Genomic DNA, 112926 nt, shown 5'->3' on the forward strand with positions numbered 1-112926 from the left:
TTTCCCAGGCCTCCCGCAAGAGCTAATGACGCGCCCCGAAAATGGCGCTGCCGACGCGCACGTGGGTCGCGCCCAACATAACCGCCTGTTCGAAATCGGCGCTCATGCCCATCGACAGGCCCGAGAGCCCGTTGCGCGCGGCCATTTTCGCGAGCAGGGCGAAATGCGGCGAGGGTGGCTCGTGCGCCGGCGGGATGCACATCAGCCCGACCACGGGCAGGTTCCAGACATCGCGGCACCGCGCGATGAAGGCGTCGGCCTCGCCCGGCGCGACGCCAGACTTCTGCGCCTCCTCGCCGGTGTTGACCTGCACGAAGAGCCGGGGTCGCCGACCCGTCTTGTCCATCTCCCGCTTCAGCGCCTCGGCGAGCGAGGGCCGGTCGAGGGAATGGATCACGTCGAAGAGCATGACGGCGTCGTGCGCCTTGTTCGACTGCAGCGGTCCGATGAGGTGCAACTCGACATCCCGATAGAGCTCCTTGAGCGCGGGCCATTTCGTCTTCGCCTCCTGCACGCGGTTCTCGCCGAAGACGCGATGGCCGGCTGCGAGCACCGGCTCGATGGCCTCCGCCGTGAAGGTCTTCGACACCGCGATCAGCGTCACGGAGGCGGGATCGCGCCCTTCTTCGCGCGCCGTGCGCGCGATCGATTCCGTGACGGCCCTCAGTCGCTCGGCAGCCAGCTGCGCCCTGTCGTCCACGGTGCTCACCCTCCTTGTGACCTCTTCGGCCGCCGCGGGCGCGTCACGACACCGCGAAAGCGGCGCCGGGCGTTGACCGCAAACGGCATTCGTGTCCTAGTCCGCCCGGCAGCAACGATGCAATGGGTGTCCGCGCCGCGGCGCGGCAGGCCGCGTTGTCGTGCCGCCTCACCGGCCCGCCGCATTGACTGCGACCGGGCTATTTCGCGAGCATTCCGACTTGACCGAGACCATGACGGTGGAACGATACAACCCCAAGGAGGCCGAACCCAAGTGGCAGGCCGTCTGGGAAGAGCGCGGCATCTTCCATACGCGCAACGACGACCCGCGCGACACGTACTATGTCCTCGAGATGTTCCCCTATCCGTCGGGGCGCATCCACATGGGCCACGTGCGCAACTACACGATGGGTGACGTCGTCGCCCGCTTCATGCGCGCCAAGGGCTACAACGTTCTCCACCCCATGGGCTGGGACGCCTTCGGCATGCCGGCCGAGAATGCCGCCATGGCCAACAAGGTCCATCCCAAGGAATGGACCTACGCCAACATCGCCACCATGCGCGGCCAGCTGAAGTCCATGGGCCTGTCGCTCGACTGGAGCCGGGAGATCGCCACGTGTGATCCCTCCTACTACCGGCACCAGCAGAAGATGTTCCTCGACTTCCTCGCGGCTGGCCTCGTCGACCGCAAGACGGCCAAGGTCAACTGGGATCCCGTCGACCAGACCGTGCTCGCCAACGAGCAGGTGATCGACGGCCGCGGCTGGCGCTCGGGCGCGCTCGTCGAGCAGCGCGAATTGACCCAGTGGTTCTTCAGGATCACCGCCTTCGCGGATGACCTCCTCGCCTCCCTCGACCGGCTGGAGCGCTGGCCGGAGAAGGTGCGGCTGATGCAGAAGAACTGGATCGGCCGCTCCGAGGGCCTCCTCGTGCGCTTCGCGCTCGATGCGGCGACGACGCCGAACGGCGAGAGCGAGCTCGAGATCTACACCACCCGTCCGGACACGCTCTTCGGCGCACGCTTCATGGCGGTAGCGCCCGACCATCCGCTCGCCACCGCTGCAGCAAAGATCAATCCGCAGCTCGCCACCTTCATCGAGGAGTGCAAGCGCACCGGTACGGCCGCGGAACTGATCGAGAAGGCCGAAAAGAAGGGCTTCGATACCGGTATCCGCGCCGTCCATCCCTTCGATCCGGACTGGAAACTGCCGGTCTATGTCGCCAATTTCATCCTGATGGACTACGGCACCGGCGCCATCTTCGGCTGCCCGGCACACGACCAGCGCGACCTCGACTTCGTCAATGCCTACGGCCTCGGCGTCACCCCCGTCGTCTGCCCGCCGGACGCGGAACCGGCCGCCTTCACCGTCACCGACACCGCCTATGACGGCGAGGGAACGCTGATAAACTCGCGCTTCCTCGATGGCATGACCATCGCCGCGGCGAAGGAAGAGGTCGCCCGCCGGCTCGAGACCGAGATGCGCGACGGCCGGCCGGTCGGCGAGCGGCGCATCAACTTCCGCCTGCGCGACTGGGGCATCTCGCGCCAACGCTACTGGGGCTGCCCGATCCCGATCATCCACTGCGACGACTGCGGCGCGGTGCCGGTGCCGGACGACCAGCTGCCGGTGGTGCTGCCGGAGGACATCGACTTCGACAAGCCCGGCAACCCGCTCGACCGGCATCCGACCTGGAAGCACGTCGCCTGCCCGCGCTGCGCCAAGCCCGCCCGTCGCGAGACGGACACAATGGACACTTTCGTCGATTCGTCCTGGTACTACGCGCGCTTCACCGATCCGCACCTCACGAGCCAGCCGACGAACCGCGAGGTCGTCGACCGCTGGCTGCCGGTGGACCAGTATATCGGCGGCATCGAGCACGCCATCCTGCACCTCCTCTACTCCCGCTTCTTCACACGGGCCATGAAGGCGACCGGCCACGTCGGGCTCGACGAGCCCTTCGCCGGCCTCTTCACCCAGGGCATGGTGGTCCACGAGACCTACCGCGACGCGAGTGGTGCCTGGGTACAGCCGGCCGAGGTGCGCATCGAGAGCGACGGCGGCGCCCGCAAGGCCTTCCACGTCAGCACCGGTGAGCCGATCAGCATCGGCAGCATCGAGAAGATGTCGAAGTCCAAGAAGAACACCATCGATCCGGACGAGATCATCGGCACCTATGGTGCCGACACGGCCCGCTGGTTCATGCTTTCCGATTCGCCGCCCGAGCGCGACGTGATCTGGACGGAGGAAGGCGTGCAGGGCGCCCACCGCTTCGTGCAGCGCCTGTGGCGCCTGATCGGCGAGGTGGTGGCTGTCACCGATGCGACCGACGGGTCGGCCGAGACGACGCTGGACGAGGCCTCCCTCATCCTGCGCAAGGCGGCCCACCGGGCCCTGGCGACCGTCGAGGACGACGTCCTCAAGCTGCGCTTCAACCGCTGTGTCGCCCAGGTCTACGAATTGTCGAACGCGCTGCAGGCCGCCCTGAACGGCATTCGCGACGGCGAGCCGCCAGCCGCGGACATGCGTTTTGCGCTGCGCGAGGCAGCCTCGATCCTCGTGCAGCTCGTGGCGCCGATGATGCCGCATCTGGCGGAGGAGTGCTGGAAGGTGCTCGGCTTCGAGACGCTCGTCGCCGAGACGCATTGGCCCAAGGCGGACAAGGCTCTCCTCGTCGAGGACGTCATCACCCTGCCCGTGCAGGTCAACGGCAAGAAGCGCGCCGACGTAACGGTACCGCGCGATGCCGACAACGCGACCGTCGAGGCCGCGGCGCTCGCGCTCGAAGCCGTCCAGCGCGCCACCGAGGGCCGGCCCGTCCGCAAAATCATCGTCGTCCCGCAGAGGATCGTCAATGTCGTCGCCTGATCGTCTCGCCCGCCGCGCCGGCGCCGGGCTGCGCCTTGCCGCCATTGTCACGCTGGCCCTCGGGCTTGCCGGCTGCCTTCGCCCGCTCTATGCCGAGCGGGCGGACGGCACATCCGTGCAGGATTCCCTGCGTACCATTGAGGTCGCATCGATCCCCGATATCCCCGGCCAGGAGCGCCTCGCCCACTACCTGCGCAACGAGCTCGTCTACGAACTCACCGGCGGCAACGGCGCCCTCGAGCCGCGCTACCGGCTCCAGATCTCGCCGGCGGGCATCCAAGTGCGTACGGCGATCGTCGACACGGTGAGCGGTAACGCGCAGTCGGCGAACCTGCAGGCGACTGCGAATTTCGTCCTCACGCGCATCGGCGAGGAGAAACCCGTGATGACTGGCAAGGCCACCGCCTCGGCGAGCTATGACCGCAATCCGCAGCGCTTCGCCTCGGTACGCGCGGCGCGCGATGCGGAGATCCGCGTCGCCAAGGAGCTCGCCGACCAGATCAGCACGCGCATCGCCGCAACGCTCGCGACGCGCGGCTGAGACGCGGGCCGACGGGACATGGTGGCGATCAAGGCGGGCGATGTCGACAGAGCCATCAGACACCCGTCGCCGCAGACGGCCGTCTTCCTCGTCTATGGTCCGGATAGTGGCCTCGTGGGCGAACGCGTGCGCCGGCTCGTGGCCGGAACCATCGACGATCCGGACGATCCTTTCCAGCTGGTGCGCCTCGACGGCGATGAGATCGCGTCCGATCCTTTGCGCCTCGCCGACGAGGCCAATACGGTGCCGCTCTTCGGAGGCCGCCGCGCCATCTGGCTGCGCGCCGGGAGCCGTAATCTCGCTCCCGCCCTGACGCCGGTGCTGAACACGCCGCCGCAGGATGCCGTGGTCATCGTGGAGGCGGGCGATCTTTCCCGCACGGCCCCTCTGCGCCAGCTCTGCGAGAAGGCGGCCGCAGCAGCCGCCATGCCCTGCTATGCGGATGGCGTCCGCGACCTCGGGGCACTGATCGACGACATGAGCCGCAAGGTCGGCCTGCGTGTCGAGCCCGATGCCCGCGAACTGCTGCTCGCCTCGCTCGGCGCCGACCGAGTGGCAAGCCGGTCCGAGCTCGACAAGCTCTTCACCTATGTCCACGGCCGCGACGTCGTCACCATGGAGGATGTGGCCGCCGTCGTGGGGGACGTCTCGGCCATCGCCTTCGACGCAGCCATCGACGCCGCCTTCCTCGGCGATTTCACCACGCTCGACCGCAGCTTCACACGACTGCAGGCCGAGGGCACGGATGCCGACGTGCTGCTGGGCTTTGCCCTCCGACATACACTCGCGCTCATGGCTGCGCGGCAGGCCGTCGATACCGGGTCTTCACACGCCGTTGCCATCGGCAGCTTCCGCGGCCTGCATTTCAAGCGCAAGGCGGCGATTGAGCGCCAGTTGCGCCTGTGGGCGACCGCTGGCCTCAACCGGGCCGCAGTCGAACTCGGTCAGGCCATCGGCATGACCCGGCGCCAGCCGCAACTTGCTGCCCAGCATGCGCTCAAGACGCTGTGGGCACTTGCCGGTATGGCCCGACGCGCTGCGCGATAGGGTCGGTCAGCCCCGCAACCGGCGGCAAAGCGCGTCCAGCTGCTCTAGCGTCTTGTAGCGGATGCGCACCTCGCCACCCTGCGCCTTGTGCTCTACACTGACGGCGAGACCGAGAACGTCCTCCAGCGCCTGCTCGAGCGCCCGTGTATCTGGATCCTTCTCCTTGCGCGGCCGCGCCTCGCGTCCCTGTTCGTCGCCTCCGCCGCGCGCTTCTTCTTGCGCAATGCGCTCGACATCGCGGACATTGAGACCCTGGGCAACGATCCGCTCGGCGATCGTCTCCGGATCGGTGACCGACAGCAGTGCCCGCGCGTGGCCGGCCGAGAGCAGGCCGTCGTTGAGCTTGCTCTTGATGCTGTCGGGCAGGCGCAGAAGCCGCAAGGTGTTAGCGACATGGCTGCGGCTCTTGCCAATGACCTGAGCAAGCTCGTTCTGTGAATACTGGAACTCCGCCATCAACTGCTCGTAACCGATCGCCTCCTCGATCGGATTGAGATCGGCGCGCTGCACGTTCTCGATGATGGCAATTTCGAGAGCCAGACGGTCGTCGGCCTCGATGACGATGACGGGCACCTCGTGCAGGCCGGCTCGCTGCGCACCACGCCAGCGCCGCTCCCCCGCAACGATCTCGAAGACGTCGACGAGATTGGGAACGGCCCGAACGACGATCGGCTGGATCAGACCGCGCTCGCGAATCGAACTCGCCAGCTCGTCCAGCGCTTCGTCGTCGAAGACCTTTCGGGGGTTGCGGGGGTTGGGCCGCAGGAACTCGATGGGAACAGCGCGCTGCCCACGGGGACCACGCCCGGCGTCGCCAAAATCTTCGCCGACCTCTCCTATGAGCGCAGCAAGCCCGCGACCAAGGCGGGAACGGGCAGGATCATCGACCATCTTTCAACTCCACCATCGCTTGTGCCGCCTCCAGACCCTGACCGAAACGCAACCGACACGGTACCGAAACGACACGCGATCCCTGCGCCGCTCGCTTCGTTGCGATCTAGGCGGCGCGCAGGGTTTTCTCGCGCTGAATGATCTCCGAGGCGAGCTTCAGATAAGCCTGCGCTCCCGCGCATTTGAGGTCGTAAAGGAGCACCGGCTTGCCATGCGACGGCGCCTCGGAGACGCGGACGTTGCGGGGAATAATGGTTTCGTAGACCTTCGATCCCATGAACTGGCGCACATCCGCAACCACCTGCCCGGAAAGATTGTTGCGCGGATCGAACATGGTAAGCACCACGCCATGGATCGTCAGGCGGGGATTGAGCGCGGAGCGCACCTGCTCCACCGTTCGGAGCAGTTGGCTCAAACCCTCGAGGGCAAAGAACTCGCACTGCAGCGGCACCAGCACCGCATCTGCCGCCGTCAGGGCATTGATAGTCAGCAGGTTCAGCGAAGGCGGGCAGTCGATCAATACATAGCTATAGGCGGGCCGGCCATCCTCGTCCGGCGGCAAGGCCTTGATGGCGGCCGACAAGCGCTGCGCTCGGTCGCGATGAGCCGCGATCTCGAGCTCGACGCCGAGCAGATCGAGCGTGCTAGGAGCAACGGCCAGACCCGGAACCGCTGTTTGAAGTGCTGCCGCTTGCAACGTTGCCGTTGCCGTCATGACATCATAGGTCGAGACGCGACGGCTCTTGCGATCGATACCGAGACCGGTCGAGGCGTTGCCCTGCGGGTCGAGATCGATGATCAGGACACGCTCGCCGATCGCCGCCAGGGCGGTGCCGAGATTGATGGCTGTCGTCGTCTTGCCGACGCCGCCCTTCTGGTTGGCGAGGGCCAGCACCCGCGGCAGGCTGCAGCAGGACGGCACATGAAGGGGTGAGCTGATATCAGCCATGATCCGAACCATGCTCCCGCAGCTGACGGACGATGCAGATGCGTCCCTGAGGATCGGTGACGCTCGGAACAATGTGGTAGTCGATATTCCAAGATTTAGCGGCGACCGTCAATTCGGCCTCTAAATCTTGTCCCTTGGGAAAGATACCGATCGCGCCGGTTCTCAACAGATCTTTGCCGAGAGCGAGGAGTTCCGTGAGCGGCGCGAGGGCTCGCGCAGTGATCACGTCCGCCTCGCCGAGACGGGGCAGGATGTCCTCGATTCGACCGGCATGGATCTGAGCATGTGTTCCTGTTTCACGTGAAACAGCTCGCAGGAACGCGCATTTGCGGCTATTGCTCTCGACCAGATGGATCTCGCAATCGGGGCGGCCCCGCAGCAGGATCGCAAGAACCAGACCGGGGAACCCGGCACCCGTGCCAATGTCGATCCATTTTCGCGCCGTCGGCGCCAATGGGAGCAACTGTGCGGAATCGGCGACGTGGCGCGTCCAGACATGATGGAGGGTCCGCGGTCCCACGAGGTTCTTTACATCCTGCCAGCGGCACAGAAGATCGACATAGATGTCGAAGGCCGGCAACGCGGTGTCCGGAATCAAACCCAGTGCTAGGGCCGCAGCGCGATCATCGCGCAGCGCGATTCTGCTTTGCATGATCGATCCGGATCCGAATCATTCTACCGCAACAGCACGGCGCGACCGGGCGACTTCGGCGGCGAGAATCGTCAACGCCGCCGGTGTCATCCCCTCGATGCGCCCAGCTTGGCCGAGCGTCCGTGGCCTCACCGTCATCAGCTTTTGGCGAAGCTCCCCCGAGAGCCCCGCGAGCAGGTTGAAATCCAGTCCGTCCGGCAGGGTCGCGGATTCATCGCGCCGATACGATGCAATGTCCGACGCCTGCCGGTCGAGATAGACGGAGTAGATCGCATCTGTGCTTACTCGGTCCCTGATCTGGCGATCAAATGCCGCCACTTCAGGCCAGATCGCCGCAAGCCGATCAAAGGTAACATCGGGATGGGCGAGCAGCTGGAAGGCCGTGCGGCGTCGCCCGTCGCGATTGACCGAGAGTCCATGCGCGGCCGCCTCGTTGGGTGTAAGCGCCAGTCGATCGAGCAGGGCCCGTGCCTCTTCGAGTCGTTCGCGCTTGGCCCGATAGGCCGCAGCGCGTCGTCCACCAACGCAGCCCATGGCAATGCCGCGTTCCGTCAGCCGCTCGTCGGCGTTGTCCACCCGCAGCGACAGCCGATATTCGGCACGAGACGTGAACATGCGATAGGGCTCCGTCACCCCGCGGGTAACGAGGTCGTCGACGAGAACGCCCATGTAGCTCTCGGCCCGGTCAAAGACCACACCTTCCTGCCCGCCGGCATGGCGCGCGGCATTGAGGCCGGCGAGCAGACCTTGTGCCGCAGCCTCCTCATAGCCGGTCGTACCGTTGATCTGGCCTGCGAGAAACAGACCCCGCACCGCCTTCGTCTCAAGTGTCGGACAAAGCGCACGCGGATCGACGAAATCATACTCGATGGCATAGCCGGGCCGGAGGATCTCCGCCCGCTCAAGCCCCGGTATGGTCGCGATCATGGCCCGCTGCACATCTTCCGGCAGCGACGTGGAGATACCGTTGGGATAGATCGTGTGATCCTCGAGCCCCTCGGGTTCGAGAAAGATCTGATGACCCTCCCGGTCTCCGAAGCGGACAACCTTGTCCTCGATGGATGGGCAATAGCGCGGACCTCGACTTTCGATCTCGCCCGAGTACATGGGTGCGCGATGCAGATTGGCCCGAATGATCGCGTGGGTTCTCGCCGTTGTGCGGGTGATCCCGCATTCGATCTGGGGATTGGTGATCCGCTCCGTGAGGGCTGAGAAGGGCTCCGGTTCGGAATCCGCCGCCTGTCGGTCGAGACCCGCCCAATCGATGGTGCGTCCATCCAGGCGGGCCGGTGTTCCTGTCTTCAATCGTCCCAGGGGAAAGCCGAAGCGCGCCAAGGCCTTCGACAGTCCATGTGACGGCGCCTCGCCCAGGCGGCCCGCCGGGATCTTCACCTCGCCGATATGGATGAGGCCTCGCAGGAAGGTCCCTGTCGTCAGGACCACGGCACCTGTCCGCAGAATCGCGCCAGACGCAAGAACGACCGCTTTGACCCGGTTGCCATCGAACAGCAGATCGTCCGCCTCTGCCTCGACGACGGCAAGGTTTGCGGTCGCACGAATCTCGGCTTGCATGGTCAGAGCATAGAGCTTGCGATCTGCCTGGGTGCGCGGACCGCGAACGGCCGGGCCTTTGCGGCGATTGAGAACGCGGAACTGGATGCCTCCGGCATCCGCCACTCGTCCCATCAGACCGTCGAGAGCATCCACTTCGCGCACCAGATGACCCTTGCCCAGACCGCCGATCGCCGGATTGCACGACATGGCACCGACAGTGTCGAAGCGATGGGTCACAAGGGCCGTTGACGCCCCCATGCGAGCCGCGGCTGCAGCCGCCTCGACGCCGGCATGCCCGCCTCCGATCACGATGACGTCGAAAGAACGGTCCATACGAATTCCTCGGTCCAATCAATCCTGTTTCACGTGAAACACAGGCTCATTTTCCGATACAGAAGCCAGCGAAAAGACGGTCGAGAACATCCTCGACATCGACCCTGCCGGTGACACGCCCGAGATAGCGCATCGCCAGGCGAATGTCTTCTGCAAAGAGCTCGCCGGGATGGCCGGGGCCGGCGGAGATCGCCCGCTCCAGCGTCGCAAGCGCACCTGCAAAGGCCTCCCGATGCCTCGCACGGGTCACCAGACCACCGTCCGCGACGACATTCTTGGCCATGGTTTCAAGGCGCGCAACGAGCGCCTCGACACCTTCGCCGGTCGCGGCCGAAAGCTCAAGCTCATCGAGCGACGCGTCACTGCCAACGCCCCGGCCCGTAGCCAGATCGATCTTGGTCCGGATCGGAATGATCACGGCACCAGGAGCATCCTGAAGATGTTCCGTCTGCGAATCGAATGCGCGGAGCGACAGGATGACGTCGGCGTTTCGCGCCCGGTCGCGGGCACGCCGCACGCCCTCCTGCTCGATCGGATCGCGGCTCTCACGCAGGCCGGCGGTGTCGACCAAGGTGACCGGTATGCCGGCGAGGTCCCAGTGCACCTCGATACTGTCTCTGGTTGTACCTGGTATGTCCGAGACGATGGCGACGTCGCGCTGCGCCAGCGCGTTCAGGAGCGTCGACTTGCCGGCATTCGGCGGACCCGCGATGACCACGGTCAGGCCGCTCCGGATCCGCTCGCCACTGCGGGCACGCGCAATCTCCCGCCGCAGCTCATCCGCCACCGAAACGAGCAATGCCATGGCACGCTCGCGCAAGCCGTCCGGCACATCGGTCTCATCGGCGAAATCGAGTTCCGCCTCGACGAAGGCCGATGCCTCAATGAGGGTCGTCCGCCACCGCTCCACGGCGTCGCGCAATTCGCCCCGCATCTGCCGCATCGCCTGTCGGCGTTGCATCTCCGTTTCGGCATCGATGAGATCGCCGAGGCCCTCGATGGCACTCAGATCCATCTTGCCGTTGAGCAGCGCGCGACGGCTGAACTCTCCCGGACCGGCGAGCCTGCAACCCGATATTTCTCCCAGGCCCGCGATCACCGCGCCGATGACAGCCCGACCGCCATGTACGTGCAGTTCGGCAACGTCTTCTCCAGTGAAGCTGTTCGGGGATGGAAAGAAGGCCACCAGCGCCTCGTCAAGCAGGTCTCGCGAGAGAGGATGACGCAACCGGCAGAGCTCCAGCCGCCGCGGTCTCGGCACGTGGCCGGCCATCAATTCGAGAACGAATCGACACGCCGGACCGGAAAGGCGCACCACGGCAATGCCCGCCCGCCCCGCACCGCTCGCCAAGGCAAAGATCGTGTCGTTTCGGCTGATCTGCATCGTTACGATATCGAATCGAATTGCGGGCCGGCGCGTATGCCGACTGACTTGAGGCTATACTGCCAGCGTGGCTTTCCCGATGCAGGATCTCCGGCGCCCCTGTTCGGCGGCTGGGACAAGGAGGACGATCCATGAACCGCCTCGCCAACGAGACCAGTCCCTATCTTCTGCAGCACAGGGAAAACCCCGTAAACTGGTGGCCCTGGGGTGAAGAGGCGCTCGCCCAAGCCCGCAGCGAGAACAAGCCGATCCTTCTTTCGGTCGGATACGCCGCCTGCCACTGGTGTCATGTCATGGCCCACGAGAGCTTCGAGGACCCCGCCACGGCCGAGGTCATGAACGAATTGTTCGTCAACATCAAGGTCGATCGCGAGGAACGGCCCGACATCGACTTCATCTACATGTCGGCCCTGCATGCGCTCGGCGAGCAAGGAGGCTGGCCGCTGACCATGTTCCTCACGCCCCACGGCGAGCCCTTCTGGGGCGGCACTTATTTCCCCAAGCAGAGCCGCTTCGGCCGGCCTGCTTTCGTCACGGTTCTGCGCGAGATTGCCCGTCTCGTGGCCGAGGAGCCGGCGCGTGTCGAGCACAACCGCCGCGCCATCGCCGCAGCGCTTGGGGCGGAGCCCGAGACGGGACCGGTCTTCGGCCACGAGACGCTGGAGCAACTCGCGGAGAAACTCGCCCGCGCCATCGACCCCGTAAATGGCGGCTTGCCCGGAGCGCCAAAATTCCCCAATCCGCCCCTGCTCGAGCTAGTGTGGCGCCATGCGGCACGCACCGGCCGCGAGGAGGACCGAAGAGCTTTCATCCTGACGTTGGAGCGCATGGCGCGCGGCGGCATCCACGATCACCTGGGTGGCGGATTCGCCCGTTACGCCGTGGATGAGCGATGGCTGGTGCCACATTTCGAAAAGATGCTCTACGACAATGCCCAGCTGCTGGAACTCTATGCTCTCGCGGCGCGGGACACCGGCGATCCGTTGTTTGCGGGAGCAGCCGCAGGTATCGTCGATTGGCTTACGCGAGAGATGACACTGCCTGGCGGCGGGTTCGCCGCCAGCCTCGATGCCGATTCGAACGGGGAGGAGGGACGCTTCTACGTATGGTCCGCCGAGGAGATCGAGGCCGTCCTCGGCCGGGACACGCCCCTCTTTTCCCGGCACTACGACGTCTCGGCAGGCGGCAACTGGGAGGGCAAGGTCATCCTCAACCGTCTCAGCGGCATACCCGCGACAGCGGACGAGGAAAGGCAGCTCGCCGGCCTGCGAGACAGACTGCTCAGGCGGCGAGCCGCACGCACGCCGCCAGGACGGGACGACAAGATCCTGGCCGACTGGAACGGCCTGATGATCGCCGCCCTCGCCCGCGCCGCCCTCCTCCTGCACCGGCCGCAATGGCTGGCCCCGGCGGAAGGTGCCTACCGTTTCATTGCCGAATCGATGCGGCGGGATGGACGGTTCGGCCACTCCTGGCGGGATGGACGCCTGCTTTTTCCGGGCATGGCCAGCGACCACGCGGCCATGGTCCGCGCCGCTCTCGCCTTGTACGAGGCAACCGGGAAGATCGGCTACAGGGATGATGCGCAGGCCTGGACCGAACTCGTCGAACGGCACTACCTCACCGATGACGGCATCCTTGCCATGTCGGACAGCGAAGCGGACGACATCATTCTGCGCCCCAAACCGACGCACGACGACGCCGTGCCCAATGCCAACGGCATGCATGCCGAAAACCTGCTGCGGCTCGCCGCACTCTCCGGTGAACCTGCAGATGAGCTCAAGGCCGACCGCTTCCTCGATCAACTTCTGGCACATGCGGCAAGGGCACCCCTCGCCCACGCCACCGCCCTCAACGCGCTCGACTTCCGGCTGTCGGGAGCCGCCATCGCAGTGGTCGGAACTGGTGCTGACGACCTTCTCACGGCCGCACGGGATGTTCCGTATCCGAATCGAACGGTCGTGGATCTCTCCGGGAGTGATGCGGCAAGTTACCCCGGTATGGCCGCGGGCGTTTCACCCACTGCCGGCCGCTCCGCAGCCTTTGTCTGCTCCGGCGGCACGTGCTCGCTGCCCGTCACGGATCCGAATCGGTTGACGGAAATGCTGCAGGACCTGCGCGGAGATAAAAAGGGGCGGGTCTGAACCCGCCCCTTGTACAAACGTCGTTCCTGGAGCGTCAGGTATTCATCGATTCGAAGAAATCAGCGTTGGTCTTGGTCTGGCGCAACTTGTCGAGCAGGAACTCGATGGCATCGACGGTGCCCATCGGATTGAGGATGCGGCGCAGGACATACATCTTCTTGAGCACGTCCGACGGCACCAGCAGCTCCTCCTTGCGGGTGCCGGAGCGGGTGATGTCGATGGCCGGGAAGACGCGCTTGTCGGAGACCTTGCGGTCGAGAATGATCTCCGAATTCCCGGTGCCCTTGAACTCCTCGAAGATCACCTCGTCCATGCGGCTGCCGGTATCGATCAGCGCCGTGGCGATGATGGTGAGGGAGCCGCCCTCCTCGATGTTTCGCGCTGCGCCGAAGAAGCGCTTCGGCCGCTGCAGGGCATTGGCGTCGACACCACCGGTCAGCACCTTGCCCGAGGACGGGACGACGGTGTTGTAGGCGCGGCCGAGACGGGTGATCGAATCGAGCAGGATGACGACGTCGCGCCCGTGCTCGACGAGGCGCTTGGCCTTCTCGATCACCATTTCCGCGACCTGCACGTGGCGGGCCGCCGGCTCGTCGAAGGTCGAGGAGATGACTTCGCCCTTCACCGAGCGCTGCATGTCAGTCACTTCCTCCGGCCGTTCATCGATGAGGAGAACGATGAGATAGCACTCGGGATGGTTTGTGGTGATGGACTTCGCGATATTCTGCAGAAGTACCGTCTTGCCGGTGCGCGGCGGTGCCACGATGAGGCCGCGCTGGCCCTTGCCGATGGGCGAGACGATGTCGATGATCCGCGAGGAGAAGTCCTTGCGCGTCGGATCCTCGATCTCGAGCTTCAGGCGCTCGTCCGGATAGAGCGGCGTCAGGTTGTCGAAGTGAACCTTGTGCCGGATCTTCTCCGGATCCTCGAAATTGATGGTATTGACCTTCAGCAGGGCGAAATACCGCTCGCCCTCCTTGGGGCTGCGGATGGGACCCTCGACAGTGTCGCCCGTGCGCAGGCCGAAGCGGCGAATCTGCGACGGCGAGACGTAGATATCGTCCGGTCCAGGCAAGTAATTGGAATCGGATGAACGCAGGAAGCCGAAGCCATCCTGCAGCACTTCGACGACACCCTCGCCGATGATCTCCGTATCGCTCACCGCCAGCTGCTTCAGGATGGCGAACATGAGCTCCTGCTTGCGCATCGTGCTCGCGTTCTCGACCTCGAGCTCTTCGGCAAAGGCCAGCAATTCGGTCGGCGACTTCGACTTCAGATACTGAAGTTTGATCTCCCGCATCGGGGACTCTCTGTTTTGATGGTTATGATTGCCGGAAAAGGCAGACAAGACAGGTGGGAAGTTCAGGCTCGGGCGGCACATCCACAGCGGGGGCCACCTCTCGGGATCGCGCAGCTGTTGCAGACAAGCTGCAGCGACGCCAGCCTGATGGTTGGGAAGGCACCATGCAATAGCGCCTTTTCCCGCGCCGCTCAAGCCCCCTCCAATCGAAAGGATCAGAAGGGCTTCAGCACGACGAGAAGGACGATGCCGATCATCAGCACCGCCGGCGTCTCGTTGAGGATGCGGTAGTAGCGGCTGGAACGCGTGTTGCGATCCACCGCAAAGTCCTTGAATCGCCGCACCAGGACCCCGTGCACGGCCGATAGGAGGATGACGAGCGTGAACTTGCCGTGAAACCAGCCGGACCTGAACCAGCCGCCTTCATAGGCAAGATAGAGGCCGGCGATCCAGGTCACGATCATCGCCGGATTGATGATCGCCTTGAGCAGCCTGCGCTCCATGACCTTGAAGGTTTCCGACATCTCCGAGCCGGGCGTGGCAGCCGTATGATAGACGAATAGCCGCGGCAGATAGAGCATGCCTGCCATCCACGAAATGACTGCGAGGATGTGCAATGCCTTGATCCATTCGTAAAGCGCCATTGTCCAAACCCCGCTCTTCCGCTCCCGGCTTTATCCTGTCTCAAACGCCCCTGACACGGCGCAGCATCTGCTCGACATGGGCAACGGGCGTCTCCGGGAGGATGCCGTGCCCGAGATTGAAGATGTGAGGCCGGCCCGCGAAGGTTGCGACGATTCGATCGACAGCTGCATCGAGCTGGCTGCCGCCGGCAACGAGGGACAGCGGATCGAGATTGCCCTGCACGCAGACATGCGCCTGGACATGCTCCTGCGCCCAGTCCGGATCGACCGACCAGTCGAGGCCGATGACATCGGCGATGCCCGACTGCGCCAGCATCTCGAGCCGCTGTGCCGCACCGCGGGGAAAGACGAGGATGCGCGCCTGCGGACGTGCCGCGCGAACGCCCTCGGCAATGCGGCTGATCGGCCCCAGTGACCAACGGTCAAACAGTGCCGGCGGCAGGGCCCCGGCGAAGCTCTCGAAGATCTGCACGGCATCGGCGCCGGCATCGAGCTGTGCCACGAGATAGGTGACGGAGGCATCGACGAGGCGGTCGACAAGCGCCGCGAAGAAAACGTCGTCCTGATAGGCGAGGAGGCGTGCCGGTGCCTGGTCGGGCGTGCTCTTGCCGGCAATCATGTAACTCGCGACCGTCCAGGGTGCTCCGCAAAAGCCGAGAAGCGCCGTCTCGGACGGCAGTGCTGTGCGCACCCGCCTGACCGTTTCCAAAACGGGTGCCAGCCGGTCGACATCGAAGGATGGTGCAAGCGCCTCGAGCCCTTCCTTGTCGTTAACCGGCCGCAAGCGCGGACCTTCTCCTTCGGCGAAGGTGACGTCCTGCCCGAGCGCGTGGGGAATGACGAGAATGTCGCTGAAGAGAATGGCCGCATCGAAGCCGAAGCGCCGAATCGGCTGCAGCGTCACTTCGGTGGCAAGATCCGGATTGTAGCATAGGTCGAGGAAGGTGCCGGCCCTGGCGCGCACCTCCCGGTATTCCGGCAGATAGCGGCCTGCCTGTCGCATGAGCCAGACCGGCGGACGCTCGCTCGTCTTGCCGTCGATCACGCTGAGAAGCAGGGGCTTCGTCGTCGCAGGCTCCACTGTGCACCCTTCAGAGAGAAAGAAAGAATGATTGAAAGGAATCTTTACTGTTTTTCCTGTTGGGCAGCGGATTAGCGTGCCTCACCTGGATCCACAATCCATCCCCAGCCTTCCCGTCCGCTGCCGATGGTCGCACGGGGACGGTCGACTCGCCGGCGTCGGCGGCAAGCTTAACGGTTTATTAACCTTTCAGATCCGTTAACGCACGGGCGATCAGCGTCGCTCACGTCCGTCCCCAAAGGCGGGATCACGTGCGTTCGATCCTCCCACAGCTGCAGGCCTGTTGATCGCGCCAGCGACAAGCGCCAGAGTGCCAACGGCAGTTGGCGCACCGAAGGGTGCTTGTCCACATTCCTCGACTCCCGGCCCCCAGGATCGGTCGACGGATCCGTTGACGGGCATCTGCATCTGATGCGCCCCCGCTGCCCTGCCGGAGCTCGTGCCTTGGGTCGCAACTTCTTTCATCTCCACCTGGTCTCGGACGCCACCGGCGAGACGCTGATCGCTGTCGCACGCGCAGCGGCTGCGCAATATGAAGGAGTCTCGGCGATCGAGCACATCTATCCGCTCATCCGCTCGCGTGCCCAGCTCGAGCGGGTCATCGAGGAGATCGACTCCGCGCCCGGTGTCGTCCTCTACACGATGGTCGAGGCGGAGTTCGCCGAGCGGCTGGAAGCGGCTTGCGCCGCGGCCGCCTGCCCGTGCCTGTCGGTGCTCTCGCCGGTCCTCAACCTGTTCCAATCCTATCTGGGCGCCGCCCAGGCGTCCCGGCCCGGCGCCCAGCACGTGCTTAACAGCGAATATTTCAAGCGTATTGATGCCATGAACTATACGCTGCTCCATGACGACGGGCAGATGGCTGACAACCTCGAGGATGCCGACGTCGTGCTCGTCGGCGTCAGCCGCACGTCGAAGACGCCGACGTCGATCTACCTCGCCAACCGCGGCATCAAGACCGCCAACATTCCCTTGGTGCCGGGCATTCCGCTGCCTGAAAGTCTGCAGAACGCGAAGAAGCCGCTGATCGTCGGCCTCGTCGCGAGTCCCGAGCGCATCGTCCAGATCCGCCAGAATCGCCTGCTCAGCCTCAATGCCGATGAGGCCTCGCCCTATGTCGATCGCGACAGCGTCGCCGAAGAGATCGCCCAGTCGCGACGTCTCTTCGCCCGCAGCCAATGGCCCATGATCGACGTGACGCGCCGGTCGATCGAGGAAACGGCCGCCGCCATCATCGATCTCTACAAGGCCCATCGCATGAAATTCATCGCGATCTGAGCCTGCCGGGACAGCGACATGCAACGCAGAGCGCAGGGCGACACAACAGGTTTATGGCTCGATGCCTATCCGCTCGTCCTTGCCTCGACGAGCCCAACCCGGCGCGATCTGCTCGTCGCGGCCGGGCTCGCGCTCGAGATCGAAGCGCCATCGGTCGACGAACGGGCGATCGAAGCCGAGAAGCTGACGGCTGATGCCGCTGCGTCGGAGACGGCGGTGCTCCTCGCCCGTGAAAAGGCTCTCGAGGTCAGCCGGCGGCGACGCGGCCGCCTCGTGCTTGGCGCTGATCAGACGCTTGCTCTAGACGACGGTTCGCGTCTGTCCAAGCCGCGCGACGCGGACGATGCCGCCTCCCAGATCGTCCGTCTCGCCGGCACCACCCATCGTCTCTGCAGCGCCTGCGCCATCGCCCGCGACGGCGAGATCGTCTTTTCGACGCTGGCCGAGGCGCGACTCACCATGCGGCCGTTGTCGGACGCCTTCATCCGGCTTTATGTGGCGCTCGCCGGGTCCGGTGCGCTCGGCAGCGTCGGCGGCTATCAGCTCGAAGGGCTCGGCATCCATCTCTTCGAGCGCATAGACGGCGATCATTTCACCATTCTCGGCCTGCCGCTGCTGCCCCTTCTCGAGGGGCTGCGCACGATGGGAGTTCTTGCCCGATGACCGATCCCGCCCGTCCCGTCCCCAAGGCCTGCATCATCGGCCACCCGGTCGCGCATTCGCGATCGCCGATGGTGCACGGTTTCTGGTTGAAGGAGTTGGACCTTCCGGGCGACTATACCCGCGAGGACGTGAGGCCGGAAAATCTTGCTCGTTTCATCGCCTCGCTGCGGGAGCGTGGCTATGTCGGCGCCAACGTCACGGTGCCGCACAAAGAAGCAGTGCTCGGCCTTGCCGAAGTTGCCAGCGAGACGGCGCGGGCCATGGGCGCTGCCAACACGCTCTGGTTCGAGAACGGCTTGCTCCATGCCGACAATACGGACGTGGCCGGTTTCCTCGCCAATCTCGATGAGCGGGCGCCGGGCTGGGACAGGCGGGGCGGAACAGCCACCGTGCTTGGCGCGGGCGGTGCCGCCCGCGCCGTCGTCTATGGGCTTCTCGCGCGCGGCTTTTCGACCATCCATCTCGTCAACCGTAGCAGGGAGCGCAGCCTCGCCCTTGAGGCGGCCTTCGGTCCCGCGGTGACGTCCTGTGGCTGGGAAGGGCTCGATCGAGCCCTGTCCGAGACGAACCTCCTGGTCAACACGACCTCCCTCGGCATGGCCGGCCAACCGCCGCTCGTCATCGATCTTGCGCCGTTGCCGGACACGGCCGTCGTGCACGACATCGTGTATATACCGCTGACGACAGGCCTTCTGTCGGCGGCACGGGCTCGTGGCCTTGCAACGGTTGATGGTCTCGGCATGCTGCTGCATCAGGCGGTGCCGGGTTTTGCGCACTGGTTCGGCAGGATGCCCAGCGTGACGGAAGACCTACGGGCGATCCTGGTACGGGATATCGAGTGGGCGAAAGTGTGACCTTCGTTCTCGGACTGACCGGATCGATCGGCATGGGCAAATCGACGACGGCTGCCATGTTCCGCCGGCAGGGCGTGCCGGTGCATGATGCCGATGCTGCCGTGCACCGGCTCTATCGTGGCGAGGCTGCCGGTCTCATCGAGGCGGCCTTTCCGGGCACAACCGGCGACGAAGGTGTCGACCGTCAGAAGCTCGGCGCGGCGGTGCTTGGCAAGCCGGAAGCGCTGCGTCGGCTGGAAGCCATCGTGCATCCGCTGGTGCGGCGCGAGGAGGAGCGGTTTCTCGCCTCCTGCCGGCGGACCGGGGCATCGCTCGCCGTGCTCGACATCCCCCTCCTCTTCGAGACGGGCGGCGACGGACGCTGCGATGCCGTACTCGTGGTCACGGCTGATCCGGATATCCAGAAGGCGCGTGTCATGGCCCGACCCGGCATGACGGAAGAGCGCTTCGCGATGATTCACGTGAAACAGATGCCGGACGCCGAAAAGCGCCGGCGGGCGCATTTTCTCGTGGATACCAGCCGCGGCCTCGCTGCAGCAGAGGCTCAGGTAGCATCTATCGTAAGGGCGCTCGCCGGGCGTCCCGGCGGCGCGTTATCGCAGGAAGGAACGGCATGCTGAGGGAGATCGTCCTCGATACGGAAACGACCGGAGTCGACGCTCTCAAGGGGGATCGCATCGTCGAGATCGGCTGCGTCGAGCTTCTCAACCACATCCCGACCGGACGTCACTACCACGTTTACATCAACCCGCAGCGACCGGTCTCGCGCGGTGCCTTCGAGGTGCATGGGCTGTCGGACGAGTTCCTGGCCGACAAGCCGACCTTCGAATCGATCGCGAGGGAGTTCCACGCCTTCATCGCGGATGCGAAGCTCGTCATCCACAACGCCGCCTTCGACGTCGGCTTCATTGACATGGAATTCGGTCGCGTGGGTCTTCCGCGTGTGGTTCCGGAGGACGTCATCGATACGCTGTCCATGGCGCGCCGCAAGCATCCCGGCGCTTCCAACAGCCTCGACGCTCTGTGCGCCCGCTACGGCATCGACAATTCACGCCGCACCAAGCACGGCGCGCTGCTCGATGCGGAGATTCTGGCGGAGGTCTATATCGAGCTGATCGGGGGCAAGCAGGCCGACCTTGGCTTCGGCGTGACGGAAACGGTCACGACTCTAGCCGTGTCCACGCGGTCCGCCACCCGGCGCCCGCATGAAGCGCTTCAGCGGCCCATCGCCCTGCCCCCCTCGATCACGCAAGCAGAGCGGTCGGCTCATACGGCCTTCATCGCCGAACTCGGGGAAAGCGCCCTGTGGCGCGAATACATCAGCCCCGGCGCCGAATAGCAAGATCGTGTGAACGGCGCGCCGCGTGAGGAGCGCGCCGCCGCCGGTCGTCACGACACGGTCTGCTGCTGTGCTGCCTGCAGCTCGCCGAGCTTCTGGCGGTAGAGCGCGGTGAAGTCGATCGGATCGATGAACAGGGGCGGGAAGCCGCCGTTGCGCACCGCATCGGCCACGATCTGCCGGGCGAACGGGAAGAGCAGCCGCGGGCATTCGATCATGACGACCGGATGCAGCTGATCCTTTGGGATGTTGCGCACGCGGAAGACGCCGCCGTAGGAGAGCTCAAAGGCGAAGAGCACGTCCTGGCCGATCTGCGCCTTGCCCTCGAGGGCGAGCGTGACCTCGAAATCGGTGTCGGAGAGCTGATTGGCGCCGACATTGACCTGGATCGAGATCTCGGGGCTCTGCTGCTGCGGGGCGAGGGAGCGCGGGGCGTTCGGGTTCTCGAAGGACAGGTCCTTGATGAACTGGGCAAGGGCGTTCAGCGATGGCGTCGTATCGGCGTTCGCTGCGCCGTTGGTCGGGTTGTCGGTCATGTCGAACTCCTCCGGGAGGAATGATGATTGTCTCGGGGTCGTGATCGGTTCACAGTAGCCGGGCCCTCCGTGGACCGCCCGAAGGGACGACCCCGGCGGAAAAGAACCGGAATGCTCGCACTCTGCGTCAGGACGACCGTTTTGTTGAGCCCGTGCGGGCTACCACGGAAGCATTTGGCAAACAAGGCAACTCGCGCGGGCGACCGCGGACTTGTCCGCACGCGGGGTGGATGTTACGAGCGCTCGCCCCCATATGCGAAGGTGGTTATCATTTCCGCGCCAACGCTGGACAGACGGGCAGACAACGGGGCTGCCCCCGGGCTTGAGACGACAGAGAGGCCATGCAGGACACCTTCGACATCACGACGATCGTCTTTCTCGCCCTGGCCGTGTTCGTCATCTGGCGGCTGCGCTCCGTCCTCGGTCAGCGCACCGGCAACGAAAGACCGCCGCAGGATCCCTTCGCACGCCGTGAGCAGGCGAAGCAGCCGGGTGAGGACAATGTCGTGCGCCTTCCGGGCGCCGCCAACGATCGGGGGGCGATGGCCGAGGTCGGCGCCCAGGCGCGGCCGGACCGCTGGGCCGGTGTGGCAGAGCCGGGCTCGCCCACCGCGCGCGGCTTCGATGCCATCGCCGCCGTCGAGCCGCAGTTCGACGCCCGCAGTTTCCTGGAAGGCGCGCGCCTTGCCTATGAGATGATCGTGACCAGCTTCGCCGCCGGCGACCGCAAGGCGCTCAAGGGCCTGCTGTCGCGGGACGTCTTCGAGGGCTTCGAGAAGGCCATCACCGATCGCGAGGCACGCGGCGAGAAGGTGGAGACCACCTTCGTCTCGATCGATGACGCCAAGGTTGAGCAGGTGGAGGTGCGTGGCAAGGCCGCCCAGATCACGGTGCGCTTCCTGTCCAAGCTGATCACGGCGACGCGCGACAAGGACGGCAAGGTCATCGACGGCGATCCGGAAACCGTGGCCGACGTGGTGGATGTCTGGACCTTTTCGCGCACCCTCGGGGCACGCGACCCCAACTGGCTGCTCGTGGCGACCGAATCCGGGCAATGAGCCCCGGGCGACAGGCAGCGAATGGTTTTCCTCCGTCCGGGAGGCGCGTGGCTTCCCGGATCGCTTGCGTTATCGTCCGGCGATCGCTCCCGATCCTTGCGGCACTTGCAGCATCGGCGTGCGACGCTGCCGCCGAGCCGAACGTGTTCGCTGGCGCGCGCCTTGTCGAGCGCAGCTACGCAGACCTGACCGGCTGGCGCAGCAACGCTCAGGCAATGGCGCTCGCCGCCTTCCGTCGCTCCTGCGCCGTCATGGTCGATACCGCCGCCGCCCGGCGCGCCACCGGCTTTCCGGCCGATGGCCTCGTACCGGCCTGCGCCGCGGCCCGGCGCCTGCCGCCTGAGGCTGGTGATGTCGAGGCGCGAGCCTTCTTCGAGGCCCATTTCGTGCCCTACCGTGTCGTGCCGCAGGCCGGGGACGGTTTTCTCACCGGCTATTTCGAGCCGGAGGTACAAGGTTCGCTGAAACCATCGGCCCGATTCACGACGCCGCTGCTTGCCCTGCCGGACGATCTCGTGCCTCTTGGCGACCGTGACGTCCCTGCCCATCTCGCCGGATTCGCGGCCGCACGCCAGACGCCGGACGGGCTCGCTCCCTACCATGACCGTGCCGCCATCGAGGACGGGGCGCTCGGGGCGCAGGCGCGCCCGCTCGTCTATCTCGACTGGATCGATGCCTTCTTCGTCCATGTCCAGGGATCGGCGCGGGTGCGCATCGGGCCGGGCGCAGAAGACGTCGTGCGCGTCGCCTATGCCGGCCGCAACGGTCATCCCTATGCGTCGCTCGGCAAGCTCGTCGTCGCCGAGACCGGTATTCCGCCTGAACAGATGACGGCGCCGGCCCTCATCGCCTGGCTTAGGGCCAATCCCGAGGCCGGCCGGCGTCTGATGCGCGAGAACCGGTCCTACATCTTCTTCCGCCGGGCGGACGAGCTTGATCCGGCCGAGGGGCCGCTCGGCGCCGGCATGACGCAGCTCATTCCCGGCCGCAGCCTCGCCGTCGACCGCACGCTCTGGCCCTACGGCCTGCCCGTCTGGGTGGAGGCGGAATTGCCCGAGCCCGGCAGCGAGGCCCTGCGTCCGCTGCGCCGTCTCTTCATCGCCCAGGACACCGGCACCGCCATCCGCGGCCCGGCCCGGGCCGACATCTTCTTCGGCAGCGGGCCCGCGGCCGGCGAAGCTTCCGGCATCGTTCGCCACGCGCCCTCCGCCTTCGTCGTGCTGCTGCCGAAGGGAAGCCTGCCCGCCGGCCGGGAGCGCAAGCCATGAGCCGTCGGCGCCGGCGCGAGCTGGACGAGGCCGAGTTGACCCTGTGGCGCCATGTTCTGAGGGACGTGAAGCCCCTGCCCGGCCGCGCCCTGCCGCCGCCGGAGGCGCCGAAGCCGCCACCTGCACCGCCCGAGGAGGCGGCGACGGCGACGATGGCCCTGCGCACCGCCGACACCGGAACGACGGGCCGTGGCCTCAAGACGAAAACCCTGCCGCTTGCGCCGCTGGAGCGGCGCCTGCGCCAAGCGCTCAACCGCGGCACGCGCGCCGTCGATGCCAAGATCGACCTGCACGGCCTGCGCCAGAGCGAGGCGCACGCCGCCCTGCGGGCTTTTTTGCTGCGGGAACAGGCGCGCGGCAGCCAGCTCGTCATCGTCGTCACCGGCAAGGGCGGTACCGAGGCTCATTCCGCCGATCTTTTCGGCGGCGAGCGCGGCGTGCTGCGGCGCCTGGTGCCGCAATGGCTGTCGCTGCCCGATCTGCGCGTCGTCGTGCTCGGCTTCGAGGAGGCCGGCCGCACTCATGGGGGCGCCGGCGCCCTCTACGTGCGCCTGCGCCGCCGCAAGAGCGCGGGAGGCACGCTGTGACGCCCTTCGGCGAGCGTGTGCGGGCGATGCGGGCCGAGCGCGGGCTGACGTTGAAGGACATGGCCGATGCGCTCGGCGTCTCCAGCGCCTATCTCTCGGCGCTCGAGCACGGCAAGCGGGGCCGGCCGAGTTGGCCGCTGCTGCAGGCCATCATCCAGTATTTCAACGTGATCTGGGACGAGGCGGACGAATTGCAGCGGCTCGCCGAACTCTCGGCGCCGCGCTCGGTCATCGACACCGCCGGCCTGTCGCCGCAGGCGACCGCCTTCGCCAACCGCCTCGCCGGCGAGATCGCCCAGTTGAGCGAGGAGGAGATCGCCTCCCTCGATGCCATTCTCGATGCGGCCCGCAAGCGCAGGTCCGGCCCTGCCGCTTGACCGCCCGCGGAGGAGCGGGCAAAGCGGAGCCGGTTCCCGGTTCTTCCCGAAAGGCTCCCATGTTCCATCATCGCTACGACGTGCTCGGCATCGGCAACGCCATCGTCGACATCATCGCCCATACTGACGAGGCCTTTCTCGTCAGCCAGAGCGTGCACAAGGGCGCGATGATCCTGATCGACGAGGCGCGGGCGCAAGCCCTGTACGAGGCCATGGGCCCGGCCGTGGTGATCTCGGGTGGCTGCGCGGCGAACACGGTGGCGGGGCTCGCCTCCTTCGGGGGGCACGGCGCCTTCATCGGCAAGGTGAAGACGGACGAGCTCGGCGGGCGCTTCACGCACGACATCCGCGCGCTCGGCATCCACTTCCCGACGGCGCCCGCGGCCAACGGCCCGGCGACGGCGCGCAGCATGATCCTGGTGACGCCGGACGGCGAGCGCACCATGAACACCTATCTCGGCGCCTGCCAGAACCTCACCCCGGCCGATATCGACCGCGATACGGTGGAAGCCTCCGGCATCGTCTATCTGGAAGGCTATCTCTGGGATCCGCCGGCGGCCAAGGAGGCCTTCGTCAAGGCGGCCGACATTGCCCACGGCGCCGGTGGCCGCGTCGCCATCACCCTGTCCGATTCTTTCTGCGTCGACCGCTACCGGGACGAGTTCCTGGCGCTGGTGCGCGATGGCAAGGTCGACATCGTCTTCGCAAACGAGCACGAATTGAAGAGCCTCTATCAGACGGCAGATTTCGACACGGCCGTCGCCGCCTTCCGCCGCGAGGGCGCGCTCGGCGTCGTCACCCGCTCGGAAAAGGGCTGCCTCGTCGTCGAGCGGGAGGAGACGGCGTCGGTGCCGGCCTTCCCCATCGACCGGCTCGTCGATACCACCGGCGCGGGCGATCTCTTCGCCGCGGGCTTCCTGTTCGGCCTCGCCCGCCACTACGACCACCGCACCTGTGCCCGCCTCGGCGCCCTCGCTGCGGCCGAGGTCATCCAGCACCTCGGCGCCCGCCCGCAGAGGAGTCTCAGGGACATGGCGATCGACAACGGCTTGCCGGTGGAGTGAAGGCCAGCCGAATCCGGCCTTGATGCCCGCATTCGACGCGGGCATCTATGCCTTTTGACCAGAAGCGTGCCGGCATGATTCACGTGAAACACCGTCGGCCGGCAGTCATTTGCCCGGCGCTCACAGCCGTCGCAGCGCCACTTCCTCGATGCGATGGTCCTCGCCCTTGCGCAGGATGAGGCTGGAACGCTGGCGCGTCGGCACGATGTTCTCGCGCAGGTTGACGAGGTTGATGCGCGACCAGAGCCGCTCGGCGGTGGCGAGCGCCTCTTCCTCGGTCACGTCGGCATATTTGCGGAAATAGGACTTCGGGTCGCGGAAGGCCGTCTCGCGCAGGCGCATGAAGCGCCGCACGTACCAGCTGTGCAGCAGCGCCTCCTCCGCATCGACATAGATCGAGAAGTCGAAATAGTCGGACACGAAGGGAATGGCCTTGCCGTCGCGCGGCATGCGAGCCGGCTGCAGCACGTTGAGGCCCTCGACGATGAGGATGTCCGGCCGGTCGACCGTCACCGTCTCGCCGGGCACGACGTCATAGACGAGGTGCGAATAGACTGGGGCGGAGACGTTGCGCTTGCCGGCCTTGATGTCGGCCAGAAAATGCAGCAGCGCCTGCGTGTCGTAGCTCTCGGGAAAGCCCTTGCGCTCCATGAGGTTGAGGCGCGTGAGCTCGGCATTCGGCAAGAGGAAGCCGTCCGTCGTCACGAGGTCGACCTTCGGCGTGTTCGGCCAGCGGGCGAGCAGTGCCTTCAGCACGCGTGCCGTCGTCGACTTGCCCGCGGCCACCGAGCCGGCGATGCCGATGATATAGGGCACCTTGCCGTCCTCCTCGGCGAGGAGGAAGCGCTGGGTCGCCCGGAAAAGCCCTTGCGTTGCAGCTACATAGAGCGAGAGCAGGCGCGACAGCGGCAGATAGATGGCGGCGACTTCGGCGAGCGAGATCGGATCGTTCAGCGACTGCAGGCGCACTACCTCCTCGGCGGTGAGCGTCAGCGGCGTGTCGGCGCGCAGCTTCGCCCATTCCTCGCGCGAGAAGGTGCGGTAGGGCGAGATGTTGTCTTCCAGCGGCACGAGGCCAGGCACGGGCTTGTCCATATGCGTCTCCCGTCCGGCGGGGCCGGCCGTTCCTACTTCTGCCGGGACGCCTTCTCCGCAAGGCCCGATTGTGCGGTGCGGCGTGCCAGCTCCTGCATGACATCCTGCAACGGCACGCCGCCGGCATGAAGTACGACCATCAGATGATAGAGCACGTCGGCCGCCTCGGCGACGAGCTGCTTTTTGTCGCCCGCGACGGCGGCGATCACCGCCTCGACGGCCTCTTCGCCGAACTTCTTGGCCGCCCGCCCTTGGCCGTCCGCGACGAGCCTGGCGGTATAGGATTCATCCGGGCTCGCCTTGGCGCGCTCGGCCACGATCCGTGCGAGGTCGTCGAGAGAAAAAGTGCCGCTCGAGAAAGTGCCGCTCATGGCTGGCCTCCGGCTCAGGTGTCGAGGCGCATGGGCAGGCCGGCCGCAGCCATGTGGCGCTTGGCCTCGCCGACGCTGTGCTGGCCGAAATGGAAGATCGAGGCCGCGAGCACCGCGCTCGCATGGCCCTCGCGCACGCCGGCCACGAGGTCGTCGAGCGTGCCGACGCCGCCCGAGGCGATGACGGGGACGGAGACGGCATCGGCAATGGCGCGCATCAGCGCAAGGTCATAGCCGGAGCGCGTGCCGTCCTTGTCCATGGAGGTGACGAGCAACTCGCCGGCCCCGAGCGAGACCACCTCGCGCGCAAAGGCGATGGCCTCGATGCCTGTCGCATTGCGGCCGCCGTGGGTGAAGATCTCCCACCGGCCCGGCCCGACGGCCTTGGCGTCGATGGCCACGACGATGCACTGGTCGCCGAACTTCTCGGCCGCTTCCTTCACGAAATCGCGATTCTTCACCGCCGCCGTGTTGATCGACACCTTGTCGGCACCGGCGAGCAGGAGTGCCCGGATATCGTCCACCGTGCGCACGCCGCCGCCGACGGTGAGCGGCATGAAGCAGGCCTCCGCCGTGCGCTGCACGACGTCGAGCAGGATGCCGCGATCCTCGTGGCTCGCGGTGATGTCGAGAAAGCACAGTTCGTCCGCGCCGGCCGCGTCATAGGCGATGGCGCATTCGACGGGATCGCCGGCATCGCGCAGGTCGAGGAACTTCACGCCCTTGACGACGCGGCCGTCCTTGACGTCGAGGCAGGGGATGACGCGGATCTTGAGCATCAGGCGGCCCTGCGGCTGGCGCGGATGAGCGCCATGGCCTCCGCCGGGTCGAGGCGCCCGTCGTAGAGCGCCCGGCCGCTGATGGCGCCGGCGATCTTCTGGCAGTCGGGCTGCAGCAGCCGGCGCACGTCCTCGATCGAGGCGAGCCCGCCCGACGCGATCACGGGGATCGACACCGCCTCGGCGAGGCGCAGCGTCGCCTCGATGTTGAGGCCCGTGAGGATGCCGTCGCGGGCGATGTCGGTATAGATGATGGCGGTGACGCCCGCGTCCTCGAAGCGGCGGCCGAGGTCCTCCGCCGTCATCTCCGAGGTCTGGGCCCAGCCCTCGACGGCGACGCGCCCGTCACGGGCATCGATCCCGACGGCGACGCCGCCCGGATGGCGCCGCGCCGCCTCGCGCACGAAATCGGGATCGCGCACCGCCGCCGTGCCGATGATGACGCGGCGGACGCCCTTCTCGAGCCAGCCCTCAACGGTGCGCAGGTCACGGATGCCGCCGCCGAGCTGCACCGGCAGCGCGATGCGGGCGAGGATGGCGTCGACCGCGGCGGCGTTCATCGGCCGGCCGGCGAAGGCCCCCTCGAGGTCGACCACGTGCAGCCATTCGAAGCCCTGCTCCGCGAAGCGCGCCGCCTGGTCGGCGGGGTCGTCGTTGAACACGGTGGCCTTGTCCATGTCGCCCTGGACGAGGCGCACGCACCGGCCTTCCTTGAGATCGATAGCGGGAAACAGGATCACGGGCGCCAACCGATGAAGTTCTTGATGAGGGCGAGACCGAGCTTCTGGCTCTTCTCCGGGTGAAACTGCGTGCCGGCGATATTGTCGCTGGCGACGGCCGCCGTCACCGGCCCGCCGTAGTCGGTCACTGCGACGAGATCGTCGGCATCCGCCGGCGTGAGCGCGTAGGAATGCACGAAATAGGCGTGCCAGCCGTCCGCCCCCGTCGGGATTCCGGCGAGGAGCGGATGGGCGCGCCGCACGTCGAGCGTGTTCCAGCCCATGTGCGGGATCTTGAGCGCGGTGTCGGCCGGCGCGATGGCCGCGACATCGCCGCCGATCCAGTCGAGGCCCGCCGTCGTCTCGTATTCGAGGCCGCGTGTGGCGAGAAGCTGCATGCCGACGCAGATGCCGAGGAAGGGCCGGCCGCGGCCGCGCACCGTCTCTTCGAGCGCCTCGACCATGCCCGGCACCGCATTGAGCCCGCGGCGGCAGTCGGCGAAGGCGCCGACGCCGGGCAGCACGATGCGCTCGGCCCGGCGCACCGCGTCGGGGTCGCTGGTGACGCTCACGCGCGCGTCGCTGCCGGCCTCGCGGGCCGCGCGCTCGAAGGCCTTGTGCGCCGAATGCAGGTTGCCGGAGCCGTAGTCGATGATGGCGATGGTCGGCGCTGCGCTCATGGCCGGCGCTCCGTTTCAGGGAAGAGGCCGATGACCGGCGCCTCGCGCGCCGGGGCCGGCATGGCGGGCGCGGCGATGGGGCCGCGCGGGGCCGGCGCCGGCGCTTCCCGTGACAGCCAGCGGGCGAAGGCGCGCACCTCGGCGCTTTCGAGATCGTCGGCGACGACCGCGTCGACGGCGGCGAGGCCGCGTCGTTCCAGCGCCCGGCGCCGGAAGGCATTGGCCTCGAGCGCGAGGAGCACGGCAAGGAGGATGCCGAGCAGCGTCGTCACCCCCTGCGACAGGTTGAAGACCCGCCCGGCGGCGGCCACGAGCACGGACGCCCCGAGGGCCGCGAGCGCGCCGAGCCACAGACGGTTCCAGAGGAACCAGACGAGCGGGAAGATCAGCGCCCACCAGGCGATGCCGTCCTTGACGATGACGGCCTCGTCGAGCGCGCGGGCATCGCCCGGTTGCGCGCCCGCCGGCAGGTGCAGGGTATAGACCGCCATGGCGTCCTCTACAGGGATCCCTTGGTCGAGGGTACGCGGCCCTCCTCGCGCGGATCGAGAGCCACGGCGCGGCGCAGCGCGCGGGCGAGGCCCTTGAAGCAGCTCTCCGCAATATGGTGCTGGTTGTCGCCGTAGAGCGTCTCGACGTGCAATGTGATGCCCGCATTCATGGCGAAAGCCTGGAACCACTCGCGCACCAGCTCCGTGTCGAAGGTGCCGATCTTGTCGCGGGCAAAGGCCGTGCGGAAGACGAGAAAGGGCCGGCCCGAGATGTCGAGCGCGACGCGCGTCAGCGTCTCGTCCATGGGCAGGTGGACGTCGGCATAGCGCGCGATGCCGCGCTTGTCGCCGAGGGCCTGCACGAAGGCCTGGCCCAACGCAATGGCGCTGTCCTCCACCGTGTGGTGGTCGTCGATATGCGTGTCGCCGGTGACGGAGACGGTGAGGTCGAAGAGCGCATGGCGGGCCAGGAGATCGAGCATGTGGTCGAGAAAGCCGACCCCGGTCGCGATCTCGGCCTTGCCCGCGCCGTCGAGGGCGAGCTTCACCGAAACGTCCGTCTCGCTCGTGCGGCGTGACACGCTGGCGGTGCGCATGGGTTCTCATCTCCGTCAGAGCCGCTGTCGCGGCGCACGCGCCTTCTAGCAAGCGACGCCGCCCGGCGCCACCCTGCGCTTCGTCGCGCCCGCCCGTCACCCGGCCCTTCTGTTGCGGGCGGCGTTGGCCGACGGGCGAAAAACGCCTACATGAAGGCGATGTTGCGGGATGATCGACCGGTCGCCGGCACGTCGGATACCGGCGCGAGGGAATGGTGAACTTGATGCAGACAGCGGCGGACGGGCAGTTTCACGCGACGACCATCCTCATGGTCCGCAAGGACGGGCGCACCGTGATCGGCGGCGACGGCCAGGTGAGCCTCGGCCAGACGGTGATCAAGGGCAACGCCCGCAAGGTGCGCCGCCTCGCCAAGGGCGCGGTCATCGGCGGCTTCGCCGGCGCGACGGCGGACGCCTTCACGCTGTTCGAGCGGCTGGAGGCCAAGCTCGACCAGTTCCCCGGTCAGCTGATGCGCGCCTGCGTCGAACTCGCCAAGGACTGGCGCACCGACCGCTACCTGCGCCGCCTCGAGGCGATGATGCTGGTGGCCGACCAGAACATCGGCCTCCTCCTGTCGGGCACCGGCGACGTGCTGGAGCCGGAGGCGATCCACGGCACCTCCATCATGGCCATCGGCTCCGGCGGCAATTATGCGCTCGCGGCGGCGCGAGCGCTTGCCGACAGCACCCACGATGCCGAGGAGATCGTGCGCCGCTCGCTCGCCATCGCCGCGGACATCTGCGTCTACACCAACGGCAACCTCGTCATCGAGACCCTGGAGAACGCCTGAGGCATGGCCGCGTCCCCCTATTCCTTTGAGCCGGTGACGGAGGCGGATCTCGGCCTCCTCGGACGCTGGATCGCGACGCCGCATGTCGCGGCCTGGTGGGGCGAGGTCGAGAGCGAGGTGGCGGGCATCCGGTCCGATCTGGCCGACCCGGCCATGGAGGCCTTCATCGTCGCCCATGCCGGGCGGCCAATCGGTTTCCTGCAGAGCTACGTGGTGCATGCCGAGCCAGGGCACCCCTATGCCGACCAGCCGCCGGGCGCGCGCGGCATCGACCAGTTCATCGGCGAGGCCGACATGGTCGGCCTAGGCCACGGCACGGCCTTCATCCGCCGCTTCTGCGAGATGCTGGAGAGCAAAGGCGTGCCACGGATCGTGACGGATCCGAATCCAACGAACGCCCGGGCTATCCGGGCCTATGAAAAGGCCGGCTTCCGGCCGCTCGAGGAAAGAGATACGCCCTTCGGCCGCGTGCTTCTCATGGCGCGCGACGGTGCGGCGCAACGAGGACAGCAATGACCAACTTCTCCCCCCGCGAGATCGTTTCCGAGCTCGACCGCTACATCGTCGGGCAGAAGGAGGCCAAGCGCGCCGTCGCCATCGCGCTGCGCAATCGCTGGCGGCGCCAGCAGCTCGAGGGGCCGCTGCGCGAGGAGGTCCTGCCCAAGAACATCCTCATGATCGGCCCGACCGGCTGCGGCAAGACGGAGATCTCCCGCCGGCTCGCGCGGCTCGCAAATGCGCCGTTCCTCAAGGTGGAGGCGACGAAGTTCACCGAGGTCGGCTATGTCGGCCGTGACGTCGAGCAGATCGTGCGCGACCTCCTCGAGGTTGGCATCTCCCTCGTCAAGGAGGCGCGGCGCAAGGACGTGGAGGCGAAGGCCCAGCTCGCCGCCGAGGAGCGGGTGCTCGATGCGCTCGTCGGCGCCACCGCCAGCCAGGCGACGCGCGATTCTTTCCGTCGCAAGCTCAGGGCGGGTGAGCTCGACGACAAGGAGGTCGAGATCGAGCTGCAGACGCAGGGCGCCGGTTTGCCCATGTTCGAACTGCCCGGCATGCCTGGCGCCTCTGTCGGCGCCATCTCGCTGGGTGACATCTTCGGCAAGGGCTTCGGCACCCGCACCAAGCCGCGGCGCTTGAGCGTGCGCGACGCCTACGAGCCGCTCGTGGCGGAGGAGAGCGACAAGCTCATCGACCAGGACCAGATCGTGCAGGAGGCGATCCGCGAGGTCGAGAACAACGGCATCGTCTTCCTCGACGAGATCGACAAGATCTGCGCCCGTGAGGGCCGCGGCGGGGCGGACGTCTCGCGCGAGGGCGTGCAGCGCGACCTCCTGCCGCTCATCGAAGGCACGACGGTCTCGACCAAGCACGGGGCGGTGAAGACCGATCATATCCTCTTCATCGCCTCCGGCGCCTTCCATGTGGCGAAGCCGTCGGACCTCCTGCCCGAACTGCAGGGCCGCCTGCCCATCCGCGTCGAACTGTCCTCGCTCGACGAGGCCGACTTCCGCCGCATCCTGACGGAGACGGAGGCGAGTCTCGTCAAGCAGGCGGTCGCCATGATGGCGACGGAGGGCGTGACGCTCGCCTTTACCGATGACGCCATCGACGCGCTCGCCCATATCGCGGTCGAAGTGAACCGGACCGTGGAGAACATCGGCGCCCGCAGGCTGCAGACCGTCATCGAGCGCGTGCTCGACGACATCTCGTTCACGGCGCCCGATCGCGGCGGCGAGACGGTGACGATCGACGGCGATTATGTGCGTCGCGAGGTCGGGGAACTCGCCCAGAATGCCGACCTCAGCCGCTTCATCCTCTGATCGGTCCGGCGCCGAATCGATTTGTCGCGGGCAGCGGCGGTGAGCGCGCCCGCGGCCGAAACGGCCTCCCCGCTGCCCCGCGCGGGGCTTCTCGTCGGGCTCGGCGCGGCCGGCTCGCGCATCCTCGGCTTCGTTCGCGACGTCGCCATCGCCGCCGTCATCGGCGCCGGCCCGGTGGCCGATGCCTTCCTCGTTGCCTTCCGCCTGCCCAATCTCGTGCGCCGCGTCCTCGCCGACGGCGGGCTGAACGGCGCCTTCGTGCCCCTCCTCCTGCGCATCGGCGCGGAGCGGGGGCCAGCGGCCGGCAGACGTTTCGCGGCCGAATCGATCGTCGCGACGGCCCTTCTCGGCCTCGTGCTCGTTGCACTCGTCGCGCTTTTCGCCCCGCTCGTCGTCCTGACGCTGGCGGCGGGCTATGCCGGCGGGGACGAGCGCCTGCCGCTCGCCGCGTCCTACTTGCGGCTGGCCGCCCCCTTCATCGGCTTTTCGCTCATCGCGGCGCTGCTGACGGCGCTCCTGTCGGCTGAGCGGCGCTTTGCCGCCGTCGCCGCGATCGCGCTCGCGGCCAATGTCGTGCTCCTCGTCTTGCTGGCCGTCCTGTCCGGTCTTGCGCTCGACGAGGCGCGGGCGGCGACCTGGCTTGCGCTCGGCGTCGGCCTCTCGGGGCTTCTGCAGCTCGTCGCCGTGATGGGGGCCTGTCGCGGGGTATGGCCGGGTCTTGCCCGGCCGCGCTGGAGCCCCGACATGCGGCGGCTCTTCGCCCTGAGCGGCCCGGCCCTCGTGGCCAATGCCGCGCCGCAGCTCATGGCCGTGGCGGCGACGCAGCTCGCCTCGGCCATACCCTCGGCCGTGTCCTGGTTCTACTATGCCGAGCGGCTGTTCCAGCTGCCGCTCTCCTTCGTGTCGCTCGCGGCCGGCATGGTCGTCCTGCCCGAGATCGCCGCCCGGGCGGCCGGTGCAGATGCGCGCCGTGCCATGGCCGCCCGTGCCGGCGAGGCGGCGCTCGCCCTGTCCCTGCCGGCTGCCGCCGCCTTCCTCGTGCTCGCCGAGCCGATGGCGGTGGTGCTGTTCGTTCGTGGCGCGTTCTCCGCGCATGATGCGACCATGACCGCCGATGCCTTGCGGGCGCTCGCCGTCGGCCTGCCGGCGGCGGCACTGGCGCGCGTCTTCATGCAGGCGGCCTTTGCCGAGGGCGACATGCGCGTGCCGGTCATGGCGACGCTCGGCGGCATCGCCGCCACCCTTCTGGCAGGCGTGGCCCTGAAAGGCCTGCCCGGCGCCACCGGCGTCGCGCTCGCGATGTCCGCCGGGCTTGCGGTGAATGCGGCCCTGCTCCTTCTCTCCCCTGCCGTACGGCGGGCCGCGGCGGTGCTCGATGCCGGCCGCATCTTGCGCCTCGTGCTGGCGAGTGCCGTCATGGCCGCGGCGGTGGCCGGCCTCGCCGCATCGGGTGCCGACAACCTGACGCCGACGGGCAATGGAATCCTTAGCCTTGCCCTCCTCGCCGCCATCTGCCTCGCCGGCCTCGCGATCTACGGCGCCCTGTGCCTCGCCCTGCGGGTCGACCCGCGCCGGCTCCTGCGCCATTGAGCGCGCCGCATCTTGCGCGAAGCGCCCGGCATTGCGATAAGGCCGCGCCTCGTGTCAGGGGAGCAGGCAATGGCGGTTTTCAAGGAACGGGTGTTTTCCGGGGTACAGCCGACGGGCAATCTCCATCTCGGCAATTATCTCGGCGCCATCTCGCGCTTCGTGCCGCTGCAGGAAAGATACGACTGCATCTATTGCGTCGTGGACATGCACGCCATCACCGTGCCGCAGGATCCGAAGGAACTGCGCCGGCAGATCCGCGAGGTGACGGCGGCCTTCCTCGCGGCGGGCATCGATGCCGAGCGGCACATCGTGTTCAACCAGAGCCAGGTGGCCGAGCACGCCGAACTCGCCTGGATCTTCAACTGCATCGCCCGCATCGGCTGGCTGAACCGCATGACGCAGTTCAAGGAGAAGGCCGGCAAGGACCGCGAGAATGCCTCCGTCGGGCTCTATGCCTATCCGACCCTGATGGCTGCCGACATCCTCGCCTATCGGGCCACGCACGTGCCTGTCGGCGAGGACCAGAAACAGCATCTCGAGCTGACGCGCGACGTCGCTCAGAAGTTCAACAACGATTATGCCGCGGCCATCGCCGAGAACGGCCACGGCGACGCCTTCTTCCCGCTCACCGAGCCGCTGATCCAGGGGCCGGCAATGCGTATCATGTCGCTGCGCGACGGTTCCAAGAAGATGTCGAAGTCGGACCCCTCCGACTATTCGCGCATCAACCTGACCGACGATGCCGACGCCATCGCCCAGAAAATCCGCAAGGCCAAGACCGATCCGGAACCGCTGCCGAGCGAGGAGGCCGGGCTCCAGAGCCGGCCCGAGGCGGCGAATCTCGTCGGCATCTTCGCCGCCCTCAAGGGTGTGGAGAAATCGCAGGTGCTGCGCGAGTTCGGAGGCGCCCAGTTCTCCTCCTTCAAGGGCGCGCTGGTCGACCTTGCCGTGGAGAAGATGGGGCCCATCGGCGCCGAGATGAAGCGCCTGGTCGCCGATCCCGGCCATATCGACGCTGTGCTCGGCAAGGGGGCGGAGCGGGCGCGCGTCATCGCGCGCGAGACGCTTGATGCCGTCTATGACATCGTCGGCTTCATTCGTTCCGCGCGTAACAGTTGATCCGCGCTGCGCCGCTTGGCAGCATCGGGGCACAAGCGGCGGACACGAGGCGGTGGTCGATGACCGGAAAGCGGCGGCGATCCTATGAAGCAGGCCATCGCGCCAAGTTCCTGGTGGTGGTGGACGACACGCCCGAGTGCGACCGGGCCATCTATTTCGCCGCCCGCCGGGCGGCGCGCACCGGCGTATCGGTAACGCTGCTTAGCGTGGTTCCGCCGGGGGAATACCAACACTGGCTCGGCGTGGGCGAGCTCATGCAGGCCGAGGCCGTGGAAGAGGCGAACGAATTCCTCGACGCGGCGAGCGCCCGTGTGCGCGACATCGCCGGCCTCGAGCCCGAGCGTGTCGTCCTCGTCGGCAACAAGTCCGAGGAGATCGTCCGTCATATCGAGGAGGACGAGGACATTGCCCTCCTCGTGCTTGCTGCGGGTACCGGCTCGGAAGGGCCCGGGCCGCTCGTCTCGATGATGGCGGGCAAGGCGGCGGCGAGTTTCCCCATCCCCGTCGCCATCGTGCCGGGCCATCTCACCGACGAGGAAATCGACGCGCTCGCCTGAGCGACCCGCGCCGAACCTTGCGCCAGACAAAAGAACCGCCACATTGAAGGGTGTATTGTCTGTTGGAACGGTTCTAAGGAATGAGCCAACAGCCGCTGCATTGTCACCGCCGGTTCTTGACCCGGTCGCGTGAGGAGAGATCTGAATGTTCATCCAGACCGAAGCCACGCCGAATCCGGCGACCCTCAAGTTCCTGCCTGGACGCACCGTCCTGCCCGAGGGTACGCTCGACCTGCGCTCGGGCGAGGACGCCTCGCGCTCGCCGCTGGCCGAGCGACTGTTCGCCATCGATGGCGTGGCTGCCGTCTTCTTCGGCCACGACTTCATCACAGTGACCAAGACGGGCGGCGAGTGGCAGCACCTGAAGCCGGCCATCCTCGGCGCCATCATGGAGCATTTCATGTCGGGCGCGCCGCTCCTGCGCGAGGATGCCGGCGTCGATACGGACGAGGCGGACGAGTTCTTCGCCGAGGAGGATGCCGCCACCGTCGAGACCATCAAGGAACTGCTCGAGACGCGCGTGCGCCCTGCTGTGGCAGGCGACGGCGGCGACATCACCTTCCGCGGCTATCGCAACGGCGTGGTCTATCTCGCGATGAAAGGCTCCTGCTCGGGCTGCCCCTCCTCGACGGCGACGCTCAAGCACGGCATCCAGAATCTCCTGCAGCACTTCCTGCCCGACGTGCGCGAGGTCGAGGCCGTGTGAAGGCTTGAGGCCAAGCTCGGGGCCCGACCACTAAAAACGGTTGCCAGCGCCGCGCGCGGCGATCTAGAGGACGTGCCAGCGAGGGAGACTTCAGTTTGCGCGTTCTCGGCATCGACACGGCGCTCGGCGCCTGTTCCGCCTGCGTTCTCGACGGCAGCACCGTCCTTGCAGAAGAAACCATGGTGCTGGCGCGCGGCCATGCCGAGGCACTGCTGCCGCTCGTCGAGCGCGTCATGGCGGCCGTGCCGGGCGGCTTCGAAACGCTCGATCGGGTCGCGGTCACCGTGGGCCCCGGCAGCTTCACGGGCCTGCGTGTCGGCATCTCGGCGGCCCGGGCCATCGGCCTTGCCGCCGGCGTCCCGGTCGTCGGTGTCACCACCTTGTCGGCCTTCCTCGCGCCGCTGGTCGCGGCTGGCGGCAACCGCCTCAACGCTGCGGCCATCGATGCGCGCCATGGCCATCTCTACTTCCAGTGCATCGCTGCCGGCGGGCGCACTATCGTCCCGGCCCGTCATGTCTCGGTGCGCGATGCTGCCCGCGTCATCGGCTCGGGCCCCATGACCATCGCCGGCTCCGGCGCGGCGATCCTCGGTCACGAGTTGCGCAATCTGGGTGTCGACGCCAAGATCGCCGATGCCGAGATCGCGCCGCACATCGCCTGGGTGGCGCGGCTCGGCATGGCCGCCGACCCGGCGACGGCCTTGCCCAAGCCCGTCTACCTGCGCGCCCCCGATGCCAAGCCGCAGGAACACATGCGCATTCCCCGGCGTTGAGCCATCGGTGATAATCGGCGCGCCATGATTCTCGACCGCTGGCTGGGCCGTGCTTCATCCTCCTTTCCCGCAGCCTTCGTCAGGCCACTGTCGCCTGCCGACGCGGCCGCGGTCGCGGCGATCCACGCCACCTCCTTTGCCCGCGGCTGGGAGGCGAGCGAGTTCGAACGGCTCATCGCCGCAGGCAGCAACGTGGCGGAGGGCGTCCTTGCGGCGGACAGCCGGGCCCTCGACGGCTTTGCTCTGTCGCGCGTGGCCGCCGACGACGCGGAGATCCTGACCATCGCCGTCGCCGAGGCGCGGCGGGGCCGGGGGCTTGCCCGCCATCTCCTCGCCCATCACCTCGGCTCGCTCGCTGGGCGCGGCGCTCGGCGCATCTTCCTCGAGGTCGAGGCCGAGAATGGTCCGGCACTGGCGCTCTATCGGCGCTTCGGTTTCGAGGAGGTCGGCCGGCGCGACGGCTATTATCGCAAGGGGGACGGCAGCACGGCGACGGCCCTCGTCATGGCGCGCGACCTGCCGTGAGCCGTAGTCCGGCCGGCATGGACGCGCGTCTTCCGGCTTCCTATAAGAGCGGGATGATCAGGAAAGGGAGGCGGGCCGTTTGGCGGGGGTGAAGCGCAGACTGCAAGGCAACGTCATCGAACGCGCCTGCGTCGCCCGCGGGATGCGCATGACCGGGCCGCGCCGCGTGATCGCCAAGGTGCTCGGCGATGCCGACGACCATCCCGACGTCGTCGAGCTGCACCGCCGTGCCGCGGCCGTGGACGAGCGCATTTCGCTGTCCACCGTCTACCGCACTGTCAAGCTCTTCGAGGACAAGGGCATCATCGAGCGCCACCAGTTTGGCGACGGCCGCGCGCGCTACGAGCGCGCGCCGAAGGAGCACCACGACCACCTCATCGACATGAATACCGGCGACGTCATCGAGTTCCACTCCGAAGAGATCGAGCGGCTCCAGGCCGAGATCGCGCGGCGCCTCGGCTACCGCCTGGTGCACCATCGGCTCGAGCTCTATGCCGTGCCGCTCGAGGACGAGGCGGACTGAACCGGCCATGCTGTCGCTGCGGGGCATTCTGCGCCTGTCGCTCATCGTGCCGGCGACGCTCGTCGGCATTCCGCTGCAGGCGCTCGCGGTCAGGCTCGACAGCCGGGCGGCGCGCCTCATCCCCCTCGTCTACCACCGCTTCATCTGCCGCGTTCTCGGCATCCGCATCAAGGTGGCGGGCCGGCCACCCAACGGCCGCGAGGCGGCCCTCATCCTCGCCAACCACATCTCGTGGCTCGATATTCCCGTCATCTCGACGCTGACGCCGCTCTCCTTCATCGCCAAGGCCGAGGTGAACGGCTGGCCGGTCGTCGGCCTGCTCGCCCGGCTGCAGCGCACGGTCTTCATCGACCGCACGCGCCGCAAGGCGACGGCGGCAACCAATGTCGAGGTGGCGCACAGACTGCGCCGGGGCGATGCCATGGTGCTCTTCGCGGAGGGCACCACGGGCGACGGCTTGCGGATCCTGCCCTTCCGCTCCGCCCTCGTGGGGGCCGCGCGCGACGCCGTGACCGATGCCGAGGCGCCTGCGTCCGAGATCGTGCTACGGCCTCTTGCCATCACCTATGTCGGCCGCCACGGCCTGCCGCTCGGCCGCAACGAGCGGCCCGCCATTGCCTGGCACGGGGACATGGAGCTGGCGCCGCATCTTGCCGCGGTCGTCTCCGGAGCGCCGTTCGACGTGCGCATCACCTGGGGTGAGCCCATCGCCTTCAACGGCGGCACGGACCGCAAGGCGGCGACGAAAGCGGCCGAGGACGTGGTGCGCGCGGCGGCGCGGGCGGCGCGGGCAAGCGGCCCCTGAGGCCGCGGGTCACGTCATTCATCCGCCGTCTGCCGGGGCCAATCTTGCCTTGCCTATTCTCTCCGGAGGCGAGAAGCCTTAAACAGAGGGACGGGCCGGTCGGCCCGGAGCCTTGAGTCGAAAGCGGGTGACAGGCAGACACGTGAAGAAGGTTTTCGTCAAATCCTACGGCTGTCAGATGAACGTCTACGATGCGGAGCGCATGGCGGACGCCCTGGCAGCCAAGGGCTATGTGGAGGCCCGAACGGCGGAGGACGCCGATCTGGTCATCCTCAATACCTGCCACATCCGCGAAAAGGCCGCCGAAAAGGTCTATTCGGAGCTCGGCCGCCTGCGCGAGATGAAGAAGGAGCGAGCGACCGAGGGGCGCCAGACGCAGGTCGTCGTCGCCGGCTGCGTGGCCCAGGCCGAGGGTGGCGAGATTGTGCGCCGCGCGCCCGTCGTCGACCTCGTGGTCGGGCCGCAGAGCTATCATCGCCTGCCCGAGCTTCTCGCCGAGGCGAGCGCGCGCCCCGGCGTCGTCGACACGGAATTCCCGGCCGAGGACAAGTTCGACCATCTGCCGGCCCCCGCACGGGAGAAGATCCGCGCCCGTGGCGTCTCGGCCTTCCTCACCGTGCAGGAGGGTTGCGACAAGTTCTGCACCTTTTGCGTCGTGCCCTACACGCGTGGCGCCGAGGTCTCCCGCCCCGTCGCCAAGATCCTCGCCGAGGCCGAGCGGCTCGCCGGGGCGGGTGTACGCGAGATCACCGTCATCGGCCAGAACGTCAACGCCTATCACGGCGAGGGGCCGGACGGGCGCGACTGGACGCTCGGCATGCTGCTCGAACGCCTGGCCGAGGTGCCGGGGCTGGCCCGCCTCCGCTACACCACGAGCCATCCGCGTGACATGGACGAGACGCTGATCGCCGCCCATCGCGACCTGCCGGCGCTGATGCCCTATCTCCACCTGCCGGTGCAGGCAGGATCCGACGCAATCCTTGCCGCCATGAATCGCCGCCACACCGGCGACGAGTACCGGCGCATCATCGACGCCGTGCGCAAGGCACGGCCGGACATCGCGCTGTCGTCCGATTTTATTGTGGGCTTTCCCGGCGAGAGCGACGCGGATTTCGAGGCCACCATGCGCCTCGTCGCCGACATCGGCTTCGCCAGCGCCTATTCCTTCAAGTACAGCCCGCGCCCCGGCACGCCGGCGGCGGAGATGGAGGGGCAGGTGCCCGAGCCCGTCAAGGCCGAGCGGCTCGCGCGCCTGCAGGCCGCTCTCGACGAGGACCGGCGCGCGTTCAACGCCGCGACCGTCGGGCGCACGGTCGATGTCCTCATCGAGCGGCCCGGGCGCCATGCCGGCCAGCTCGCCGGCAAGTCGCCCTATCTGCAGGCGGTGCAGCTCGAGACCGAGGGCCTCACCGTCGGCGACATCGTCCCGGTCGAGATCGTCGGGACGGCCCCCAACAGCCTGTTCGGCCGGCTCGCCGCCGGCCCGCCCGAGGAGAGGGCGAGCGCAGCCTAGGACGCGAGGAGAACGAGCTTGAAGCCAGACGATGGTCTGCCGCAGCGTCAGGTGAAGGACAGGTCGCAGGCCTTTGGCGGCGGCCGCGATGCCCCGGAGATCAAGATCGCCTTCGAAGACAACCGACTCGCCAGCGTCGTCGCCGGCCAGTACGACCAGAACCTTGCCCATCTCGAGCGACGTCTCGGCGTGCTCGCCAACGCCAACGGCAACCACATCGTCATCCGCGGCACGAGCGAGGCGGCCGAGCAGGCGCGCCGCGTGCTGCAGAGCCTCTACGAGCGGGCGCGCGCCGGCGAGATCGTCTCCCTCGGCGACGTCGACGGCGCCATCGCCGAGAGCGCCCGCCAGGGCTCGCTCTTCCCGCCGGCGGATGAGGCACAGCAGCGCTCGACGTTCGAGCAGATTGCGACCCGCAAGCGCGGCGCCGTCAGGGCGCGGAACGCGGCGCAGGACGCCTATCTGCGCCTGCTGCGGCGCTGCGAGCTCGTCTTCGCCGAGGGGCCGGCCGGCACCGGCAAGACCTGGCTCGCCGTCGGCCATGCCGTCTCGCTCCTCGAGCAGGGCGTCGTCGAGCGGCTCGTCCTGTCGCGCCCGGCAGTGGAGGCAGGTGAGCGCCTTGGCTTCCTGCCCGGCGACATGCGCGAGAAGGTCGATCCGTACCTCAGGCCGGTCTACGATGCGCTCTACGACTTCATGGAGGCGCGCCATGTCGAGCGCGGCCTGTCCACCGGCGTCATCGAGATCGCGCCGCTCGCCTTCATGCGCGGGCGTACGCTCACCAATGCTGCGATCCTGCTCGACGAGGCGCAGAATTGCACGTCAATGCAGATGAAGATGTTCCTGACCCGCCTCGGCGAGGGCTCCCGCATGATCGTCACGGGCGACCCTTCGCAGATCGACCTGCCGCCCGGGCAAGTGTCGGGCCTCGTCGAGGCGGTGCGTATCCTCGACGGCTTCGAAGGTATCGGCCGCATCACCTTCAAGGAGGCGGATGTCGTACGGCACGAGCTCGTGCGGCGCATCGTCAAGGCTTATGACGAGGTCGGCCGGGGGATCTGAGCGTGAACGGCGCCCATATCGACATCGCCGTCGAAAGCGAGGGCTGGGACGAGTTGGCCGGCGCGGATGCGCTCGTGGCACGTGCGGCGCAGGCGACGCTCGATGCCGGCGGGCGTCCGGTCGCGCCGGGCGCCGAGGTGAGCGTCGTCCTTGCGGACGACAAGACCGTGCGCGCGCTCAACGCCCGCTGGCGCGGCAAGGACAAGGCGACGAACGTCCTGTCCTTCCCCGCCTGCCCCCCTCAACAACTGGCCTCGGCACCCCATATCGGCGATGTCATCATCGCCTACGAGACGACGCGGCGGGAGGCGGACGAGGAGGGCAAGACGCTGGCCGACCACCTTTCCCATCTCGTCGTGCATGGGATGCTGCATCTTCTCGGTTATGATCATGAGACCGATGGCGAGGCCGAGGAGATGGAAGGTCTCGAAATCCGCATTCTGGCGGGGCTCGGCATCGCCGATCCTTACGCCGGTGCGGCCTTGGGCGAGTGAAGGGTGGCGGGCCCGTTCCGCCCCAAAGTCGTTGTTTGTGCATGAAGCGCCTGCGACGGGGCCGCGGCCCTTGGCGTACATGCTCCTGGAGCCAAGAAGGACGATGAGCGAGGATCGAAGTTCGAGCGAGGAAGCGAGGCCCGCTCCACAGGGGCGGGATGGAGAGCATGAAAGCTGGATAGAGCGGCTACTCACGGGCCTCAGACTGAAGGCCGGCCCCTCGATCCGCGAGGATCTCGCGGATGCGCTCGACACCAACCTGCCCGGCGGAGAATTCACGCCGATCGAGCGTTCCCTGCTCAAGAACGTCCTGTCGCTGCGCGAGTTGCGTGTCAACGACGTGATGGTGCCGCGCGCCGACATCGTCGCCGTGCAGGCTTCCGCGACCCTCGCGAGCGTGCTGCACCTCTTCCGCACGGCCGGCCATTCGCGCATTCCCGTCTACGGCGAGAATCTCGACGAGCCGCTCGGCATGGTGCACATCCGTGATTTCGTCGACTATATCGCCGCGCGAGCTGAGACGGCGGGTCGCGAGCGCCTGCGCCGGAATGTCGGCCGCGGCCGTGGCGATGCGCCGGTGGAGGTGCAGGCCCAGGCCGTGCGACTCGGCGTCGACCTCGAGGCCCCGCTCTCGCGCGCCAGCATCCTGCGCCCGGTGCTCTTCGTGCCGCCGTCCATGCCGGCCATGGACCTGCTCGTGAAGATGCAGACGACGCGCACGCATATGGCCCTCGTCATCGACGAATATGGTGGCACCGATGGCCTCGTCTCGATGGAGGACATCGTTGAGATGATCGTGGGCGACATCGAGGACGAGCACGACGACGAGGAGGCCTCGCAGATCGTCGCCGACGGCGACGAACGCTGGATCATCGATGCGCGCGCCAGCCTCGAGGACGTCTCGGAGGCTCTCGGCGTCGAACTCGCCGACGCTGATATCGCCGAGGAGGTCGATACGCTCGGCGGCCTCATCGTCACCCTCGCCGGCCGCGTGCCGGTACGCGGCGAGCTTGTGCCGGGGCCCGAAGGCCTCGAATTCGAGATTCTCGATGCCGATCCGCGCCGCCTGAAAAAGATCCGCATCCACAAGGTCAGGACCGAGCCGGCCCTGGTGCGCCGCGCGGCCCGCAGGGCCGAGGGCGGGGCGGAAGAGGCGCCTGCGCCCGTGACGGAAGACAACGTGACTGCGGCGCGGGATGCGCTGGAGGACCAGAAGCCGGGAGCCGCCGCTTGACGCTCGCCGGCTTCGCGCGCGGCGTCGTCCTGTCCTGGGGATGGCGACGGCGCCTGACGGCCTTCGCCGCGGGGGGGCTCGCCGCCCTCGCCATGCCGCCTTTCGGGCTCTGGCCCGTGCTCGCCGTCAGCCTGCCGCTCGCCGTCTGGCTCATTGACGGGGCGGGTGGGCGCACGCCGATGCGCACCGTGCTGGCGGCCGCGGCGACCGGCTGGTGGTTCGGCTTCGGCTATTTTCTCGCCGGCCTGTGGTGGCTCGGCGCCGCCTTCCTGGTGGAGGCGGACGAGTTCGCCTGGGCGTTGCCGCTCGGCGTCGTCGGCCTGCCCGCGGGGCTCGCCTTCTTCTATGCTCTCGGCTTCGGCCTCGCCCGGCTCATCTGGTCTCCCGGCCCGGCGCGCATCCTCGCCCTCGCCACGGGCCTTGCCGTTGCCGAATGGCTGCGCGGCCACATCCTCACGGGCTTTCCCTGGAACAGCCTCGGCATGGCCCTCGGCCAGCAGCTGCACCTGGCGCAGGTGGCGTCCCTCGTCGGGCTCTACGGCCTGACGGTGCTTGCGGCGGCGATTCTCGCGGCACCGGCGACCCTCGCCGACGACGGCGGGCACTGGCGTCGTGCGGGGCCGACGGTCGCCGGCCTGCTCGTCCTCGCCGCCATGGCCGGCTACGGATTGTGGCGGCTGCCCGGAAGCCCCTCACCGACCGTGCCGGGCGTTGCGTTGCGCATCATGCAGCCAAACCTGCCGCAGGATGCCAAGTTCCGTCCCGAGAACCGGGAGGCGATCCTCAACCGCTATCTTGCGCTCAGCGACAACGGGCCCGCCGTGCAGGGTGACGGCGTCGCGCCTGCCGGTGCGGCTCGGGGCATGGATGGCGTCACCCATCTCGTCTGGCCCGAAAGCGCCTTTCCATTCCTTCTCGCGCGCGACCCCGATGCCCTTGGCGCCATCGCGGCGCTTCTGCCGCCCGGGGCTGTGCTCGTCACGGGCGCCGCGCGGGCGATGGAGCCGCTCCCCGGCGAGACGAGCCTGCGCTTCTTCAATGCGGTCCAGGTCGTCGACGACGAAGGCCGCATCACCGGCATCTACGACAAGGTTCACCTTGTCCCCTTCGGCGAATACCTGCCGCTGGACGGGCTGCTGCGCCGTCTGGGCCTGCGCCAGTTCGTGCATGCGCCGGGCGGCTTCGAGGCCGGGCGCGAGCGAACCGTCCTACCGGTGCCGGGCCTGCCGCCGGTGGCGGCGCTCATCTGCTACGAGGCGATCTTTCCGGGCGCGGTGGTGCCGCAGGACGGCACGCGTCCCGGCGTTCTGATCAATGTCACGAACGATGCCTGGTTCGGTGAGACGCCCGGCCCCTACCAGCACATGGCGCAAGCCCGGCTACGCAGCATTGAGGAAGGTATTCCTCTCGTGCGGGCGGCCAACACCGGCATCTCGGCGGTCGCCGACGGCTACGGCCGGGTCATCGCCTCGCTGCCGCTGGGGACGGAGGGGATTCTCGATGCCCCCTTGCCTGAAGCGCTGTCACCGACGATTTATGCCCGGCTCGGGGATGTGGTATTCTGGTTCTTCACCTTGAGTGTAGCCGCCGGCGCGATGACCGCACGGCGACATGGCCGGGTGGGCCGCGACGAACGGACGGGAAGACCATGAGAACAGCGCCTGCGAGCGTCAAGAAAGTCCCCAATCCGATCGACAAGCACGTCGGCAGTCGCGTGCGCATGCGACGCATGTTCGTCGGCATGAGCCAGGAAAAGCTTGGCGAATCCCTCGGCCTGACTTTCCAGCAGGTGCAGAAGTACGAAAAGGGCACGAACCGCATCGGCGCGAGCCGCCTCCAGCAGATCGCCAAGGTGCTCGGCGTGCCGGTAGAGTTTTTCTTTGACGGCGCGCCGGCGGCGGACGGCGTCATCGGCGGTGGCTTCGCCGAGGCGCCATCCTCGAGCTATGTGTCCGACTTCCTGTCGACGAGCGAGGGCGTGCAGCTCACCAAGGCCTTCATCCGCATCAAGGACGCGAAGGTGCGCCGGCGCATCGTCGACCTCGTCGTCGCTCTCGCCGATACGGAAGGCGAGGACGCTTGACGCCGTCCGTTTCGTTCGCTCTATCGAACCCGTCCGTCATTCCATCTTGACCCTGTGCGTCCGGGCTGTCACAACACCTCGCCTTTGGGCCAGAGCCCGTTCCGACCGGACTGCGATGCAATCCGGTCTGTAACACGGTCTCTTTCCTGGAGCTCGGAGACGGGCCTTGGCGTGTGACGAAAGGATCGGGAACGTGGCGCGTTCGGACTATCTCTTCACCAGCGAATCCGTTTCGGAAGGCCATCCTGACAAGGTCTGCGACCGGATCTCGGACACGATTGTCGACGCCTATCTCGGCGCCATGCCGGAGGCGCGCGTCGCCTGCGAGACGCTGGCGACCACCAACCGCGTCGTCATCGCCGGCGAGGTGCGCGGCCCGTCCGACATCACGAACGACTATCTCGCCCACCTCGCCCGCCTTGCCATCAAGGACATCGGCTACGAGCAGGAAGGCTTCCACTGGGAGACGGCCAAGGTCGAGGTACACCTCCATGCCCAGTCGGCGCACATCGCGCAGGGCGTCGATGCTTCCGGCAACAAGGACGAGGGCGCCGGCGACCAGGGCATCATGTTCGGCTACGCCTGCCGCGAGACGCCCGAGCTGATGCCCGCCCCGATCTACTACGCTCACGAGATCCTCAAGACGCTGACCGCCGCGCGCAAGTCCGGCGAGACCGGCCTGCTCGGTCCCGACGCCAAGAGCCAGGTGACGGTGCGCTACGCCGACGGCAAGCCGGTCGGCGTCACCCAGATCGTGGTCTCGACCCAGCACATCGAGAGCCATGCCGGCAAGGAGCTGACCTCGCACGACATCCGCGCGATCGTGGAGCCCTATGTGCGCAAGTCGCTGCCCGCGGGCTGGGTCGACGACAAGACCGTCTGGCACGTCAACCCGACGGGCAAGTTCGTGATTGGCGGTCCGGATGGCGACTGCGGCCTGACCGGGCGCAAGATCATCGTCGACACCTACGGCGGGGCGGCGCCGCACGGGGGCGGTGCCTTCTCGGGCAAGGACCCGACCAAGGTCGACCGCTCGGCCGCCTATGCCGCGCGCTACCTCGCCAAGAACGTGGTGGCGGCGGGCCTCGCCCAGCGCTGCACCATCCAGCTCTCCTACGCCATCGGCGTCTCCAGGCCCCTGTCGCTCTATGTCGACCTGCACGGCACCGGCGAGGTCGAGGAGGCGCGGCTCGAGCGCGTGCTGATGGACGTGATGGACCTGTCGCCGCGCGGCATCCGCCAGCACCTCGGCCTCAACCGGCCGATCTACGCCCGCACCTCGGCCTACGGTCATTTCGGCCGCGCTCCCGAGGCGGACGGTGGCTTCTCCTGGGAGCGCACCGATCTCGCCGGCGCCATCCGCGCCGCGCTCGGCTGAGGCAGGTATCCGGACGAGACGCGTGATCGCGGAGCAGGACAGGGGCGGCGCCTTCTTCGGGCGCCGCAAGGGCCACAAGCTGCGCGACAACCACGCCCGCCTGCTGGCGGAGGTGTTGCCGCGGCTGCGCCTGCCGGCGGGCACGGATAAGCTCGCCCCCGCGGGCCTGTTCCCGCATCCGGTCCGTGAGGTCTGGCTCGAGATCGGCTTCGGCGGCGGCGAGCACCTTCTCGCCCGCGCCCGCGAGAACCCGGACATCGGCTTCATTGGCTGCGAGCCCTTCGTCAATGGCGTGGCGAAGCTCCTTGCCGGCGTCGAGGAGCACGCCATCGCCAACCTGCGTGTCTGGGACGATGATGCGACCCTCGTCCTGCCGCGTCTGCCCGAGGCCTCTATCGGGCGCGTCTTCGTGCTCTATCCTGACCCCTGGCCGAAGCGCCGCCACCGCAAGCGGCGCTTCATCGGCGAGGAGACCCTCGCCGCGCTTGCGCGCGTCATGCGGCCGGGCGCCGAGCTACGCTTCGCCACCGACATCGACGACTATGCCGCCTGGGCGCTGGCGCGGATCGACCGCAGCGGCCTCTTCGCCTGGCAGGCCGAGCGGGCGGACGACTGGCGCCAGCCCTGGACGGGCTGGCCCGGCACGCGCTACGAGGCCAAGGCGCTGCGGGAAGGGCGCCTGCCGATGTATCTCACCTTCGTGCGGCGCTGACGGGTTCCTTTTCCCCGTCGCTCGGCCGTTTCCGCTTGTGGAAAAGCCGCGTTTTCGTTATGACACCACCGTTCGGTGGGGCGCTGCATCCTGTGTGCGGCGGAGTTTGCCATTAGCTTCGTGCGAGATGGGCTCCGTGCCGCAAGACCCCCGCTCCCCGACATTGATCAGACGCTCTCCGTCGCCGGTTCAAGACGCCGGCACGGCCGCCGGGCCGCATGGTGCAGGCGGGCGGCCACTACCGCATGGAATACGTGCGTATTCCGTGCGGCCGGCGACAGGGGGCGTGATGCAACACCAGCCGCCGGCGTTGTCCGCCTTGATCGGCGTTAGGAGACCGAATGTCCGTATCCGCTCACCAGGCCCCGTCCCGTGAAGATTTCGCGGCGCTTCTCGAAGAGTCCTTCTCGCATGCCGAGCCCGTCGAGGGTTCCGTCGTCAAGGGCCGCGTCGTCGCCATCGAGAAGGACGTCGCCGTCATTGATATCGGCCTGAAGACCGAAGGCCGCGTTGCTCTCAAGGAATTCGTCGGTCCGGGTCGGGACCAGTCGCTCGAGGTGGGTGACGAGGTCGAGGTTTACCTGGAGCGCATCGAGAATGCGCTCGGTGAAGCCGTCATCTCGCGCGACAAGGCGCGCCGGGAAGAGAGCTGGGTCAAGCTCGAGAAGGCCTTCGAGGACAATGAGAAGGTCACAGGCATCATCTTCAACCAGGTCAAGGGCGGCTATACCGTCGACCTCGACGGTGCCGTGGCCTTCCTGCCGCGTTCGCAGGTCGACATCCGTCCGGTGCGCGACGTCACGCCGCTCATGGGCGTGCCGCAGCCGTTCCAGATCCTCAAGATGGACCGCCGCCGCGGCAACATCGTGGTCTCGCGCCGCACGGTGCTCGAGGAGACGCGCGCCGAGGCCCGCTCCGAGCTCGTGGCCAACCTCGAGGAGGGGCAGGTCGTCGAGGGTGTGGTCAAGAACATCACCGAGTACGGCGCCTTCGTCGACCTCGGCGGCATCGACGGCCTGCTGCACGTCACCGACATGGCGTGGCGGCGCGTCAACCACCCGACCGACGTCGTCTCGATCGGCCAGACCGTCAAGGTCAAGATCATCAAGATCAACCACGAGACGCACCGCATCTCGCTCGGCATCAAGCAGCTGCTGGCCGATCCGTGGGAAGGCATCGCCGGCCGCTACCCGGTCAACGCCCGCTTCAAGGGCCGCGTGACGAACATCACCGACTACGGTGCGTTCGTCGAGCTCGAGCCGGGCATCGAGGGCCTCATCCACGTCTCCGAGATGAGCTGGACGAAGAAGAACGTCCACCCCGGCAAGATCGTGTCGACCTCCCAGGAGGTCGAGGTGCAGATTCTCGAGGTCGATCCGGTCAAGCGCCGCATCTCGCTCGGCCTCAAGCAGACCCTGCAGAACCCGTGGGATGCCTTCGCCGAGAAGTTCCCGATCGGTTCCGTCGTCGAGGGCGAGGTCAAGAACAAGACCGAATTCGGCCTCTTCATCGGTCTCGACGGCGACGTCGACGGCATGGTCCACCTGTCGGATCTCGACTGGAACCGTCCCGGCGAGCAGGTCATCGAGGAGTTCAAGAAGGGCGACGTGGTGCGTGCCGTCGTTCTCGACGTCGACGTCGAGAAGGAGCGCATCTCGCTCGGCATTAAGCAGCTCGAGGGCGACCCCTTCGCCGATGCCGGCGATGTCAAGAAGGGCGCCGTCGTCACCTGCGAGGTGGTCGAGGTGAAGGATTCCGGCATCGAGGTGAAGATCGTCGACACCGACATGACCGCCTTCATCCGCCGCGCCGAGCTCGCGCGGGACCGCTCCGAGCAGCGCCCCGAGCGCTTCGCCCCGGGCGAGAAGGTCGATGCCCGCGTCGTGCAGTTCGACCGCAAGGCCCGCCGCATCCAGCTCTCCATCAAGGCCCTCGAGGTCGCGGAGGAGAAGGAGGCGATCGCCCAGTACGGTTCGACCGACTCGGGCGCCTCGCTCGGCGACATCCTCGGCGCCGCCCTCAAGCGCGCCAACGAGAAGAAGTAAGCCGCGATCTTCGTTGCGGGACGGCCATGCTGCCCCGCAGCACGATCTGCAGGTGATCCTCGCAAGCGACCCGCCCGGCCTCCGGGCGGGTTTTGCTTTGCCTGCTTTTTGTCACCGCCCCGCCTTGCCCGTGACGGGGCCCGGGGCTAGTGTCCACGGCGTCCCGACCAGCCGAGGTGAAGAGCCGAGCTTCGCCAATGACATACGATGCCGACATCATGGCAGACCGCCGGCGCCTGAGGCGCAAGCTCTCGTTCTGGCGCGTCCTTGCCGTCTTCGCCCTCATCGCCGTCGTGGTCGCGCTCGGTGCGCGGTTCGGCGCGGGTTCGGTGGTCACGGGTGACCAGATCGCCGCCATCCGCATCGGCGGCTTCATCAGTGGCGACCAGCGCACGCTCGACCTCATCAGGCGAGTCAAGGACGCCCGCTCGGTGCGCGCCGTGCTGGTGCGCGTCGACAGCCCCGGCGGCACCACCTCCGGCGCCGAGGCGATCTATACGGCGCTGCGCGAGCTCGCCGCGGAGAAGCCGACGGTCGCGCTCGTCGACGGCCTCGCCGCCTCCGGCGGCTATATCACCGCCCTTGCGGCCGAGCGCATCGTCTCGCGCGATACCTCGCTCGTCGGCTCCATCGGCGTCCTGATCCAGTATCCCAACCTCGCCGGCCTGCTCGACACCCTCGGAGTGAAGGTGGAGGAAGTGAAGTCGAGCCCGCTCAAGGCGGCGCCGAACGGGTTCGAGCCCACTTCGCCGGAGGCGCGCGCCGCGCTCGAGAGCGTCGTTCGCGATTCCTTCGCCTGGTTCAAGGGCCTTGTCGGCCAGCGTCGCTCCCTCTCCGGCCCCGCGCTCGACCAGGTATCCGACGGGCGTGTCTTCACCGGTCGCCAGGCGAAGGAACTTGGTCTCGTCGACGAACTCGGCGGCCAGCGCCAAGCGGTGGCATGGCTCGAGAAGGAGAAGAAGCTCGCCAGCGATCTGCCGGTCCGGGAATGGAAGGCCGAGAGCGAGCGGCTCGGCCTGTCGTTCTGGTCGCTCCTCGGCCGCGCGGCAGCTTTCGCCGGTTATGACGACCTGGCCGGTGCGCTGCGGGCGGCTGCGCTGCGCGAAGAAGCGGGACGGCTTGACGGTCTCCTCGCCGTCTGGCACCCTTCGTTTCAAAATAATTGAAATTTCAAAGGGATAGGCGGGGGATATGATCAAGTCCGAGCTCGTGTTGCGGATCGCCGAGCAGAATCCGCACCTCTACCAGCGCGATGTCGAGAATATCGTCAATGCGATCCTCGAGGAGATTACTCGCGCGCTCGCGCGAGGCGATCGGGTCGAGCTGCGCGGGTTCGGCGCCTTTTCGGTCAAGCAGCGCAATGCGCGCGTTGGCCGCAACCCGCGCACGGGCGAGACGGTCGATGTTGCATCGAAGATGATTCCCGTCTTCAAGACCGGCAAGGAGATGCGCCTGCGCCTCAACGGCAGCGCCGCCGCCCCGGCGGCGGGCAGGAAGGCCGCTGTGAGCGTGAGCGCGTGAGCGAAGTGGAGCCGTGACGTTGAAGCGCTTCGTCAAGTTTCTGGTGCTGGCGCCAGTCGCGGTCGTCATCGTGCTCCTGGCGGTGGCCAACCGCGCGCCGGTCCAGCTGTCCTTTGATCCCTTCTCGCGCACAGAGCCGGCTCTTGCCGTGACGGTGCCATTCTTTGTCGTGATCTTCGCTGCGGTGATACTCGGCGTCCTCGTCGGCGGCATTGCCGCCTGGCTCGCCCAGGGCAAGCACCGCAAGGCGGAGAAGCGCTATCGCCGCGAGGCGGACCGATGGCGCAGCGAGGCCGAACAACTGCGCGGCACCACCGTGCGGGCCGCGCTGCCGAAGGCGTGAGCCGCTGAAGCATTTCAGCCGGCTTCGCTGTTGCGTCACCGGGGGTACCCGATGGACAAGCCGGTGCCGTCGTGCCACTTGCAGGCGTCATGTCCACCATCGTCAAGATCTGCGGGTTGAGAAGCGCCGAGGCCGTCGCTGCGGCGCTGGCGGCGGGCGCCGACATGGTCGGCTTCGTCTTCTTTCCCAAGAGCCCGCGCAATGTCTCGCTCGCCGAGGCTGTCGCCCTCGCCGGGTTCGTGCGCGGCCGCGCCGAGATCGTCGCGCTCACCGTCGATGCCGACGACGCGGCGATCGCCGCCATCCGCGATCGCCTGAAGCCCGACTGGTTCCAGCTCCACGGCAAGGAAACGCCCGAGCGCGCGGCCGCCATCCGGCGGCTCGCCGGCACGCAGGTGATGAAGGCGATCGGCGTCAGCGAGCCGGCAGACCTCGCTCGCCACGCTCCCTATGCGGCGGTCGTCGACCGCCTGCTGTTCGATGCCAAGCCGCCGAAGGGGGCTGTGCTGCCCGGCGGCAACGGCATCGCGTTCGACTGGGATATCCTCGCGGCTGGGGCCGGGGGGCGGCCCTTCATGCTCTCGGGCGGGCTCGATCCCGACAATGTGGGCACAGCCGTCGAGCGGCTGACGGATGTTCCAGGTTTCGTCGGCGTCGACGTGTCCTCCGGGGTGGAGAGCGCGCCGGGCGAGAAGGACGCTGGTAGAATCGCTGCCTTTGTCGCCGCGGCGCGGGCGTGAAGGCGTCACGGTCACGGTGGCCCTGCCGGCCGCTTTGGCTTATGCAACGGGAGACCTCGGCGGCGAGCCGGTTCCCGCTGTCGCACGAACAGAGAATGGACGAGGCGCGGGCCGAGGCTCCGCCGCTTGAGAAGGATGAAGGTCGCGTGACTGTGCAACCGCTCAACTCCTACCGCTCGGGGCCCGATGAGCGCGGCCATTTCGGCATGTTCGGCGGCCGCTTCGTCGCCGAGACGCTGATGCCCGTCATCCTCGAGGTCGAGAAGGCCTATGCCGCGGCCAAGGACGATCCCGCCTTCCAGGCAGAGATGGACGGCTATCTCGCCCATTATGTCGGTCGGCCGAGCCCGCTCTATTATGCGGAGCGCCTGACGGAGCGCCTGCGTGAAGGTGCCGGCGGCAAGGGCGCGAAGATCTATCTCAAGCGCGAGGAGCTCAACCACACGGGCTCGCACAAGGTCAACAACGTGCTCGGCCAGATCCTGCTGGCCCGCCGCATGGGCAAGAAGCGCATCATCGCCGAGACCGGCGCGGGCCAGCACGGCGTCGCGACGGCGACGCTGTGCGCGCGCTTCGGCCTCGAATGCGTCATCTACATGGGCGCCGTCGACGTCGAGCGGCAGAAGCCCAATGTCTTCCGCATGCAGATGCTCGGGGCCACTGTGGTGCCCGTCCAGTCCGGCTCGCGCACCCTCAAGGACGCCATGAATGAGGCGCTGCGCGACTGGGTGACGAATGTCGCCACCACTTATTACTGCATCGGCACGGTGGCGGGCCCCCATCCCTATCCCGGCATGGTGCGCGACTTCCAGGCCGTCATCGGCAAGGAAACGCGCGAGCAGATACTTGCGGCCGAGGGGCGGCTGCCCGATTCGCTCGTCGCCTGCATCGGCGGCGGCTCCAATGCCATGGGCCTGTTCTATCCCTTCCTCGACGACAAGGATGTCGAGATCTACGGCGTCGAGGCGGCCGGCCACGGCCTTGCGAGCGGCCAGCACGCGGCCTCGCTCACCGGCGGGCGGCCGGGCGTGCTGCACGGCAACCGCACCTATCTGCTGATGGACGACGACGGCCAGATCGCCGAGGCTCACTCCATCTCGGCCGGGCTCGACTATCCGGGCATCGGCCCCGAGCACGCCTTCCTGCACGAGACCGGCCGCGTCACCTACATCTCCGCGACGGACAAGGAGGCGCTCGAGGCCTTCATGCTCCTGTCCAAGCTCGAGGGCATCATCCCTGCCCTCGAGCCGGCCCATGCGCTGGCCAAGGTGGTCGAGCTCGCGCCGCAAAAGCCTCAGGACCACATCATGGTCGTCAATCTCTCCGGCCGCGGCGACAAGGACGTGCCGCAGGTCGCCGACATCCTTGGAGGACAGTTCTGATGAGCCGCATCGACCGGCGCTTTGCCGCCTGCCGCGCCGAGGGCCGCGCGGCGCTCGTGACCTTCGTCACGGCCGGTGATCCGGATGCCGACACCTCGCTCGCAATCCTGAAGGCGTTGCCCCGCGCCGGCGCCGATCTCATCGAGATCGGCATGCCCTTCACCGATCCGATGGCGGATGGCCCGGCCATCCAGCTCTCCTCGCAGCGGGCGCTGAAGGGCGGCCAGACGCTTAAGAAGACCCTCGACATGGTGCGCGCCCTCCGCGCGGGCGAGGCGGACACGCCTGTCATCCTGATGGGCTATTACAATCCCATCTACATCTATGGCGTCGAGCGCTTTCTGAAGGATGCGCGTGAAGCCGGCGTCGACGGCCTCATCGTGGTCGACCTGCCGCCGGAGGAGGACGACGAGCTCTGCGTCCCGGCGCTAAAGGCGGGGCTGTCCTTCATCCGTCTCGCCACGCCGACAACGGACGACGCGCGCCTGCCGGCTGTGCTCGCCAACACTTCGGGCTTCGTCTACTACGTTTCGATCACCGGCATCACCGGCAGCGCGACGCCGGATTTCGGCGCCGTGGCGCAGTCGGTGGCGCGCATCAAGGCCCATACGAACCTGCCGGTCGTCGTCGGTTTCGGCGTCAAGACCGGCGAGCACGCGGCGGCCATCGCCCGCGGCGCCGACGGCGTCGTGGTCGGCTCCGCCCTCGTCGAGGCCGTGCGCGCCTCGCTCGACGGCGAGGGGCGGGCGACGGCAGGGACGCTCGCAGCCGTGGAGGCGCTGGTGGGCGAGCTCGCCGCCGGCGTGCGCTCGGCCGCCAAGGCAACGGCGGCGTGAGGACGAGGCCCTCTCCCGTTCCCCGGATGAGGGAGAGGCGCCACCTTTGCAACACCGTCGCACCTAGCGAAAAGCCTCGCGAAGGTCTATGTGAAGGCCGCGTGACGGTATATCGGGGTTGCGGCCAGGTTCCGTGACCCATTCGGCGTGGCGGGTCCACGCCGGGACACCAGAGGTTGCCCCCGTGAACTGGATTTCAGACGTCGTACGGCCCAAGATCAAGACGCTGTTCAAGCGTGAAGTGCCGGAAAATCTCTGGATCAAGTGCCCCGAAACGGGGCAGATGGTCTTCCACAAGGACGTCGAGGCCAACCTCTTCGTCATCCCGGGCTCCGATTATCACCTGCGCATGGGCGCCAAGGCGCGCCTCGCCTCCTTCTTCGACGGCGGCGCATGGGAAGAGATCGCCCTGCCAGAGGTGCCGACCGACCCGCTCAAGTTCCGCGACGAGAAGCGCTATGTCGACCGCCTGCGCGACGCCCGCGCCAAGACCGGCATGCAGGATGCCGTCCAGGTTGGCGTGGGCGAGGTCGAGGGTGCGACCATCACCGCGGCGGTACAGGATTTCGAGTTCATGGGTGGCTCGCTCGGCATGGCCGCAGGCGAGGCGATCATCACCGGCATGGAAACCGCGCTCGCCCGCCGCACGCCCTTCGTGCTCTTCGTCTCCTCGGGCGGTGCGCGCATGCAGGAGGGCATCCTCTCGCTCATGCAGATGCCGCGCACGACGGTGGCGGTGCGCAAGCTCAACGAGGCCCGTCTGCCCTATATCGTGGTGCTGACCAACCCGACGACCGGCGGCGTCACCGCCTCCTACGCCATGCTGGGCGACGTGCACATTGCCGAGCCGGGCGCCCTCATCGGCTTCGCGGGTCCGCGCGTCATCGAGCAGACGATCCGCGAGAAGCTGCCGGAAGGCTTCCAGCGCTCGGAATATCTCCGGGAGCACGGCATGGTCGACATGGTCGTTCACCGCCGGGACGTGAAGGCGACCGTCGCCAGGCTGTGCCGCCTGCTGATGAAGCAGGACAAGCCCGCCGTCGTCGCGCCTCCTGCGGATATGCAGGCGCTCGACGCCGCCGCGGAATAACGATCAGCCCCAGACGGCCGGGGACCGCCATGGAATCGTCCGATGCCATGCTCGCGCGCTTTCTCGCGCTGCATCCCAAGACGATCGATCTGTCCCTCGGCCGCATCGAGCGGCTGCTGACGCGCCTCGGTGCCCCCCAGCGCCAGCTGCCGCCGGTCATCCACGTGGCCGGGACCAACGGCAAGGGCTCGACAATCGCCTTCATGCGAGCGGTTCTGGAGGCGGCCGGGCTCGTCGTTCACGTCTACACCTCGCCGCATCTCGTGCGCTTCCACGAGCGCATCCGGCTCGGCCGTCCCGGCGGCGGCCGCTTCGTCGGCGAGGACCGGCTCGTCGCGGCTCTCGAGCGCTGCGAGGACGCCAATGGTGGTGCTCCGATCACGGTGTTCGAGATCACGACGGCAGCGGCCATGTTGCTCTTCGCCGAGACGCCGGCCGACGTGCTGCTGCTCGAGGTCGGGCTCGGCGGACGCCTCGATGCCACCAACGTCGTCGAGACGCCGCAAGCCTGTGTCGTGACGCCGGTCTCGCTCGACCATGCCGATTATCTCGGCGACAACGTCATGCGCATCGCCGCGGAGAAGGCCGGCATCTTCAAGCGCGGCGCACCTGCGATCATCGCGCCGCAGGAGCCGGAGCCCACGGCCGTCCTCGAAGCGGCGGCGGAGCGCGTCGGCGCCCGCTCGATCCTCGTCGGCGGACAGGACTTTCATGTGCACGAGGAGCGCGGGCGCCTCGTCTACCAGGACGAGCAGGGGCTCATCGACCTGCCCCTGCCGCGGCTCGCCGGCCGTCACCAACTCGTCAACGCGGGAACGGCGCTCGCCACCCTGCGGGCGGCCGGTTATGGGCGCCTGCCGGCGGAGGCCTTCGAGGCCGGCATGAGCCGCGCCGAATGGCCCGCCCGCATGCAGCGTCTGCGCCAGGGCAGCCTCGTCGATCTTGCCCCGGACGGGGCGGAGCTGTGGCTTGACGGCGGCCACAATCCGGACGGAGGCCGCGCGCTCGCCGCCGCCTTCGCGGAACTCGAGGAGCGGCATCCCGCCCCGCTCGTCATGATCGTCGGTATGCTCGGCACCAAGGATGCCGACGGCTTCCTGAAGCCTTTCGTGGGCCTCGCTCAGGAACTCATCGCCGTGCCGATCCCCTCGCAGCTCGCCGCCCGCCCGGCCGAGGAGGTCGCGGGTATCGCCCGCTCCGTCGGCCTGCAGGCGCGGGCCAGCGACAGCGTCGAGGCGGCGCTCGCGGGGTTAAGGGCGACGGAGCGGGAACGCCCGCCGCGCATTCTCGTGACGGGCTCGCTCTATCTCGCCGGGGACGTGCTGGCGGCCAACGGCACCCTTCCGCAATAGGCTCGGATCGCGAACGTCCCCCGGCGGCCGAGCGGGCGCGGCTACTCGTCCTCGCCGAAGCGCTCGGCGAGCAGGGTTGTGATGGCGTCGAGGCAGGCCTGCGCATCCTCGCCCCTGGCCGTCACGGTGATGCTGGTGCCCTGCGCGGCGGCAAGGGTCAGGAGACCCATGATCGAACGCCCGCCAACGGTTTCGCCGCAGCGGGTCACCGTGACGTCGGCGCCGAAACGCTCGACGGTCTGCACGAATTTGGCCGAGGCACGGGCATGCAGACCCTTGCGGTTGATGATCGGCAATTCGCGCGCCAGCGCGCCGTCCGGCACCGGCGCCGGGGGGCAGTCGTCGTTGTCGAAGGTGTCGATGTCCACTGCGACAACCGCCGTCACTTGCCGGCGAGCACCCGGCTCGCCACGTTGATATATTTGCGGCCCGCTTCCTGCGCCTGCAGCACGGCATCTTCCAGCGGCTTCTCGTCGCGCACGCTGGCAAGCTTGATGAGCATGGGCAGGTTGATGCCCGCCACCACCTCGACCTTGCGCCCGTTCATCACCGAGATCGCGAGATTCGAGGGGGTGCCGCCGAACATGTCGGTGAGCACGACCACCCCTTCGCCCGTGTCGACCTGGCCTACCGCCGCCAGAATGTCCCTGCGGCGGCTCTCCATGTCATCATCCGGACCGATGGTGATGGTTTCGAACTGTTTCTGAGGGCCAACCACGTGCTCCAGCGCGGCGCGAAATTCCGTCGCCAGGCAGCCGTGGGTCACCAGCACAAGACCGATCATTCAAGAACCCGTGGCCCCGCCACCCAAAAGGAAGCGCCCATTTTGTGCATTGCGGCGGCAAGTGCAAGTGCCTGCGACCATTTGGTCATCATTCAGACAAAAGGTGCAGCATCGGACGCTCGAATCGCGCCAGCATGCCAAGGATTATGGCGGCCGTCACGCCTGCGTCGCCACCAAGAACCCGCATTCGCGGCAAGGTGATGCCCTCGACGGTCACCGTCCGGTCTGTGAATTGCGGGTATCGTTCCGGTGGCTCGATGTCGCAATCGACCACGAGGCGCACGACCGCCGCGCCCTCGGCCTCCATGGTGACGATTCCGAGGCCGCGCACCTCGAGGAGGCCCGCAAGAGCCATCGGGGCACGGGCGACGAGCCGACCGTTGCAGGCGCTCACGCGGCAGCGGTCGTCGCTGACGAGGCAGGCGAAGCGCCCGCTCGCCTGCGCTCCGGCGACGAGGGCGAGCGCCAGCCGCGACTTGCCGCTCCCCGACGCCCCGCGGATAAGGATGCCCGCCTCGTCCACGAGGACGCAGCCGGCATGGATTGTCGCAGGCGGGGCCGGGGCGGCAGCGGCGGTCATGAACGCACGGCAGCCGGCAGGCGTACCACGAAGCGGGCGCCAAGGCATTGCGGCTCCGCGCCGGCGGCGGGTGCCATTCGGTTTTCGCCCCAGATACGGCCCCGGTGCGCTTCGACGATCTGACGGGAGATGGACAGGCCGAGGCCCGAGTTCTGGCCGAAGCCCTGTTCCGGCCGGTCGGTGTAGAAGCGCTCGAAGATGCGTTCCAGGGCATGGGGCGGAATGCCCGGCCCGTCGTCGTCGACGGTGATGTCGATCTCGCCGCGGATGCGCTGCATCGTCACGCGTACTTCGTGGCCCGGCGGCGAGAAGGAGCGCGCGTTGTCGATGAGGTTGTTGACGACCTGGCCGAGCCGGCTGTCGTGACCCATGACGAGATAGGCGTCGCGCTGCGGGCTGTCCTTGATCACGAGGCGGATCGGGGCCGATTCGGCGCCGCGCACTTCGTTGGCCACCGTCACCACGGCCTCCAGCAGCCGGCGCAGGTCGACCGGCTCGGCCTCGGCGCGGGCGAGTTCGGCGTCGAGCCGCGAGGCGTCCGAGATGTCGCTGATCAGGCGGTCGAGCCGTTTGACGTCGTGCTGGATGACGGCGAGCAGTCGCTTGCGCGACTCCTCGTTGCGGGCGAGCGGCAGCGTCTCGACGGCGCTGCGCAGCGAGGTGAGCGGGTTCTTGAGCTCGTGTGCCACGTCCGCCGCGAATGTCTCGATGGCCTCGATGCGGTTGTAGAGCGCCCGCGTCATGTCGCGCAGGGCGCCCGAGAGATGCCCGATCTCGTCCGAGCGGTCGGTGAAGTCCGGAATCTCCTGCCGCGACTTGATGCCTCGGCGCACCCGCTCCGCGGCCTCGGCGAGACGGCGCATTGGGCCGGCGATGGTGCCGGCGAGCAGCACCGACAGCACGAGCATGACGGCGGCCGCGACCGCGAAGACCCGGAGCAGCGCCCAGCGCTCGGCGGCGATGATGGTGTCGATATCGCCACCCTGGGTGGAGAGGACGAGCGCCCCGCGCACGGTGCGGAAACGCTGGATGGGCACGGCGACGGATACGGTCGTCTCGCCGCGGGTGTTGACCCGCACGACGCTGCCCGGCAGGCCGGTCAGCGCCTTCTGCACCTCGGGCAGGGATTTGCCGCTCGTTGCCGTGATGTCGTCGGCGAAGGGCGTGCCCGATCGGCCGAAGAGGCGCTTCAGCCACTTCCAGCCGCTTTCGAGGAACGTCGGCTCATCCTGCGAGATCGGAGGCAGGTCGAAGCTGAGGATGTCACCGCGCGAATAGAGATTGCGCGAATCGAGCAGAAGGTAGCCCTCCCGGTCGTAGATGCGCGCGCGCGTGCGCGTGGGCGTCACCAACCGGCGCAGCAGCGGCGCCACACGCTCGGGATTGATGGAGAACTCGAGCGGCGAGAAATCCTCCTGCAGGCCCGAGCTCTCGCCCGCCTGAAGCTGCAGCAGCTTGTCGGGATCGATGGTGATCGTGTCGGTCTCGACCGTCGCCGAGGCGGCAATGGCGCCGGCGATAATCTCGCCCTGGGTGAGCAGGCTCTGCACGCGCGCGTCGATGAGGCCGGCGCGGAACTGGTTGAGATAGAGGAAGCCGAGGAAGAGGGCGACGAGCCCGGCGAGGTTCAGGACGACGATGCGCCGCGTCAGGCTCGACGACAGGCGCGTGACGACCGCCTGGCCGACGCGGCTCACCCGGCGGGCAAGGCCGGCACGGGCCGGCACCCGTGTACCCGCCTCGGCACCGTCGGCCGCTGTCCGGGTCTCGTCGAATGGTTCGGCGGTCATTCTTCCTCGCGACCGCATCGCGCCGGCCAGTGGCCGGCGACTCTCGTGCCCATCTGCCGTCAGGTTTCCTTGAATCGGTAGCCGACCCCGTACAGCGTCTCGATCATGTCGAAGCTGTTGTCGACGGCCTTGAACTTCTTGCGCAGGCGCTTGATGTGGCTGTCGATGGTGCGGTCGTCGACATAGACTTGGTCGTCATAGGCCGCGTCCATCAGCGCGTTGCGGCTCTTCACGACGCCGGGGCGCTGCGCCAGCGCCTGCAGGATGAGGAACTCGGTCACCGTCAGCGTGACGGGATCGTTCTTCCACGTGCAGGTATGGCGCTCCGGATCCATCTTGAGAAGGCCCCGCTCCAGCACCTTCGCGTCGCTCTCGCGAACCGTCCCCTGCTCGCGCGGGCTCACGCGCCGCAGCACGGCCTTAACGCGCTCCACGAGGAGGCGCTGCGAGAAGGGTTTGCGGATGAAGTCGTCGGCGCCCATCTTGAGTCCGAACAACTCGTCGATCTCCTCGTCCTTGGAGGTGAGGAAGATCACGGGCATGTCCGTCTTCTGGCGCAGGCGGCGCAGCAGCTCCATGCCGTCCATGCGCGGCATCTTGATGTCGAGGATGGCGAGATCCGGCGGGTTGGCCTTGAGGCCGTCCAGGGCCGACGCACCGTCCGTATACGTCTGTATGCGGTACCCCTCGGCTTCCAGTGCAATGGAAACGGAGGTCAGGATATTGCGGTCGTCGTCGACGAGGGCGATTGTCGGCATACTGGCTCGCTCGTTCGCAGGCATCAGTGAAGCCGAGCCTCCTGCGGGACGAGGACGGCCGAAATATGACGATGACTGCCGGGTGATCCTACAGCGTTCGGGCGCATAACGCCATGTCCGCCCCTTTACCGGAGACAATATTGATGTCCGCCGCCGCCGATTCAACCGCCGCGTTCGATCCGCGCTCCGCTGCCGCCCACCTCCTGCGCCGTGCCCGCTTCGGTGCCCTGGGGACGCTCGCGGCCGACGGCGCGCCCTATGTGTCCCTCGTCAATGTCGCGACGGCGATCGACGGCACGCCCGTCACTCTCATCTCGACGCTCGCCCTGCACACGCAGAACATCGCCCGCGACGCGCGCGTGTCGCTGCTCCTGACGCAGGTTGGCGCAGGGGATCCGAGCGCCCATCCGCGCATCACCCTCGCCGGCCGCGCCGTCGCGAGCGACGACGAGGCTCTGAAGCGCCGCTTTCTCGCCCGCCATCCCCTGTCGGCCGGCTATGCCGGCTTCAAGGATTTCGCCTTCTACCGCATCGAGATCACCGGAGCCCATCTCGTCGCCGGCTTCGGCCGCATCGTCGACCTTGCGCCGCAGGACCTCGTCGATGACCTGGCCGGCGCGGAGCACCTCGTCGAGAACGAGGCCGGCGCCGTCGCGCATATGAACGAGGATCATGCCGATGCCCTCGCCCTCTATGCGACGAAGCTGCTCGGCCTGCCCGAGGGAAACTGGCGCGCGAGCGGCATCGACCGGCGCGGCCTCGACCTCGTCTGCGGCGATCTGACCGGGAGACTGGACTTCCCGGCCCCGATCGGGGCGCCGGGCGAGCTGCGGCATGTCTTGAAGGACCTCGCCGCCGAGGCGCGCCGGCGCTGACGCATGCGACAGATACCGCCGGCCGGCCTGTCCGGCTTTAGCCCGAGTGGCTGACGGCGTCGGCAACGCAGGGCAGACCTTTCCACGGTCTTGCCCGGGCTTGACCCGGCCATCCACGCCTTTGACGTTGTAGAACGTTCTACCGCGTGGATGCCCGCAACGAGCGCGGGCATGACGGCGGGTGCGATTGTGCTTCAACGCCGCGGCGCCGCCAGAAGGGAGCGTCGGATCTTCACCGGTCACGCTTCGCGGCCGCACGCCGTTGCCGGCAAGGGAGCAATTCCCTTCAATCGATTCGATGGAACGAGCGGTCTGTCACCGCACTTGAAAGTCTGCCATATGCCGGGCATCGATGGTTCCGGCGGCTGCGGCGCGCGGATACAAGTCTCGCGGCTTCAAGGTCCATCATGCGTGGCGGCGGGGGCGCAAGGAGGTCATTCGTGGACAACGTCGGCGTATTCAACGGCGCATGCGGCGCCGAGAGCTTCGGCTTCAAACGGCTCAAGCGCGTTTTCTGGAACTTCGAGGCCCCGCGCCTCTATGAGGAAGCGCTCAAGCGCGGCGAGGCGATGCTCGCCAGGGGCGGCGCCCTTGCGGCCGAGACCGGCGTCCATACCGGCCGCAGCCCGAAGGACAAGTTCATCGTCAAGGACGATGCGACGCGCGATGAGGTCTGGTGGGACAACAACGGCGCCATCACGCCGGATCAGTTCGACGCGCTGCTCGCCGATTTCCTCGCCCATGCCGAGGGCAAGGAACTCTTTGCACAGGATCTCTACGGCGGGGCCGACCCGGCCTATCGCGTCAATGCCCGTGTCTTCACGGAATATGCGTGGCACTCGCTCTTCATCCGCAACCTCCTGATCCGCCCCGACGAGAGTGAGCTCGCCCGCTTCGCGCCGCAGCTCACCATCGTCGACCTGCCGTCCTTCCGGGCCGATCCCGCGCGCCACGGCGTGCGCTCGCAGACCGTGATCGCCTGTGATTTCTCGCGCGGCATCGTCCTCATCGGCGGCACGTCCTATGCCGGCGAGATGAAGAAGTCGGTCTTCACCTTCCTCAACTACGCCCTGCCCGGAAAGGGCGTGATGCCGATGCACTGCTCCGCCAATACCGGCGAGCGCGGCGATGTCGCGGTCTTCTTCGGCCTGTCCGGCACCGGCAAGACGACGCTGTCGGCCGATCCCTCGCGCACGCTCATCGGCGACGACGAGCACGGCTGGAGCGCCGGCGGCGTCTTCAATTTCGAGGGCGGCTGCTATGCCAAGACCATCCGCCTGTCGCGCGAGGCCGAGCCCGAGATCTACGCGACCACCGAGCGCTTCGGCACCATCCTCGAGAACGTCGCGCTCGATCCGCTGACGCGCGCGCCGGATTTCGACGACGGCTCGAAGACCGAGAACACGCGCTGCGCCTATCCGCTCGACTTCATCCCGAATGCGAGCGCAACGGGCCGCGCTGGCATGCCGAAGAATATCGTCATGCTCACCTGCGACGCCTTCGGCATCCTGCCGCCCATCGCCAAGCTGACGCCGGCCCAGGCCATGTATCACTTCCTCTCCGGCTACACGGCGAAGGTCGCCGGCACGGAGAAGGGCGTGAAGGATCCTGAGGCCACCTTCTCGACCTGCTTCGGCGCGCCGTTCATGCCGCGCCACCCCTCGGTCTACGGCAATCTGCTGCGCGACCTCATCGCCAAGCACGGGGTCGATTGCTGGCTCGTCAACACCGGCTGGACGGGCGGCAAGTACGGCGTCGGCCGGCGCATGCCGATCCGCGTCACAAGGCGGCTCCTGACGGCGGCGCTCGACGGCTCGCTGAACCGGGCCGACTTCCGGCAGGATCCCTATTTCGGCTTCGCCGTGCCGACGTCAGTGCCCGGTGTCGAGCCGCACATCCTCTATCCGGTGAAGACCTGGGCCAGCAAGGCCGAGTTCGCCGAGACGGCAAAGCGCCTCGTCGGCATGTTCCGGGACAACTTCAAGAAGTTCGAGGACCACGTCGACGCCGACGTGCGTTCGGCCGGCCCCGATCTGTCGATCGCGGCCTGATCAACGGCTTGCGGGCGCGCGAGACGCGCCCGCGCCTCCGGGCGGCGCCCTAAAGCGGGCCCGTCAGAGGCGCTCGTCGCGCTTCGAGAGAGCGGCTCGCAGCCGGTGCGCGAGACGGCCGGCGATTCCGGTGAGGCGGACCTGCAGCGGGGCGAGGCGCGCGAGCATCCCGGCCATCAGGCGCTCCACCCGCGTCGTCGGTACAACGGCGGCCACATCCGCATCCTCGCTGTCGAGGATGAGCGAGATCGTATGGGCGACGCCGTCGTCGACGCCGCGGGCGACGAGCGTCACCGGGCCGAGCGCGATGCGGTCGCCCTCGCGCACCCCCTCCTCGAAGGTGTCGCTGAACAGGCTGCCAACCGTCTGGTCGCTGATGTCCTCGTCGACTGCGATGCCGTAGGTTTGCGCAAGCTCACCCAGCCTGATCTCCGGACCGAAGCTGAACACGCCGGCCGAGGCCCGCCCCTGGTGGCCCTCGAAGGGGGCGAACAGGCGGTCGAGCCGGTTGACGCGCTGCGGCGGTGCCAGGAAATAGCCGTAGTCGCCGACGCGCAGCACCCCGGCCTCCTCCGGGGTGAGGACGGCGTTGCGCCGCACGATGAGCACCGCGCGCGCCCAGGGCGGCAGCCCGCCCCGGTCCATCACCGGGCTGTCGGCGAGCACGGGATAGCCAACCATCTCGTAGTCGAGCTGGCCCGGCAGGTCGATCTCGACGCGGCTCACCTCCGGCGCCGGGTCGGCGAGCGCCACGCCGGTGCTCTGCGCCGCGCGGGTCACGGTCCAGCCCTGCAGAAGCAATGAGACCAGCACGACGAAGAAGGCAACGTTGAAATAGACCTCAGCCTGCGGCAGCTGCGACAACATGGGGATGGCGGCAAGGAAGATCGAAACGGCCCCGCGCAGGCCGACCCAGGAGATGAAGAGCTTCTCGCGCACCGGGAAGCGGAAGGGCGTCAGACAAAGCCAGACCGCCACGGGGCGTCCGATGAAGATGAGGAAGAGTGCGATCGCCAGCGCCGGCACGGCATGCCCGAGAAGATCGGCGGGCGTCACGAGCAGGCCGAGCATCAGGAACATGACGATCTGGCACAGCCAGGTCGCCGCGTTGTGGAAGCTCAGGATCGAGGCGAAGGCCCTGACGGGCCGGTTGCCCACGATGATTCCGGCGAGGTAGACGGCGAGAAATCCCGACCCGCTGGCGAGCGACGTCATCGCATAGATCGCGACGGCGCTGGCGACGACGAGCAAGGGGTGCAGGCCCGAGGGAAAGGTGACGCGGTTGAGCACGAAGGTGATGGCGAAGCCGCCCGCGATCCCCGCCGCCGCACCGACAATGCCCTGACGCAGCAGGAGATCGACGAGGTCGGCCACGGACGAGGTGCCGTCCGCGCCGATGAGCTGCACCAGAAGGACGACGAGGAAAACGGCGGCCGGATCGTTGGTCGCCGATTCGACCTCCAGCGTCGCGTTGACCCGTCGTTTCAGCTGCAGGCCGCCGGCACGCAGCAGGAAGAAGACCGCAGCCGCATCCGTCGAGGCGACCACCGAACCGACGAGGAGCGCCTCGATCGGTCGCAGGTCCAGCACCAGCATGGCGACGAACCCGGTGAGCCCCGCCGTGATGACGACCCCGGCCGTGGCCAGCAGTGCTGCCGGCGCGACGGCCCCGCGGATGCCGGCGAAACGCGTGCGCAACCCGCCGTCGAAGAGGATGATGGCGAGCGACAGCGAGCCGACGAGATAGGTGGCGCGGTAGTCGCTGAAGTGAATGCCGCCGATGCCGTTCTCGCCCGCCAGCATGCCGATGGCGAGGAAGACGAGCAGCAGCGGCGCGCCGAAGCGCGAGGCGACGAGGCTCGAGGCGATGCCCACGACGACCAGGCCCGCGCCGAACAGAAGCAGAGAGTTGAGAACGACGATGCTGGTCATGCGTCTTTCGGAGCGGGCGCCATTGCTGCCGCCCGGAGCGAAATCGCGCCGGCCGGCGGAAGAAGGAATGTTACCTGAGGTTGAACCAGAATCCGGCGAATGCCGAATCGCTCTTTCATATGACAGCCCGTAAAGCCGGAATTCAGGCAAAATCGCGCAGAATGGTACGGCAGGCCGTATTGTTCTGCGGGTGTTGCGGCTGTGCCGCACTCCAGCGGTCCCCGGGCGACGCCGGGGTAACCGCCCCTTAATCCGCCACATTTATAGCTTGGTTGAGACGCTGCCCTGCAAGTGGCCGCGCGTTGCGGCTCGCGCAAACGGAGAGACATGGCGTTCAACCAATGGCACGATCGGCGGCCCATGCCCGGTTCGCAGGGTCAGACGCGGCCCGGTACCGTCAATGACGGGTTCGACCTGCGCCTGTCGCCGGACGACCGGCCCACTGGTATCGCCATCGGCGCGCCGCGCCGCACGGCCCGCCCGTCGCCGGACCGTCCGCAGGAGCGGCGCGAGCCAGCGTTCTCGGCGGCACCTGCCCGCACGGAGGTTCCCGGCGGCAACCTGGGGGAGGGCCTTCCCGAGGACGACCTTTTCCACGAGGATGACGTCATGGCGAGGCATGCGGCGGGTCACCGCTTCCGCAAGGGCGGCGGGCGCGGCAGGGGGGGTAGTGGCTCGGGCGGGGCGCGTCGCGGCGGCGGCCGCCGGCGGCGCTCGTTCCTCGGCTGGGTCGTGCGCAGCTGCGTCGTGCTCGCCATCTGGTGCGGCATCGCCGTTGCGGGCGTCGTCGCCTATCATTTCGCGCAGCTGCCGCCCATCGACCAGCTGACGGTGCCGAAGCGCCCGCCGAACGTCGCCATTGCCGCTTCCGACGGAACACTGATCGCCAACCGCGGCGACATGGGCGGGCGCGAGGTGAAGCTTTCCGAACTGCCGCCCTATCTGCCGAAGGCCTTCATCGCCATCGAGGACCGGCGCTTCTACGACCATTTCGGCGTCGATCCGCTCGGCATCACGCGCGCCATGTTGCGCAACGTGACCTCGCGCGGCGTCACCCAAGGCGGTTCCACGCTGACGCAACAGCTCGCCAAGAATCTCTTCCTCACCCAGGACCGCACGATCTCGCGCAAGATCCAGGAGGCGATCCTGGCGCTGTGGCTGGAGCAGAAGTTCACCAAGAACGAGATCCTGGAGCTCTATCTCAACCGGGTCTATTTCGGTGCCGGCTCCTACGGCGTCGAGGCGGCGGCGCTGCGCTATTTCGGCAAGTCGGCCCGCGAGGTGTCCCTGTCCGAGGCGGCGATGCTGGCCGGCCTCGTCCAGGCCCCGTCGCGCCTTGCCCCCAACCGCAACCCGGACGGGGCCGAGAAGCGAGCCCAGCTCGTGCTTTCGGCCATGGCGGACGAGGGCTTCATCACCGAGGCCGCGGCCAAGAGCGCGCTGATGGAGCCGGCCACGGCCATCAAGCCGCGCGGCGCCGGCTCGGCCAACTATGCCGCCGATTACGTCATGGATGTGCTGGAAGACTTCATTGGTCCCGTCCAGCAGGACGTCGTGGTCGAGACGACCATCGATGTCGGCATGCAGCGCGCGGCCGAGAGAGCGCTCGTCGAGGCGCTCGACAAGCAGGGCGGCAAGTACGGCGTCGGCCAGGGGGCCCTCGTCTCGCTCGCCACCGACGGCGGCATCCGCGCCCTTGTCGGCGGTCGCAACTACGGCCAGAGCCAGTTCAACCGCGCGACCGTGGCGATGCGCCAGCCGGGCTCCTCCTTCAAGCCCTTCGTCTATCTCGCCGCGCTCGAGAACGGGCTGACGCCGGACACGGTGCGCGAGGACGGGCCGGTCAACCTCAACGGCTGGCGCCCCGAGAATGCGAGCCGCAAATATGCCGGCCCCGTGACGCTGACGACGGCACTGGCGCGGTCGATCAACACGGTCACGGCGCAGCTCATCGCCGAGATGGGACCGAAGGCGGTGGTGCGGACGGCCCAGCGCCTCGGCATCACCTCGCCGCTGCAGCCCAACCTGTCGCTGTCGCTCGGCACCTCCGAGGTGCGGCCCATCGAGCTCGTCGCCGCCTATGCCGCCTTCGCCAATGGTGGCACGGGTGTCATCCCCTATCTCATCCGCGAGGTGAAGACGCCGGACGGCAAGGTGCTGTTCCAGCGCACGCCGACCGATCTTGGCCGCGTCATCGAACCGCAGCACGTGGCCGACATGAACATGATGCTGCGCCAGACCCTGCTGACGGGTACCGGCCGCCGCGCCGAGCTCGCCGGCTGGGAAGCCGCAGGCAAGACGGGCACCAGCCAGGAATATCGTGACGCGTGGTTCCTCGGCTATACTGGCAGCCTCGTCACCGGTGTGTGGCTCGGCAACGACGACAGCAAGCCGACGAAGAAGGCCTCCGGCGCAAACTTGCCCGCCGAGATCTGGAAGACCTACATGACCGCGGCCCTGAAGGGCCAATCTCCGGTGCCGCTGCCCGGTGGGCCGTTCAACCGCCTGCCGCCCGCCGACGACGAAGCGCTCGTCGCTGATGGTGGCTATGCCGGTGCTCCTCCGCCGGCGGCCGTCGGCAGCCCGCCTGCCCAGGCTGCTGCGCCACAGCGTCAGCGCGGTCTGCTGGAGATGCTCTTCGGCGGGTGAGGCGATCAGGCCCCGGCGCGGATGTGCCGGCTACCCGTGAAGAGGGCAAGGGCCCCGACCCCGATCATCGTGATGGTCGCCGCGAGTGGCACGGCGGAGTCGGCCACGACGTGGCCGACATAGAGCCCGATGAGGGCCGCAAATGTCATCTGGCAGATGCCGAGCAGGGAGGAGGCCGCACCTGCCCGCTCCGGAAAGGGCATCATGGCTGACGCTGCTGTCTGCGGCATCACGAGGCCGACGCCGAAGGTGTAGACGGCCATGGGCAGGACCACGGCAAAGACCGAGGCGACGCCAGCGAGCGCGAACGCCAGCATCACAAGGCCGGCGGCGGCGAGGCAGGCCGTGCCGAGGGCGATGGTGCCGTCGAGCCCGTGTCGGCCGACGAGCCGCTGGGCCAGCACCGTGCCGCTGATATAGCCGATCACCACGGTGCCGAAGGACAGGCCGAAGGCGATCTCGCCGAGGCCATAGAGATTCTGCAGCACGAAGGACGAGCCGGAGATGAAGCTGAACAGCCCGGCATAGGTCAGGGCGGCGAGGCCGACGTAGACGCGGTAGAGCCGGCTCGCGATGACGATGCGGAATTCGCCGCCGATGCGGGCCAGCGACAGCTGCCCTTCGGGGCGGCGCCGCAGGGTCTCGGGCAAGGCTGCGGCCACGACGGCGGCGAGAACGAGACCGCAGGCGAGGGCGACGACGAAGCTCGCCCGCCAGCCGTAGTGCGCCTGCAGGACGCCGCCGAGGGCAGGAGCGAGCGCTGGCACGAGGCCCATGATCGTGCCCATGCGGGAGAGTTCGCGTCCCGCCCGCGGCCCCTCGTAGAGATCGCGCACGACCGCGCGGGCGAGCACGATCGGCCCCGAGGCGCCGAGCGCCTGGGCGAAGCGCGCAGCTGTCAGCCATTCGATCGAGGGAGCCAGTGCGCAGGCTGCGGTCGCTGCGGCGAAGAGACCGAGTCCGGCGAGCAGCACCGGCCGGCGGCCGTAATGGTCGGACAGCGGCCCGTGCACGAACTGGCCGGCCGCGAAGCCAAAGAGGAAGGCGGACAAGGTCATCTGCACCTCGGCCGCGCCGGTATTGAAGAAGGCGGCAATGGCGGGCAGCGAAGGCAGGTACATGTCCGTCGACAGTGGCCCGAGCGCGGTCAGCAGGGCAAGCGTCGCGGTCATCGCGAGGGTGTCGGGTGAAAGGCGCATGGGAACCGGTCAGCCGGGAGTGAGGGCATCATCCTCTAGGCGTCGCGGGCGCCTGTCGAGCCTTCAGCCGTAGCGATGGAGGGCGGTGCCATGGCGCTTGAACCAGGCCTCGGCCTCGTCCGTACGCGGGCACAATGCCTTCGTCAGCCGCCAGAAGCGCACGGAATGGTTCATCTCCTTGAGATGCGCCACCTCGTGCGCGGCGAGATAATCGAGCACGAAGGGCGGCGCGAGGATAAGCCGCCAGGAGAAGTTGAGGCGCCCCGCGGCGCTGCATGAGCCCCAGCGGCTCGTCGTGTCGCGGATGGTGACGGCGCTCGCCTTGCGGCCGAGGGTGTTCGTGTGCCGCTCGACCGCTGCCCGCAGGTCGCGCTCGGCCTCGCGCACGAGGAAATCGCGCAGCCGTCGCGGCACGTGCACGGCCTCGCCGCCGACGCTGATGATGGCGGCTCCGTCGCCGTCGCGGCCCGCCGCAGCGGGCGAGCGCTGTCCCGCAAGGTGGACGATGCGGTGCAGCTCGCCGCGTAGCGGCACCAGCGCGCCGGGCAGCAGGGGCACGCGCTCCGGCACCCGCTCGAGTCGCGTCGCCAGCCAGCCGCCGTGGGCGTCGGCGAATTGCCGGGCGCGTGCGAGCGGCGTGCGCTCCGGCAGGGTGAGGATGGCCTCGCCGGTCGCTCCCGAGACGCGCAGCGTGATCCGCCGCGCGCCGGCGCGCCGCTTCACCGTGACCCGGTAGTCCTCGCCCGCATGGCGGACGAGGATATGGTCCGGATCGCCGGTGCGATCGTCGGGAGGCTTGATGCGCCGGAAGAGGCTTCGCATGAGCGGATGATGGCGATTCGGCCGGAACCCGTCACCAGAAATGCGGAGGGCCGTGGCCCGTCCGCTCACTCGGCTGCGACCCGCCGCGGCTTCCTCTTGCCGTGCATCGCTTCGATCGTGGCGATGAAATCGGCGATGCGCGGCGCGATCTCGGCGCGGAAGCGCGAGCCGTTGAACACGCCGTAGTGTCCGACGCTCTTCTGCAGGTGATGGACCCGCATCTCCACCGGGATGTTGACGCACAGGTCGTGTGCCGCCTCGGTCTGCCCGACACCCGAGATGTCGTCCTTCTCGCCCTCCACCGTCATCAGCGCGACGCGGCGGATGGCGGTGAGGTCGACCGGCTTGTCGCGGTGCATCATCTCGCCTTTCGGCAGGGCCTGGCGGACGAAGACCGTGTCGACCGTCTGCAGGTAGAACTCCGCCGTGAGGTCCATGACGGCGAGATATTCGTCGTAGAAGTCCCGGTGCTTGTCGGCCGAATCGCCGTCGCCCTCGACGAGGTGGTTGAACATCTCGAGATGGGCCGAGATGTGCCGGTCGAGGTTCATGGCCATGAAGCCCGAGAGCTGCAGGAAGCCGGGGTAGACCGAGCGCATGAAGCCCGGGTTCGGGAACGGCACGCGGAAGATGCAGTTGCGGCGGAACCACTCGGTGCCGCGCTCCTCGGCGAGCTTGTTCACGGCCGTCGGTGAGCGGCGCGTGTCGATCGGACCGCCCATCAGCGTCATCGAGCGGGGCACGAACGGGTCATTCTGCGCTTCCATGCGCGCGATGGCGGCGATCACCGGCACCGCCGGCTGACAGACGGCGAGGACATGCACGTCCGGGCCGAGCACATGCAGCATGGAGATGACGTAGTCGATGTAATCGTCGAGGTCGAACCGGCCCTCGGACAGCGGGATCATGCGCGCGTCCGCCCAATCGGTGATGTAGACCTCGTGCGTCGGCAGGAAGGTCTCGACCGTTCCGCGCAGCAGCGTCGCATAGTGACCCGACATGGGCGCCACCACGAGCATCTTCGGCTGGTTCGGGGTACCTCCCGGCATCGACCGGTCGAAATGGACGAGATTGCAGAACGGTCGCTGCCAGACGATGCGCTCGCGCACACGGGCGCGCTGCCCGCCGACGGCAGTGGTCGTGAAGCCGAACTCGGGCTTGCCGTAGCGGCGCGTCGACCGTTCGAACAATTCGCAGGCCGCCGAGACCGAGCGCCCGTAGGGAGTGTTCGTCAAGGGGTTGGCAGGGTCGGAGAAGACGGCCTGGGTCGCGCCGGACAGGAGCCGGGCGGGACCGACCGCCGCATGCGCCGCCTCGTACCAGTAGTAGGCGAGATTCATTCCCACCTCCTTAGATTCGTTTGCGCGCTGCAGCGAATCACATGCGATGCTGCAGTGCAATATCGCCTCGACTGTATCGCCGATTTGGATCGATTCAAACCTTTAAGTTATCAACAACCTATTAAACAATCGTCCAAGGGACAGCTTTGATCCATCGGAAAGAATGCCTGTCACCTATTGCAACGCACATGGGAATACGAGGCGATCATTGTGCCCGCGCGCGCAGCGTGCTTGGTAGGCACCGGGCAGGGTTCGATGCCCGTTTCATGCCGCGCGCAGAGATGGCAGCGAGAAGGGCAGGACATGCCGATGGCCGACAAAGCCTTCGTCGACTTCCGACACGCGCAGCAGCTGCGGCTCGACACGCTGGTGCGCCTGCGCTGGCTAGCCGTCATCGGCCAGAGCACGGCGGTAGCCGGCGTTCACTTCGGCCTCGGTTTTCCCCTGCCGTTCGGCCTGTGCTTCCTCGTCATCGCCGTCTCGGCTTGGCTCAACATCGCCCTGCGCATCCGCTATCCGGTCAGCCACCGCCTTGGCGATGGCGCGGCATCGGTGCTGCTCGGCTATGACATCCTGCAGCTTGCGGCGCTGCTCTATCTGACGGGCGGGCTGGACAACCCGTTCTCGCTGCTGTTCCTCGCGCCGGTCCTCATCTCGGCGACGGCGCTGCCGCCTTGGCGGACCCTGGCGCTCGGGCTCCTCGCCATGGCCTGCGCCACCGGGCTCGCCTTCCTGCATCAGCCGCTTCCCTGGCAGCCCGGTGAGGTGTTCCAGCTGCCCTTTCTCTATACTGCCGGTATCTGGGCCGCGATCTTCCTCGGGCTGAGCTTCACGGGCATCTATGCCTGGCGTGTCGCTGAGGAGGCTCGCCAGCTCGCCGACGCGCTGAGCGCGACCGAGCTGGTTCTGGCGCGTGAGCAGCACCTATCGCAGCTCGACGGTCTTGCGGCCGCCGCCGCCCACGAGCTCGGCACGCCGCTCGCCACCATCGCGCTCGTCGCCAAGGAGCTCAGCCGGCAGGCCTCCCCCGAGAGCGCCATGGGCGAGGACATCGCGCTGCTGCGCGAGCAGGTGGAGCGCTGCCGCGGCATCCTCGGCAAGCTCACCTCCCTCGGCACGGAGGACGCGAGCCCGCTGGAAAGCCTGACCCTGCACCACCTCATCGAGGAAGTGGCCGGGCCGCAGCGGCCCTTCGGCGTGCCGATCTCGGTGTCCTTGTCGGGCGAGCCGCCGGAGCCGGTCTGCCGCCGCAATCCCGGCATGCTCTACGGGCTCGGCAATCTCGTCGACAACGCGCTCGATTTCGCCCGTTCCAGGGTCGACATCCGCGCCCATTGGGACGCGGAGACCGTAGCCATCACCGTGGCCGACGACGGGGCCGGCTTTGCCCCGGAGGTGCTGCTGCGCCTCGGGGAACCATACGTCACCACCCGTGGCGTCGGCCGGCGGGCCGGCGGCGAGGCCTCGGGCCTCGGCCTCGGCCTTTTCATCGCCAAGACGCTGCTCGAGCGCTCGGGCGCGACGCTTGCCTTCCGCAATGCAGCCGCACCGGCCCAGGGCGCCGTCGTGACGGTCTCCTGGCCACGCGCGGCCTTCGAACGCACCAGTGTGGCGGCCTGACGGCACGGTTTTTCGTGACAGGAAGGCGAAACGTCCTATCTATAGGGTCGGGAGGTCGAAATGTGCAGCTGGCGCGCACGCGCGCAGCTGTCAAAGCGAGGTTGATGATGCAGGTGAGTGCGAGCGAGCCCGGTTCCGACCAGAGCCTCCTCATAGTCGATGACGATCGGCCATTCCTGACGCGCTTGGCGCGCGCCATGGAGAGCCGCGGTTATTCCGTGCGGACCGCCGAGTCGGTGGCCGAGGGGCTCGCTGCCATCGACGAGGATCCGCCGGCCTTCGCGGTGATCGACATGCGACTCGGCGACGGCAACGGCCTCGATGTCGTCACGCGCCTCAAGGAGCGCCGGCCCGACGCCCGCGGTATCATGCTGACCGGTTACGGCAATATCGCCACTGCCGTCTCGGCCGTGAAGCTCGGCGCCTACGACTATCTCGCTAAGCCGGCCGATGCGGACGAGATCCACGCCGCCCTGATGGCGCGTGGCGGGGTTCGCGCCGCTCCGCCCGAAAACCCGATGTCGGCGGATCGGGTGCGCTGGGAGCATATCCAGCGGGTCTACGAATTGTGCGGCCGCAACGTCTCCGAGACGGCGCGCCGGCTCAACATGCACCGGCGGACCCTGCAGCGGATCCTCGCCAAGCGCGCGCCGCGCTGAGCCGGTTGCGAGCAGGAGGGCGGGCGATGCGCGCCGGGATGTGCGTTTCGGCACGGATGGCGGTCGGGGCCTGCTCTAGTTCTTGCTCATCGCCGGACCGGAGCCTTCGGGCATGAAGCGCAGAATCGCCGCCATTCTCGCCGCCGACGTGGCCGGCTATTCGCGGCTCGTCGCCGAGGCGGAGGAGGAGACACTGCAGCGGCTCGCCGCCTATCGCGAAGTGTTCGACGAATTCGTCGGCCGGCACGGTGGGCGCATCTTCAACACAGCCGGCGATTCGGTGATGTGCGCCTTCGACAGCGCAGTGGAAGCGACGCGCTGCGCCATCGACATCCAGGAATCGCTGCGCACCCGCAACCTGTGCCTGCCCGCCAATCGGCGGCTGCAGTTCCGCATCGGCATCAGCATCGGCGACGTGGTCGAGCGGGATGGCGACATGCTGGGTGACGGCGTCAACATCGCCGCGCGCCTCGAGAGCCTCGCCGAGCCCGGCGGCATCTGCGTCTCGCGCTCGGTGCACGAGACGGTGGCGAACAAGATTTCCGTGCCCTTCCGCGACATCGGCGCGCGTGAGGTGAAGAACATTCCGCAGCCCGTGCACGCCTTCGTCGTCGCCTGGCCGCAGCAGGTCGCGGAGGTCGCCGACAGGCGCGCTTTGGGGGGCCTTTTCGCGGCCCTGCCGCGGCCCGGCGCCCCGATGCTGATGGCGCTTGCGGCGGCCGTGGTTGTCGCCGTCGCGGTCGTCCTATGGGCCGCCGGCGCGCTGACCGGCCGGGCGCCCTCGACAACCCCGCCGACCGCAGGCACGCCGCCGTCCGGCCATGCCACCGGCGCCGCGGGGCCCGACGAGCAGGACCCGGCCGCCGCCTTCGCCGCCCTTGCCCGGCGCGGCGGCATCGTGCCCGACGCCTCGACCGCCGCCGAACTCTACCATAACGCCCGACTCTATGAAGCGCGCGGCGACACACCCGAGGCACGCCGTGCCTATCTCGCCCTCGCCCGCCTCGGCGGCGAGCAGATCGATCCCCTCCTGCGCCTTGCGGCGCTGCTGCGCGCAGGGGAGGGGCGGGCCGGCGCGCGGGAGGTTTTCGGCGAGCTTCTCGCGCGTCGCGCGACGCGCGCGGCCGCCCTCGTCCATGCCTTGCAGTTCGAGGGGGCCGAGCGGCGGACGAAGGTCGAGGCCTTCGCCGCCGCCCATCCCGATTTCGCTCCGACCTTCTACCTGCTCGCCGGCGAATATGGCGAAGGGCGCCTCGGCACCCGCACGCTGACCGACCGGCGGCTGGAATTCGAGGCGCTCGAGCGCTTCCTCGCCGCCGACGAGGAGGGGCGGCTGCCGCCCTTCTTCCTCGACCAGTCGGTGCTGGCCGAGTGGCTCGACGATGCGCGCCGGCGCCGGGGCGAAACGGAGGCCTTCTTCGCCACCGGCACGACGCGGCCGGTCGCCTCCTTCACGCGCTCGAACGCCGGCTGGCATGCCGCGCTGTCCATGCCCGAGCCTGCGACGGCCATCACCTACCGCATTGGCGACACGGGCGAATTCCGCGTAACGGGCACGAGCCAGGTCCTCGACCCGCGCACCGGCAAGCCGGCGCCGCTGACGAGCTTTCCCCTGCCGGCCGACCAGGAGAAGACCTCCGTCTACGTCATGTACGACGATGCGGCCGGCCGGCCGGTCGGGCCCTTCGTCATCGACTTCGACCCGCATGCGGCGCTCGTCGCCGGCCAGCGCGACGCGCTCAGGCAGACCCCGGGCGCCTGGATCGCCTTCCGCGCCGACGGGCCGACGCTCGTCTACTATACCCACCTCGTCAGCTACCGCTGCGCTCTGCAGAGGGCGGTGATGGGCATCGACGGCGGTCCGCTGGAGACCGTGCTGCCATTGCCGCCCTGCGACGAGAGCAATCCTTATGCGGTGCCGGCGAACGTGCGGCCCTATCTCGTCGTCCCCGACGACACGCGCACCGTTTCCGTGCAACTCGTCTTCGCCGACGGCAGCCGCTCGCAGGTGGAGACCTTCCGCCGGCCCGCCGCCCGGGACTGAATGATCTCGTGCCACACGCGGTCTTTTCGCGCGTCTGCGCGCGTGGCATCGTCGCCCCGCTGCGGCCGGCCGCGGCGCAGAGGAGGGTCTTGCGATGGAATGGGCGATTCTCGGCATCGTCGTCGTGGCGGTGCTTTATGCGATCATGGTCTACAACGGCCTCGTGTCGCTGCGTCAGCGAGTCAACCAGGCCTTTGCCGACATCGACGTCCAGCTGAAGCAGCGGCACGATCTCATCCCCAATCTCGTCGAGACCGTGAAGGGCTATGCCGCCCACGAGCGCGGCACGCTCGACGCCGTCGTGCAGGCCCGCAATGCCGCGCTCGGCGCGCACGGTCCGGCCCAGCAGGCGGCGGCCGAGCAGGCGCTCAGCGGTGCGCTCGGCCGCCTCATCGCCCTTGCCGAGGCCTATCCGGACCTCAAGGCCAACACCAATTTCCAGCAACTGCAGGTCGATCTCTCCGACATCGAGAACAAGCTCGCGGCGGCGCGGCGCTTCTTCAACAATGCGGTGTCGGAATACAACGCCGCCATCCAGGCCTTCCCCGCCGTGCTGTTCGCTGCGAGCTTCGGCTTCACCCAGCGCGAGTTCTTCGACGTCGGCGAAACGGCCCGGCAGCAGCTCGACGTCGCCCCGCAGGTCAAGTTCTGACGAAAGGGGCCGGGCATGCTGCCCGCCTTCGGCCTCTACAGCCACATCCGCAACAACCGCATCCGCTCGGGGCTGCTGCTCGCCGGGCTGTTCCTCCTCGTCTACGTGCTGACCTATGCCGGGGCGCTCATTGCCGAAACGATGACGCGGGACGACACGCTCGACGGCTATCTGCGCGGCGCCTTCGGCGGTCTCCTCACCGCCTTTCCGTGGGTGACCCTCGGCACGGGACTGTGGCTCGCCGTCGCCTGGAAGTTCCACCAGGGCATGATCGCGCTTCTGACCGGCTCGCACAGGGTGACGCGCGAGGAGGAGCCGAAGCTCTACAACCTGCTCGAGAACCTATGCATCTCGCGCGGCCTGCCCATGCCGCGCCTCAGCGTCATGGAGAGCGAGGCGCTCAACGCCTTCGCCACCGGGCTCAACGAGGAGCAATATGCCGTCACCGTGACGCGCGGGCTCATGGGCGCGCTGACCGATGCCGAGATGGAGGCCGTGCTCGCGCACGAGCTCACCCATATCCGCAACGGCGACGTGCGCCTGATGGTCATCGCCGTCGTCATCGCGGGGGTCGTCTCCTTCTTCGGGGAGCTCATGTTCCGCGGCCTGACGCGCATGTCGTGGCGCGGCTCTTGGCGCGGCGAGTCGTCCCGGCCGTCCTCCTCTTCATCGTCGGGCGGCCGCAAGGGCGGCGGCGGGGCGGCGGCCATCGCCATCCTCATCGCCGTCGTCCTCATCCTCCTCTCGTGGTTCCTGTCGATCCTCATCCGCTTTGCGCTGTCGCGCTCGCGCGAATATCTCGCCGATGCGGGGGCGGTGGAGCTCACCAAGAACCCGGATGCCATGATCGGGGCGCTGCTCAAGATCTCGGGCCGCGGGGAATTGGCGAACGTGCCGTCCGGCCTCATGGAGATGTGCGTCGACAACCCGCGCTCGGGCTTTGCGGACCTCTTCGCGACGCATCCCTCCATCGACGATCGTATCGATGCCCTCGTGCGCTTTGCCGGCGGCCGGCGGCCCGAGCCGGCGGAGACAGTACCTCACATCACAGGGCGGCCAGACGCCGACCCATCTCCCTCCGGCACGGCGCCGCCGCATGGCCCGTGGGGCTGAGCTTGCGGGCCGCCTGGTCCGTCCATATCTGTAGCGTTTACAGGTATGGAGACGACGATGCCCGAGGACCTGTCGATCGGTGCCCTGTCGCAGGCGACGGGCGTCAATATCGAGACCATCCGCTATTACGAGAAGATCGGCCTCCTGCTGCCGCCGCCGCGCACCGAGGGCCGGCAGCGGCGCTATGACGGCACGGCGGTGCGGCGCCTGCGCTTCATCCGGCACGCCCGTGACCTCGGCTTTTCCGTCGACGCGATCCGCGATCTCATCGCCATGGCGGCCGACCCGGCAGCCTCCTGTTCGGGCGCCGATGCCATCGCCCGTGCGCACCTCAAGGATGTCGAGCGGCGCATCGCCCAGCTCGTGGCCCTGCGCGACGAGATCGCCCGCATGCTCGACCATTGCGGCGACGGCACCATCGCCGATTGCCGCGTCATCGAGATTCTGGCCGACCACGGCCAGTGCCTGCACGAGGACCATCGCTCACCGGCCTGACGGGCTGCGGCCCCTCTTGCCATTGTCCGGCAGCTTCGATATGTAACGTTACAACGTTACATTCTGGAGATTGCCATGACCGTCGACGGACGTCTTCCGGTCACCGTCCTCTCGGGCTTCCTCGGCGCCGGCAAGACGACGCTGCTCAATCACCTGCTCAACAATCGCGACGGGCGGCGCATGGCCGTCATCGTCAACGACATGAGCGAGGTGAACATCGATGCCGACCTGGTGCGCGCCGGCGACGCCGACCTGGCGCGCACGGGCGAGCGCCTCGTGGAGATGACCAACGGCTGCATCTGCTGCACGCTGCGCGACGACCTGCTCGAGGAGGTGCGCCGCCTCGCCGAGGCCGGGCGCTTCGACTATCTCGTCATCGAGGGCACCGGCATTGCCGAGCCGCTGCCGATCGCGGCGACCTTCTCCTTCCGCGATGGCGAGAACCGCTCGCTGTCGGACGTTGCCCGGCTCGACACCATGGTCACCGTCGTCGATGCGGTGAACCTGACCCGGGACTACGGCAGCCGCGATTTTCTCAGCGACCGCGGCGAGACCGCCGGCGAGGAGGACGAGCGCACGCTCGTTGACCTGCTCGTCGACCAGATCGAGTTCGCCGACGTGATCGTCCTCAACAAGGTCGGCGATGCGACGCCCGGGCAGCGCGAGAGCGCCCGCACCATCGTCAAGGCGCTCAATCCGACGGCCCGGCTGATCGAGACGGATTTCTGCCGCGTCGAGCCGGAGGCCATCCTCGACACCGGCCTCTTCGACGAGGAGGAGGCCGCCCGCCATCCGCTCTGGTACAAGGAGCTCTTCGGCCATGCCGACCATGTGCCGGAGACCGAGGAATACGGCATTACGAGCTTCGTCTACCGGGCGCGGCGGCCGTTCCATCCCGAAAAGTTCAACGCCTTTCTCGCCCGCACCTGGCGGGGCCTCATCCGTGCCAAGGGCCATTTCTGGCTGGCGACGCGGCCGGACTGGGTGGGCGAGATGAGCCTCGCCGGCGCCATCTGCCGCACGGAGGCGGTCGGCTTCTGGTGGGCCGCGGTCCCGCGCGCGCAATGGCCGCACCACGAGAGCTGGAAGGGGCTCATCGCCCGCCACTGGCACCGCGTGTGGGGCGACCGCCGGCAGGAGCTCGTCTTCATCGGCGCCAGCCTCGACGAGGCGACCATCCGCGCCGCGCTCGACGAATGTCTCGTCGGCAGCCCGGATGCCCTGCGCTTCAACCCCGCCGATTTCGCCGGCCTGGCCGATCCCTTCCCCACCTGGCGCCGCGCCATGGCGGCGTGACGCCCTTCTTCTTCTTTTGGGAGCATTTCATGCGTCTTCTATCTCTCGCGGCGGCGCTTGCGCTCGCCCTTCCCTCGCTCGCCCAGGCGCACGGTATCTGGATTGCCCAGCGGACCGGCGAACTCGCCATTGTCTACGGCCATGGCGGCTCCGACGATGCCTACGATCCTGCCAAGGTCAGGGCGGTCGCGGCCCGGACGGCCGCGGGCGCCTCGGCACCCGTGAAGATCGCCCGGCGCGAGAGGAACGTTGTCATTGCCCCGGCCGAGGAGGCGGCCGTCGTCACCGTCGTCTTCGACGGCGGCTTCTGGGCGAAGACCAGGGAGGGCAAGTGGGTCAACAAGGGGCGCCGCGACGTGCCGGATGCCGAGAGCGCCAGCCATTCGCTCAAATACAACACGACGGTCCTCACCGGCATCGGCGGCCCGCTCGCATCGCAGGGCCTGCCGCTCGAGATCGTGCCGCTCGCCGATCCGATGACGCTGAAGCCGGGCGACGACCTGCCCGTTCAGGTGCTGAAGGACGGTAAGCCGCTGGCGGGCGTGGGCGTCATGGCCGACTACGTCAACGAGAGCCACGGCGCGCCGATGACGACGGACGCCGAGGGCAAGGCGGTCGTGGTGGTGCGCAACGACGGCCTCAACGTCATCGCCGTCTCCGCCTCCGAGCCGACGCCGGGCGATGCCGACGTCGACCGCAAGGGCCTGTTCGCCACCCTGTCTTTCATGCTGCCGCACGTCGAGTAGGCCGGGCACGGCGGCGATCAGGTCAATCGCATATGAGGAGCGAATTGATCCCTCCTCTTTTGGGGGAGGGTAGATCGCGCCGTAGGCGCGAGACGGGTGGGGTCAAGGCGCGAATGGTGTTCACAATCTGAGCCGCGGCTCCCTCCGTCGCTGCTACGCAGCGCCACCTCCCCCGTGCCGGGGAGGATCAGGGCGTCGATCGCCCCCTTCCGGTCCCGCATCCGGGACGCTATAGCGGATCGGGCCGCCCTGACCGGGCGGTCGGATCCCCGGGGACAGCGGCATGATGGCGAATATCGCGGTCGGCTTGTCGGTCAGCATGATCAACGTCGGCCTGCACGCCCTCGTCTCGGTGGCGCTGGTCCATTGGCTTGACCGGCTCGGCCTCGGTCACCGGCGCCATCGCCGGCTGACGCTCGCCGTCGTCATGGGTGCCACCGGCGGCCTGCTGACGCTGACGCACATGGCCGAGGTGGCGCTGTGGGCCCTCGTCTATGTCCTCATCGGCGCGGCTCCCGCGAGCGGCAATGATTTCTACTTCGCCTTCATCAATTATACGACGCTCGGCTACGGCGACCTCCTGCCCGATGAGGGATGGCGCCTTCTCGGCCCGATGGCGGCGGCGAACGGCGTGCTCCTCTTCGGCTGGTCGACAGCGCTCATCTTCGGCGCGCTGCAGCGTGCAGCCCGCCGGCTCGGCCTGGAGAAGGCTTAAGGCGCGGCATAGGTGCCGCGCCCGTTTCTTCAGTTTGCGGGCATTGCCGTCTCGACCAGCGTCGCCCAGTAGCCGACGCCGACGGGGATGGCCTCGTCATTGAAGTCGTAGGCGGGGTGGTGCAGGCCCGCCGAATCGCCATTGCCCATGAAGATGAAGGCGCCGGGGCGCGCTTCGAGCATGAAGGAGAAGTCCTCCGCGCCCATGGTCGGCGGCACCTCAAGGTCCACCGCGCCTGCACCCGCGGCCACTTTGGCGGCGATGCCCGCGGCGAATTGCGTCTGCGCCGCATGGTTGCGCGTGACCGGATAGCCGCGCTCGTACTCGACCGTCGCCGTGGCGCCGAAGGCCCGCGCGATGGTGGTGACGATCTCCTTCAGCCGCGTCTCGCACAGGTCGCGCAGCTCCGGCGTCAGCGTGCGCACGGTGCCCATGAGCTCGGCCGTCTGCGGGATGACGTTGAAGGCCTCGCCCGCCTTGAAGGCGGTGACCGAGACGACCGCCGATTCGAGCGGGTCGGCGTTGCGGGAGACGATCGACTGCAGGGCCGTGACGATGTGGGTCGAAACGAGGAGGGTGTCGATGGTCTCGTTGGGCTTGGCGGCATGGCCGCCCTTGCCCTCGACGCGGATGCGGAAGCGGTCCGCCGCCGCCATCAGCGGGCCGGGACGCAGCGCGAAGGAGCCCACGGGAAGTCCCGGCATGTTGTGCATGCCATAGACCTCCTGCACGCCGAAGCGGTCCATCACCCCGTCCTCGATCATGGCCCGCGCGCCGCCGCCGCCTTCCTCGGCGGGCTGAAAGAGGAGGACCACGGTGCCGTCGAAGTCGCGCGTCTCGGCGAGATAGCGCGCCGCGCCGAGCAGCATGGCGGTATGGCCGTCGTGGCCGCAGGCATGCATCTTGCCGGACACTTTCGAGCGATAGGGCAGGTTCGTCTCTTCCTCGATCGGCAACGCGTCCATGTCGGCCCTGAGGCCGATGACCTTGCCCGAGCCGCTCCTGCGCCCGCGGATGACACCGACAACACCGGTTCGGCCGATACCGGTCACGACCTCGTCACAGCCGAAGGACGCCAGCTTCTCGGCGACGATGCCGGCGGTGCGGTGCACGTCGTAGAGCAGCTCGGGATTGCTGTGAAAATCGCGGCGCCAGGCGGTGATCTCGTCCTTGAGCGCGGCGATGCGGTCGATGTTCGGCATGGGAAAAACGGCCCCTCGTGGCTGGCTCGCGCCCGGTCGGGCGCGCTTTGCTCAGCAAAACGAAGCCGTCCGGCAAGGTCAACCGCGCAGCGCGCATGGGCCGGGGCCGCAGGGCCCGGTGCGCGCATGCGCAGTCCGACACGGCACCGAATGGCCACTAGACCGTTGCAGGTGACACTGTCTATTGTTCGCATCAGAGCCGAATGAAACGGCCGGCGGCGCGTCCGCCACCCAGATCGAGCCTTGACCCGCGCCAAGACGGGTCGTGCCAGAGAGGACCATCATGCTGAAATTCGTCAGGGGGGCTGCCGTGGCGTCCTTCGCCGGCCTGTTGCTGGCCGGTGCGCCGCTGCAGGCCAAGACGCTGCGCTTCGCCTTTCAGGGCGACTACAAGTCGCTCGATCCTTATACGCTCAACGAGACCTTCACCCTTGGCATGCATGCCGCGGCCTACGAGGGCCTCACCAAACGCGATCCCGAGCTCAAGATCATTCCGGGCCTCGCCGAACGCTGGGAGGTCCTGGACGATGGCAAGCGCTGGCGCTTCTACCTGCGCCAGGGCGTGAAATTCCACAACGGCAACGCCTTCAATGCCGACGACGTGCTGTTCTCGGCCGACCGCGTGCGTGCCGACGGGTCCGACCTCAAGACCCGCATCCCGCCCGAGGCCAAGTTCGTCAAGGTGGACGACTACACGGTCGACGTGGAACTGCCGGCCCCCAACCCGATCCTGCACTACGAGTGGGATACCTGGTACATCATGGACAAGGAGTGGTCGGAGGCGAACAACGCCGGCAAGCCGACCCCCGCTGCCGCGACCACGCCGAGCTATGCGGCGCTCAACGCCAACGGCACCGGTCCCTTCGTGGTCGAGAGCCACCAGCCCGGGGTCAAGACCGTCTGGAAACCCAACCCGGCCTGGTGGGACAAGCCGCAGCACAATCTGACCGAGGCCATCTTCACGCCGATCGCCTCCGATGCGACGCGCGTCGCCGCCCTTCTCTCCGGCGAGGTGGACTGGATCGACCCCGTGCCGCTGCAGGACGTGGACCGTGTCAATGCGAGCGCCAACGCCTCGGTCATGCAGGGGCCGGAACTGCGCACCATCTTCCTCGGCTTCGACCAGTATCGCGACGAACTCCTCTATTCCAACGTGAAGGGCAAGAACCCCTTCAAGGACAAGCGCGTGCGCGAGGCCGTGTACAAGGCCATCGACATCGAGGTCATCAAGGACAAGGTCATGCGCGGCGCCGCGACGCCGAGCGCGCTGATGATCTCGCCGCTGCTGTTCGACCTGTCGGAGGACTTCAAGCGACCTGCAGCCGATCCCGAAGGGGCCAAGAAGCTTCTTGCGGAGGCCGGCTACGGCGAGGGCTTCGAGGTCGGTATGGACTGCCCGAACGACCGCTACGTCAACGACGAGCGGATCTGCCAGGCGGTGGTCGGCATGCTGGCACGCGTCGGCATCAAGGTGAACCTCAACGCCCAGCCCAAGGCCAAGTATTTCGCCAAGGTGCTCGCCGCCGGCGGCTACGACACCTCGTTCTACCTGCTGGGGTGGACGCCGGGCTCCTTCGATTCCTACAACGTCCTCGCCAACATGTACCGCTGCCGCGACGAGAAGGGCAACGGCGGCAACAACAACCTCGGCAACTACTGCAACCCGAAGATGGAGGAATTGATCAAGCAGGTCCTCGGCGAGACGGATACCAAGAAGCGCAACGAGCTCATCAAAGCGGCCTATACCCTCGGCCAGGAAGAGGACTGGGGCTATGTGCCGCTGCATCAGCAGGCGCTGGCCTGGGGTGTCGCCAAAAACACCAAGGTGGTGCAGCGCGCCGACAACCAGTTCCTGTTCTACTGGGTGACCAAGGAGTAAGGGGGCGAAAGGCTGCACGCCGGCGTGCAGCCTTGTCCAAGGCGAACCGCTCCCGCGTTCTCGCGTAAGTACCGTGCCCGTTGATGCCGGGCACGGGAAGGGCGGCGGTTTATCTGGCCGGCGGGAGCCGGCGCCGGAGCGGTGCACCGCATCCTCGGTTGCGGGCCGCCGTCGCCCAACACGAAGAGCAGTCCATGCTTGCCTTCATCATCCGCCGCCTCGTCCAGTCCATCGGCGTGCTGCTGGCGGTGGCCTTCATCGCCTTCGCGATGTTCCGCTTCGTCGGCGATCCGGTGAACCAGATCGTCAGCATCGAAGCCTCGGCCGAGGAGCGGGCGCAGATCCGCGAGAGCCTCGGCCTCAACGACCCTTTCGTCGTGCAGTTCGCCCGCTATGTCGGCCGGGCGGCGACGCTCGACTTCGGCATCTCCTACCAGTTCCGCCAGCCGGTCACGAAGCTGCTCGGCGAGCGCATGCCGGCAACCCTGGAACTCGCGCTCGTCTCCGCCGTCTTCGCCCTCGTCGTCGGCATCCCGATGGGCGTCTACACGGCGCTCCGGCGCGACAGCTGGCTCGCCAAGCTCTTTCAGGCGGTTTCACTCGTCGGCGTCAGTCTTCCGACCTTCCTCATCGGCATCCTGCTCATCTATGTCTTCGCCGTCACCCTCGGCTGGCTGCCCTCCTTCGGGCGGGGCGAGGTGGTGCGGCTTGGCGACTGGTGGACGACGGGCTTCCTCACCACCTCCGGCCTCAGGGCGCTCATCCTGCCGTCGATCACGCTCGGCCTCTTCCAGATGACGCTGATCATGCGCCTGGTGCGTGCCGAGATGCTCGAGGTGCTGCGCACGGATTACATCAAGTTCGCCCGCGCCCGTGGGCTGACGCGCCGGGCCATAAACTTCGGCCATGCGCTCAAGAACACGCTGGTGCCGGTCATCACCATCACGGGCCTGCAGCTCGGCTCCATCATTGCCTTCGCCATCATCACCGAGACGGTGTTCCAGTGGCCGGGCATGGGCGTGCTCTTCCTGCAGGCGGTGCAGAACGTCGATATTCCCATCATGGCCGCCTACCTGCTGCTGATCGCCTTCCTCTTCGTCGTCATCAACCTCGCCGTTGATCTTCTCTACGCGGTCGTCGACCCGCGCCTGAAGGTCACGGTGCGCGCCGCATGAGGAACGAGATGCCCTCTGTCACGCAGGAAGAAGCCAAGTCGCCCCCGCCGGCGGCGGCGCGCCGGTCCCCCGGCTGGTTCGCGCGGGTGATGGACCATGACCTCACGGCGAGCTTCCTCGCCTCGCGTGTCACGGTGCTCGCCGCCCTCGTCACGCTCGCGCTCGCGGTTCTCGCGCTCTTCGCGCCGCTGATCGCACCCTACAATCCGTTCGACCCGGCGCAGGTTTTCCTCATCGATTCGCTCAACCCGCCGCGTTGGCTGCCTGCGGGCGACGCCCGCTTCCTGCTCGGTACGGACGACCAGGGGCGGGACCTCTTCTCGGCCATCCTTTACGGCCTGCGCGTGTCGCTCATCATCGGCGTGCTCGGCGTTCTGATGGCGGCCGCCATCGGCATCACGCTCGGTCTCGTCGCCGGCTATGTCGGCGGACGGGTCGATGCAGTGATCATGCGCATCGCCGACGTGCAGCTTACCTTCCCGGCCATCCTCATCGCACTCCTGGTCGACGGCGTGGTGCATGCGCTGCTCAAGGGAGCGAGTCGGGAGGACACGGCCTTCGGCGTGCTCGTCTTCTCCATCGGCCTGTCATTCTGGGTGCAGTACGCGCGCACCATCCGCGGTTCGACGCTGGTGGAGAAGAACAAGGACTACATCCAGGCGGCACGGCTCGTCGGCCTTTCGCCCATCGTCATCATGGCGCGGCACGTGCTGCCCAATGTCATCGGGCCGGTGCTCGTCATTCTTACGATCAACCTCGGCCTCGCCGTCATTACCGAGGCGACCCTGTCCTTCCTCGGCGTCGGCCTGCCGCCGACGCAGCCCTCGCTCGGTACCCTCATCCGCATCGGCAACGACTATCTCTTCTCCGGCGAGTGGTGGATCGTCGCCTTCCCCGGTCTCACGCTTGCGGCCCTCGTCCTCGCCGTCAATCTCCTCGGCGACTGGCTGCGCGATGCCCTGAACCCGAAGCTCCGATGACAGAACCTGTCCTCTCCGTCCGTGACCTCAAGGTCCAATTCGTCACCCGCCGCGGCGTGCTGAAAGCTATCGACGGCGTCTCCTTCGATATCGCGCCGGGCGAGGTTCTCGGCGTCGTCGGCGAGTCGGGTGCCGGCAAGTCGGTGACGGGCTCGGCCGTCATCGGCCTCATCGAGCCGCCCGGCCGGATCGCCGGGGGCGAGATCCGCCTGAAGGGCGAGCGCATCGACAACCTCGCGCCCGAGGCGATGCGCCGCGTGCGCGGCAAGCGCATCGGCATGATCTTCCAGGATCCGCTGACGAGCCTCAATCCGCTCTACACCGTCGGCGAGCAGCTGGTGGAGACCATCAGGACGCATCTGCCCCTGTCGGCCGGACAGGCGCGCCGGCGCGCCATCGATCTCCTGGCCGAGGTCGGCATCCCGGCGCCCGACCGGCGCATCGACGGCTATCCGCACGAGTTCTCCGGCGGCATGCGCCAGCGTGTCGTCATCGCGCTCGCGCTCTCGGCCGAGCCCGAACTCGTCATCGCCGACGAGCCGACCACGGCGCTCGACGTCTCTGTCCAGGCGCAAATCATCACGCTCATCAAGCGCCTGTGCGCGGAGCGCGGGACCGCTGTCATGCTCGTCACCCACGACATGGGCGTCATCGCCGAGACGGCCGACCGGGTGGCGGTGATGTATTCGGGCCGTATCGTCGAGATCGGCCCGGTGCGCGACGTGGTCAAGCATCCGCTGCACCCCTATGCGGTGGGGTTGATGGGCGCCATCCCTTCGCTCGAGACCCATGCCGACCGGCTGGTGCAGATCCGGGGCAGCATGCCGCGCCTCTCCGCCATTCCGCCAGGCTGCGCCTTCCATCCGCGCTGCGAGCGCGCCTTCGCCCGCTGCGCGGTGGACCGGCCCGAGCCGCTCGACCGTGACCGGCGCAAGGTCGCCTGCCACCTCTATGACGAGGCGCATGCGGAGATTGCGTCATGACCGAGACCCCCTTCGTCGCGGTGCGCAATTTGAGGCGCGTCTTCGACGTCTCCAAGCCCTGGCTCAACCGCATGCTGGAGGGCGGGCAGAAGCAATATCTGACGGCGGTGGACGACGTCAGCTTCACCATCCGGCGCGGCGAGACCTTCGCTCTCGTCGGGGAATCGGGCTCCGGCAAGTCCACGGTGGCGCGCATGGTCGTCGGCCTGATGCCGCCCTCGGCTGGCGAGGTCGTCATCGACGGCGTGCCGATCAACGATCCGCGCCGCGCGGCGGACGTGCGGGCGCTGCGCCGGCGCATCCAGATGATCTTCCAGGATCCTTACGCCAGCCTCAATCCGCGCTGGCGCGTGGAGCGCATCATCGCCGAGCCGATCCGGGCCTTTTCCCTGAGCGCCAGCGCCCGCGAGGTGCACGAGCGGGTGGGCGAGCTGCTGACGCTCGTCGGCCTCCATCCGGCGGACGGGGCCAAGTTTCCGCACGAGTTCTCCGGCGGCCAGCGGCAGCGCATCGCCATCGCCCGGGCGCTTGCCTCCAAGGCCGAGTTCATCGTCTGCGACGAACCGACCTCGGCCCTCGACGTGTCGGTGCAGGCGCAGATCCTCAACCTGATGCGCGACCTGCAGGACCGCTTCGGCCTGACGTATCTCTTCATCAGCCACAATCTCGCGGTGGTCCGCCACATGGCGAGCCGCATCGGCGTCATGTATCTCGGCCGCATCGTCGAGATCGGCGGCGGGCGCGACCTCTTCGTCCGACCGCAGCACCCCTACACGCGCATGCTGCTCAACGCCGTGCCCGACATCGCCATGACGGGCCGGCTGCGCGAGGCGGTGCAGGGCGAAATCCCGAACCCCATCAACCCGCCGTCGGGCTGCACTTTCCACCCGCGCTGCCCCTTCGTCTTCGACCGTTGCCGGCGCGAGGTGCCGCCGCTCGAGGCGGGCGTCGCCTGCCATGCGGTCTCCGAGGGGCGCATCGCTGCGGCCTGACAGGGCCGCAGCCGTTCAGGGCTTGCTGAGACGGCCGAACAGCCGCGCCTTGGGCCGCGTCGTACGGAACTGGCCGCGCTCGATGGCGAGGAAGGCGATGACGGCGATTCCGATCAGCGTCAGCCACCAGGCCTGCGATGTCGCCATGCCTGACGTGGCGACGACGAAGGCGACCGTGAAGGTGGCGATGGCTGCGGGAACGAGCGAGGCCGTCATGCCGCCGGCAGCGCGGATGGCGAAGTAGAGCAGCACCGCCAGCGTCGTCGCCCCCACGATGCCGAGGTCGTACCAGATCTCGAACGGCAGTGAGAGCGGCGCCTCGCGTGGCACGACGCCGACGAGACGGCCGCGCAGGCTGGCGTCGAGCCCGTGGCCGGTGATGAGACGCAGGGGATCGCTGCGCACGATGTCGGCCCACACGCGGATCGATTGCACCGCCGGGCTCGCCGTGCCCATCAGCGCCTTGGCGAGGGGGCGCAGCAGAAAGGGCAGGAGCGGGGCAGCGAGGATGACGGCCGCGATCGCGACGCGCAGCACGTCCCGGCCGACGAGTGGCCGCCACGATGTCAGCAAGAACATCGTCGCGCCGGCGGCGAGCGCAAGGAGTGGGATCAAACTGCCGCCGATGACGACGGCGAGCCCGGCGACCGCGCCGAGCGCCAGCGCGACGAGCCCGTGCCCGCGCGAGACGAGCCAGCCGATCGCCGGCCACAGCAGGATTGCAAGCGTGATGAGACCGCGCTCGAGGCTGCCGGGATCGATCGTGTCGCGGCCGAGAAGGCCGAGAGCGACCAGGATGGCGAAGATGGACGCGGCGGCCGCGCCGATGCCGGTGAGATAGAGGTTGGAGGCGCGCATGCGCTCTGGCAGGGCGGCGATGCCGGCAAAGGCCATGGCGGCGGCGCCGAGAGCGTTGAGCAACTTGTCGAAGGCAGTGTTCGCCTGCGGCGCCCAAGCGATCGAGAGCGCGGCCCAGCCGATGAGCAGCAGCGCAGCAAGACCCGCCGGGGATACGAAGGCGCGCCGGAGGCTGCGGTTGAAGCCACCGTTTGCGCCGTCCATCAGCGCCGCGAGGACCATGAGGATGATCCCGATCGGCACCAGGACAACGGCCGCGCGGCGCGCCACGAGTGCCGTGATCGGCACCGCGACGAGGAGAGTCGCAAAGCCGATGCGGCGCAGCAGGATGGCGGCGTCGAGCGCCGGATCGAGAGCGGGTGTGGGCGAACGCATGGCCTACGCTTCAACCAACCGGCTGGCGGCACCGTGCCGCCCGCATTCCGGGCACGCTAGCGTGCCTGCCGCCGTGATGCTGTAGGGCGAATGCAACACTCGCCGCCGCGATGCGGCCGTATGGCCCAACTGGCCTTATGCTTTCGTCGATTCGACGCCGGCGAGTCCGCGCAGGAAGTGGATGATGCCGGAAAAGTCCTCGCCGCCGTGGCCGGCGCCGGTATAGAGAGCGTAGAGCTGGGCCGCGGCGGCGCCGAGCGGCGTTGCCGCGCCGCTCGCCAGCGCCGCATCCTGCGACAGCCGCAGGTCCTTCAGCATGAGGTCGGCCGCGAAGCCCGGCCTGTAGCCGTTGTTGGCCGGCGATGCCGGGACCGGGCCCGGCACCGGGCAATAGGTCGTGAGGGACCAGCACTGGCCGGAGGAGGTGGAGGCAACGTCGAACAGCGCCTGGTGTGACAGGCCGAGCTTCTCGGCGAGGGCAAAGGCCTCGCACACCCCGATCATCGAGATGCCGAGGATCATGTTGTTGCAGATCTTGGCCGCCTGGCCGTTGCCGGCCGGGCCGCAATGCACGATGCGCTTGCCCATGGCCTCGAGGATCGGCCTGGCCCGCGCGAAGGCGCCATCCGTGCCGCCGGCCATGAAGGTCAGCGTTGCGGCCTTCGCCCCGCCGACGCCGCCGGACACCGGAGCATCGATCGCGTCCATTCCCGCCTCGTGTGCCATGGCATGGACGCGGCGCGCGCTCTCGACGTCGATGGTCGAGGAATCGATGAAGAGCGTGCTGGCTTTCGCCGCCGGCAGGATCTCCTTCCACACGGCGATGACGTGCTTGCCCGCCGGCAGCATGGTGACGACCGCTTCGCTCGCCGCGACGGCCTCCGCCGCGCTCGCCGTGATGGTGACGCCGTCCGCCGCCGCAGCCTCGCGCAAAGATGCGACGAGGTCATAGCCGAGGACCTTGTGGCCGGCCCTGGCGAGATTGGCGGCCATGGGGCCGCCCATGTGGCCGAGGCCGATGAAGGCGATGGTGGTCATGGGTTCCTCCCTGCCCGCGCTCTCGGCGGGTCTGTTCTCAGTTGCCGCTGCCGCGTCCGACGAGGCTTCTCGCCACGATGAGGCGCATGATCTCGTTGGTGCCCTCGAGGATCTGGTGGACCCGGAGATCGCGCACGATCTTCTCGATGCCGTAGTCGGCAAGATAGCCGTAGCCGCCATGCAGCTGCAGCGCCTGGTTGGCAATCTCGAAGCCGCGGTCGGTGGCGATGCGCTTGGCCATGGCGCACAGCCGCGTCGCCTCCGGATCGTGCGCGTCGAGTGCTGCCGCCGCGCGCCACAGGAAGGTGCGGGCCGCCTCGAGCTCGGTCGCCATGTCGGCGAGGCTGAACTGCAGCGCCTGGAAATCCGAGAGATTGCGGCCGAAGGCCTTGCGTTCGCGCATATAGGCGAGGCTCTTGTCGAGCGCGGCCCCGGCGCCGCCGAGCGAGCAGGCGCCGATGTTGAGCCGCCCGCCGTCGAGCCCGGCCATGGCGATCTTGAAGCCGATGCCCTCGTCGCCGAGCCGGTTCGCCGCTGGCACCCGGCAGTTTTCGAGGATGACCTGCCGCGTCGGCTGCGCGTTCCAGCCCATCTTCTTCTCGTTGGCACCGAAGGAGAGGCCCGGCGTGTCCTTCTCCACGACGAAGGTGGAGATGCCACCGGGGCCGGCCTCGCCCGTACGTACCATGACGACATAGATGTCCGAGGTACCGGCGCCGGAAATGAACTGCTTGACGCCGTCCATGACATAATGGTCGCCGTCGCGCACGGCGCGCGTCTTCAGCGCCGCGGCGTCTGAGCCGGCGCCGGGCTCGGTCAGGCAATAGCTGGCGAGATGCTCCATCGTCGCGAGCTTCGGGATGAAGCGCCGGCGCTGCTCGTCGCCGCCGAAGCGATCGATCATCCAGGTCGCCATGTTGTGGATTGAGATATAGGCCGCGACCGAGGGGCAGCCGGTGGCCAGCGCCTCGAAGATGAGCGCGGCGTCGAGCCGCGTCATGCCGGAGCCGCCGACATCCTCGCGCACATAAATGCCGCCCATGCCGAGCCCGCCGGCCTCCCGGAGAACGTCGACGGGAAAGTGCTTCTCCTCGTCCCAGCGCACGGCATGGGGAGCAAGCTCACGCGCGGCGAAGTCGCGCGCCATGTCGCGGATGGCGATCTGGTCGTCGTTGAGGGTGAACTGGGTCATGGCCGTTGCTCGGGGCGCCAGTCGGCGAGGTCTACGATATGGCCCGCCAGCGGTGAGCCTGCGAATTTGCGGATGAGATGGCCGTCCGTCGTGATGAGACAGGAGCCCATGCTGCGGGCGAGCTCGATATAGAAGCAGCCGTAGGGCGAATGATCATAGGTCAGAGCCATCGCCCACGCCCCTTCGCGCAGCTCCTGTAGCGGCACGTATCCCGCCATCAGACGGTCGATCGTTTCCACCATCGCCATCGCGGCATCGCGCGTAAGCTCCTTCTTGCGGACATAGCGGAGAGCCGCACTGCGAATTTCGGCGATGAAGAGATCGGGCGCGACGAGGGCTGCCGCCGTCCGAGGCAATCCGTATACCTCGCCGCCGGGATCGGCCGGCATGAACCATCGGATCGCCGCGCTCGCATCGACCACGATCATCGCCGCTCGCGCTCCTCGCGGATGAGATCCTCGGGAGGCGTCCTCATCCCGAGCGGCCCGTGCTGGCGCCGGAATTCCTCGATGAGCGCGATCTTCTCGTCGGCGGACAGGGGCGCGATCGTCTTGAGGAGATCACGCATGAAGGTCTCGAAGGAGACACCCGCCAGGCGAGCCTTGACCTTCAATCCCTCGATCACCTCGTCGTCGAGGTTGCGGATGAGCACCTGTCCCATCTGTGACTCCAATGCTATCAAAAATGATAGCATGTGACCGCCGGCAGGTCATGCCGCCGGCCGCCGCATCAGTTCATCGTCGGGATGACGAACTCCGCCCCCTCCTTGACGCCGGAGGGCCAGCGCGAGGTCACGGTCTTCGTCTTGGTGTAGAAGCGGATCGAATCCGGCCCGTGCTGGTTGAGGTCGCCGAAGCCCGAGCGCTTCCAGCCGCCGAAGGTGTAATAGGCGATCGGCACCGGGATGGGCACGTTGACGCCGACCATGCCGACGTTGACCTTGGCGGCGAAATCCCGTGCCGCATCGCCGTCGCGGGTGAAGATGGCGACGCCGTTGCCGTATTCGTGCTCGGACGGCAGCTTGAGCGCCTCCTCGTAGTTGTGGGCGCGCACGATGGACAGGACCGGGCCGAAGATCTCCTCCTTGTAGATGCGCATGTCCGGCGTCACGTGGTCGAACAGGCAGCCGCCCATGTAGAAGCCGTTCTCGTAGCCCTGCAGCGTGAAGTTGCGGCCATCGACGACGAGCTTCGCCCCCTCCGCGACGCCAAGCTCGACATAGGCCTTCACCTTGTCGAGATGGGCCCGCGTGACGAGCGGGCCGTAGTCGGCGCTCGGGTCGGTCGAGGGACCGATTTTGAGGCTCTCGACCCGCGGGATGAGCTTCTCGACCAGCCGATCCGCCGTCGCCTGACCGACGGGGACGGCGACCGAGATCGCCATGCAGCGCTCGCCGGCCGAGCCGTAGCCGGCGCCGATGAGGGCATCGACCGCCTGGTCCATGTCGGCGTCGGGCATGATGATCATGTGGTTCTTCGCGCCACCGAAGCACTGCACGCGCTTGCCGTTGGCCGAGCCGCGCGAATAGATGTACTGGGCGATCGAGGACGAGCCGACGAAGCCGACCGCCATGATGTCGGGATCGTCCAGGATCGCGTCGACCGCCTCCTTGTCGCCGTTGACGACATTGAGGATGCCTGCCGGCAGCCCGGCCTCGATCATCAATTCGGCAAGGCGCATCGGCACGCCCGGGTCGCGCTCCGACGGCTTCAGGATGAAGGCGTTGCCGCAGGCGATGGCTGGCGCGAACTTCCACATCGGGATCATGGCCGGAAAGTTGAACGGCGTGATGCCGGCCACCACCCCGAGCGGCTGACGCATGGAATAGACGTCGATGTTGGTGCCGGCGCCCTCGGTATACTCGCCCTTCATCAGATGCGGCACGCCGCAGGCGAACTCGACCACCTCGAGCCCGCGCTGGATGTCGCCCTTGGCGTCGGGAATGGTCTTGCCGTGCTCTTGGGCGAGCAACTCGGCGAGGCTGTCGTAGTCGCGCTGGACGAGTTCGAGGAACTTCATCATCACGCGCGCGCGGCGCTGCGGGTTCGTCGCGCCCCAGGCCGGCTGGGCGGCCTTGGCATTCTCGACGGCGGCCCGGACCTCGGCCGCCGAGGCGAGGGCGACCTTGGCGCCGACCTCACCCGTCATGGGCGTGAAGACGTCGCCGAAACGTCCCGATTGCCCTTCGACCTCGCGCCCCCCGATGAAATGTCCGATCGTGCGCATCTTGCGTTCTCCGATGCTCTGCCGGTTCTGTTCTGCTGTGCCGGCGCTGGGCGCGATGCCTTGCGGGACGGGGCGCCGGAGCGCTCCCTCGCATCGGCCGGCGCCGGCCCTTGTCTTCGATAGTGGGAGCGAAATCGGCGAAAGCCAACGTGCCGATGACGTTCCGTCGGTCCTTCCGCACTACCATTGTCATTCGCGCACGACTATAGGACATTTCAAATCCGGTGCGTGCAAAGATACCAAAACGGGAGGCAAGCTGGGCATGAATCGCTTCGACTGGGACGACCTTCGCTTCTTCCTCGCCGTGGCCCGCGCAGGTCGCCTCACAGTGGCGGCGCGGCGGCTCGGGGCCGACCATGCGACGGTGTCGCGCCGCATCACGGCACTGGAGGATGCGCTGAAGGCCAAGCTCTTCGAGCGCCGGCCACAGGGCTATGCCCTCACCGAGCATGGCGAGCGCCTGCTGGCCAAGGCGGAGACCATCGAGAGCGAGGCGCTCGCGGCGCAGAGCGAGATCGGCGGGGCGGATCTTGCCCTGTCCGGCACCGTGCGCATCGGCGCTCCCGACGGCTTCGGCACCTTCTTCCTCGCGCCGCGCATCGGCCGGCTTGCCGAGCGCTACCCGGAGCTGGAGATCCAGCTGGTTGCCATGCCGCGGCTGCTCTCGCTCTCCAAGCGTGAGGCGGACATCGCCATCTCCCTCAACCCGCCGAAGGAGGGCAAGATCGTCGCCCGCAAGCTGGCCGACTATCGCCTCGGCCTCTACGCGGCGCCGGCCTATCTCGCCGCCCACCCGGCCATCATCGCGCCGCAGGATCTCTTCGAGCACCAGCTCATCGGCTATATCGACGACCTCATCTTCACGCCCGAGCTCGACTATCTCGACGACATCGCCAAGGGCCTCAGGCCGCGCCTGCAGAGCTCGAACCTCATCGCGCAGATGCATGCGACCATCGCCGGCGCCGGCCTCTGCGTGCTGCCCGATTTCATGGCCGCGGGCGATCCGCGCCTCGTCCCCGTGCTGCGGCGCGAGGTCGAGCTGGTGCGCTCCTTCTGGCTGATCGTCCACGCCGATCTGCGCGACGTCGCGCGCGTCCGGGCGACGGTCGATTTCCTCGTGCGCGAGGCCAAGGCGGCGCGGGCCGTCCTGATGCCGCAGGACGAGGTCGAGGCGGGCGCCGCCTGAGCGTTGCGGGGCCCTTGTGCATGCCGTGTGAAGCAGCTTGCATTTTCGCTTCACACCGATTTAAACGATTCAGAGAGCCTTTAAATCGCTCAGCTGAAAGCCGGCGCAGACCGGCGGATCGCATTCTGGAGGAGACAATGATGGATCTGACCCGCCGCGCCGCCCTCGGCGCGCTCGCCCTTGCCGCATCCTTCGGCCTCGCCGGCCCCGCCGCCGCCCAGACGACCCTCAAGTGGGCCCACGTCTACGAGGCGAGCGAGCCCTATCACAAGTGGGCCCTGTGGGCCGGGGAGGAATTCAAGAAGCGCACCAACGGCAAATATGCCGTCGAGGTGTTCCCGGCCTCTTCGCTGGGCAAGGAATCCGATATCAACGAGGGCCTATCGCTCGGTACCGTCGACATCATCTATACGGGCCAGCTCTTCGCCGGCCGTGCCTATGGCCCGCTTGCCATCGGCGGCGCGCCCTACATGTTCCGCGACTTTGCGCACTGGAAAGCCTTCCGCAATTCCGACCTCTTCAAGGAGCTGGGCGAGGGCTACAAGAAGCGCACCGGCCACGACGTCGTCACCCTCACCTATTACGGCGAGCGCCATGTCACGGCGAACAAGGACATCACCAAGCCGGAGGACATGAAGGGTCTCAAGATCCGCGTGCCCGACGCGCCGCTCTATACCATGTTCCCACGCGCCGTCGGCGCCAACCCGACGCCGATCGCCTTCGCCGAGGTCTATCTCGCCCTCTCCCAGGGCGTGGCCGATGCGCAGGAGAACCCCCTGCCGACCATCCAGGCCAAGAAGTTCTACGAGGTCCAGAAGAACATCATCCTCACCGGCCACATCACCGATGCCCTGCTCACCATCGTCTCGAGCGGCACCATGCAGCGCCTGAACGACGAGGAGCGCCAGACGCTCGTCGCGATCCTCAAGGAAGCGGCGGACAAATGCACGGACGATATCGTCAAGGCCGAGAAGGAGCTCGTCGGGTGGTTCAAGGAACAGGGCAAGAACGTGGTCGAGGTGGATCGCACACCCTTCCGAGAGGCGACCGTCAAGCTGCACAATGGGCCTGACGCGACCTGGGACAAGGCCACCTACGACAAGCTGCAGGGCCTCGCGGCCTCGAACTGACGAGACTGCGCCGGGGCGCTCGCTGCGCCCCGGCTTGGCACGGCCCGGCGCGCGGCGCCGGGCTTCCCGAACGCCGGATGCGGGGGCGACGCGTGACGCAATCGAACGACAAGGACAGTCCGGAGGTCGACACGACCGAGGCCATGTTCGAGCAGTGGCGCGAGCAGGAAAGCCGCGTGCCGCTCGACGACCTGCGCCCGCAGGACGGCATCGTCTTCCTGATCTACTGGGCGCTCTTCGCCGTCGTCCTGCTGCAGTTCTGGACGCGCTACGTCCTCAATGATTCCTATGGCTGGACCGAGGAGATCGCCCGCTACCTGCTCATCGCCGTCACCTTCATCGGCTCGGTGACGGCCATGCGCAAGGGCTCGCACATCGCTGTCGAGGCCGTCATCACGCTCGCGCCGAAAGCGGTACGGCACTGGACGCTCGTCCTCATCGACGGTCTCGTCACTCTCTTCTGCGGTGCCATGGCCTGGTATGGCTATGAGCTCGGCGCCCGTGCGCCCGGTTACATGGTCTCGGTCGATATCCCGAAATCGGTCATCTACTGGGTCGTGTCCGCCGGCCTTGCCGCCATGACCGTCCATGCCGCCATCCGCTTCGTCCAGCGACTGAGGGGACAGCTCGAGGACGAGACCTCGGGCACCGTCCTCGACTGACCTGCCGCCCCCCTTCAACCGATGACCCGGCCGTGACCCCCGCCACTGGAGGCCAGCGCGTATGTTGATCGCCCTCATGTTCGTCGCGCTCTTCGCCATGATCGTCCTCGGCGTGCCGATCGCCGTGGCGCTGGCCGGTTCGTCTTTGCTCTATATCTTCCTCTCCGGCATCGCGCCCGAGATCACGGTCATCCACCGCATGGTCAACGGCGTCGATTCCTTCCCGCTGCTCGCCGTGCCCTTCTTCATCATGGCCGGCAACCTGATGAACTCGGCCGGCATCACCAAGCAGATCTTCGATTTCGCCACGGCAGCCGTCGGCTGGCTGAAGGGCGGCCTCGGCCACGTCAATGTGGCGGGCTCGGTCATCTTCGCCGGCATGTCGGGTACCGCGGTGGCGGACGCCGGCGGCCTCGGCACCATCGAGATCAAGGCGATGCGCGACCATGGTTACGATGCCAAGCTCGCTGTCGGCATCACCGCCGCCTCCTCGACCATCGGACCCATCATTCCGCCGTCGCTGCCGCTCGTCATCTACGGCGTCGTGGCCAATGCCTCGATCAACGCGCTCTTCGTCGCGGGCATCCTGCCCGGCCTGCTAATGGCGCTCTTTCTCTCGGCGACGGTGGCCATATACGCCCATCGCAAGAAGATCGGCGCCGATGCCCGCTTTTCCGTGAAGCGCCTCGGCGTCACCTTCGTTGACGCCTTCCTGCCGCTGCTGACACCGGCCATCATCATCGGTGGCATGAGTTTCGGCATCTTCACGCCGACGGAAGCGGCTGTCTTCGCCTGTGCCTACGCCCTGCTGCTCTCGGTCGTCATCCACCGCGTCCTCAACCTTGCCATGGCCGCCTTCGGCCGGCCGGCAAAATATTCCGTCCTGTCGCTACGTCAGTTCGTGCGCGTGACGATGGACACCATCGAGACGACGGCGGTCGTCCTCTTCATTGTCGCCGGCGCCTCCATCTTCGGCTGGGTTCTGACCACGACGCGCACCACCGAGGCGCTCGGCGCCTGGATCCTCGCCGTCGCCAGCGATCCCGTCACCTTCCTGCTGCTGGTCAACGTCTTCCTGCTTGTCGTCGGCTGCTTCATGGAGACGATCGCGGCCATCACCATTCTGACGCCCGTGCTGCTGCCGGTGGCGCTGACGCTCGGCATCGACCCCGTGCACTTCGGCATTATCATGGTGCTCAACCTGATGATCGGCCTGCTGACGCCGCCGGTCGGCATGGTGCTCTACGTGCTCTCGCGCGTCGCCAGCATCTCCTTCGAGGACTGCGTGAAGGCGGTGGCGCCCTTCCTGATCCCGCTCTTCCTCGTCCTCGCCCTCATCACCTTCGTGCCTGCGACGACGACGTGGCTGCCTGAGGTCTTGAAGGCCCATGGGTATCTGTGATCCAACCGCAGTGACAAATTGACGGGAGAAGACCGATGCCCTCCAAGCTCGATCAGCTGCGCGCGATGACGATCGTCGTCGCCGACACGGGCGACATCGAGGCCGTGCGACGCCTCAAGCCGCAGGACTGCACGACGAACCCGACGCTGCTGCTCAAGGCCGTCGAGACTCCGGCCTATGTCCACCTGCTCGATGAAGCCATCGACTGGGGCCGCAAGCAGGCCGGCTCCGCGGAGGCCGTGACCGCTGCGATCTGCGACCGGCTTGCGGTTTCCTTCGGCACGGAGCTGACGAAGATCGTGCCCGGCCGCGTCTCCACGGAGGTGGACGCGGACCTGTCCTTCGATACGGAGGGTTCGATTGCCAAGGCGCGGGCGCTCATCGCCGCCTATGAGGCGCGCGGGGTTTCGCGCGACCGCATCCTCATCAAGGTCGCCGCGACCTGGGAGGGCATCCGCGCTGCGGAGGAGCTGCAACGCGAGGGGATCGACTGCAACCTGACGCTGCTGTTCTCGCTCGTGCAGGCGGCCGCCTGCGCCGATGCCGGCGTCTTTCTCATCTCGCCCTTCGTCGGTCGCATCCTCGACTGGCACGTCAAGGCCGGCGGCGGCCCCTACACGGCGGAGACCGATCCCGGTGTCCAGTCCGTGCGCGCCATCTACGCCTATTACAAGGCCCACGGCATCAAGACCGTTGTCATGGGCGCTTCCTTCCGCAACACGGGCGAGATCGAGGCGCTCGCCGGCTGCGACCGGCTGACCATCGGCCCCGCCCTCATGGACCAGCTCGCCGCCGACGAGGGTCCGCTGCCGCGCCGGCTCGACCCCGCCAAGGCCAGCGAGGCCCCTGCGAAGATGAGCGTGGACGAGAAGACCTTCCGCTTCCTCCTCAACGAGGACGCCATGGCCACCGAAAAGCTCTCCGAGGGCATCCGCCTCTTCGTCAAGGACCTGCGGGCCCTGCGCGGGCTCGTCGCCAAGCGCCTGGAACAGGCGAAGGCGGCGTAACGTAAAAGGCCCGGTGATGCCGGGCCTTTCTCGTTTTCCTGCTGATCACCCCTTCGCCTTGAGCGCCTTCTCGCGGATGGCCGAGAGCGTGGTCGCCGGGGTGATGACCTCCGGGTCGATGAGGCAGTGGATGATCGCCGGCTTGCCGGAGGCGAGCGCCCGCTCGAAGGCGGGGGCGAACTCTTCCGTGCGCTCCACGCGCTCGCCGTGGCCGCCGAAGGCGCGGGCGTAGGCCGCGAAATCCGGGTTCTTCAGCATCGTCCCCGAGACGCGGCCGGGATATTCCCGCTCCTGGTGCATGCGGATGGTGCCGTAGATGCCGTTGTCGACGACGATGACCACGATGGGAAGGTCGTATTGCACGGCCGTGGCGAATTCCTGTCCGTTCATCAGGAAGCAGCCGTCGCCGGCGAAGGCGACGACGGTGCGCTCCGGATGGAGCCGCTTGGCGCCGACCGCCGCCGGCACGCCATAGCCCATGGAGCCGGAGGTCGGCGCGAGCTGCGTGCCGAAGCGCCGGAAGCGGTGGAAGCGATGCAGCCAGATGGCGTAGTTGCCGGCGCCGTTGCACATGATGGCGTCAGCCGGCAGCTTCTCCTCGAGGTAGGCCATCACTTCGCCCATCTGCAGGGTGCCGGGCGTGCGCACGGGCGCCGGATCGCTCCAGGCGAGATAGGCCGCGCGGGCCTCCTCGCGGTTGCCGCCCCAGCCGATCGCCTTAGGCGGCTGCAGGCCTTCGAGCGCGGCCGAGAAGGCCGAGGGCGAGGCGTTGATGGCGAGCGCCGGGCGATAGACACGGCCGAGCTCGCCGGAATCCGGGTGCACATGGACGAGCGTGCAGCCCGGCTCGGGGATGCCGAAGAGCGAGTAGCTCTGGCTCGGCACCTCCGACAGCCGTCCGCCGACGAGGAGCACGGTGTCGGCCGCCTTGACCCGGGCGACGAGCGCCGGGTTGGCGCCGAAGCCGATGTCGCCGATGTAGTTCGGGTGGTCGGCGGGAAACAGCATCTGCCGGCGGAAGGAGACGGCGACAGGCAGGTCGAAGCGCTCGGCGAAGCGCACGAAGCGCTCCACCGCCTTCTCGCTCCAGCGCGTGCCGCCGAGGATGGCGAGCGGCGCCTTCGCCGCCCACAGGAGCTTCTGCAGCTCCGCCATCTGGGCGAGGGCGGGATGCGTCTCGACCGGCTCGTAGGGCAGGGCATCGGCGACCGCGGCCGTCTCGACCAGCATGTCCTCCGGCAGCGCGATGACGACCGGGCCAGGCCGGCCGGCGGTGGCGACGCGGAAGGCGCGCGCGACGATCTCCGGAATGCGTGCGGCATCATCGATCTCGGTCGCCCACTTCGCCATGCTGCCGAAGACGGCGCGATAGTCGAGCTCCTGGAAGGCTTCGCGTTCGCGCATGCCGCGCTCGATCTGGCCGACGAAGACGATGAGCGGCGTCGAATCCTGCTTGGCGATGTGGATGCCCGGCGAGGCGTTGGTGACGCCTGGCCCGCGCGTGACGAAGCAGATGCCGGGCCGGCCGGTGAGCTTGCCGTGGGCCTCGGCCATCATGGCCGCCCCGCCCTCCTGCCGGCAGACGGTGACGTCGATCGACGCATCGTGCAGCGCGTCGAGCACGGCAAGATAGCTTTCGCCCGGCACGCAGAAGACGTGACGGACACCGTGGACGAGAAGCTGGTCGACGAGGATCTGCCCGCCGGTGCGCGCGTTCATGGCTTCATCCCTGTTGCTGGCGGGGCGCTTCTGCGCCCCAGGCCGGATCGTTTAGCACGTCGTCGGTATCGGCGCCGAGCCGCGGCGAGGGCCGCCCGGCGACCATCGGCGCCCCGTCGATGACGATGGGCGAGCGCACGGTCGGGATCGTGCCGCCCTCGGCCTCGGGGCAGGGGAGGTCCACCCGCATGCCGCGGGCGATCACCTGCGGGTCGGCGAAGACGTCCGCCACCGAGTTGATCGGCCCCGCTGGCACGCCTTCGGCTTCGAGGCGGAAAAGCAACTCGTCGCGCTTGAGGCGCCTCAGCGCGCCAGAGAGGATTGCGACGAGGGCGCCGCGGTTCTCGACCCGCGCCTTGTTGGTGGCATATTCACTCTGCTCGCCGAGCGCCGGCATGCCGATGACGTTGCAGAAGCGGCGGAACTGCCCGTCATTGCCGACGGCGACGATGACGTGTCCGTCCGCCACCTCGAAGACCTGGTAGGGCACGATGTTGGGATGGGCATTGCCGAGCCGGCGCGGCGCCTTGCCCGAGACGAGGTAGTTCATCGCCTGGTTGGCGAGCACGCCCACCTGCACGTCGAGCAGCGCCATGTCGACATGGCCGCCCTCGCCGGTCGTGTCGCGCCGGCGCAAGGCGGCGAGGATGCCGATGGTGGAATAGAGGCCGGTGAAGATATCGGCGAAGGCGACGCCGATCTTCTGCGGCTCGCCGTCGGGCGCGCCGGTCAGGTCCATAATCCCGCCCATGCCCTGGATCATGAAGTCGTAGCCGGCCCGCTCGCGGTACGGCCCGTCCTGGCCGAAGCCGGTGACGGAGCAATAGATGAGGCGCGGGTTGACGGCCTTGAGGCTCTCGTGGTCGAGCCCGTACTTCCTGAGGCCTCCGACCTTGAAGTTCTCGATGAGGACGTCGGCCTCGGCGGCGAGGCGCCGCACGATGCCGCGCCCCTCCTCCGTCTCGAAATCGACGGCGATGGAGCGTTTGCCGCGGTTGCAGGCGTGGAAATAGGCCGCCGACAGGTCGCCGCCGTCGGCCGCCGGCACGAAGGGCGGCCCCCAGCCGCGCGTGTCGTCGCCGCTGCCCGGCCGCTCGACCTTGACGACATCGGCGCCGAGGTCGGCGAGCTGCTGGCCGATCCACGGCCCGGCGAGGATGCGGGCGAGTTCCAGAACCTTGAGGCCCTGAAGGGGGAGGATGGTCATGTGTCGGACCCTTCTCTGGCGTCGCGGCTCTCGAGGGCGCGCGGCACTGATTCCTCCCCTTGAGGGGAGGGATCAACGTTCCCGGTCACCGCCTCGTCATCCCCGCCCACGGCCAGCTCCATTCGCTCGCGCTTCGATCCCCTTCGGGGGAGGGTGGATCAGCCCGCAGGACCGAGACGGGTAGGGATCCTCTGCCGCTCGGCGTCCACCTTAGAAGAACGCCTGGATGCCCGTCTGCGCCCGGCCGAGGATGAGAGCGTGCACGTCGTGGGTGCCCTCGTAGGTGTTGACCGTCTCGAGGTTCTGGGCGTGGCGCATCACGTGGTATTCTTCCTGGATGCCGTTGCCGCCGTGCATGTCGCGCGCCATGCGGGCGATGTCGAGCGCCTTGCCGCAGTTGTTGCGCTTGACGATGGAGATCATCTCCGGCGCCATCCGGCCCTCGTCGAAGAGGCGGCCGACGCGCAGGGACCCCTGCAGGCCGAGCGCGATCTCCGTCTGCATGTCGGCGAGCTTCTTCTGGATGAGCTGCGTGGCGGCGAGCGGCCGGCCGAACTGCTTGCGGTCGAGCGTGTACTGCCGGGCGCGGTGCCAGCAGTCCTCCGCCGCGCCCATGGCGCCCCAGGAGATGCCGTAACGCGCGCGGTTGAGGCAGCCGAAGGGCCCGGCAAGGCCCGAGACGTTCGGCAGCAGCGCCTCTTCGCCGACCTCGACATTGTCCATGACGATCTCGCCGGTGATGGAGGCGCGCAGCGAGAGCTTGCCGCCGATCTTCGGCGCCGAGAGGCCCTTGAGGCCCTTGTCGAGCACGAAGCCGCGGATCTTGTTGTCATGGGCGGCGGACTTCGCCCAGACCACGAAGACGTCGGCGATGGGCGAGTTGGAGATCCACATCTTCGAGCCGATGAGGCGGTAGCCGCCATCGATCTTCTCGGCACGCGTCTTCATGCCGCCGGGGTCGGAGCCTGCGTCGGGCTCCGTGAGGCCGAAGCAGCCGACCCATTCGCCCGAAGCGAGCTTCGGCAGGTACTTGCGCTTCTGCTCCTCGCTGCCGTAGGCGTTGATCGGATGCATGACGAGCGACGACTGCACGCTCATCATCGAGCGGTAGCCGGAATCGACGCGCTCCACCTCTCGCGCCACGAGGCCGTAGGCCACGTAGCTCGCGCCCGCGCCGCCGAATTCCTCCGGGATGGTAACGCCGAGAAGGCCGAGCTCCCCCATCTCGTTGAAGATGGCCCGGTCCGTCTTCTCGTGGGCATAGGCCTCAAGCACGCGCGGCTGCAGCTTCTCCTGTGCATAGGCACGGGCCGTGTCGCGGATCATCCGCTCGTCGTCAGTCAGCTGGTCGTCGAGCAGGAAGGGATCGGCCCAGTTGAAGGAGCCCATTGTATCCTTGGCCATCTGCGTTTCGTCCTCGGCAGGTCTGTTCAGTATCTGATGCGGCCCTTCGCGCTCCCTCCCGGCGGGAGGGAGAAGATTGCGCCCAGTCGCTCACGCGTCCACGTCGAAGGTCACGCCCTGCGCCAGCGGCAGGGCCGTGCCGTAGTTGATGGTGTTGGTGGCGCGGCGCATGTAGGCTTTCCAGGCGTCGGAGCCCGCCTCGCGGCCGCCGCCCGTCTCCTTCTCGCCGCCGAAGGCACCGCCGATCTCCGCGCCGGAGGGGCCGATATTGACGTTGGCGATGCCGCAGTCGGAGCCTTCCGCCGAGACAAAGCGCTCGGCCTCGCGCATGTCGAGCGTGAAGATGGAGGAGGAGAGACCGGCGCCGACGCTGTTGTGCAGGGCGATCGCCTCTTCGAACGTGTCGTATTTCACCACGTAAAGGATGGGCGCGAAGGTTTCGCGTAGCATCGGGCCGCTCTGGCCCGGCATCTCGACGAGGGCCGGGCGGGCGTAATAGGCCTCTTCGCCGCCGATGCCGGCGACGCGCCCGCCGCCGTGCACCGTGGCGCCGAGGCTCTTCGCCTCGGCGAGCGCCTTCTCCATGCCGTCGAAGGCGGCCTTGTCGATGAGCGGGCCGACGAGCGTGCCCTTCACGCGCGGATCGCCGATGGCGACGTTGCCGTAGACCTTGGCGAGCCGCGGCACCAGCTTGTCATAGACGCTGCTGTGCACGATGAGCCGGCGCAGCGTCGTGCAGCGCTGGCCCGCCGTGCCCATGGCGGCGAAGGCGATCGCTCTCAGTGCAATGTCGAGGTCGGCCGAGGGGGCGACGACGGCGGCGTTGTTGCCGCCGAGCTCCAGGATGGCGCGGGCGAAGCGCTCGGCGAGCTTCGGGCCGACCTTGCGGCCCATGGCGGTGGAGCCGGTGGCCGAGACGAGCGGCACACGCTCGTCGGCGACCAGGGCCTCACCCGCCTCGCGGCCGCCGATGATGAGTTCGAAAAGCCCCTCCGGCACGCCGCCGAAGCGCTTGGCGGCCCGTTCTGTGATGGCGGTCACGGCGAGCGCGGCGAGCGGTGTCTTCTCGGACGGCTTCCAGATCACCGGGTCGCCGCAGATGAAAGCGAGCGCGGCATTCCACGACCAGACGGCGACGGGGAAGTTGAAGGCGGTGATGACGCCGACGGGGCCGAGCGGATGCCAGGTCTCCATCATGCGGTGGTGCGGCCGCTCGGTGGCGATGGTGAGGCCGTAGAGCTGGCGCGAGAGGCCGACGGCGAAATCGCAGATGTCGATCATCTCCTGCACCTCGCCGAGGCCTTCGGAGACGATCTTGCCCGCTTCCAGCGTCACCAGAAGGCCGAGGTCCTCCTTGGCGGCGCGCAGCTCCTCGCCGAGGAGGCGCACGAACTCGCCGCGCCGCGGCGCCGGAACCCTGCGCCATTCGGCGAAGGCCTTTTCGGCGCGGTCGACGGCCGCACGCGTCTCGGCGGCGCCGGCTTCCCGGATGTGGGCGATGATCTCGCCGGTGACGGGCGAGCGGGCGGCGAGGCCCGTCGAAGCGAAGGCGGTGTCGGACACGCCGAGGCGCTTCAGAATGGCGAGCGCTTCCTCGCGGGCGGAAGCGGCGGCGGTGTGAACGGTCATGTCTCTTCCCGGAGCGTTGTGCGGCCCCTGCCTCAACGGGGGTGAGGCGGCCGCCGTCTGATGCATCGCGGATGCGGGTCTCGTCGTCGCGACAGGATGGCGGTTTCATGTCCGCGTTTCAAACGATATGTTTTCACGAGTTCATGAAGAAACGGAATGAATGATGCGCGACGTTCAACAGCGCCTCGCTCTGCCTTCGCTGACGGCGCTCGCCGCTTTCGAGGCGGCGGCGCGGCACCTGTCCTTCACCAAGGCGGCTGAGGAGCTCAACCTGACGCAGGGTGCCGTCAGCCGACAGGTGGCGGCGGTGGAGGCACAGCTCGGCCTGAAGCTTTTCGAGCGGGTGCGCCAGCGCGTGGTGCTGACAGCGGCCGGCAGCGCCTATGCCGGGGAGGTGCGCGAAGCGCTGGCGCGGCTCACCGCCGCGACGGTCAATGCCATGGCCTTCCGCGGGGCGGGCGGCATCCTCGATCTCGCCATTCTGCCGACCTTCGGCACGCGCTGGCTGATCCCGCGGCTGCCCGGCTTTTTCCAGCGCCATCCGGGCGTCACCATCAACTTCGCCACGCGCATCCTGCCCTTTGACTTCGCGCGCGAAGGGTTCGACGCGGCGATCCATTTCGGCGAGGCGGTATGGCCCGGCGCGCGCATGCACCGGCTGATGGGCGAAGTGATCGTGCCGGTGGCGAGCCCGGCGCTCGTCGCCCGCCACGAACTCGCCGAGGTGGCGGACGTTCTCACTGTTCCATTGCTGCAACAGGCGACGCGGCCACGTGCCTGGGGCCTGTGGCTTGCAGCCCAGGGGCTCTCGGCCGACAGGGCGGTCATGGGCCCGCGTTTCGAGCAGTTCGCCATGGTGGCGCAGGCGGCCGTCGCCGGCCTCGGCCTCGCCATCGTGCCGCGCTTCCTCGTCGAGGACGAATTGCGCGCCGGCGCCCTCGTCGTGCCCTTCGAGCGGCCGATCACGAGCGAGGAGGCCTATTATCTCGTCTATCCGGAGGAGAAGGCCGACCGCCCGGCGCTTGCCGCCTTTCGCGACTGGCTTCTGGCGGAGTGCGGGACGGAAACGGCCGGACGGACGGAGTGAGGGATATTGCCCTGTGCAGCTGCGACAGCCGCAGCCCATGGACAAGCCACGTCGCATGCGGCAATCATGCGGGCTGCTCATGAAGCAGCCACCCGCAACGCTTCGCCTCCGCTCATTTCGGCGCTGCCAGGATCATGTCCCAGACCCCCAATCGTTCCACCCCAGAGACCGCCGACGTCGTCATCGTCGGCGGCGCGGCGATGGGCTCCTCCGTCGCCTTCCATCTCCTGTCCGATCCCGCCTTTTCCGGTCGCGTGCTCGTGATCGAGAAGGATCCGACCTATGCGCGCTCGGCATCGGCGCTGTCGGCGGCCTCCATCCGTCAGCAGTTCTCGAGCCCGGTCAACATCCGCATCTCGCTCTACGGCGTCGCCTTTCTGCGCGACATAGGCGCGCGCCTTGCCGTCGGCGACGAGCGGCCGGTGATTGATTTCACCGAGGGCGGCTATCTCTATCTTGCGGCGACGCCCGAAGGGGCCGAGACGCTCGCCTGCAACCACGCGGTGCAGGAAGCCGAGGGCGCCGACATCGTCCTGTTCGATGCCGCTGGTCTCAAGGACCGATTCCCGTGGCTCGTCACGGACGATCTCCTTGCAGGGGCCTGGGGGCGCAGCGGCGAGGGTTGGTTCGACGGTTGGGGCCTGCTGCAGGCCTTCCGCAAGAAGGCGCGGGCGCTCGGGGCCGAGTATCGTACCGGCGAGGTCGCCCGTCTCGAGCGGCAGGGCGGCCGCGTCGTCGCCGTGCACCTTGCCGATGGCAGCCGCATCGCCTGCGGCGCAGTGGTCGATTGCGCGGGCTCGGACGGGCGGCGCATCGCTGCGAGCGCCGGCATCGACATCCCCGTGTACCCGAGGAAGCGCTATGTCTTCAGCTTCACCTGCAAGGGGCCGGTCGACAACTGCCCGCTGATGATCGACACCTCCGGCGCCTACGTGCGGCCCGAGGGGCACCGCGGCGCCGACGGGCAGATGTTCATCTGCGGCATCTCGCCAGAGCCCGAGGCCGATCCCGAGTGGGACGGCGATGCGGAGACGGTCGACTGGTCGCTGTTTGAGGAGGTGATCTGGCCGGCGCTCGCCATGCGCGTGCCCGCCTTCGAGCACATCCGTCCCGGCCGGGCCTGGTCCGGTCCCTACGACATGAACCTGCTCGATCACAACGCCATCGTCGGCCGCGCCGGCGAGGTCGAGAACCTCTTCCTCGCCAACGGCTTCTCGGGGCACGGCCTGCAGCAGTCGCCTGCCGTGGGCCGCGGCATCGCCGAGGAGATCGTGCACGGGCGCTTCGTGACGCTCGATCTCGCCGATCTCGGCTACGGCCGCATCCTCGCGGAGCGGCCGCTGCGCGAGGCGAACGTCATCTGAGGCCGATCAGACCGGCGCGTGCTGGGTGCCGAAGCCGACGGCGATGCGGTTCCAGAAATTGATCATGGCAAGGAGCGCCGTCAGCGCCACGACCTCCTTTTCGGAGAAATGATCGTCGAGGGCGGTTGCGGCCTGGACGAGGGCGTCATGGTCGTCCATGCGCGTCATTGCTTCCGCATAGGCGAGGGCGGCGCGCTCGCGCGCATCGAAGGCGGGCGATTCCCGCCATGTCGGCAGGAGATACAGCCGCTCCGGCTTCTCGCCGTATTTCTTCACCGCATCGCCGCCGTGCATGTGCACGCAATAGGCGCAGCCGTTGATCTGCGAGGCGCGCGTCTTCACCAGCTCGACGAGCGTCATGTCGAGGCCGAGCCCCTCGATGTCGCCGTTGAGCCGGCGCGCCGTGGCGAAGACGTCGGGGATGATACCGTAGGCGTTGATGGTTCTCGTCATCATGTGCTCCTGTGCACGGCCGAGCGAGGCCGCATGCCTCCAAGACGCAGCACGGCGCGCCTTGTGACAGGGGACCGCAAAAAACGTCGGCTCAGCTTTCGGTGGGGATGCGGACGAGCTTGTCCGGATTGAGCACGAAATAGATGGCCGTGATCCGCTCGCCGTCGCTCGCCGCCATCACGATCCGCACCGGGCGTTCCTCCTCGTAAGTGACGAACCCTGCTTCGCCGGCAAAGCGCGCCGGCCGGTCGACGCGGCCGCGGCCGAGCTTGCGGGCGACCCCCAGCACCAGTCGCACGATCCGCCCGGCGCCGCGCACGATGTTGCGGGCGGCAAGCACCTTGCCGCCGCCGTCGGTCGTGATGGTCGCGTCAGGCGCCAGCAGGCGGATGAGGCGCTCGGCATCCCCGGCGGCGAGCGCGAGGCGGAACTCTTCCATGAGGGTTTCATGCCGCCGACGGCGCGCCAGGGCATCGGCCGGCGCCGCGGGGAGCTGCCCGTCGCCGAGCCGGCGCCGCGCCCGGGCGACGATCTGCCGGCAGGCCGCCTCGCTGCGGCCGAGCACTTCGGCAAGGCGGGCATAGGGCATGTCGATGAGCTCGCGCAGCACGAAGGCGCAGCGCTCCACCGGGCCGAGGCGCTCCATTAGCACGAGGACGGCATAGGGCAGGTCGCCGGCGAAGGCGTCGCCGTCGTTGGGTCCCGTCCAGGGCTCGGGCAGCCAAGGCCCGTCATAGGCGGCGCGCTCGCGCCGCGCGGCCCGCAGCCGGTCGATGGCGAGCCGGCTCGTCACCGTGACGAGCCAGGCCTCCGGATTGTCGATTGCCCCGCCGGCGGCATGGAAGCGCAGGAAGGCATCCTGCAGCACGTCCTCGGCGTCGCCCATCGTGCCGAGCATGCGATGGGCGATGGCAAGGAGCCGCGGCCGCACGGCGAGGAACGCGGCCGCTCCATCGTCTGCGATGGCATCGCCGGCGGCGTTCCCGGAGGCTGGCGGTCGGCGGTGCTGGTTCACGTCCGGTTCCGGTCCGCGGGGCGGCTCAGAGGAGGCCGCGCTTGGCGAGGTTGCGCATCAGCTGCCCGGTGCCGAAGGTCCACGGTGCGCAGTCCTGGCTGTGGCGCATGCGGTTGACGAGGCTGCCAAGCTGCGGGGCGGCGATGGTGACGACGTCGCCCACCTTGTGGGTAAAGCCCTTGCCCGGCGCATCGCGGTCCTCGACCGGCGCGAAAAGCGTGCCGAGGAAGAGCACCGCCCCGTCCGGATACTGGTGATGCCTGCCGATCATCTGAGCCGCGAGGTCGGCCGGGTCTCGGCTGATCTTCTCGATGGTGGAGAAGCCCTCCATGCGGAAGCCATCCTCGCCCTCGACGGTCAGCGTCACGTGCATGCGGCGCACGTCGTCGAGCGAGAAGCCGTCGTCGAAGAAGCGCAGGAAGGGGCCGACCGCACAGCTCGCGTTGTTGTCCTTCGCCTTGCCGAGGAGCAGGGCCGAGCGGCCCTCGACGTCGCGCAGGTTGACATCGTTGCCGAGGGTGGCGCCGACGATGCGCCCGTCCGAGGCGACGACCAGCACCACCTCGGGCTCGGGATTGTTCCAGGTGGAGATGGCGTGGATGCCGGCATCCGCTCCCGTGCCGACGCTCGACATGGGCTGGGCCTTGGTGAAGATCTCGGCATCCGGCCCGATGCCAACCTCTAGATACTGGCTCCAGGCGCCCTGGGCCACGAGCACCTCCTTGAGGCGCATGGCCGCGGGCGAGCCGGGCCTGAGGCGGGCGAGGTCATCGCCGACGAGGCGGTTGATCTCCTCGCGGATGGCCGCCGCGGCGTCCGCATTGCCACGCGCGCGCTCCTCGATGACGCGCTCCAGCATGGAGACGGCGAAGGTCACGCCCGCCGCCTTCACCGCCTGCAGGTCAATGGGCGCGAGGAGGTAGGGCCGGGTGGAATCACGCGTCGCCTCCACGGAATTGGCGAGGATGGCCTCGAGCGGACCCAATGATTCGCCCTTGGCGTCGCGCAGGGCGGCCGCAGGTGCGGAAGTTTCGCATAGGTCGCGCATCGTCGCGAAAGCGCGGCTGATATCGAAAACCTCGCCATCGCGGACGGTCACCACCGAAGGGCCGGCAACATCGGGCCGGAAGACGCGGCCGGCCAAGGCGGCCCTCGCAAAATCGGTCGGCAGGGTGGTGGCTGTGGAAAGGGTCAGGCCCCCCATGGATGCGCTCCTCGCTGAAGACTCAAATTTCGTTTCGCTTGCGTTTGTCGTCGATTATTCATTGAACTGTCATGTCATTGTCATGCTATGCTCGCTAGCAACGAAGAGAAGGGTCCCCGAGGGGGGCTCCGGGAGATGGGGAGGCTATCATGGCATCTCGTATTGTAACCATGGCAAGTGCGGCGGCTTTCATCGCCGCGGCAGGACCGGCTGCTGCCCAGACTGAAATCCAGTGGTGGCATGCCATGTCGGGCGCGCTCGGCGAGAAGCTCGAGAAGATCGCCAGCGACTTCAACGCCTCGCAGAGCGAGTACAAGGTTGTCCCGGTCTTCAAGGGCAGCTATCCGGAGACCATGACGGGCGCCATCGCTGCCTTCCGCGCCAAGCAGCACCCGACGATCGTGCAGGTCTTCGAGGTCGGCACGGCGACCATGATGGCGGCCAAGGGCGCCGTCTATCCCGTCTACAAGCTGATGGCCGACGAGAACGAGCCGTTCGATCCCAAGGCCTACCTGCCGGCGGTGACGGGCTACTACAGCGACACGCAGGGCAACATGCTGTCGTTCCCGTTCAATTCATCGACGCCGATCCTCTATTACAACAAGGATCACTTCAAGAAGGCCGGCCTTGACGAGAACACCCCGCCCAAGACCTGGCCGGAGGTGGAGGAGTTCGCCAAGAAGCTGCAGGCGGCGGGCATCGCGTGCGGCTTCACCACCCAGTGGCCGTCCTGGGTCCATGTCGAGAACTTCTCGGCCATGCACAACATCCCGCTGTCGACCGAGGCCAACGGCTTCGGCGGCCTCGGCACCGAGCTCAAGATCAACAACCCGACGCTCGAGAAGCACTGGACGGCGCTGGTCGACTGGCAGAAGTCGAAGATCTTCGACTACGGTGGCCGCCAGGGCAAGTCGGATCCCAAGTTCCTCTCCGGCGAATGCGCCATGACCTTCGCCTCCTCGGCGGCGCGCGCCAACATCATGGCCAATGCCAAGTTCGGCGTCGGCTACGGCATGCAGCCCTACTGGCCGGACGTGCAGGGCGCCCCGCAGAACTCCATCATCGGCGGCGCGACGCTCTGGGTCCTCGCCGGTCGTCCGAAGGAGGAATACAAGGGCGCGGCGAAGTTCTTCGCCTATCTGTCGAAGCCCGAGGTGCAAGCCTGGTGGCACCAGCAGACCGGCTACCTGCCGATCACCAAGGCCGCCTACGAGCTGTCGCAGAAAGAAGGTTTCTATGAAAAGAACCCGGGTTCCGACATCTCGATCAAGCAGATGAACCTCAACCCGCCGACCGACAACTCCAAGGGCCTGCGTCTCGGCAACTTCGTCCAGATCCGCGACATGATCGAGGAGGAACTGGAGAACGCGCTAACCGGCAAGAAGTCGGCGAAGGACGCGCTCGACGCGGCGGCGAAGCGCGGCAACGAGCTGCTCCGCCAGTTCGAGAAGTCCAACTCCTGAATAATGTAATGTAGAATGGCGGCGCCCGGACTGCATCGGGCGCCGCCCTGTTCCTTCTGGGGGGCCGATGCAGGCAAAACGGGTCACCTTCGGCGGCGGCATCGTGCCTTATCTGCTGCTTGCGCCGCAGCTTGCCATCACCATCATCTTCTTCCTGTGGCCCGCTGGCCAGGCGCTCTACACCTCGCTCTTTGCCGAAGACGCCTTCGGCCTGTCGCGCCAGTTCGTCGGCCTCGCCAATTTCGTCGCCCTGTTCGAGGATCCGAGCTACCGGTCGAGCTTCGCCATCACTGTGGTCTTCTCCGCGTCCGTCGCGGCCATCTCGCTCGGTCTCGGGCTCCTCTTCGCGCTCGCCGCTGACAAGGTGGGGCGCAAGGCGATGGTCTACCAGACGCTGCTCATCTGGCCCTATGCCGTGGCCCCGGCGGTCGCTGCCATCCTGTGGTGGTTCATGTTCGATCCGTCGGTCGGCGTGGTGGCGCGTGGTCTGCGGGCCATCGGCATCTACTGGAACCACCACCTCAACGGCACCGATGCGCTCATCATGGTCATTCTCGCCGCCTCGTGGAAGCAGGTGAGCTACAACTTCCTATTCTTCCTCGCCGGACTGCAGGCCATTCCGCGCACGCTTGTGGAGGCGGCGGCGCTCGACGGGGCGGGCCCCTGGCTGCGTTTCCGCAAGATCGTCTGGCCGCTGCTCGCGCCGACGACCTTCTTCCTGCTTGTCGTCAACATCGTCTACGCCTTCTTCGACACCTTCGGCATTATCCACGCGACGACCGGCGGCGGGCCCGGCCAGTCCACCACCATCCTCGTGTACAAGGTGTTCAAAGACGGCTTCGAATCGCTCAATCTCGGCGCTTCCGCCGCTCAGTCGGTGGTGCTGCTCGTCATCGTCATCGGCCTGACGGCGCTGCAGTTCCGCCATATCGAGCGCAAGGTCCATTACTGAGGGGGCGGGGACATGGTCGAATCCGGCCGCAAGCTGACTTTCGCCGCCCATGCGGCGCTCATCCTCGGCGTTGCCGCCATGGTGCTGCCGGTGTGGCTCGCCTTCGTGGCGTCCACCCATCCCGGCACGGACTTCCTCACTGGCCGCATCGGCTTTCTGCCGGGTGCGGCCCTCATCGCCAACTACAAGG

Annotated in this window: 109 protein-coding genes (1 of these 109 running past the window's edge); 69 read left to right on the plus strand and 40 right to left on the minus strand. The window is 67.8% G+C overall.

The genetic code is table 11. From position 1 onward, the window contains the following. Positions 1-22: 22 nt before the first annotated feature. A complete protein-coding gene (locus P2T65_RS06910) occupies positions 23-700 on the minus strand; it encodes a YggS family pyridoxal phosphate-dependent enzyme (protein WP_276199470.1) in 678 nt (225 codons plus the stop codon). A 232-nt stretch (positions 701-932) separates the two neighbouring features. On the opposite strand from P2T65_RS06910, the gene leuS reads away from it, so the two are divergent. The 3 genes from leuS to holA are packed head-to-tail and all read left to right on the plus strand — an operon-like array spanning position 933 to position 5154. Then, positions 933-3566 carry a leucine--tRNA ligase gene (leuS, locus tag P2T65_RS06915; RefSeq protein ID WP_055459642.1) on the plus strand — a complete coding sequence of 878 codons (2634 nt, stop codon included), beginning with the start codon at positions 933-935 and terminating at the stop codon, positions 3564-3566. Further along, positions 3553-4107: an LPS assembly lipoprotein LptE gene (gene lptE / locus P2T65_RS06920; RefSeq protein WP_082464812.1), complete on the plus strand. Its 555-nt coding sequence runs from the start codon at positions 3553-3555 to the stop codon at positions 4105-4107. The genes leuS and lptE overlap by 14 nt, the downstream gene beginning before the upstream one ends. A gap of 18 nt (positions 4108-4125) precedes the next feature. Next, entirely contained in the window at positions 4126-5154 is a 1029-nt protein-coding gene (holA, locus tag P2T65_RS06925) for a DNA polymerase III subunit delta (RefSeq protein WP_055459495.1), read from the plus strand. Between the two features lie 6 nt (positions 5155-5160). On the opposite strand, the gene P2T65_RS06930 is transcribed toward holA, so the two are convergent. The 5 genes from P2T65_RS06930 to mnmE form a co-directional block, all read right to left on the minus strand. Next, positions 5161-6045, minus strand: a complete 885-nt coding sequence (locus P2T65_RS06930) for a ParB/RepB/Spo0J family partition protein (RefSeq protein ID WP_276199471.1) — start codon at positions 6043-6045, stop codon at positions 5161-5163. A gap of 106 nt (positions 6046-6151) precedes the next feature. Next, positions 6152-6994, minus strand: a complete 843-nt coding sequence (locus P2T65_RS06935) for a ParA family protein (protein ID WP_055459497.1) — start codon at positions 6992-6994, stop codon at positions 6152-6154. Continuing rightward, positions 6987-7646: a 16S rRNA (guanine(527)-N(7))-methyltransferase RsmG gene (gene rsmG, locus P2T65_RS06940; protein ID WP_276199472.1), complete on the minus strand. Its 660-nt coding sequence runs from the start codon at positions 7644-7646 to the stop codon at positions 6987-6989. The genes P2T65_RS06935 and rsmG overlap by 8 nt, the downstream gene beginning before the upstream one ends. Before the next feature lie 18 nt (positions 7647-7664). Beyond that, positions 7665-9533: a tRNA uridine-5-carboxymethylaminomethyl(34) synthesis enzyme MnmG gene (gene mnmG / locus P2T65_RS06945; protein ID WP_276199473.1), complete on the minus strand. Its 1869-nt coding sequence runs from the start codon at positions 9531-9533 to the stop codon at positions 7665-7667. 46 nt (positions 9534-9579) lie between these two features. Further along, the gene (gene mnmE / locus P2T65_RS06950; RefSeq protein ID WP_276199474.1) at positions 9580-10917 is read right to left on the minus strand and encodes a tRNA uridine-5-carboxymethylaminomethyl(34) synthesis GTPase MnmE; all 1338 of its coding nucleotides are present in this window, start codon (positions 10915-10917) and stop codon (positions 9580-9582) included. A gap of 131 nt (positions 10918-11048) precedes the next feature. Here mnmE and P2T65_RS06955 point away from each other — a divergent pair, with 131 nt between their 5' ends. Beyond that, positions 11049-13061 carry a thioredoxin domain-containing protein gene (locus P2T65_RS06955; protein ID WP_276199475.1) on the plus strand — a complete coding sequence of 671 codons (2013 nt, stop codon included), beginning with the start codon at positions 11049-11051 and terminating at the stop codon, positions 13059-13061. Positions 13062-13095: 34 nt separating this feature from the next. On the opposite strand, the gene rho is transcribed toward P2T65_RS06955, so the two are convergent. The 3 genes from rho to hemE form a co-directional block, all read right to left on the minus strand. Next, entirely contained in the window at positions 13096-14361 is a 1266-nt protein-coding gene (gene rho, locus P2T65_RS06960; protein ID WP_055459502.1) for a transcription termination factor Rho, read from the minus strand. 215 nt (positions 14362-14576) lie between these two features. Then, positions 14577-15005 carry a protoporphyrinogen oxidase HemJ gene (gene hemJ / locus P2T65_RS06965; RefSeq protein WP_071923060.1) on the minus strand — a complete coding sequence of 143 codons (429 nt, stop codon included), beginning with the start codon at positions 15003-15005 and terminating at the stop codon, positions 14577-14579. A gap of 40 nt (positions 15006-15045) precedes the next feature. Continuing rightward, positions 15046-16062 (minus strand): uroporphyrinogen decarboxylase, encoded by a 1017-nt coding sequence (hemE, locus tag P2T65_RS06970; RefSeq protein WP_096335215.1) that lies wholly within the window; start codon positions 16060-16062, stop codon positions 15046-15048. A gap of 468 nt (positions 16063-16530) precedes the next feature. Here hemE and P2T65_RS06975 point away from each other — a divergent pair, with 468 nt between their 5' ends. From P2T65_RS06975 to dnaQ, 5 genes are read left to right on the plus strand one after another with little or no spacing between them, the layout of a single operon-like run. Continuing rightward, on the plus strand, positions 16531-17361 hold the full coding sequence (locus P2T65_RS06975; protein WP_055459505.1) for a pyruvate, water dikinase regulatory protein: 831 nt from the start codon (positions 16531-16533) through the stop codon (positions 17359-17361). An 18-nt stretch (positions 17362-17379) separates the two neighbouring features. Next, positions 17380-18024: a Maf family protein gene (locus P2T65_RS06980; protein WP_276199476.1), complete on the plus strand. Its 645-nt coding sequence runs from the start codon at positions 17380-17382 to the stop codon at positions 18022-18024. Next, a complete protein-coding gene (locus P2T65_RS06985) occupies positions 18021-18878 on the plus strand; it encodes a shikimate dehydrogenase (protein ID WP_055459507.1) in 858 nt (285 codons plus the stop codon). The genes P2T65_RS06980 and P2T65_RS06985 overlap by 4 nt, the downstream gene beginning before the upstream one ends. Then, a complete protein-coding gene (gene coaE / locus P2T65_RS06990) occupies positions 18863-19498 on the plus strand; it encodes a dephospho-CoA kinase (protein WP_276199477.1) in 636 nt (211 codons plus the stop codon). The genes P2T65_RS06985 and coaE overlap by 16 nt, the downstream gene beginning before the upstream one ends. Beyond that, on the plus strand, positions 19492-20217 hold the full coding sequence (gene dnaQ, locus P2T65_RS06995) for a DNA polymerase III subunit epsilon (protein WP_055459508.1): 726 nt from the start codon (positions 19492-19494) through the stop codon (positions 20215-20217). Before coaE ends, dnaQ begins: the two co-directional genes overlap by 7 nt. Positions 20218-20267: 50 nt before the next feature. Here the strand turns inward: dnaQ and secB are convergent, their stop codons facing one another. Further along, positions 20268-20753 (minus strand): protein-export chaperone SecB, encoded by a 486-nt coding sequence (secB, locus tag P2T65_RS07000; RefSeq protein ID WP_055459509.1) that lies wholly within the window; start codon positions 20751-20753, stop codon positions 20268-20270. A 341-nt stretch (positions 20754-21094) separates the two neighbouring features. On the opposite strand from secB, the gene P2T65_RS07005 reads away from it, so the two are divergent. The 5 genes from P2T65_RS07005 (at position 21095) to P2T65_RS07025 (ending at position 25107) form a co-directional block, all read left to right on the plus strand. Then, a complete protein-coding gene (locus P2T65_RS07005; RefSeq protein ID WP_276199478.1) occupies positions 21095-21811 on the plus strand; it encodes a Tim44/TimA family putative adaptor protein in 717 nt (238 codons plus the stop codon). A 143-nt stretch (positions 21812-21954) separates the two neighbouring features. Continuing rightward, a complete protein-coding gene (locus P2T65_RS07010) occupies positions 21955-23079 on the plus strand; it encodes an MltA domain-containing protein (RefSeq protein ID WP_276199479.1) in 1125 nt (374 codons plus the stop codon). Beyond that, positions 23076-23666, plus strand: coding sequence for a Smr/MutS family protein (locus P2T65_RS07015; protein ID WP_055459511.1), 591 nt, complete (start codon positions 23076-23078; stop codon positions 23664-23666). The genes P2T65_RS07010 and P2T65_RS07015 overlap by 4 nt, the downstream gene beginning before the upstream one ends. Continuing rightward, a complete protein-coding gene (locus P2T65_RS07020; RefSeq protein ID WP_055459512.1) occupies positions 23663-24043 on the plus strand; it encodes a helix-turn-helix transcriptional regulator in 381 nt (126 codons plus the stop codon). Before P2T65_RS07015 ends, P2T65_RS07020 begins: the two co-directional genes overlap by 4 nt. Positions 24044-24102: 59 nt before the next feature. Further along, entirely contained in the window at positions 24103-25107 is a 1005-nt protein-coding gene (locus P2T65_RS07025; protein ID WP_055459513.1) for an adenosine kinase, read from the plus strand. A 120-nt stretch (positions 25108-25227) separates the two neighbouring features. On the opposite strand, the gene coaA is transcribed toward P2T65_RS07025, so the two are convergent. From coaA to hisB, 7 genes are read right to left on the minus strand one after another with little or no spacing between them, the layout of a single operon-like run. Beyond that, positions 25228-26202, minus strand: a complete 975-nt coding sequence (coaA, locus tag P2T65_RS07030; RefSeq protein WP_055459646.1) for a type I pantothenate kinase — start codon at positions 26200-26202, stop codon at positions 25228-25230. A 32-nt stretch (positions 26203-26234) separates the two neighbouring features. After that, entirely contained in the window at positions 26235-26573 is a 339-nt protein-coding gene (locus tag P2T65_RS07035; protein ID WP_071923069.1) for a phosphoribosyl-ATP diphosphatase, read from the minus strand. A gap of 14 nt (positions 26574-26587) precedes the next feature. Next, positions 26588-27352, minus strand: coding sequence for an imidazole glycerol phosphate synthase subunit HisF (gene hisF, locus P2T65_RS07040; RefSeq protein WP_276199480.1), 765 nt, complete (start codon positions 27350-27352; stop codon positions 26588-26590). After that, entirely contained in the window at positions 27352-28101 is a 750-nt protein-coding gene (gene hisA / locus P2T65_RS07045) for a 1-(5-phosphoribosyl)-5-[(5-phosphoribosylamino)methylideneamino]imidazole-4-carboxamide isomerase (RefSeq protein WP_276199481.1), read from the minus strand. The genes hisF and hisA overlap by 1 nt, the downstream gene beginning before the upstream one ends. After that, on the minus strand, positions 28089-28751 hold the full coding sequence (gene hisH / locus P2T65_RS07050; RefSeq protein WP_276199482.1) for an imidazole glycerol phosphate synthase subunit HisH: 663 nt from the start codon (positions 28749-28751) through the stop codon (positions 28089-28091). The genes hisA and hisH overlap by 13 nt, the downstream gene beginning before the upstream one ends. Beyond that, positions 28748-29242: a DUF2628 domain-containing protein gene (locus P2T65_RS07055; protein WP_055459517.1), complete on the minus strand. Its 495-nt coding sequence runs from the start codon at positions 29240-29242 to the stop codon at positions 28748-28750. Before P2T65_RS07055 ends, hisH begins: the two co-directional genes overlap by 4 nt. Positions 29243-29250: 8 nt before the next feature. After that, positions 29251-29838, minus strand: a complete 588-nt coding sequence (gene hisB / locus P2T65_RS07060; RefSeq protein WP_055459518.1) for an imidazoleglycerol-phosphate dehydratase HisB — start codon at positions 29836-29838, stop codon at positions 29251-29253. 224 nt (positions 29839-30062) lie between these two features. On the opposite strand from hisB, the gene hslV reads away from it, so the two are divergent. From hslV to P2T65_RS07200, 28 genes are all read left to right on the plus strand, one after another. Further along, positions 30063-30629 (plus strand): ATP-dependent protease subunit HslV, encoded by a 567-nt coding sequence (hslV, locus tag P2T65_RS07065; protein WP_063186922.1) that lies wholly within the window; start codon positions 30063-30065, stop codon positions 30627-30629. 3 nt (positions 30630-30632) lie between these two features. After that, positions 30633-31145, plus strand: a complete 513-nt coding sequence (locus P2T65_RS07070; protein ID WP_276199483.1) for a GNAT family N-acetyltransferase — start codon at positions 30633-30635, stop codon at positions 31143-31145. Continuing rightward, positions 31142-32449 (plus strand): ATP-dependent protease ATPase subunit HslU, encoded by a 1308-nt coding sequence (gene hslU / locus P2T65_RS07075; RefSeq protein WP_276199484.1) that lies wholly within the window; start codon positions 31142-31144, stop codon positions 32447-32449. The genes P2T65_RS07070 and hslU overlap by 4 nt, the downstream gene beginning before the upstream one ends. 39 nt (positions 32450-32488) lie before the next feature. Beyond that, entirely contained in the window at positions 32489-34039 is a 1551-nt protein-coding gene (gene murJ / locus P2T65_RS07080; RefSeq protein ID WP_276199485.1) for a murein biosynthesis integral membrane protein MurJ, read from the plus strand. Positions 34040-34108: 69 nt separating this feature from the next. Further along, positions 34109-35158 (plus strand): tryptophan--tRNA ligase, encoded by a 1050-nt coding sequence (trpS, locus tag P2T65_RS07085; RefSeq protein ID WP_055459521.1) that lies wholly within the window; start codon positions 34109-34111, stop codon positions 35156-35158. A 59-nt stretch (positions 35159-35217) separates the two neighbouring features. Then, the gene (locus P2T65_RS07090; protein WP_055459522.1) at positions 35218-35715 is read left to right on the plus strand and encodes a universal stress protein; all 498 of its coding nucleotides are present in this window, start codon (positions 35218-35220) and stop codon (positions 35713-35715) included. A 145-nt stretch (positions 35716-35860) separates the two neighbouring features. Beyond that, positions 35861-36421, plus strand: coding sequence for a NifU family protein (locus tag P2T65_RS07095; protein WP_055459523.1), 561 nt, complete (start codon positions 35861-35863; stop codon positions 36419-36421). A gap of 95 nt (positions 36422-36516) precedes the next feature. Beyond that, positions 36517-37194 carry a tRNA (adenosine(37)-N6)-threonylcarbamoyltransferase complex dimerization subunit type 1 TsaB gene (gene tsaB, locus P2T65_RS07100; RefSeq protein ID WP_019403607.1) on the plus strand — a complete coding sequence of 226 codons (678 nt, stop codon included), beginning with the start codon at positions 36517-36519 and terminating at the stop codon, positions 37192-37194. Positions 37195-37218: 24 nt separating this feature from the next. Continuing rightward, positions 37219-37719, plus strand: a complete 501-nt coding sequence (rimI, locus tag P2T65_RS07105) for a ribosomal protein S18-alanine N-acetyltransferase (RefSeq protein ID WP_055459524.1) — start codon at positions 37219-37221, stop codon at positions 37717-37719. Between the two features lie 148 nt (positions 37720-37867). After that, positions 37868-38242, plus strand: a complete 375-nt coding sequence (locus P2T65_RS07110; protein WP_245280536.1) for a transcriptional repressor — start codon at positions 37868-37870, stop codon at positions 38240-38242. A 7-nt stretch (positions 38243-38249) separates the two neighbouring features. Beyond that, positions 38250-39047 (plus strand): lysophospholipid acyltransferase family protein, encoded by a 798-nt coding sequence (locus P2T65_RS07115; RefSeq protein WP_055459525.1) that lies wholly within the window; start codon positions 38250-38252, stop codon positions 39045-39047. A 142-nt stretch (positions 39048-39189) separates the two neighbouring features. Next, a complete protein-coding gene (miaB, locus tag P2T65_RS07120; protein ID WP_063186823.1) occupies positions 39190-40560 on the plus strand; it encodes a tRNA (N6-isopentenyl adenosine(37)-C2)-methylthiotransferase MiaB in 1371 nt (456 codons plus the stop codon). Positions 40561-40611: 51 nt separating this feature from the next. Next, complete coding sequence (locus tag P2T65_RS07125; RefSeq protein WP_276199535.1) at positions 40612-41622, plus strand: PhoH family protein; 1011 nt, start codon at positions 40612-40614, stop codon at positions 41620-41622. 2 nt (positions 41623-41624) lie between these two features. Then, positions 41625-42116 carry an rRNA maturation RNase YbeY gene (gene ybeY, locus P2T65_RS07130; protein WP_186438011.1) on the plus strand — a complete coding sequence of 164 codons (492 nt, stop codon included), beginning with the start codon at positions 41625-41627 and terminating at the stop codon, positions 42114-42116. Positions 42117-42219: 103 nt separating this feature from the next. Next, entirely contained in the window at positions 42220-43350 is a 1131-nt protein-coding gene (locus P2T65_RS07135; protein WP_055459528.1) for a hemolysin family protein, read from the plus strand. Then, positions 43347-45002 (plus strand): apolipoprotein N-acyltransferase, encoded by a 1656-nt coding sequence (gene lnt / locus P2T65_RS07140; RefSeq protein WP_055459529.1) that lies wholly within the window; start codon positions 43347-43349, stop codon positions 45000-45002. The genes P2T65_RS07135 and lnt overlap by 4 nt, the downstream gene beginning before the upstream one ends. Beyond that, positions 44999-45433 carry a helix-turn-helix transcriptional regulator gene (locus P2T65_RS07145; protein WP_055459530.1) on the plus strand — a complete coding sequence of 145 codons (435 nt, stop codon included), beginning with the start codon at positions 44999-45001 and terminating at the stop codon, positions 45431-45433. Before lnt ends, P2T65_RS07145 begins: the two co-directional genes overlap by 4 nt. Before the next feature lie 193 nt (positions 45434-45626). Continuing rightward, positions 45627-46811, plus strand: coding sequence for a methionine adenosyltransferase (gene metK / locus P2T65_RS07150; RefSeq protein WP_055459531.1), 1185 nt, complete (start codon positions 45627-45629; stop codon positions 46809-46811). Between the two features lie 22 nt (positions 46812-46833). Continuing rightward, the gene (locus tag P2T65_RS07155) at positions 46834-47523 is read left to right on the plus strand and encodes a tRNA (guanine(46)-N(7))-methyltransferase TrmB (protein WP_276199486.1); all 690 of its coding nucleotides are present in this window, start codon (positions 46834-46836) and stop codon (positions 47521-47523) included. A 341-nt stretch (positions 47524-47864) separates the two neighbouring features. Then, complete coding sequence (rpsA, locus tag P2T65_RS07160) at positions 47865-49568, plus strand: 30S ribosomal protein S1 (RefSeq protein ID WP_055459532.1); 1704 nt, start codon at positions 47865-47867, stop codon at positions 49566-49568. Positions 49569-49765: 197 nt separating this feature from the next. Further along, a complete protein-coding gene (gene sppA, locus P2T65_RS07165; protein WP_276199487.1) occupies positions 49766-50734 on the plus strand; it encodes a signal peptide peptidase SppA in 969 nt (322 codons plus the stop codon). Positions 50735-50759: 25 nt separating this feature from the next. Further along, entirely contained in the window at positions 50760-51089 is a 330-nt protein-coding gene (gene ihfB / locus P2T65_RS07170; RefSeq protein ID WP_055459534.1) for an integration host factor subunit beta, read from the plus strand. Between the two features lie 13 nt (positions 51090-51102). Next, complete coding sequence (locus P2T65_RS07175; RefSeq protein WP_276199488.1) at positions 51103-51432, plus strand: LapA family protein; 330 nt, start codon at positions 51103-51105, stop codon at positions 51430-51432. A gap of 89 nt (positions 51433-51521) precedes the next feature. Further along, the gene (locus tag P2T65_RS07180; RefSeq protein ID WP_276199489.1) at positions 51522-52172 is read left to right on the plus strand and encodes a phosphoribosylanthranilate isomerase; all 651 of its coding nucleotides are present in this window, start codon (positions 51522-51524) and stop codon (positions 52170-52172) included. Positions 52173-52318: 146 nt separating this feature from the next. Then, entirely contained in the window at positions 52319-53554 is a 1236-nt protein-coding gene (gene trpB / locus P2T65_RS07185; RefSeq protein ID WP_055459651.1) for a tryptophan synthase subunit beta, read from the plus strand. Continuing rightward, positions 53551-54390: a tryptophan synthase subunit alpha gene (gene trpA, locus P2T65_RS07190; RefSeq protein ID WP_055459537.1), complete on the plus strand. Its 840-nt coding sequence runs from the start codon at positions 53551-53553 to the stop codon at positions 54388-54390. Before trpB ends, trpA begins: the two co-directional genes overlap by 4 nt. A 184-nt stretch (positions 54391-54574) precedes the next feature. Further along, positions 54575-55480 carry an acetyl-CoA carboxylase, carboxyltransferase subunit beta gene (gene accD / locus P2T65_RS07195; RefSeq protein ID WP_276199490.1) on the plus strand — a complete coding sequence of 302 codons (906 nt, stop codon included), beginning with the start codon at positions 54575-54577 and terminating at the stop codon, positions 55478-55480. A 29-nt stretch (positions 55481-55509) separates the two neighbouring features. Next, positions 55510-56832, plus strand: a complete 1323-nt coding sequence (locus P2T65_RS07200; RefSeq protein WP_055459539.1) for a folylpolyglutamate synthase/dihydrofolate synthase family protein — start codon at positions 55510-55512, stop codon at positions 56830-56832. Positions 56833-56873: 41 nt separating this feature from the next. Here the strand turns inward: P2T65_RS07200 and P2T65_RS07205 are convergent, their stop codons facing one another. From P2T65_RS07205 to P2T65_RS07225, 5 genes are all read right to left on the minus strand, one after another. Continuing rightward, the gene (locus P2T65_RS07205) at positions 56874-57200 is read right to left on the minus strand and encodes an HPr family phosphocarrier protein (protein WP_055459540.1); all 327 of its coding nucleotides are present in this window, start codon (positions 57198-57200) and stop codon (positions 56874-56876) included. Between the two features lie 14 nt (positions 57201-57214). After that, positions 57215-57616 (minus strand): PTS sugar transporter subunit IIA, encoded by a 402-nt coding sequence (locus tag P2T65_RS07210; RefSeq protein WP_026015389.1) that lies wholly within the window; start codon positions 57614-57616, stop codon positions 57215-57217. A gap of 88 nt (positions 57617-57704) precedes the next feature. Beyond that, positions 57705-58196, minus strand: a complete 492-nt coding sequence (locus P2T65_RS07215; protein WP_055459541.1) for an HPr kinase/phosphatase C-terminal domain-containing protein — start codon at positions 58194-58196, stop codon at positions 57705-57707. Continuing rightward, positions 58193-59986: a sensor histidine kinase gene (locus tag P2T65_RS07220; RefSeq protein ID WP_055459542.1), complete on the minus strand. Its 1794-nt coding sequence runs from the start codon at positions 59984-59986 to the stop codon at positions 58193-58195. The genes P2T65_RS07215 and P2T65_RS07220 overlap by 4 nt, the downstream gene beginning before the upstream one ends. Positions 59987-60045: 59 nt before the next feature. After that, positions 60046-60744 (minus strand): response regulator transcription factor, encoded by a 699-nt coding sequence (locus P2T65_RS07225; RefSeq protein WP_019403632.1) that lies wholly within the window; start codon positions 60742-60744, stop codon positions 60046-60048. A 143-nt stretch (positions 60745-60887) separates the two neighbouring features. On the opposite strand from P2T65_RS07225, the gene P2T65_RS07230 reads away from it, so the two are divergent. Together P2T65_RS07230 and P2T65_RS07235 are read left to right on the plus strand one after the other, a co-directional pair. Continuing rightward, on the plus strand, positions 60888-61619 hold the full coding sequence (locus P2T65_RS07230; protein ID WP_276199491.1) for a DUF2470 domain-containing protein: 732 nt from the start codon (positions 60888-60890) through the stop codon (positions 61617-61619). Positions 61620-62059: 440 nt separating this feature from the next. Next, entirely contained in the window at positions 62060-63670 is a 1611-nt protein-coding gene (locus P2T65_RS07235; protein WP_276199492.1) for a phosphoenolpyruvate carboxykinase, read from the plus strand. A gap of 63 nt (positions 63671-63733) precedes the next feature. Here P2T65_RS07235 and P2T65_RS07240 read toward each other — a convergent pair whose 3' ends face one another. Beyond that, positions 63734-65602, minus strand: a complete 1869-nt coding sequence (locus P2T65_RS07240) for a potassium/proton antiporter (protein WP_276199493.1) — start codon at positions 65600-65602, stop codon at positions 63734-63736. Between the two features lie 360 nt (positions 65603-65962). On the opposite strand from P2T65_RS07240, the gene P2T65_RS07245 reads away from it, so the two are divergent. Continuing rightward, positions 65963-68251 (plus strand): penicillin-binding protein 1A, encoded by a 2289-nt coding sequence (locus tag P2T65_RS07245; RefSeq protein WP_245282577.1) that lies wholly within the window; start codon positions 65963-65965, stop codon positions 68249-68251. A gap of 5 nt (positions 68252-68256) precedes the next feature. Here P2T65_RS07245 and P2T65_RS07250 read toward each other — a convergent pair whose 3' ends face one another. From P2T65_RS07250 to phaZ, 3 genes are all read right to left on the minus strand, one after another. Further along, positions 68257-69423, minus strand: a complete 1167-nt coding sequence (locus tag P2T65_RS07250; protein ID WP_276199494.1) for a multidrug effflux MFS transporter — start codon at positions 69421-69423, stop codon at positions 68257-68259. 90 nt (positions 69424-69513) lie between these two features. Continuing rightward, positions 69514-70272, minus strand: coding sequence for a SprT family zinc-dependent metalloprotease (locus P2T65_RS07255; protein WP_276199495.1), 759 nt, complete (start codon positions 70270-70272; stop codon positions 69514-69516). 65 nt (positions 70273-70337) lie between these two features. Further along, on the minus strand, positions 70338-71612 hold the full coding sequence (gene phaZ / locus P2T65_RS07260) for a polyhydroxyalkanoate depolymerase (RefSeq protein WP_055459548.1): 1275 nt from the start codon (positions 71610-71612) through the stop codon (positions 70338-70340). 303 nt (positions 71613-71915) lie between these two features. On the opposite strand from phaZ, the gene P2T65_RS07265 reads away from it, so the two are divergent. From P2T65_RS07265 to P2T65_RS07305, 9 genes are all read left to right on the plus strand, one after another. After that, a complete protein-coding gene (locus P2T65_RS07265; protein WP_198300578.1) occupies positions 71916-73232 on the plus strand; it encodes an ActS/PrrB/RegB family redox-sensitive histidine kinase in 1317 nt (438 codons plus the stop codon). Between the two features lie 104 nt (positions 73233-73336). Further along, positions 73337-73891, plus strand: coding sequence for an ActR/PrrA/RegA family redox response regulator transcription factor (locus tag P2T65_RS07270; RefSeq protein ID WP_055459549.1), 555 nt, complete (start codon positions 73337-73339; stop codon positions 73889-73891). 112 nt (positions 73892-74003) lie between these two features. Further along, complete coding sequence (locus tag P2T65_RS07275; RefSeq protein WP_276199496.1) at positions 74004-75935, plus strand: adenylate/guanylate cyclase domain-containing protein; 1932 nt, start codon at positions 74004-74006, stop codon at positions 75933-75935. Between the two features lie 94 nt (positions 75936-76029). After that, the gene (locus tag P2T65_RS07280) at positions 76030-76587 is read left to right on the plus strand and encodes a LemA family protein (RefSeq protein WP_019402408.1); all 558 of its coding nucleotides are present in this window, start codon (positions 76030-76032) and stop codon (positions 76585-76587) included. An 18-nt stretch (positions 76588-76605) separates the two neighbouring features. After that, a complete protein-coding gene (locus P2T65_RS07285; RefSeq protein WP_063186941.1) occupies positions 76606-77700 on the plus strand; it encodes a M48 family metallopeptidase in 1095 nt (364 codons plus the stop codon). Between the two features lie 57 nt (positions 77701-77757). Beyond that, positions 77758-78195 (plus strand): helix-turn-helix domain-containing protein, encoded by a 438-nt coding sequence (locus P2T65_RS07290; protein ID WP_055459552.1) that lies wholly within the window; start codon positions 77758-77760, stop codon positions 78193-78195. A gap of 75 nt (positions 78196-78270) precedes the next feature. Beyond that, on the plus strand, positions 78271-79491 hold the full coding sequence (locus tag P2T65_RS07295) for a GTP-binding protein (protein WP_276199497.1): 1221 nt from the start codon (positions 78271-78273) through the stop codon (positions 79489-79491). 29 nt (positions 79492-79520) lie between these two features. Continuing rightward, a complete protein-coding gene (locus tag P2T65_RS07300) occupies positions 79521-80237 on the plus strand; it encodes a DUF4198 domain-containing protein (protein ID WP_276199498.1) in 717 nt (238 codons plus the stop codon). Positions 80238-80520: 283 nt separating this feature from the next. Then, positions 80521-80952: a potassium channel family protein gene (locus tag P2T65_RS07305; protein WP_063186852.1), complete on the plus strand. Its 432-nt coding sequence runs from the start codon at positions 80521-80523 to the stop codon at positions 80950-80952. A 29-nt stretch (positions 80953-80981) separates the two neighbouring features. Here the strand turns inward: P2T65_RS07305 and P2T65_RS07310 are convergent, their stop codons facing one another. Beyond that, positions 80982-82154, minus strand: coding sequence for a M20 aminoacylase family protein (locus P2T65_RS07310; RefSeq protein WP_276199499.1), 1173 nt, complete (start codon positions 82152-82154; stop codon positions 80982-80984). Positions 82155-82437: 283 nt separating this feature from the next. Here P2T65_RS07310 and P2T65_RS07315 point away from each other — a divergent pair, with 283 nt between their 5' ends. From P2T65_RS07315 to P2T65_RS07335, 5 genes are all read left to right on the plus strand, one after another. Continuing rightward, entirely contained in the window at positions 82438-84033 is a 1596-nt protein-coding gene (locus P2T65_RS07315) for an ABC transporter substrate-binding protein (protein WP_055459556.1), read from the plus strand. A 194-nt stretch (positions 84034-84227) separates the two neighbouring features. Beyond that, complete coding sequence (locus tag P2T65_RS07320; protein ID WP_055459557.1) at positions 84228-85208, plus strand: ABC transporter permease; 981 nt, start codon at positions 84228-84230, stop codon at positions 85206-85208. An 8-nt stretch (positions 85209-85216) separates the two neighbouring features. Continuing rightward, a complete protein-coding gene (locus P2T65_RS07325) occupies positions 85217-86188 on the plus strand; it encodes an ABC transporter permease (RefSeq protein WP_063186856.1) in 972 nt (323 codons plus the stop codon). Next, entirely contained in the window at positions 86185-87171 is a 987-nt protein-coding gene (locus tag P2T65_RS07330) for an ABC transporter ATP-binding protein (RefSeq protein ID WP_055459559.1), read from the plus strand. The genes P2T65_RS07325 and P2T65_RS07330 overlap by 4 nt, the downstream gene beginning before the upstream one ends. After that, entirely contained in the window at positions 87168-88163 is a 996-nt protein-coding gene (locus P2T65_RS07335; RefSeq protein ID WP_071923089.1) for an oligopeptide/dipeptide ABC transporter ATP-binding protein, read from the plus strand. The genes P2T65_RS07330 and P2T65_RS07335 overlap by 4 nt, the downstream gene beginning before the upstream one ends. 15 nt (positions 88164-88178) lie before the next feature. On the opposite strand, the gene P2T65_RS07340 is transcribed toward P2T65_RS07335, so the two are convergent. The 6 genes from P2T65_RS07340 to P2T65_RS07365 form a co-directional block, all read right to left on the minus strand. Further along, positions 88179-89396: a peptide ABC transporter permease gene (locus P2T65_RS07340; protein WP_276199500.1), complete on the minus strand. Its 1218-nt coding sequence runs from the start codon at positions 89394-89396 to the stop codon at positions 88179-88181. A 135-nt stretch (positions 89397-89531) separates the two neighbouring features. Continuing rightward, positions 89532-90434, minus strand: coding sequence for a 3-hydroxyisobutyrate dehydrogenase (gene mmsB, locus P2T65_RS07345; protein ID WP_055459562.1), 903 nt, complete (start codon positions 90432-90434; stop codon positions 89532-89534). A gap of 37 nt (positions 90435-90471) precedes the next feature. Further along, positions 90472-91626: an isobutyryl-CoA dehydrogenase gene (locus tag P2T65_RS07350; protein ID WP_055459563.1), complete on the minus strand. Its 1155-nt coding sequence runs from the start codon at positions 91624-91626 to the stop codon at positions 90472-90474. Next, positions 91623-92054 carry a type II toxin-antitoxin system VapC family toxin gene (locus P2T65_RS07355; protein WP_055459564.1) on the minus strand — a complete coding sequence of 144 codons (432 nt, stop codon included), beginning with the start codon at positions 92052-92054 and terminating at the stop codon, positions 91623-91625. Before P2T65_RS07355 ends, P2T65_RS07350 begins: the two co-directional genes overlap by 4 nt. Further along, positions 92051-92287: a hypothetical protein gene (locus P2T65_RS07360; protein WP_055459565.1), complete on the minus strand. Its 237-nt coding sequence runs from the start codon at positions 92285-92287 to the stop codon at positions 92051-92053. The genes P2T65_RS07355 and P2T65_RS07360 overlap by 4 nt, the downstream gene beginning before the upstream one ends. Before the next feature lie 68 nt (positions 92288-92355). Further along, a complete protein-coding gene (locus tag P2T65_RS07365) occupies positions 92356-93852 on the minus strand; it encodes a CoA-acylating methylmalonate-semialdehyde dehydrogenase (RefSeq protein ID WP_055459566.1) in 1497 nt (498 codons plus the stop codon). A 262-nt stretch (positions 93853-94114) separates the two neighbouring features. On the opposite strand from P2T65_RS07365, the gene P2T65_RS07370 reads away from it, so the two are divergent. The 5 genes from P2T65_RS07370 (at position 94115) to tal (ending at position 99239) form a co-directional block, all read left to right on the plus strand. After that, entirely contained in the window at positions 94115-95038 is a 924-nt protein-coding gene (locus P2T65_RS07370; protein ID WP_055459567.1) for a LysR family transcriptional regulator, read from the plus strand. A 137-nt stretch (positions 95039-95175) separates the two neighbouring features. Continuing rightward, complete coding sequence (locus P2T65_RS07375; protein ID WP_276199501.1) at positions 95176-96168, plus strand: sialic acid TRAP transporter substrate-binding protein SiaP; 993 nt, start codon at positions 95176-95178, stop codon at positions 96166-96168. A 92-nt stretch (positions 96169-96260) separates the two neighbouring features. Continuing rightward, on the plus strand, positions 96261-96830 hold the full coding sequence (locus P2T65_RS07380; protein WP_276199502.1) for a TRAP transporter small permease: 570 nt from the start codon (positions 96261-96263) through the stop codon (positions 96828-96830). Positions 96831-96891: 61 nt separating this feature from the next. Next, positions 96892-98232 (plus strand): TRAP transporter large permease, encoded by a 1341-nt coding sequence (locus P2T65_RS07385; RefSeq protein ID WP_055459569.1) that lies wholly within the window; start codon positions 96892-96894, stop codon positions 98230-98232. Positions 98233-98267: 35 nt separating this feature from the next. After that, positions 98268-99239: a transaldolase gene (tal, locus tag P2T65_RS07390; RefSeq protein ID WP_276199503.1), complete on the plus strand. Its 972-nt coding sequence runs from the start codon at positions 98268-98270 to the stop codon at positions 99237-99239. Positions 99240-99284: 45 nt separating this feature from the next. Here tal and P2T65_RS07395 read toward each other — a convergent pair whose 3' ends face one another. The 4 genes from P2T65_RS07395 to P2T65_RS07410 form a co-directional block, all read right to left on the minus strand. Then, the gene (locus P2T65_RS07395; protein WP_276199504.1) at positions 99285-100958 is read right to left on the minus strand and encodes a thiamine pyrophosphate-binding protein; all 1674 of its coding nucleotides are present in this window, start codon (positions 100956-100958) and stop codon (positions 99285-99287) included. A 4-nt stretch (positions 100959-100962) separates the two neighbouring features. Next, positions 100963-102165, minus strand: coding sequence for a CaiB/BaiF CoA-transferase family protein (locus P2T65_RS07400; protein WP_276199505.1), 1203 nt, complete (start codon positions 102163-102165; stop codon positions 100963-100965). A gap of 210 nt (positions 102166-102375) precedes the next feature. After that, a complete protein-coding gene (locus tag P2T65_RS07405; RefSeq protein ID WP_055459574.1) occupies positions 102376-103569 on the minus strand; it encodes an acyl-CoA dehydrogenase in 1194 nt (397 codons plus the stop codon). A gap of 90 nt (positions 103570-103659) precedes the next feature. Further along, a complete protein-coding gene (locus P2T65_RS07410) occupies positions 103660-105198 on the minus strand; it encodes an aldehyde dehydrogenase family protein (protein ID WP_276199506.1) in 1539 nt (512 codons plus the stop codon). A 163-nt stretch (positions 105199-105361) separates the two neighbouring features. Here P2T65_RS07410 and P2T65_RS07415 point away from each other — a divergent pair, with 163 nt between their 5' ends. Next, positions 105362-106285 (plus strand): LysR family transcriptional regulator, encoded by a 924-nt coding sequence (locus tag P2T65_RS07415; RefSeq protein ID WP_055459655.1) that lies wholly within the window; start codon positions 105362-105364, stop codon positions 106283-106285. Positions 106286-106419: 134 nt separating this feature from the next. Next, complete coding sequence (locus P2T65_RS07420) at positions 106420-107649, plus strand: FAD-binding oxidoreductase (protein ID WP_276199507.1); 1230 nt, start codon at positions 106420-106422, stop codon at positions 107647-107649. Between the two features lie 6 nt (positions 107650-107655). Here the strand turns inward: P2T65_RS07420 and P2T65_RS07425 are convergent, their stop codons facing one another. The 3 genes from P2T65_RS07425 to P2T65_RS07435 form a co-directional block, all read right to left on the minus strand. Continuing rightward, the gene (locus P2T65_RS07425; RefSeq protein ID WP_276199508.1) at positions 107656-108102 is read right to left on the minus strand and encodes a carboxymuconolactone decarboxylase family protein; all 447 of its coding nucleotides are present in this window, start codon (positions 108100-108102) and stop codon (positions 107656-107658) included. 91 nt (positions 108103-108193) lie between these two features. Continuing rightward, the gene (locus P2T65_RS07430) at positions 108194-109117 is read right to left on the minus strand and encodes a sigma factor (RefSeq protein ID WP_276199509.1); all 924 of its coding nucleotides are present in this window, start codon (positions 109115-109117) and stop codon (positions 108194-108196) included. Between the two features lie 25 nt (positions 109118-109142). Next, positions 109143-110321 carry a fumarylacetoacetate hydrolase family protein gene (locus P2T65_RS07435; RefSeq protein ID WP_055459577.1) on the minus strand — a complete coding sequence of 393 codons (1179 nt, stop codon included), beginning with the start codon at positions 110319-110321 and terminating at the stop codon, positions 109143-109145. Positions 110322-110470: 149 nt separating this feature from the next. Here P2T65_RS07435 and ugpB point away from each other — a divergent pair, with 149 nt between their 5' ends. The 3 genes from ugpB to ugpE all read left to right on the plus strand — a co-directional run. Next, positions 110471-111784 (plus strand): sn-glycerol-3-phosphate ABC transporter substrate-binding protein UgpB, encoded by a 1314-nt coding sequence (gene ugpB / locus P2T65_RS07440; RefSeq protein ID WP_245280538.1) that lies wholly within the window; start codon positions 110471-110473, stop codon positions 111782-111784. Positions 111785-111851: 67 nt separating this feature from the next. Then, the gene (gene ugpA / locus P2T65_RS07445; RefSeq protein ID WP_055459579.1) at positions 111852-112736 is read left to right on the plus strand and encodes a sn-glycerol-3-phosphate ABC transporter permease UgpA; all 885 of its coding nucleotides are present in this window, start codon (positions 111852-111854) and stop codon (positions 112734-112736) included. 12 nt (positions 112737-112748) lie between these two features. Further along, positions 112749-112926, plus strand: partial view of a sn-glycerol-3-phosphate ABC transporter permease UgpE gene (gene ugpE, locus P2T65_RS07450; RefSeq protein WP_055459580.1) — the 5' portion only. 674 nt of this gene lie beyond the right edge of the window; 178 of the gene's 852 nt are visible here — the first part of the coding sequence; it begins with the start codon at positions 112749-112751; its stop codon lies off the right edge, out of view.

Source organism: Chelatococcus sp. XZ-Ab1, from assembly GCF_029309855.1.
In the GTDB taxonomy this organism is placed as follows: Bacteria; Pseudomonadota; Alphaproteobacteria; order Rhizobiales; family Beijerinckiaceae; genus Chelatococcus_A; species Chelatococcus_A sambhunathii.

Excerpts from the sequence above, each read along its gene's own strand:
- ugpB (WP_245280538.1), top strand. The coding sequence starts at position 110,471 with ATGGCATCTCGTATTGTAACCATGGCAAGTGCGGCGGCTTTCATCGCC.
- hslV (WP_063186922.1), top strand. The coding sequence starts at position 30,063 with ATGCAGACAGCGGCGGACGGGCAGTTTCACGCGACGACCATCCTCATG.
- hemJ (WP_071923060.1), bottom strand. The coding sequence starts at position 15,005 with ATGGCGCTTTACGAATGGATCAAGGCATTGCACATCCTCGCAGTCATT.
- P2T65_RS07005 (WP_276199478.1), top strand. The coding sequence starts at position 21,095 with ATGCAGGACACCTTCGACATCACGACGATCGTCTTTCTCGCCCTGGCC.
- P2T65_RS07315 (WP_055459556.1), top strand. The coding sequence starts at position 82,438 with ATGCTGAAATTCGTCAGGGGGGCTGCCGTGGCGTCCTTCGCCGGCCTG.
- tal (WP_276199503.1), top strand. The coding sequence starts at position 98,268 with ATGCCCTCCAAGCTCGATCAGCTGCGCGCGATGACGATCGTCGTCGCC.
- dnaQ (WP_055459508.1), top strand. The coding sequence starts at position 19,492 with ATGCTGAGGGAGATCGTCCTCGATACGGAAACGACCGGAGTCGACGCT.
- P2T65_RS07325 (WP_063186856.1), top strand. The coding sequence starts at position 85,217 with ATGCCCTCTGTCACGCAGGAAGAAGCCAAGTCGCCCCCGCCGGCGGCG.
- P2T65_RS07265 (WP_198300578.1), top strand. The coding sequence starts at position 71,916 with ATGCCGATGGCCGACAAAGCCTTCGTCGACTTCCGACACGCGCAGCAG.
- P2T65_RS07350 (WP_055459563.1), bottom strand. The coding sequence starts at position 91,626 with ATGACCCAGTTCACCCTCAACGACGACCAGATCGCCATCCGCGACATG.
- rsmG (WP_276199472.1), bottom strand. The coding sequence starts at position 7,646 with ATGCAAAGCAGAATCGCGCTGCGCGATGATCGCGCTGCGGCCCTAGCA.
- P2T65_RS07115 (WP_055459525.1), top strand. The coding sequence starts at position 38,250 with ATGCTGTCGCTGCGGGGCATTCTGCGCCTGTCGCTCATCGTGCCGGCG.
- rimI (WP_055459524.1), top strand. The coding sequence starts at position 37,219 with ATGATTCTCGACCGCTGGCTGGGCCGTGCTTCATCCTCCTTTCCCGCA.
- P2T65_RS07090 (WP_055459522.1), top strand. The coding sequence starts at position 35,218 with ATGACCGGAAAGCGGCGGCGATCCTATGAAGCAGGCCATCGCGCCAAG.
- P2T65_RS07425 (WP_276199508.1), bottom strand. The coding sequence starts at position 108,102 with ATGACGAGAACCATCAACGCCTACGGTATCATCCCCGACGTCTTCGCC.
- P2T65_RS07320 (WP_055459557.1), top strand. The coding sequence starts at position 84,228 with ATGCTTGCCTTCATCATCCGCCGCCTCGTCCAGTCCATCGGCGTGCTG.
- P2T65_RS07035 (WP_071923069.1), bottom strand. The coding sequence starts at position 26,573 with ATGAGCGGCACTTTCTCGAGCGGCACTTTTTCTCTCGACGACCTCGCA.
- P2T65_RS07135 (WP_055459528.1), top strand. The coding sequence starts at position 42,220 with ATGAGCGAGGATCGAAGTTCGAGCGAGGAAGCGAGGCCCGCTCCACAG.
- P2T65_RS07095 (WP_055459523.1), top strand. The coding sequence starts at position 35,861 with ATGTTCATCCAGACCGAAGCCACGCCGAATCCGGCGACCCTCAAGTTC.
- P2T65_RS07310 (WP_276199499.1), bottom strand. The coding sequence starts at position 82,154 with ATGCCGAACATCGACCGCATCGCCGCGCTCAAGGACGAGATCACCGCC.
- P2T65_RS06930 (WP_276199471.1), bottom strand. The coding sequence starts at position 6,045 with ATGGTCGATGATCCTGCCCGTTCCCGCCTTGGTCGCGGGCTTGCTGCG.
- P2T65_RS07405 (WP_055459574.1), bottom strand. The coding sequence starts at position 103,569 with ATGGCCAAGGATACAATGGGCTCCTTCAACTGGGCCGATCCCTTCCTG.
- hisB (WP_055459518.1), bottom strand. The coding sequence starts at position 29,838 with ATGCGCACCGCCAGCGTGTCACGCCGCACGAGCGAGACGGACGTTTCG.
- hisH (WP_276199482.1), bottom strand. The coding sequence starts at position 28,751 with ATGAGCGCAGCGCCGACCATCGCCATCATCGACTACGGCTCCGGCAAC.
- P2T65_RS07225 (WP_019403632.1), bottom strand. The coding sequence starts at position 60,744 with ATGCCGACAATCGCCCTCGTCGACGACGACCGCAATATCCTGACCTCC.
- P2T65_RS07015 (WP_055459511.1), top strand. The coding sequence starts at position 23,076 with ATGAGCCGTCGGCGCCGGCGCGAGCTGGACGAGGCCGAGTTGACCCTG.
- P2T65_RS07110 (WP_245280536.1), top strand. The coding sequence starts at position 37,868 with ATGACCGGGCCGCGCCGCGTGATCGCCAAGGTGCTCGGCGATGCCGAC.
- secB (WP_055459509.1), bottom strand. The coding sequence starts at position 20,753 with ATGACCGACAACCCGACCAACGGCGCAGCGAACGCCGATACGACGCCA.
- P2T65_RS07280 (WP_019402408.1), top strand. The coding sequence starts at position 76,030 with ATGGAATGGGCGATTCTCGGCATCGTCGTCGTGGCGGTGCTTTATGCG.
- phaZ (WP_055459548.1), bottom strand. The coding sequence starts at position 71,612 with ATGAATCTCGCCTACTACTGGTACGAGGCGGCGCATGCGGCGGTCGGT.
- P2T65_RS06955 (WP_276199475.1), top strand. The coding sequence starts at position 11,049 with ATGAACCGCCTCGCCAACGAGACCAGTCCCTATCTTCTGCAGCACAGG.
- P2T65_RS07295 (WP_276199497.1), top strand. The coding sequence starts at position 78,271 with ATGACCGTCGACGGACGTCTTCCGGTCACCGTCCTCTCGGGCTTCCTC.
- P2T65_RS07210 (WP_026015389.1), bottom strand. The coding sequence starts at position 57,616 with ATGATCGGTCTTGTGCTGGTGACCCACGGCTGCCTGGCGACGGAATTT.
- P2T65_RS07070 (WP_276199483.1), top strand. The coding sequence starts at position 30,633 with ATGGCCGCGTCCCCCTATTCCTTTGAGCCGGTGACGGAGGCGGATCTC.
- P2T65_RS07200 (WP_055459539.1), top strand. The coding sequence starts at position 55,510 with ATGGAATCGTCCGATGCCATGCTCGCGCGCTTTCTCGCGCTGCATCCC.
- P2T65_RS07385 (WP_055459569.1), top strand. The coding sequence starts at position 96,892 with ATGTTGATCGCCCTCATGTTCGTCGCGCTCTTCGCCATGATCGTCCTC.
- P2T65_RS07410 (WP_276199506.1), bottom strand. The coding sequence starts at position 105,198 with ATGACCGTTCACACCGCCGCCGCTTCCGCCCGCGAGGAAGCGCTCGCC.
- ihfB (WP_055459534.1), top strand. The coding sequence starts at position 50,760 with ATGATCAAGTCCGAGCTCGTGTTGCGGATCGCCGAGCAGAATCCGCAC.
- P2T65_RS07290 (WP_055459552.1), top strand. The coding sequence starts at position 77,758 with ATGCCCGAGGACCTGTCGATCGGTGCCCTGTCGCAGGCGACGGGCGTC.
- P2T65_RS07400 (WP_276199505.1), bottom strand. The coding sequence starts at position 102,165 with ATGACCATCCTCCCCCTTCAGGGCCTCAAGGTTCTGGAACTCGCCCGC.
- P2T65_RS07395 (WP_276199504.1), bottom strand. The coding sequence starts at position 100,958 with ATGAACGCGCGCACCGGCGGGCAGATCCTCGTCGACCAGCTTCTCGTC.
- rpsA (WP_055459532.1), top strand. The coding sequence starts at position 47,865 with ATGTCCGTATCCGCTCACCAGGCCCCGTCCCGTGAAGATTTCGCGGCG.
- lptE (WP_082464812.1), top strand. The coding sequence starts at position 3,553 with ATGTCGTCGCCTGATCGTCTCGCCCGCCGCGCCGGCGCCGGGCTGCGC.
- P2T65_RS07025 (WP_055459513.1), top strand. The coding sequence starts at position 24,103 with ATGTTCCATCATCGCTACGACGTGCTCGGCATCGGCAACGCCATCGTC.
- P2T65_RS07215 (WP_055459541.1), bottom strand. The coding sequence starts at position 58,196 with ATGACCGCCGCTGCCGCCCCGGCCCCGCCTGCGACAATCCATGCCGGC.
- P2T65_RS07180 (WP_276199489.1), top strand. The coding sequence starts at position 51,522 with ATGTCCACCATCGTCAAGATCTGCGGGTTGAGAAGCGCCGAGGCCGTC.
- P2T65_RS07145 (WP_055459530.1), top strand. The coding sequence starts at position 44,999 with ATGAGAACAGCGCCTGCGAGCGTCAAGAAAGTCCCCAATCCGATCGAC.
- sppA (WP_276199487.1), top strand. The coding sequence starts at position 49,766 with ATGACATACGATGCCGACATCATGGCAGACCGCCGGCGCCTGAGGCGC.
- P2T65_RS07415 (WP_055459655.1), top strand. The coding sequence starts at position 105,362 with ATGCGCGACGTTCAACAGCGCCTCGCTCTGCCTTCGCTGACGGCGCTC.
- trpS (WP_055459521.1), top strand. The coding sequence starts at position 34,109 with ATGGCGGTTTTCAAGGAACGGGTGTTTTCCGGGGTACAGCCGACGGGC.
- P2T65_RS07245 (WP_245282577.1), top strand. The coding sequence starts at position 65,963 with ATGCCCGGTTCGCAGGGTCAGACGCGGCCCGGTACCGTCAATGACGGG.
- P2T65_RS07230 (WP_276199491.1), top strand. The coding sequence starts at position 60,888 with ATGTCCGCCGCCGCCGATTCAACCGCCGCGTTCGATCCGCGCTCCGCT.
- P2T65_RS07335 (WP_071923089.1), top strand. The coding sequence starts at position 87,168 with ATGACCGAGACCCCCTTCGTCGCGGTGCGCAATTTGAGGCGCGTCTTC.
- P2T65_RS07435 (WP_055459577.1), bottom strand. The coding sequence starts at position 110,321 with ATGGGGGGCCTGACCCTTTCCACAGCCACCACCCTGCCGACCGATTTT.
- P2T65_RS07420 (WP_276199507.1), top strand. The coding sequence starts at position 106,420 with ATGTCCCAGACCCCCAATCGTTCCACCCCAGAGACCGCCGACGTCGTC.
- P2T65_RS07360 (WP_055459565.1), bottom strand. The coding sequence starts at position 92,287 with ATGGGACAGGTGCTCATCCGCAACCTCGACGACGAGGTGATCGAGGGA.
- P2T65_RS07055 (WP_055459517.1), bottom strand. The coding sequence starts at position 29,242 with ATGGCGGTCTATACCCTGCACCTGCCGGCGGGCGCGCAACCGGGCGAT.
- mmsB (WP_055459562.1), bottom strand. The coding sequence starts at position 90,434 with ATGACCACCATCGCCTTCATCGGCCTCGGCCACATGGGCGGCCCCATG.
- P2T65_RS07375 (WP_276199501.1), top strand. The coding sequence starts at position 95,176 with ATGATGGATCTGACCCGCCGCGCCGCCCTCGGCGCGCTCGCCCTTGCC.
- rho (WP_055459502.1), bottom strand. The coding sequence starts at position 14,361 with ATGCGGGAGATCAAACTTCAGTATCTGAAGTCGAAGTCGCCGACCGAA.
- P2T65_RS07370 (WP_055459567.1), top strand. The coding sequence starts at position 94,115 with ATGAATCGCTTCGACTGGGACGACCTTCGCTTCTTCCTCGCCGTGGCC.
- P2T65_RS06985 (WP_055459507.1), top strand. The coding sequence starts at position 18,021 with ATGACCGATCCCGCCCGTCCCGTCCCCAAGGCCTGCATCATCGGCCAC.
- coaA (WP_055459646.1), bottom strand. The coding sequence starts at position 26,202 with ATGGACAAGCCCGTGCCTGGCCTCGTGCCGCTGGAAGACAACATCTCG.
- P2T65_RS07220 (WP_055459542.1), bottom strand. The coding sequence starts at position 59,986 with ATGACCGCCGAACCATTCGACGAGACCCGGACAGCGGCCGACGGTGCC.
- P2T65_RS07240 (WP_276199493.1), bottom strand. The coding sequence starts at position 65,602 with ATGACCAGCATCGTCGTTCTCAACTCTCTGCTTCTGTTCGGCGCGGGC.
- hisF (WP_276199480.1), bottom strand. The coding sequence starts at position 27,352 with ATGCTCAAGATCCGCGTCATCCCCTGCCTCGACGTCAAGGACGGCCGC.
- P2T65_RS07365 (WP_055459566.1), bottom strand. The coding sequence starts at position 93,852 with ATGCGCACGATCGGACATTTCATCGGGGGGCGCGAGGTCGAAGGGCAA.
- P2T65_RS07340 (WP_276199500.1), bottom strand. The coding sequence starts at position 89,396 with ATGCGTTCGCCCACACCCGCTCTCGATCCGGCGCTCGACGCCGCCATC.
- P2T65_RS07305 (WP_063186852.1), top strand. The coding sequence starts at position 80,521 with ATGATGGCGAATATCGCGGTCGGCTTGTCGGTCAGCATGATCAACGTC.
- P2T65_RS06935 (WP_055459497.1), bottom strand. The coding sequence starts at position 6,994 with ATGGCTGATATCAGCTCACCCCTTCATGTGCCGTCCTGCTGCAGCCTG.
- P2T65_RS07270 (WP_055459549.1), top strand. The coding sequence starts at position 73,337 with ATGATGCAGGTGAGTGCGAGCGAGCCCGGTTCCGACCAGAGCCTCCTC.
- ugpA (WP_055459579.1), top strand. The coding sequence starts at position 111,852 with ATGCAGGCAAAACGGGTCACCTTCGGCGGCGGCATCGTGCCTTATCTG.
- P2T65_RS07355 (WP_055459564.1), bottom strand. The coding sequence starts at position 92,054 with ATGATCGTGGTCGATGCGAGCGCGGCGATCCGATGGTTCATGCCGGCC.
- mnmG (WP_276199473.1), bottom strand. The coding sequence starts at position 9,533 with ATGGACCGTTCTTTCGACGTCATCGTGATCGGAGGCGGGCATGCCGGC.
- P2T65_RS07275 (WP_276199496.1), top strand. The coding sequence starts at position 74,004 with ATGAAGCGCAGAATCGCCGCCATTCTCGCCGCCGACGTGGCCGGCTAT.
- hslU (WP_276199484.1), top strand. The coding sequence starts at position 31,142 with ATGACCAACTTCTCCCCCCGCGAGATCGTTTCCGAGCTCGACCGCTAC.
- P2T65_RS07250 (WP_276199494.1), bottom strand. The coding sequence starts at position 69,423 with ATGACCGCGACGCTTGCCCTGCTGACCGCGCTCGGGCCACTGTCGACG.
- mnmE (WP_276199474.1), bottom strand. The coding sequence starts at position 10,917 with ATGCAGATCAGCCGAAACGACACGATCTTTGCCTTGGCGAGCGGTGCG.
- P2T65_RS07300 (WP_276199498.1), top strand. The coding sequence starts at position 79,521 with ATGCGTCTTCTATCTCTCGCGGCGGCGCTTGCGCTCGCCCTTCCCTCG.
- P2T65_RS06980 (WP_276199476.1), top strand. The coding sequence starts at position 17,380 with ATGCAACGCAGAGCGCAGGGCGACACAACAGGTTTATGGCTCGATGCC.
- P2T65_RS07255 (WP_276199495.1), bottom strand. The coding sequence starts at position 70,272 with ATGCGAAGCCTCTTCCGGCGCATCAAGCCTCCCGACGATCGCACCGGC.
- P2T65_RS07330 (WP_055459559.1), top strand. The coding sequence starts at position 86,185 with ATGACAGAACCTGTCCTCTCCGTCCGTGACCTCAAGGTCCAATTCGTC.
- holA (WP_055459495.1), top strand. The coding sequence starts at position 4,126 with ATGGTGGCGATCAAGGCGGGCGATGTCGACAGAGCCATCAGACACCCG.
- leuS (WP_055459642.1), top strand. The coding sequence starts at position 933 with ATGACGGTGGAACGATACAACCCCAAGGAGGCCGAACCCAAGTGGCAG.